General features: G+C 68.3%; 98 protein-coding genes, 1 tRNA gene, 1 other RNA gene and 3 pseudogenes (1 of these 103 only partly in view). 61 read left to right on the top strand and 42 right to left on the bottom strand.

Annotated features, from left to right (window positions below; translation table 11 throughout):
• The 8 genes from DY157_RS06460 to DY157_RS06425 all read left to right on the top strand — a co-directional run.
• A protein-coding gene (locus DY157_RS06460; RefSeq protein ID WP_115727738.1) for a peptidoglycan DD-metalloendopeptidase family protein crosses the window boundary here: on the top strand, window positions 1-574 show its end. 698 nt of this gene lie to the left of the window's left edge; only the last 574 of its 1272 coding nucleotides appear in the window; the start codon falls outside the window, past its left edge; its stop codon occupies window positions 572-574.
• Between the two features lie 72 nt (window positions 575-646).
• Entirely contained in the window at window positions 647-1174 is a 528-nt protein-coding gene (smpB, locus tag DY157_RS06455) for an SsrA-binding protein SmpB (RefSeq protein ID WP_115727737.1), read from the top strand.
• An 18-nt stretch (window positions 1175-1192) separates the two neighbouring features.
• A complete protein-coding gene (locus DY157_RS06450; protein WP_115727736.1) occupies window positions 1193-3883 on the top strand; it encodes a YhgE/Pip domain-containing protein in 2691 nt (896 codons plus the stop codon).
• A complete protein-coding gene (locus DY157_RS06445) occupies window positions 3880-6084 on the top strand; it encodes a YhgE/Pip domain-containing protein (RefSeq protein ID WP_115727735.1) in 2205 nt (734 codons plus the stop codon). The genes DY157_RS06450 and DY157_RS06445 overlap by 4 nt, the downstream gene beginning before the upstream one ends.
• 101 nt (window positions 6085-6185) lie before the next feature.
• Window positions 6186-6564: a transfer-messenger RNA gene (ssrA, locus tag DY157_RS06440) on the top strand.
• Between the two features lie 120 nt (window positions 6565-6684).
• A complete protein-coding gene (locus tag DY157_RS06435) occupies window positions 6685-7131 on the top strand; it encodes a hypothetical protein (protein WP_115727734.1) in 447 nt (148 codons plus the stop codon).
• Complete coding sequence (locus tag DY157_RS06430; RefSeq protein WP_115727733.1) at window positions 7128-7418, top strand: hypothetical protein; 291 nt, start codon at window positions 7128-7130, stop codon at window positions 7416-7418. The genes DY157_RS06435 and DY157_RS06430 overlap by 4 nt, the downstream gene beginning before the upstream one ends.
• A gap of 1692 nt (window positions 7419-9110) precedes the next feature.
• Window positions 9111-9815 (top strand): hypothetical protein, encoded by a 705-nt coding sequence (locus DY157_RS06425; protein WP_115727732.1) that lies wholly within the window; start codon window positions 9111-9113, stop codon window positions 9813-9815.
• A gap of 165 nt (window positions 9816-9980) precedes the next feature.
• Here DY157_RS06425 and DY157_RS06420 read toward each other — a convergent pair whose 3' ends face one another.
• The 3 genes from DY157_RS06420 to DY157_RS11370 all read right to left on the bottom strand — a co-directional run bounded on the left by DY157_RS06420 (window position 9981) and on the right by DY157_RS11370 (window position 11387).
• Window positions 9981-10283 (bottom strand): hypothetical protein, encoded by a 303-nt coding sequence (locus tag DY157_RS06420; RefSeq protein WP_115727731.1) that lies wholly within the window; start codon window positions 10281-10283, stop codon window positions 9981-9983.
• Window positions 10284-10470: 187 nt separating this feature from the next.
• Entirely contained in the window at window positions 10471-10746 is a 276-nt protein-coding gene (locus DY157_RS06415) for a WhiB family transcriptional regulator (protein WP_115727730.1), read from the bottom strand.
• Window positions 10743-11387: a DUF3631 domain-containing protein gene (locus DY157_RS11370; protein WP_160159471.1), complete on the bottom strand. Its 645-nt coding sequence runs from the start codon at window positions 11385-11387 to the stop codon at window positions 10743-10745. The genes DY157_RS06415 and DY157_RS11370 overlap by 4 nt, the downstream gene beginning before the upstream one ends.
• Here DY157_RS11370 and DY157_RS11365 point away from each other — a divergent pair.
• Window positions 11365-11805 (top strand): hypothetical protein, encoded by a 441-nt coding sequence (locus tag DY157_RS11365; RefSeq protein ID WP_160159470.1) that lies wholly within the window; start codon window positions 11365-11367, stop codon window positions 11803-11805. The two genes, DY157_RS11370 and DY157_RS11365, sit on opposite strands and share 23 nt — an antisense overlap.
• A 162-nt stretch (window positions 11806-11967) precedes the next feature.
• On the opposite strand, the gene DY157_RS06405 is transcribed toward DY157_RS11365, so the two are convergent.
• From DY157_RS06405 to DY157_RS11970, 3 genes and pseudogenes are all read right to left on the bottom strand, one after another.
• Window positions 11968-12315 (bottom strand): hypothetical protein, encoded by a 348-nt coding sequence (locus tag DY157_RS06405; RefSeq protein ID WP_115727728.1) that lies wholly within the window; start codon window positions 12313-12315, stop codon window positions 11968-11970.
• A gap of 79 nt (window positions 12316-12394) precedes the next feature.
• Window positions 12395-13285, bottom strand: a pseudogene (locus tag DY157_RS06400) (IS481 family transposase); the annotation flags it as partial.
• Window positions 13219-13533, bottom strand: a complete 315-nt coding sequence (locus tag DY157_RS11970) for a helix-turn-helix domain-containing protein (protein ID WP_407923455.1) — start codon at window positions 13531-13533, stop codon at window positions 13219-13221. The gene DY157_RS11970 and the pseudogene DY157_RS06400, both read right to left, overlap by 67 nt.
• Before the next feature lie 263 nt (window positions 13534-13796).
• Here DY157_RS11970 and DY157_RS06395 point away from each other — a divergent pair, with 263 nt between their 5' ends.
• The 4 genes and pseudogenes from DY157_RS06395 (at window position 13797) to DY157_RS11360 (ending at window position 18279) form a co-directional block, all read left to right on the top strand.
• Window positions 13797-15620 (top strand): hypothetical protein, encoded by a 1824-nt coding sequence (locus DY157_RS06395; RefSeq protein ID WP_115727727.1) that lies wholly within the window; start codon window positions 13797-13799, stop codon window positions 15618-15620.
• 209 nt (window positions 15621-15829) lie between these two features.
• Window positions 15830-16189: a hypothetical protein gene (locus DY157_RS06390; protein WP_115727726.1), complete on the top strand. Its 360-nt coding sequence runs from the start codon at window positions 15830-15832 to the stop codon at window positions 16187-16189.
• A pseudogene (locus DY157_RS06385) lies at window positions 16138-17341 on the top strand (IS3 family transposase); the annotation flags it as partial. The gene DY157_RS06390 and the pseudogene DY157_RS06385, both read left to right, overlap by 52 nt.
• 731 nt (window positions 17342-18072) lie before the next feature.
• Window positions 18073-18279: a hypothetical protein gene (locus DY157_RS11360; protein WP_160159469.1), complete on the top strand. Its 207-nt coding sequence runs from the start codon at window positions 18073-18075 to the stop codon at window positions 18277-18279.
• Here DY157_RS11360 and DY157_RS06380 read toward each other — a convergent pair whose 3' ends face one another.
• The 3 genes from DY157_RS06380 to DY157_RS06370 form a co-directional block, all read right to left on the bottom strand.
• Complete coding sequence (locus tag DY157_RS06380; protein ID WP_218938069.1) at window positions 18280-18501, bottom strand: Txe/YoeB family addiction module toxin; 222 nt, start codon at window positions 18499-18501, stop codon at window positions 18280-18282.
• A 302-nt stretch (window positions 18502-18803) separates the two neighbouring features.
• Window positions 18804-19250 carry a hypothetical protein gene (locus DY157_RS06375; RefSeq protein ID WP_115727725.1) on the bottom strand — a complete coding sequence of 149 codons (447 nt, stop codon included), beginning with the start codon at window positions 19248-19250 and terminating at the stop codon, window positions 18804-18806.
• Window positions 19251-19855: 605 nt separating this feature from the next.
• Window positions 19856-20623 (bottom strand): macro domain-containing protein, encoded by a 768-nt coding sequence (locus tag DY157_RS06370; protein WP_115727724.1) that lies wholly within the window; start codon window positions 20621-20623, stop codon window positions 19856-19858.
• A 596-nt stretch (window positions 20624-21219) separates the two neighbouring features.
• Here DY157_RS06370 and DY157_RS06365 point away from each other — a divergent pair.
• The gene (locus tag DY157_RS06365) at window positions 21220-23385 is read left to right on the top strand and encodes a choice-of-anchor M domain-containing protein (RefSeq protein WP_115727723.1); all 2166 of its coding nucleotides are present in this window, start codon (window positions 21220-21222) and stop codon (window positions 23383-23385) included.
• A gap of 137 nt (window positions 23386-23522) precedes the next feature.
• On the opposite strand, the gene DY157_RS06360 is transcribed toward DY157_RS06365, so the two are convergent.
• Entirely contained in the window at window positions 23523-24371 is an 849-nt protein-coding gene (locus DY157_RS06360; RefSeq protein WP_160159468.1) for a YwiC-like family protein, read from the bottom strand.
• A gap of 139 nt (window positions 24372-24510) precedes the next feature.
• Between DY157_RS06360 and DY157_RS06355 the strand changes: the two genes are divergently transcribed.
• A complete protein-coding gene (locus DY157_RS06355; RefSeq protein WP_115727967.1) occupies window positions 24511-25488 on the top strand; it encodes a bile acid:sodium symporter family protein in 978 nt (325 codons plus the stop codon).
• Window positions 25489-25911: 423 nt separating this feature from the next.
• Here DY157_RS06355 and DY157_RS06350 read toward each other — a convergent pair whose 3' ends face one another.
• Complete coding sequence (locus DY157_RS06350; protein ID WP_115727721.1) at window positions 25912-27873, bottom strand: solute carrier family 23 protein; 1962 nt, start codon at window positions 27871-27873, stop codon at window positions 25912-25914.
• A gap of 243 nt (window positions 27874-28116) precedes the next feature.
• Between DY157_RS06350 and DY157_RS06345 the strand changes: the two genes are divergently transcribed.
• The 12 genes from DY157_RS06345 to DY157_RS06290 all read left to right on the top strand — a co-directional run bounded on the left by DY157_RS06345 (window position 28117) and on the right by DY157_RS06290 (window position 42660).
• Window positions 28117-29148, top strand: coding sequence for a LacI family DNA-binding transcriptional regulator (locus tag DY157_RS06345; protein ID WP_174232133.1), 1032 nt, complete (start codon window positions 28117-28119; stop codon window positions 29146-29148).
• A 303-nt stretch (window positions 29149-29451) separates the two neighbouring features.
• Window positions 29452-30639: a multiple monosaccharide ABC transporter substrate-binding protein gene (chvE, locus tag DY157_RS06340; RefSeq protein ID WP_115727720.1), complete on the top strand. Its 1188-nt coding sequence runs from the start codon at window positions 29452-29454 to the stop codon at window positions 30637-30639.
• An 83-nt stretch (window positions 30640-30722) separates the two neighbouring features.
• Window positions 30723-32270: an ATP-binding cassette domain-containing protein gene (locus tag DY157_RS06335; RefSeq protein WP_115727719.1), complete on the top strand. Its 1548-nt coding sequence runs from the start codon at window positions 30723-30725 to the stop codon at window positions 32268-32270.
• A complete protein-coding gene (gene mmsB / locus DY157_RS06330; protein WP_115727718.1) occupies window positions 32267-33463 on the top strand; it encodes a multiple monosaccharide ABC transporter permease in 1197 nt (398 codons plus the stop codon). The genes DY157_RS06335 and mmsB overlap by 4 nt, the downstream gene beginning before the upstream one ends.
• Before the next feature lie 94 nt (window positions 33464-33557).
• Complete coding sequence (locus DY157_RS06325) at window positions 33558-34589, top strand: LacI family DNA-binding transcriptional regulator (protein ID WP_218938057.1); 1032 nt, start codon at window positions 33558-33560, stop codon at window positions 34587-34589.
• Window positions 34590-34912: 323 nt separating this feature from the next.
• Entirely contained in the window at window positions 34913-35659 is a 747-nt protein-coding gene (locus DY157_RS06320; RefSeq protein ID WP_115727717.1) for an L-ribulose-5-phosphate 4-epimerase, read from the top strand.
• The gene (gene araA / locus DY157_RS06315) at window positions 35659-37167 is read left to right on the top strand and encodes an L-arabinose isomerase (RefSeq protein WP_115727716.1); all 1509 of its coding nucleotides are present in this window, start codon (window positions 35659-35661) and stop codon (window positions 37165-37167) included. Before DY157_RS06320 ends, araA begins: the two co-directional genes overlap by 1 nt.
• 247 nt (window positions 37168-37414) lie before the next feature.
• Window positions 37415-38419 (top strand): ABC transporter substrate-binding protein, encoded by a 1005-nt coding sequence (locus DY157_RS06310; protein WP_115727715.1) that lies wholly within the window; start codon window positions 37415-37417, stop codon window positions 38417-38419.
• Between the two features lie 91 nt (window positions 38420-38510).
• Window positions 38511-40073: a sugar ABC transporter ATP-binding protein gene (locus DY157_RS06305; RefSeq protein ID WP_115727714.1), complete on the top strand. Its 1563-nt coding sequence runs from the start codon at window positions 38511-38513 to the stop codon at window positions 40071-40073.
• Entirely contained in the window at window positions 40066-41148 is a 1083-nt protein-coding gene (locus DY157_RS06300) for an ABC transporter permease (protein ID WP_115727713.1), read from the top strand. The genes DY157_RS06305 and DY157_RS06300 overlap by 8 nt, the downstream gene beginning before the upstream one ends.
• Window positions 41145-42167, top strand: coding sequence for an ABC transporter permease subunit (locus DY157_RS06295; protein ID WP_115727712.1), 1023 nt, complete (start codon window positions 41145-41147; stop codon window positions 42165-42167). Before DY157_RS06300 ends, DY157_RS06295 begins: the two co-directional genes overlap by 4 nt.
• A 208-nt stretch (window positions 42168-42375) precedes the next feature.
• The gene (locus DY157_RS06290; RefSeq protein WP_115727711.1) at window positions 42376-42660 is read left to right on the top strand and encodes an HU family DNA-binding protein; all 285 of its coding nucleotides are present in this window, start codon (window positions 42376-42378) and stop codon (window positions 42658-42660) included.
• A gap of 193 nt (window positions 42661-42853) precedes the next feature.
• Here the strand turns inward: DY157_RS06290 and DY157_RS06285 are convergent, their stop codons facing one another.
• Entirely contained in the window at window positions 42854-43996 is a 1143-nt protein-coding gene (locus DY157_RS06285; protein WP_115727710.1) for an ROK family protein, read from the bottom strand.
• 191 nt (window positions 43997-44187) lie between these two features.
• On the opposite strand from DY157_RS06285, the gene DY157_RS11915 reads away from it, so the two are divergent.
• The 4 genes from DY157_RS11915 (at window position 44188) to DY157_RS06265 (ending at window position 48440) form a co-directional block, all read left to right on the top strand.
• Window positions 44188-45390 carry a copper homeostasis protein CutC gene (locus tag DY157_RS11915; RefSeq protein ID WP_115727709.1) on the top strand — a complete coding sequence of 401 codons (1203 nt, stop codon included), beginning with the start codon at window positions 44188-44190 and terminating at the stop codon, window positions 45388-45390.
• A gap of 10 nt (window positions 45391-45400) precedes the next feature.
• A complete protein-coding gene (gene nagB / locus DY157_RS06275) occupies window positions 45401-46165 on the top strand; it encodes a glucosamine-6-phosphate deaminase (protein ID WP_115727708.1) in 765 nt (254 codons plus the stop codon).
• A gap of 125 nt (window positions 46166-46290) precedes the next feature.
• Window positions 46291-46632 (top strand): DUF3039 domain-containing protein, encoded by a 342-nt coding sequence (locus DY157_RS06270; protein WP_115727707.1) that lies wholly within the window; start codon window positions 46291-46293, stop codon window positions 46630-46632.
• Entirely contained in the window at window positions 46629-48440 is a 1812-nt protein-coding gene (locus DY157_RS06265; RefSeq protein ID WP_115727706.1) for a DEAD/DEAH box helicase, read from the top strand. Before DY157_RS06270 ends, DY157_RS06265 begins: the two co-directional genes overlap by 4 nt.
• Window positions 48441-48589: 149 nt before the next feature.
• On the opposite strand, the gene DY157_RS06260 is transcribed toward DY157_RS06265, so the two are convergent.
• Complete coding sequence (locus DY157_RS06260; RefSeq protein WP_115727705.1) at window positions 48590-49930, bottom strand: nicotinate phosphoribosyltransferase; 1341 nt, start codon at window positions 49928-49930, stop codon at window positions 48590-48592.
• A gap of 82 nt (window positions 49931-50012) precedes the next feature.
• Here DY157_RS06260 and clpS point away from each other — a divergent pair, with 82 nt between their 5' ends.
• The 4 genes from clpS to DY157_RS06240 are packed head-to-tail and all read left to right on the top strand — an operon-like array spanning window position 50013 to window position 52520.
• Entirely contained in the window at window positions 50013-50300 is a 288-nt protein-coding gene (gene clpS / locus DY157_RS06255; protein ID WP_115727704.1) for an ATP-dependent Clp protease adapter ClpS, read from the top strand.
• A complete protein-coding gene (locus DY157_RS06250) occupies window positions 50297-50872 on the top strand; it encodes a DUF2017 family protein (protein ID WP_115727703.1) in 576 nt (191 codons plus the stop codon). Before clpS ends, DY157_RS06250 begins: the two co-directional genes overlap by 4 nt.
• Before the next feature lie 11 nt (window positions 50873-50883).
• Complete coding sequence (gene murI, locus DY157_RS06245) at window positions 50884-51717, top strand: glutamate racemase (protein ID WP_115727702.1); 834 nt, start codon at window positions 50884-50886, stop codon at window positions 51715-51717.
• Window positions 51717-52520 carry an MBL fold metallo-hydrolase gene (locus DY157_RS06240; protein ID WP_115727701.1) on the top strand — a complete coding sequence of 268 codons (804 nt, stop codon included), beginning with the start codon at window positions 51717-51719 and terminating at the stop codon, window positions 52518-52520. Before murI ends, DY157_RS06240 begins: the two co-directional genes overlap by 1 nt.
• Before the next feature lie 13 nt (window positions 52521-52533).
• Here the strand turns inward: DY157_RS06240 and DY157_RS06235 are convergent, their stop codons facing one another.
• A complete protein-coding gene (locus DY157_RS06235) occupies window positions 52534-53454 on the bottom strand; it encodes a LysR family transcriptional regulator (protein ID WP_115727700.1) in 921 nt (306 codons plus the stop codon).
• A gap of 136 nt (window positions 53455-53590) precedes the next feature.
• Between DY157_RS06235 and DY157_RS06230 the strand changes: the two genes are divergently transcribed.
• Entirely contained in the window at window positions 53591-53719 is a 129-nt protein-coding gene (locus DY157_RS06230; RefSeq protein ID WP_115727699.1) for a histidine kinase, read from the top strand.
• 406 nt (window positions 53720-54125) lie between these two features.
• Window positions 54126-55307: an IS30 family transposase gene (locus tag DY157_RS06225; protein ID WP_160159413.1), complete on the top strand. Its 1182-nt coding sequence runs from the start codon at window positions 54126-54128 to the stop codon at window positions 55305-55307.
• A 59-nt stretch (window positions 55308-55366) separates the two neighbouring features.
• Here the strand turns inward: DY157_RS06225 and rdgB are convergent, their stop codons facing one another.
• Both rdgB and rph read right to left on the bottom strand, forming a co-directional pair.
• The gene (gene rdgB, locus DY157_RS06220; RefSeq protein WP_115727698.1) at window positions 55367-55987 is read right to left on the bottom strand and encodes an RdgB/HAM1 family non-canonical purine NTP pyrophosphatase; all 621 of its coding nucleotides are present in this window, start codon (window positions 55985-55987) and stop codon (window positions 55367-55369) included.
• Complete coding sequence (rph, locus tag DY157_RS06215) at window positions 55987-56754, bottom strand: ribonuclease PH (protein WP_115727964.1); 768 nt, start codon at window positions 56752-56754, stop codon at window positions 55987-55989. Before rph ends, rdgB begins: the two co-directional genes overlap by 1 nt.
• A gap of 36 nt (window positions 56755-56790) precedes the next feature.
• On the opposite strand from rph, the gene nudC reads away from it, so the two are divergent.
• From nudC to DY157_RS06200, 3 genes are all read left to right on the top strand, one after another.
• On the top strand, window positions 56791-57798 hold the full coding sequence (gene nudC, locus DY157_RS06210) for an NAD(+) diphosphatase (RefSeq protein ID WP_115727697.1): 1008 nt from the start codon (window positions 56791-56793) through the stop codon (window positions 57796-57798).
• A 103-nt stretch (window positions 57799-57901) separates the two neighbouring features.
• A complete protein-coding gene (locus DY157_RS06205) occupies window positions 57902-59926 on the top strand; it encodes an ATP-dependent DNA helicase UvrD2 (protein WP_115727696.1) in 2025 nt (674 codons plus the stop codon).
• 323 nt (window positions 59927-60249) lie between these two features.
• A complete protein-coding gene (locus DY157_RS06200) occupies window positions 60250-61431 on the top strand; it encodes an IS30 family transposase (protein ID WP_160159413.1) in 1182 nt (393 codons plus the stop codon).
• A gap of 128 nt (window positions 61432-61559) precedes the next feature.
• Here DY157_RS06200 and DY157_RS06195 read toward each other — a convergent pair whose 3' ends face one another.
• Both DY157_RS06195 and DY157_RS06190 read right to left on the bottom strand, forming a co-directional pair.
• Window positions 61560-62534, bottom strand: coding sequence for a hypothetical protein (locus DY157_RS06195; protein ID WP_115727695.1), 975 nt, complete (start codon window positions 62532-62534; stop codon window positions 61560-61562).
• A gap of 209 nt (window positions 62535-62743) precedes the next feature.
• On the bottom strand, window positions 62744-64351 hold the full coding sequence (locus DY157_RS06190; protein ID WP_115727694.1) for a zinc-dependent metalloprotease: 1608 nt from the start codon (window positions 64349-64351) through the stop codon (window positions 62744-62746).
• A 132-nt stretch (window positions 64352-64483) separates the two neighbouring features.
• On the opposite strand from DY157_RS06190, the gene DY157_RS06185 reads away from it, so the two are divergent.
• Entirely contained in the window at window positions 64484-65782 is a 1299-nt protein-coding gene (locus DY157_RS06185; RefSeq protein ID WP_235827084.1) for a YlbL family protein, read from the top strand.
• A 105-nt stretch (window positions 65783-65887) separates the two neighbouring features.
• Here DY157_RS06185 and DY157_RS06180 read toward each other — a convergent pair whose 3' ends face one another.
• Entirely contained in the window at window positions 65888-66460 is a 573-nt protein-coding gene (locus DY157_RS06180; RefSeq protein ID WP_115727693.1) for a PPA1309 family protein, read from the bottom strand.
• 136 nt (window positions 66461-66596) lie between these two features.
• Here DY157_RS06180 and DY157_RS06175 point away from each other — a divergent pair, with 136 nt between their 5' ends.
• The 3 genes from DY157_RS06175 to DY157_RS06160 all read left to right on the top strand — a co-directional run bounded on the left by DY157_RS06175 (window position 66597) and on the right by DY157_RS06160 (window position 70961).
• Window positions 66597-69635 carry a UPF0182 family membrane protein gene (locus tag DY157_RS06175; protein ID WP_115727692.1) on the top strand — a complete coding sequence of 1013 codons (3039 nt, stop codon included), beginning with the start codon at window positions 66597-66599 and terminating at the stop codon, window positions 69633-69635.
• A gap of 156 nt (window positions 69636-69791) precedes the next feature.
• A tRNA-Met gene (locus tag DY157_RS06170) sits at window positions 69792-69868 on the top strand.
• Window positions 69869-70310: 442 nt separating this feature from the next.
• On the top strand, window positions 70311-70961 hold the full coding sequence (locus tag DY157_RS06160) for a TetR/AcrR family transcriptional regulator (RefSeq protein ID WP_174232132.1): 651 nt from the start codon (window positions 70311-70313) through the stop codon (window positions 70959-70961).
• 87 nt (window positions 70962-71048) lie between these two features.
• Here DY157_RS06160 and DY157_RS06155 read toward each other — a convergent pair whose 3' ends face one another.
• Window positions 71049-71936 (bottom strand): fructose bisphosphate aldolase, encoded by an 888-nt coding sequence (locus tag DY157_RS06155; protein WP_115727690.1) that lies wholly within the window; start codon window positions 71934-71936, stop codon window positions 71049-71051.
• Between the two features lie 229 nt (window positions 71937-72165).
• Here DY157_RS06155 and DY157_RS06150 point away from each other — a divergent pair, with 229 nt between their 5' ends.
• Window positions 72166-72972, top strand: a complete 807-nt coding sequence (locus tag DY157_RS06150; RefSeq protein ID WP_115727689.1) for a sulfite exporter TauE/SafE family protein — start codon at window positions 72166-72168, stop codon at window positions 72970-72972.
• A gap of 78 nt (window positions 72973-73050) precedes the next feature.
• Here DY157_RS06150 and DY157_RS06145 read toward each other — a convergent pair.
• Window positions 73051-75072: pseudogene (locus DY157_RS06145) on the bottom strand (potassium transporter Kup).
• 216 nt (window positions 75073-75288) lie between these two features.
• On the opposite strand from DY157_RS06145, the gene DY157_RS06140 reads away from it, so the two are divergent.
• Complete coding sequence (locus tag DY157_RS06140; RefSeq protein ID WP_115727688.1) at window positions 75289-76509, top strand: hypothetical protein; 1221 nt, start codon at window positions 75289-75291, stop codon at window positions 76507-76509.
• Between the two features lie 103 nt (window positions 76510-76612).
• On the opposite strand, the gene DY157_RS06135 is transcribed toward DY157_RS06140, so the two are convergent.
• On the bottom strand, window positions 76613-77227 hold the full coding sequence (locus DY157_RS06135; protein WP_160159467.1) for a DUF5052 family protein: 615 nt from the start codon (window positions 77225-77227) through the stop codon (window positions 76613-76615).
• 163 nt (window positions 77228-77390) lie between these two features.
• Here DY157_RS06135 and DY157_RS06130 point away from each other — a divergent pair, with 163 nt between their 5' ends.
• Complete coding sequence (locus DY157_RS06130; RefSeq protein ID WP_115727686.1) at window positions 77391-78512, top strand: DMT family transporter; 1122 nt, start codon at window positions 77391-77393, stop codon at window positions 78510-78512.
• A 577-nt stretch (window positions 78513-79089) separates the two neighbouring features.
• On the opposite strand, the gene DY157_RS06125 is transcribed toward DY157_RS06130, so the two are convergent.
• Both DY157_RS06125 and DY157_RS06120 read right to left on the bottom strand, forming a co-directional pair.
• Window positions 79090-79914 (bottom strand): ABC transporter permease, encoded by an 825-nt coding sequence (locus DY157_RS06125; RefSeq protein WP_115727685.1) that lies wholly within the window; start codon window positions 79912-79914, stop codon window positions 79090-79092.
• 16 nt (window positions 79915-79930) lie between these two features.
• The gene (locus tag DY157_RS06120) at window positions 79931-80188 is read right to left on the bottom strand and encodes a YhgE/Pip domain-containing protein (protein WP_115727684.1); all 258 of its coding nucleotides are present in this window, start codon (window positions 80186-80188) and stop codon (window positions 79931-79933) included.
• A gap of 127 nt (window positions 80189-80315) precedes the next feature.
• On the opposite strand from DY157_RS06120, the gene DY157_RS06115 reads away from it, so the two are divergent.
• Together DY157_RS06115 and DY157_RS06110 are read left to right on the top strand one after the other, a co-directional pair.
• Window positions 80316-80948, top strand: coding sequence for a TetR/AcrR family transcriptional regulator (locus tag DY157_RS06115; RefSeq protein WP_115727683.1), 633 nt, complete (start codon window positions 80316-80318; stop codon window positions 80946-80948).
• Window positions 80935-81588 (top strand): cation diffusion facilitator family transporter, encoded by a 654-nt coding sequence (locus tag DY157_RS06110; protein ID WP_235827083.1) that lies wholly within the window; start codon window positions 80935-80937, stop codon window positions 81586-81588. The genes DY157_RS06115 and DY157_RS06110 overlap by 14 nt, the downstream gene beginning before the upstream one ends.
• A 17-nt stretch (window positions 81589-81605) precedes the next feature.
• On the opposite strand, the gene DY157_RS06105 is transcribed toward DY157_RS06110, so the two are convergent.
• The 5 genes from DY157_RS06105 to DY157_RS06085 form a co-directional block, all read right to left on the bottom strand.
• The gene (locus DY157_RS06105) at window positions 81606-82235 is read right to left on the bottom strand and encodes a hypothetical protein (RefSeq protein WP_160159466.1); all 630 of its coding nucleotides are present in this window, start codon (window positions 82233-82235) and stop codon (window positions 81606-81608) included.
• A 3-nt stretch (window positions 82236-82238) separates the two neighbouring features.
• The gene (locus tag DY157_RS06100; protein ID WP_115727680.1) at window positions 82239-85022 is read right to left on the bottom strand and encodes a hypothetical protein; all 2784 of its coding nucleotides are present in this window, start codon (window positions 85020-85022) and stop codon (window positions 82239-82241) included.
• Window positions 85022-85360 carry a hypothetical protein gene (locus DY157_RS06095; protein WP_115727679.1) on the bottom strand — a complete coding sequence of 113 codons (339 nt, stop codon included), beginning with the start codon at window positions 85358-85360 and terminating at the stop codon, window positions 85022-85024. The genes DY157_RS06100 and DY157_RS06095 overlap by 1 nt, the downstream gene beginning before the upstream one ends.
• Window positions 85361-85507: 147 nt before the next feature.
• Window positions 85508-85921 carry a rhodanese-like domain-containing protein gene (locus DY157_RS06090; RefSeq protein ID WP_218938054.1) on the bottom strand — a complete coding sequence of 138 codons (414 nt, stop codon included), beginning with the start codon at window positions 85919-85921 and terminating at the stop codon, window positions 85508-85510.
• 427 nt (window positions 85922-86348) lie between these two features.
• Window positions 86349-86651, bottom strand: coding sequence for a DUF7675 family protein (locus tag DY157_RS06085; RefSeq protein ID WP_115727678.1), 303 nt, complete (start codon window positions 86649-86651; stop codon window positions 86349-86351).
• 109 nt (window positions 86652-86760) lie between these two features.
• Between DY157_RS06085 and DY157_RS06080 the strand changes: the two genes are divergently transcribed.
• The 7 genes from DY157_RS06080 (at window position 86761) to DY157_RS06050 (ending at window position 92926) form a co-directional block, all read left to right on the top strand.
• Window positions 86761-87357, top strand: coding sequence for a SatD family protein (locus tag DY157_RS06080; RefSeq protein WP_115727677.1), 597 nt, complete (start codon window positions 86761-86763; stop codon window positions 87355-87357).
• 3 nt (window positions 87358-87360) lie between these two features.
• Window positions 87361-87783, top strand: coding sequence for a hypothetical protein (locus tag DY157_RS06075; RefSeq protein ID WP_218938053.1), 423 nt, complete (start codon window positions 87361-87363; stop codon window positions 87781-87783).
• Between the two features lie 135 nt (window positions 87784-87918).
• Complete coding sequence (locus tag DY157_RS06070; RefSeq protein WP_115727676.1) at window positions 87919-89481, top strand: type I restriction-modification system subunit M; 1563 nt, start codon at window positions 87919-87921, stop codon at window positions 89479-89481.
• Window positions 89478-90680: a restriction endonuclease subunit S gene (locus DY157_RS06065; RefSeq protein WP_115727675.1), complete on the top strand. Its 1203-nt coding sequence runs from the start codon at window positions 89478-89480 to the stop codon at window positions 90678-90680. The genes DY157_RS06070 and DY157_RS06065 overlap by 4 nt, the downstream gene beginning before the upstream one ends.
• Before the next feature lie 5 nt (window positions 90681-90685).
• Entirely contained in the window at window positions 90686-91678 is a 993-nt protein-coding gene (locus DY157_RS06060; RefSeq protein WP_174232131.1) for a GIY-YIG nuclease family protein, read from the top strand.
• 238 nt (window positions 91679-91916) lie between these two features.
• Entirely contained in the window at window positions 91917-92651 is a 735-nt protein-coding gene (locus tag DY157_RS06055) for a RelA/SpoT domain-containing protein (protein WP_115727673.1), read from the top strand.
• Window positions 92648-92926, top strand: coding sequence for a hypothetical protein (locus DY157_RS06050; protein ID WP_235827082.1), 279 nt, complete (start codon window positions 92648-92650; stop codon window positions 92924-92926). The genes DY157_RS06055 and DY157_RS06050 overlap by 4 nt, the downstream gene beginning before the upstream one ends.
• 119 nt (window positions 92927-93045) lie before the next feature.
• Here DY157_RS06050 and DY157_RS06045 read toward each other — a convergent pair whose 3' ends face one another.
• Both DY157_RS06045 and DY157_RS06040 read right to left on the bottom strand, forming a co-directional pair.
• On the bottom strand, window positions 93046-93432 hold the full coding sequence (locus DY157_RS06045) for a type II toxin-antitoxin system VapC family toxin (RefSeq protein WP_115727672.1): 387 nt from the start codon (window positions 93430-93432) through the stop codon (window positions 93046-93048).
• Entirely contained in the window at window positions 93429-93683 is a 255-nt protein-coding gene (locus tag DY157_RS06040) for a type II toxin-antitoxin system Phd/YefM family antitoxin (protein ID WP_115727671.1), read from the bottom strand. The genes DY157_RS06045 and DY157_RS06040 overlap by 4 nt, the downstream gene beginning before the upstream one ends.
• Before the next feature lie 148 nt (window positions 93684-93831).
• Here DY157_RS06040 and DY157_RS06035 point away from each other — a divergent pair, with 148 nt between their 5' ends.
• Both DY157_RS06035 and DY157_RS06030 read left to right on the top strand, forming a co-directional pair.
• Entirely contained in the window at window positions 93832-96861 is a 3030-nt protein-coding gene (locus DY157_RS06035; RefSeq protein WP_115727670.1) for a type I restriction endonuclease subunit R, read from the top strand.
• 149 nt (window positions 96862-97010) lie between these two features.
• Window positions 97011-97352, top strand: a complete 342-nt coding sequence (locus tag DY157_RS06030; RefSeq protein ID WP_115727669.1) for a hypothetical protein — start codon at window positions 97011-97013, stop codon at window positions 97350-97352.
• A 15-nt stretch (window positions 97353-97367) separates the two neighbouring features.
• Here the strand turns inward: DY157_RS06030 and DY157_RS06025 are convergent, their stop codons facing one another.
• The 3 genes from DY157_RS06025 to DY157_RS06015 are packed head-to-tail and all read right to left on the bottom strand — an operon-like array spanning window position 97368 to window position 100814.
• Window positions 97368-98030: a hypothetical protein gene (locus DY157_RS06025; protein WP_115727668.1), complete on the bottom strand. Its 663-nt coding sequence runs from the start codon at window positions 98028-98030 to the stop codon at window positions 97368-97370.
• A 40-nt stretch (window positions 98031-98070) separates the two neighbouring features.
• Entirely contained in the window at window positions 98071-99480 is a 1410-nt protein-coding gene (fumC, locus tag DY157_RS06020; RefSeq protein ID WP_115727667.1) for a class II fumarate hydratase, read from the bottom strand.
• A gap of 47 nt (window positions 99481-99527) precedes the next feature.
• Window positions 99528-100814: an MFS transporter gene (locus DY157_RS06015; RefSeq protein WP_235827081.1), complete on the bottom strand. Its 1287-nt coding sequence runs from the start codon at window positions 100812-100814 to the stop codon at window positions 99528-99530.
• A 127-nt stretch (window positions 100815-100941) separates the two neighbouring features.
• Here DY157_RS06015 and DY157_RS11700 point away from each other — a divergent pair, with 127 nt between their 5' ends.
• A complete protein-coding gene (locus tag DY157_RS11700; RefSeq protein WP_235827080.1) occupies window positions 100942-101394 on the top strand; it encodes an MmcQ/YjbR family DNA-binding protein in 453 nt (150 codons plus the stop codon).
• A 64-nt stretch (window positions 101395-101458) separates the two neighbouring features.
• On the opposite strand, the gene DY157_RS06005 is transcribed toward DY157_RS11700, so the two are convergent.
• The 5 genes from DY157_RS06005 to DY157_RS05985 are packed head-to-tail and all read right to left on the bottom strand — an operon-like array spanning window position 101459 to window position 104572.
• Window positions 101459-101992: a dihydrofolate reductase gene (locus DY157_RS06005; protein WP_115727666.1), complete on the bottom strand. Its 534-nt coding sequence runs from the start codon at window positions 101990-101992 to the stop codon at window positions 101459-101461.
• Window positions 101989-102792, bottom strand: a complete 804-nt coding sequence (locus tag DY157_RS06000; protein ID WP_115727665.1) for a thymidylate synthase — start codon at window positions 102790-102792, stop codon at window positions 101989-101991. The genes DY157_RS06005 and DY157_RS06000 overlap by 4 nt, the downstream gene beginning before the upstream one ends.
• A 43-nt stretch (window positions 102793-102835) precedes the next feature.
• Window positions 102836-103600 carry a VPDSG-CTERM exosortase interaction domain protein gene (locus DY157_RS05995; RefSeq protein WP_115727664.1) on the bottom strand — a complete coding sequence of 255 codons (765 nt, stop codon included), beginning with the start codon at window positions 103598-103600 and terminating at the stop codon, window positions 102836-102838.
• A 1-nt stretch (window position 103601) separates the two neighbouring features.
• Window positions 103602-104057 carry an OsmC family protein gene (locus DY157_RS05990; RefSeq protein WP_115727663.1) on the bottom strand — a complete coding sequence of 152 codons (456 nt, stop codon included), beginning with the start codon at window positions 104055-104057 and terminating at the stop codon, window positions 103602-103604.
• Window positions 104058-104101: 44 nt separating this feature from the next.
• Window positions 104102-104572, bottom strand: a complete 471-nt coding sequence (locus DY157_RS05985; RefSeq protein WP_160159465.1) for a DUF2505 domain-containing protein — start codon at window positions 104570-104572, stop codon at window positions 104102-104104.
• A gap of 66 nt (window positions 104573-104638) precedes the next feature.
• On the opposite strand from DY157_RS05985, the gene DY157_RS05980 reads away from it, so the two are divergent.
• A complete protein-coding gene (locus DY157_RS05980) occupies window positions 104639-106099 on the top strand; it encodes a sensor histidine kinase (RefSeq protein ID WP_115727661.1) in 1461 nt (486 codons plus the stop codon).
• 1214 nt (window positions 106100-107313) lie between these two features.
• Here the strand turns inward: DY157_RS05980 and DY157_RS05975 are convergent.
• Entirely contained in the window at window positions 107314-107562 is a 249-nt protein-coding gene (locus DY157_RS05975) for a WhiB family transcriptional regulator (protein WP_115727660.1), read from the bottom strand.
• A gap of 156 nt (window positions 107563-107718) precedes the next feature.
• Window positions 107719-111045: an FHA domain-containing protein gene (locus tag DY157_RS05970; RefSeq protein ID WP_115727659.1), complete on the bottom strand. Its 3327-nt coding sequence runs from the start codon at window positions 111043-111045 to the stop codon at window positions 107719-107721.
• Between the two features lie 206 nt (window positions 111046-111251).
• Here DY157_RS05970 and ligA point away from each other — a divergent pair, with 206 nt between their 5' ends.
• Entirely contained in the window at window positions 111252-113645 is a 2394-nt protein-coding gene (gene ligA, locus DY157_RS05965; RefSeq protein WP_115727658.1) for an NAD-dependent DNA ligase LigA, read from the top strand.
• Window positions 113646-113679: 34 nt separating this feature from the next.
• Here the strand turns inward: ligA and DY157_RS05960 are convergent, their stop codons facing one another.
• A complete protein-coding gene (locus DY157_RS05960; RefSeq protein WP_115727956.1) occupies window positions 113680-114945 on the bottom strand; it encodes a phospholipase D-like domain-containing protein in 1266 nt (421 codons plus the stop codon).
• Window positions 114946-115055: the final 110 nt, after the last annotated feature.

Genomic DNA, 115055 nt, shown 5'->3' with positions numbered 1-115055 from the left:
CCTCGAGGCGGCGAAGAAGGACGCCGAGGCGAAGCAGGCCGTGTGGGACTCGAAGAAGTCCGAGGCGAACGCGCAGCTCGCCCAGTCCCAGGCCGACTACGACTCGATGACGGCGAAGCTGCAGGCGATCGACGCGGCGAACCGCGCGCAGAACACGAGCTACACCTCGTCGTCGGGCTTCCGCAATCCGCTGCCCGACGCGTCGATGATCATCACCTCGCCCTTCGGCTGGCGTATGCACCCGGTCCTCGGATACGCGAAGTTCCACGCCGGCACCGACTTCGGCGCGACCTGCGGGACGCCGATCTACGCGGTCGCCGACGGCGTCGTCGCGGCGGTCTCCTCGAGCGTGTCGGCGGGCAACTACGTCGACGTCAATCACGGGATGATGGGCGGCAATTCGGTCGTCACCGAGTACCTCCACATGCAGGCGATCTACGTGTCGCCCGGCCAGTACGTCTCGGCGGGCACCGTCCTCGGGCAGGTCGGCATGACGGGGTACGCGACGGGCTGCCACCTCCACTTCGGGGTGCTCCAGAACGGCGTCAACGTCGACCCGATGGGCTACTTGTAGACCGGGGCGCTAGACTGGGCGTTCTGTTCGGGAGGGGCTCCGCCCTCGTCGACGGGGGAGAGGAGGTGCGCCGTGCCCAAGGACTGGAAGAAGCCGAAGCCCACGGAGGGCGAGCGGCGGAAGGCCGCGTCCGACGCGAAGAAGACGATCGCGCGCAATAAGAAGGCGCGCCACGACTACCTCATCGAGGACACCTGGGAGGCCGGGCTCGTCCTCTCGGGGACCGAGGTGAAGGCCCTGCGCATGGGCCGCGCCTCGCTCGTCGACTCCTGGGTCGAGGCGAAGGACGGAGAGGCCTGGATGTACGGCGCGAACATCCCGCTGTACTCGCAGGGCTCGTGGAACAATCACGCGCCGACGCGCAAGCGCAAGCTCCTCCTCCACAAGGCGGAGATCGAGCGCATCGAGCAGAAGGTCGCCGCGAAGGGCTACACGGTCGTCCCGCTCGAGCTCTACTTCATCGGAGGCCGCGCGAAGGTGGAGATCGCACTCGCCAAGGGCAAGCAGGAGTGGGATAAGCGCCAGTCGCTGCGCGAGGCGCAGGACAAGCGCGAGGCCGAGCGCGCGATGCGCCGCTACGTGAAGCAGGCCCGCCGATAGGGGAAAGAAGGCGACCTTGTGCGAGGCTCCGTTAGGATTTTTCGTCGTGATCTGCTGAGGCTGCTACGTGTACCGGTCGCGTGGATTGTCATCATCGGTATGGCGTTCGTTCCCGCGCTCTACGCGTGGTTCAACATCGTTGGCTTCTGGGACCCGTATTCGCAGACTTCCCACATTCGCGTGGCGGTGGCGAACGAGGACGAGGGCGCGACCAAGGACCGGATCGGCACCGTGAATGTAGGTGCGATGCTTGAGACTCAGCTGAATCAGAACGATCAGCTGGGCTGGCACTTCGTGAGCGCCGACGAGGCCCGCGCGGAGGTCGAGCGCGGTGATTCCTACGCGGCCTTCATCATCCCGGCGTCTTTTTCGCGTGACCTGACGGGCATCGTTGACGGCACGTACGTCAAGCCGAATATCCAGTATTACGTCAACGAGAAGAATAATGCGGTCGCCCCGAAGATCACGGGGGCGGGTGCGACGGCGCTGGACCGCCAGATCAATTCCGCGTTCGTCTCGACGGTGGCCAAGGTTTTGTTGGAGAAGGCGTCCGAGGCCGGGGTGAGCATCGCGAACAACGCTGACCAGAAGCGTTCGGACGTGTCCGCGTCGGTGTCCGAGGCATCGGCCAAGCTGGGCAGTGCGTCGCAGACCCTGGATGGCATGGGGAAGAAGATCGACGCGGCGAAGGCGTCGGTGGCCTCGGCGCGTGCGCTCCTGGGGGAGCTGGATGGCGCAGCTTCGGATCTGTCGGCGTCCCTGGACCAGGCGGACCAGCTCGTGAGTGATTCGCGTTCCTCGCTGGCCTCATTCTCCGGTCAGATGGGCGGGACTCTTGATGGCCTGTCCTCGAATGCGGCGAGCGCCCTTGCGGGTGTCTCGGCCGACGCGGGCACCCTTGACGGTGCGGTGCAGGGCGCGTCCGGGCGCGTGGGTGGCCTGCTCACTGAGGGCGCGTCGATTAACGACTCGGTGGGCGAGGTGCTCGCGGATCTGAACGCCCTGGGGATCGGTAACCTTCCTGCGGCGGGGACGGCTCTGACCGACCTGACGAACCAGAACGCTGCGTTGTCCACGGTGCTCGGCAACCTGACGACCCTCAACTCGGACCTCTCGGCGACCTCCTCGTCGATATCGGGCGCGCTCACGTCTGCGTCCGACGCCTCCGCTGCGGTGTCGGCCTCGGTGACGAGCGCCCGCAGCGGTGTCTCCTCCCAGCTGCCCGCCATTTCCTCGGCCCTCGATGATTTCTCGAGCGCGTCCTCCTCGATGCGAGGTTCCCTCGACACTCTGCGCAGCCAGCGCGACCAGGTGTCGGGCCTGCTCGACCAGCTCGATTCTCTCCTGGACGGGACAAAGACGGCGACTCAGACGAGCGCCACGAACGTCGCTGCGATCACGGCCGACCTGAACTCGGTGGCGACGGACATCTCCTCGCTGTCCTCCTCGAACACGCTGCGAGACCTCGCGGACTCCCTCGGGGGCAATGCAGAATCGATCGCCTCGTTCATGGCCTCGCCGACGCAGATCGAGACGAAGGCCGTGTACCCCGTGCCCGCCTACGGCTCGGCCATGGCGCCGCTGTTCACGAACCTGGCCCTGTGGATCGGAGCGTTTGCTCTCGTCATCCTTATTAAGCTCGACGTTGATGAGGAGGAAGTGGGCCCGGTGTCCTCAGCCGCCAAGTACATGGGCCGGTGGATGCTGCTCGCCTTCTTCGGCGTCATCCAGGCGCTCGTCGTGTCGATCGGCGACCTGATCATCGGCGTGCAGACGGTCTCCCGCCTGGCCTTCGTGGGGACGTCGATCGTTATTTCGCTGGTGTTCGTGTCGATCATCTACATGCTCTCGACGTGCTTCCAGCATATCGGCAAGGGCCTGTGCGTCATCATCGTGGTCCTGCAGATCCCCGGCGCCGCCGGCCTGTATCCGATCGAGATGATGCCGTCCTTCTTCCGTTTCCTCTATCCGTTCTTCCCCTTCACCTACGGGATTAACGCGTTGCGAGAGACGGTTGGGGGCTTCTACCGTCACGAGTTCGCGGTCGCCATGGGCGGGCTGGCGGTCCACGCCGTGGTGTCGTTCCTGGTGGGCCTGGCGCTGCGCCCCTACCTGGTGAACCTGAACGCGATGATTACGCGTGACCTGGCCTCCTCTGGCCTCTTCATGGCCGAGGCAACGCGCGTCCCCTCCAGCCGCTACCGCCTGAGCCAGATCGTGGCGGCCTTGGCGGACCACGACGGTTTCCAGCGCTCGGTGAGCAGCCGCGCCGCGCGCTTCGAGCGCCGATACCCGAGGATTCGCCGCGTGGCGATCGTCGTCGGCATCATCGTGCCGGTGGCGCTCGCCGTCCTGTCGGTCGCGAACGTCGCGGAGGTGCCGATCGTGCTGGGTGCATGGATCGTCTGGGTCCTCCTCGTCATCACGTTCCTGATCGGCCTGCAGTACGTGCGCGAGGCCCTGGCGCGTCAGCAGCTCCTGGGTGCCATGGACGAGGGGGACGTGCGCTCGCTGCTGACCCGCCGCGTGCAGGGCGCGCGCTCGCGTCTCGCGCTGGGTGCTGCCGCTGTGGGCGCGTCGATCTCGTCGGCGCTGGCGTCCTCCCTCGGTGAGCGTGGGGGAGAGGATACGGACGAGGCTGGCCCCGGCCTCGTCGATGAGGACAGCGCGGGCGAGGCATCGGAGGCGGCGAAGGGAGAGCAGCAGTGAGCACCATCTGGGCCATCTACCGCGGCGACCTGCGCCGCGCGCATCGTTCCTTCATTGCGACCGTCGTCGTCTTCGGCCTGGTCGTCATTCCGTCCCTGTTCACGTGGTTCAACGTGGCGGCCTCGTGGGACCCGTTCGGGAACACGCGAAGCCTGCGCATCGCGATTGCGAACACGGACGCGGGCTACAAGTCGGACCTGGTGCCGCTGCACGTCAACATTGGGGACTCTGTGGTGTCCGCGCTGCGTAAGAACGACAACTTCGACTGGGTCATCGCGTCCGAGGATGAGGCGGTCGAGGGGACGCGCTCGGGCGAGTACTACGCGGCCATCGTCATCCCGTCGGACTTTTCGCGCGAGATGCTGACCTTCTTTGATGGGGGAGCGTCCTCCGCGCCGATGACCTACTACGTCAACGAAAAGAAGAACGGTATCTCACCGAAGATCGCCGGGCAGGGTGCCGAGGCCGTGAGCGCCCAGGTGAACCAGATCTTCGTGCAGACCCTGTCCGAGGTCGCCCTCGACACGGCAACGTCGGTGGGGGATGCGCTGTCCGCCCCGTCCGCGGTCAACACGGTGACGGCCCTCGATAACCGCGTACAGAGCGTCGCCTCGCGCCTGCGTACCGCGGCCGATAGCGCGGATGCCTACGCGTCTCTCGTGGGCTCCTCGGTGACGCTTATCGACTCGACGACTACGCTCGTGGACGGGCTGGGCAGCGCGAAGGGCTCTGCGCAGTCCGCGGTCTCGAGCGCTCAGGCCGGAGCGGGCGGACTCGGATCCGCTGCGTCGGCGGCGGTCTCCTCGGTGTCCGATGCGATCTTCGCCTCGCAGTCCTCGCTGTCCTCCCTGTCGAGCGCCGTCGAGAACGTGTATGCGAACGGCTCGACGAGCGCGTCGGACGCAGCCTCGACGCTGCGCTCGCAGGCCTCCGTGCTGGACACGCAAGCCGCCAGCTTCGCATCGATCAAGTCGATGCTGGAGGCGCTGCCGGGCTCGCCCGTCTCCCAGTCCTCGATGGACCGCCTGCAGGCCGCCTCCGACCGTCTGACCGCGGTTGCGAACGGGCTGCGTTCCTCCGCCTCCGAGCTGGACTCCAAGGTCGCGAATGCCGACGCTGGGCGCGCGAGCGCGAACGGCCTGATCGCCCAGGCGCGTTCCGCGGTCGACGGCCTGTCCTCCGACTACGAGAACAACCTGCGGCCTCAGCTTGAATCGCTGGCCGCCACCCTGGCCTCGGCCCAGTCGTCCCTGAGCGCCGCGCGCACGTCCCTGGAGGGTGCGACGTCCACGGCCTCGAACGGCAGCGGCAGCTCGCGCGACGGGCCGACCCAGCTGCGCGACAACCTGAGTGGCGCGGCCACGAGCCTGCGTGAGGCGGCCGGAAAGCTCGACTCTCTGCACTCCTCGATCAGTGAGGCGCTTGCCAGTGGTGACCTGACGACGCTGGGAACGATCATCGGGAATAATCCCGAGGCCCTGGCCGCGGCGATTGCGGCACCCGTGGGCGTCGAGGAGATTCCCGTCTACCCGGTGGAGAACTTCGGCTCCCAGATGGCGCCCCTGTACACGATCCTGGCCCTGTGGGTCGGCTCCGTGCTCATGGTGGTGTCCATGCGCTCGGACGTCGCGGACTCCAACGTTGCGGAAGGCCTGCGCGAGGGTGACTCGCTGCGTGCGACCCTGACCGCGAAGCCCGTCGGCCTGGCCGCCGGGTACCTGGGCCGCTACCTGATTTTCGGGACGATCGCGCTCGCCCAGGCGACCCTCGTGGGGTTGGGCGACCTGTACTTCCTGAAGGTCCAGCACGCTCGCCCGCTGCAGTTCATGGGCACCCTGTGGCTGACGGCCGCCGTGTTTTCCTTCCTCCTGTACACGCTCATTGCGACGTTCGGGAACGCGGGCAAGGCCCTAGGCGTGCTGCTCCTGGTCCTGCAGATTTCGGGCGCCGGGGGAGCGTTCCCGCTGGCGATCCTGCCGTCCTTCTACTCGTCGATTTCGCCGTTCCTGCCGGCCACGCACGCGATCACGGCGCTGCGTGCGTCGATCGCCGGGTACGCGGGGCACGAGTACGCGGACGCCATGTGGTTCCTGGCCTCCTTCATCCTGTTTGCCGCGTTCCTGGGGCTGGCGCTGCGCCCGCTGCTGGTGCGCAAGAACCGGCGCATGGTGGAGAAGCTGGAGTCCACGAAGCTGCTCTGAGGCGTCGGTATTTCCCTTGACGGGCGGGGGGCTGTGGGCGTAGACTAATAAATCCGTGGGTCTGCGGCAACGCAGCGTGTCGGTGAGTTGAAAACTCAAAAGGGGATGATCGGTTTCGACAGTGGTCGTCGATCGAAGTGAAGCGAGCCGAGAATGTACGCTCAACTCGTTAACGATGCGTGCAAACCAATAGGTGCCGAACAGAATCGCACCGACTACGTTCTCGCTGCCTGATATCGCAGCCTGAACCTTTAGTCCGTCAGCCCGGGAGTTGCTTCCGGCCCGGTGTCTGGCGTCGCCTAGGGAGCCACTGGGAGTCGCCCATGTTGATGGGGCGCCTCCGACACTTCATCAACTGAGCCTATCCAGCGGTGAGTCTACGCGGGTGCTGGGGGCTGAGAAATAAAACCGTAGACTGCGCTCGGAGAAGAATTCGGGGTCGGCTGCTGGACGGGGGTTCGATTCCCCCCATCTCCACCAATCCGCATGATTCCAACGAAAATCCCCCATTGGGGAAAGCGCGTGCTACCTACGTGCTACATCGGCCAGGAGTCACGCCTTCGAACAGCATGGTTGCGCCCTCCTCTGGAAGGACTCGCCATGTTCCTCGAACTTGATCCGCTCACCCTCTCCCGCCACGGTCACCACTACAAGGATCCCGCCCGGTGCTCCTTCCTCGAGGTCGTCGGAGTGAGCGACCGTGAGGGCGGGACCGTCGAGGTCCGCCTCTCCCTCCTTCAATCGGGGATCTCCAAGAATGGGCGGCGTGAGCCCGTCCCCTCCTCGGAGTGGATGCGGGTCGTCCTGACGCTCACTCCCGGCGAGGCCCGCGAACTGTCCGAGCGGCTCCGCGAGTCGGCTCTCGGCGTCGGCTATGCGGACTGTGCGGCCGCTGCGCCCGTCCTGCCGCGCATGGTGGACTTGTGGCCTGAGCGCAGGGGAGTGCGTTACGAGTGGGCACACGGGTGTTCTCCCGCGTGCCAGTTGGGTCACGCTGTGCCCGCGAGCGCGTCGGAGTCGGTTGCGGCTGGGGAGGGTGTCCTGTGAGCGCGCCGATTACCGTCGGGGAGCTGGATGCGGCCGCGTGGTGGGAACGGTCTGATCTGTGGGCGGATCGCGTCGACCCGTCGTGTTGGGTTCGGCGGATCGTGGTCGAGGTGCCCGGAGACGATGCTGGGGTGTGCCTTGAGGTGAGCGTGAGCGACGAGGGCGGGCCCGTGGTGGACGTGGTGACGGTCGAGCACTCGGCGCGTGACCTGAGTGCGCTCGCGGCCGTCCTAGCGGATCTCGCCGTGCGGGCGGCGGGTCTGCCGACCTCGAGGCAGCCCGACTAGCTGGGGGCCTTGTGCGGGGGGGGGCGGGCGNTTTTCTCGCAGCGGCCCGCGCCCGCCGCTCTCTCCTCCTCTCTTTTCGTCGGCAGCGTCAGATGTGTATAGGAGGCAGGTGCGGGGGGGGGCGGGCGTGCCGTCGTCGTGCGGTGCTCCCGGCCCCCGTCGTCGAGGCGGATCCTCGGTCGCCGAAAGTTCCAAGTTGGAAATTCCTGCCGGGTCTCGCAGCGGTTCCCAGTTCCCGCCACCTATGTACGGAACCGGGAACTGTCCGCAGGGCTCGAGGCGCGTTCGCAGGGCGTCGAGCGTTCGGGCCTTTGTGTTCGGTTTTCGCACCCCATGTTTTCGGCCCCTCGGGTCGGTTGTTGAGGCGGCTTCTGCGCAGGTGGTGAGGGCATTGCGCTCCCTGGATCCTCTCGGCGCAACCTGAGCGCCGCCCCGCCCGTGCTTTCCGGCGGGATCCTCTGCGCTCGCGGGCGTCGCAATTCAAACAGTTTTGAATACCGGCGGTCGGGATCCTCTGCAGGGCTGGGGGAGTGCTCTCCTGGATCCCCTGGGGCAACCGCCATGCAGTCGAGCCCCCTCCGAGTCGGGAAGCAACCCAACTGCCTCCCGGCCCGGAAGGGGCCGCGTCCATCATCCCACCGACATGGGCCGGATCCGCTGCGCTCGCGGGCGGGGAGGTCGAGGCCCTCCTCGCAGGGGATGGGGATCCGGAAGGGGCGGGTACTCACAATCCGAGTATCCCCTCGGCCCCGTCCTCGAGGGGGTAGGGGGTCGGAATCGCGAGGAATGCAGCGGGGGCGGAGTGGACGCCCGCAGGTCTCCTCTCCCCCCGGCGGTACCCGGGTCGCGCGCGCGTGCGCGTGCTCCTCGAGCCCACGGAAGTCAATGCTCTGCGGCCCGCCTCTTGCTGCCCTCTCGAGGCGGTTTCGGCGTCGACGGCGGCCCCCACTCTGGGATGCCCTAAGCGGGGCTTAGGCGTGCCCGCAGGATGCCCGAAATGCGCGTGCAGGGCCGTCGCTGACGGGCGTTCGGTGCGCGCGTGTGTGCGCGGCTGGAGCGCGTTTTCTGTCGTCTCTGGGGCGCGTCTTCCGTCTCCTTGTTTTCCCCCTTACGGGTCGGGAAACGGTGCGCCCGCAGGGGTGTTCGGCGCGGTTGCCGCTCCTTGCTTCCATGCTCTCGAGGCCGGTCGGAAATTGCAGATCTGCAAAATTCGAGTTGCCGTGCGCGCGCGTCGAACAGGTCGGGGGAGACGAGTGATCCGCTGCGAGCGCGATCCGGATCCGCAGGGGGAGCGGGCGAACGAGGTCTTCGGGCCAATGCGGGCGATCCGGATCCGCAGGGCCGGGCGAATAACCGTAACGGCCGGAACACCTGGGCCGCGAGCGCCGTCGGCACTCCTCTCGCAGGTCGCCGCCGGTTCGCCCCGGTTCTCGCGTGCTCCGTGTGTGAATCGCGCTGTGCCTTCTGGGGGCGAGCCTAGGAGGGGGGAGGGGGATCCCCTTGGCTGGGCCGCTTCGCGTATCGGCTCTGCCAGTGTGTACGGGTCTTCGGGATCCTCTCGCATGGAAACCGATGTGAGGGGAGCGGCATTGCCGGTCGGCGGTGCGTGTTGATAGACTGTCAGCGTGACGCCCTAGGGCTTCCGGCTCCTCGCTTGCGGGGAGCGGACCCCTAGGGCATTAGTCTTTGCACATGCCTCACGATCCGGCCCAAGTGCCTAGCTTGCGTCCTCTCATAGGCGAGGCGCGACTCGCGCACTACCTGGAACGCTACAACGGCAACGAGGCCTTGGCTCTGCGCCTGTACATGTGGAATCTTGAGCTTTCTTCGGCGTTCTGGGGGCCGTTATCGCTCCTGGAAGTGGCGTTGAGAAACCAGCTCCAAGGATCTCTTCGGCCTCATACGTTGGGCGGCGCATGGTTGGAATCGCACCTGTGCACGCGCGAGCGCGTGGCACTTGATCGGGCGCTCCTCGATCTTGAGCGCTCCGGTATCGATGAGCCTACGGACGATGATCTTGTGGCGAGCCTGTCCCTCGGGTTTTGGGTCGGCCTCCTGACGCCGGGGCAGCCTAGGGACAGGGATCTGAATTACGAAACCGTCTTGTGGCGGCCGTATCTGTCGACCGCCTTTCCGCACATGCCCGCTGAGATGGGCAGTTATCCGAGTCGTCGCCGTCTTCATGCGGAACTCGATACGATCCGCAAGTTCCGTAACAGGATCGCTCACCATGAACCTGTGTGGCGAGGTAATCACCGGCAGATGTTGGACCTCATTGTCGCGGTCGCGGGCTATATGGATGCTGACATGGCGGCGTTCCTTGAGAGCACGCATCGTGTCGACGAGGTGATTGGGCGGATGCGTGTGGCCGTCGCTGACGGCGTGTGCGTGATCTAGTTGCGGGATCGCGAACGGGTCTCGCAGCGGCTGGGTGAAAAGTTTTGAACCCGGCGCACTGTTTTCGTGTTTCACCGGCGGTCCCCTCGAGGGCGGTCCGCCCCCCCTCCCCTGGGGGTCCTTGGGTGGGATCCGCGTCGGGGAGGGGTGACGGGCGAGGGGCGGTTAGCGGGTTGCCCAGTCGGTGCGGGCGGCCTTGTACGCCTTGAGGATGTGCTCGAGGCGGGCCATGTCGTCGAGGTCGCGAATGGTCGTCTCTGGCACGTTGAGGACGGGCCCCGTCGTGTCGGCGGGCGCGTCGAACGGGTTGGGCACGTCGCCGGGGTCGAGGCCGTCGGACGGGTCGCCGGGGCGGGTGATGGTGAACGCGGCCCCGTTGATTACTCCGGCGGGCGGCGTCGCGAACGGGTCGGGGAGTGGGGTTCGGCGGATGGGTTTCCTCGGGGGTCGGTGTACGACGGTCATCATGTGTCCTTCCTGCATGTGGTGGTGGTGTCGGTAGGGGGCGGGAACCGGCTGGGGCATGAAATCCCCAGACCCGTACAAGGAGGAACTTGCAGCGCCTTATAGGGCTGCCCGGCCCCCGGGTACGGGGTCCCCGCCCCCACCGTGTTGGGGTGCTCTTGTGTTGGGGGAACAGTCGAGCACCTTGCGGTTAGGCGGCGTCCTCCTTCACGCCGCTCCTCTGCCAGTAGGTGAGGCCCCCATACACGCCCCGCTCCTTCGGGTAGGCGAGCCCGTAGGCGAGGCAGGTCTCGCGGATCCGACACGGGGCGCACGCGCTCGCGGCTTCGGCTTGGACGGTGGGCCTGTGGTCGATGAATCGCGGGTCCCCGGCGCAGGGCGTCCCGGCTTGTGCGGCCCTTGTGAGTCGGTGGTGTGCGTGTTGTTGTTCGCCCTTGAGGCGCACGGGGAGCGTCTCGCCCTTCATGCTGCGTCCGGCCCGTCGGCGAAGAGGTCGCTGGGGGAGTCGGTTTGGACGGTGTGGACGGTTTGGACGGTTTGTTTCCCTGGGGTGATGCCCATCCGTCTCCACACGTAGGCGAACGACTCCTTCGTGTAGCCGCGGGCGCCGTCGAGCTTGGTGCTATGGATCTTCGCGGCTTGGGTGAGGAGTCGTCCGAGACGCTGGGACGTGAGGGCCTTCCCGAAGGATGAGGACTCTCCCCAGTAGTCCGGTCGGCAACTGATGAGGTAGCGGATGAGGTCGGGCGTCCTGACGAATCGTGACTCTTCGGGCCAGATCCGTGCGAGGTCGTCGAGGAGGACAACCCCGGCGGGCCGCTTCTCGATGCCGTCCTCACGCTCGAGGCGTTGCTCTTCCAAGTCGTCCATGATGAGGTCCTCCACCTTCTTGGGCCAGTCGCCGCCCGCCACTTGGGCGATGCGGGCGAGCGGCCCCCACTTCTCCTTCATCCGCCCCTTGCAGTCGGCGGGAACTATCGGCTTGTGTTGCTTGATGCTGTCGCGCGCCGATTCCATGACTTCGGCAATGAGGGCTTGCAGGTCGGCGGCCCTCGGCGCGATCTCCTCCCAGTCGCTTTCCTGGATGGTCCCCTCCGAGTCGGGCATGAGGAGGATCCGGATCGACCTCTGTCGGGTGTCGTCGGGGAGCTGGGGAGCATTGCCCGCCATTGCCACGGGCCCGAAGGTCGGCATCATCTCTGGCTCCCACGCGCCCTTCCCCGTCGGCGTGAGAACGGGACGTTCTCCTCCCGGCTTGTACCCGCTGTTGAGGATGGCAATGAGGTCGTTCAGATTCGGGTTCGTCGGCGAAAGGGTCCGATGGACTTCGTCAATGAGGAGAGTCCTGGGCCCGTCCTTGAAGACGCGGGCGAGGAGTGCGGCGCTAGTGAGGGCGGCCGCCGAAATCGGCGCGTGGCATAGGTGCTTGAGGTGCTCGAGAACCGTCGTCTTCCCGGATCCTGGGGTGATCGAATCAATGATGAGCCTCGGCGTCGACCACGTTTGCGGACACACATACGTGTGAACAGTCCACAGTGCGAGGAGGTCGAGGTCCCCAGATTCGTGACGGCGACGTAATCGGAGAACCACGCACGGACGGTCTCGAGGAGGTCCCTAAGCCTCTCATTGAAACCGTCCAAACCGTCCAAACCGTCCAAAGCGGCATAACCGTCCCAATCGAAGTCGGTCATCGGGCACCTCCGAACCGCTGACGCCACGGTGACGGGGAGGACTGGATCCGACGCCACTCCTCGGCCGCCCCCTGCGCTCGAGCGAAGTCGCCGCGCCTGATGCACAACTCCTCGAACGTCGGAGTCACGGCGGCGTCGTGAGCGACTCGGGCCGCGTGGCGACCAAGCTTGGCGTCCCACTCCTCGAGGGCCCGCCGGTCCAACCGCCTGAGGGCTTGGGCGAGGTCGTCGAGGCACAGTTCATACCCTTTGGGGATTCCCTCCATCATCCCGGAGTCATGGCCTGAGTCGTAGCCGCGCACGTAGCCGTGCTGGAACTCGGGCGTGTATTCCTGTTGGGTCATTGTCCGGCTCCCGCCTCTTCGGCGAGCGCCTCGGCCACGTCGTCGGCGGCCGCTTGGAGCATCCGGATACGGGCGAGCGCTAGGTGTACTTCCCCGTGAGGTTGTGAACGCGTTGTGCGGGGGTTTGGCCTTTGATGCCGGTGTGGGGTCGGTGGTGATTGTAGGTGTGGAGCCAGTGCGTGTAGGCGGCTTCGCGTTCGGTTTCGCTGGTGTAGGGGCGCGCGTAGGCCCNCGTGAGGTTGTGAACGCGTTGTGCGGGGGTTTGGCCTTTGATGCCGGTGTGGGGTCGGTGGTGATTGTAGGTGTGGAGCCAGTGCGTGTAGGCGGCTTCGCGTTCGGTTTCGCTGGTGTAGGGGCGCGCGTAGGCCCATTCGGCGAGCAGGGTCCGGTTGAAGCGTTCGACCTTCCCGTTCGTTTGGGGGCGGTAGGGCCTGGTGTACCGGTGTTTCACCGCGTCTGTGAGCGCCCTGTTGAACACGTGCGACCGGTAGCAGGACCCGTTGTCGGTGAGCACTTCGCGCACACTGATCCCCGCTTCGGAGAAGAAAGCAGCCGCCCGCTTCCAAAAGCCCGCGGCCGTCGCCTTGGTCTCATCGTCGAGGATCTCGGAGTAGACCAGACGCGAGTAATCGTCGACCGCGTGGTGCAGGTACCGGTAGCCGCGCGCCCCTGAGGCTCCTTTCCTCGCGGCCCTGTCGCGGGCCGCGCCCGCGGCGCGGTCCTGGGCCGATCCGCGACCGTGAACACGCCAGCCCCCGCCGTCGGGGATGCGGCCAAGCTTCTTGATGTCCACATGGACCAGATCACCCGGACGGGGCCTCTCGTAGCGCACCGGCCGGGGTTTGCGCACCGCGAGCCCTGTGGCCCGGTCGACGTGCGCGAGGAGCGGCATGTGGTAGCGGTTCAGGACCCGCCCGACCGTGGAGCGGGCCAAATGCAGGTGGTAGGCGATGCGATGCGGGCCCAGTGGCGAGTGAAACGCAAGGCGATGATGCGCCGCTCGACGCGCTTGGGCAGGCGGGTGGGGCAGTGATGGGGGCGGGAGGACCGGCCGGAAAGGGGCGCGCCCGCCCGATACCGGTCCACCCACCGCTTGACCGTTGCCGGCGAGCATCCGAACCGTTCGGCCGCGCGCCGCAGGGACCAGCCCTGATCGACGACAAGAACAGCAAGGCGGCGCCTTCCCTCCGGCGTCAACGGTGCATGAGCGTGTGTCACGAAGGCCTCCTTGTACAGGTTGCGAGTGTGGTAACCCACATCCTGCCAAGGAGGCCTTCACCTCACCACGCCGTTCACAACCTCCCGAGGAAGTACACCTAGGGGGTGTTGAAGCGTCTGACGCGAGCGTGAGTTGCGTGTTGCTGTAGAGGGATCTGAACAGCTGTCGCGAAACTTTCTAAAAAGGATCACCTTGGCTATTCTCTATAAGGTTAGCCTAAGCTAATCTCCTACTCTTGTGAAAGTAAGGACGCTTTGACACCATGAAGAAACATGTTGCTGCCCTTGCAGTTTTTGCCCTCAGCGCCGGTGTGTGCCTTCCCGCCCTCACCCTGACCCCCGCCCAGGCTTTGCCCCTGGCAGCCGCTGCCTCAGCCGATAGCTCCGACAGCTTCGAGTATGCGCAGGAGCACTCCACACCCCAGAAATTCAACCTGGATCTCGGCGGCCCCGTCACCATCTACGCCGCCACGTTGAGCGTCGATACCCGCAGCAATGCCCGCCAAGTCCTGCTGTACGGAGAATTTGGTCTTCCCCTGAACGCAACGGACTTTGACGTCGAAGAATTCGACGGGCACTTCTACTTGGGTCAAGACGACAACTTCTTCAAATACAACGAATACATCCGTGGACACCTGATGTGGGACGAGAACGATCCCAAGGCGAAGTACGATAAAACCCGTTTCCGTGTTCCGGACAAGATCTGGGTCAAGGGCGACAGCATCACCCTGACACTCGAAGGCCAGGAACTCACCGTCAAGATCGCCCAGAACAGCTCCATCCTCAACACCTCGGAACTGGAAGAAGCGGTTAACGAACACTGGACGGACTACCAGGCTGCAACCAATAGTGGCCTGAAGATCGACGAGGCAACCGAAAAGGCCTACCTCGCGAAGAACGACGAAGCCCGCGCGCTCCTGGCAGAAGCCGCCAAGCCCGACACCACCGTCACGAATGAGCAGCTCAGCGCCATGCGCACCTCGCTCAACGAGGTGTTCGGTGACCTCAAGCCCGTCCCCTTCATGCGCGAAACCCTCACCAACCTGCTCGCCCAGGCCGACCAGATCGTTGCCAACAACGGCATGAACGGTGAGCGCCTGACCAAGGCAACCTTCGACGCACTGAACGCAGCGGCAGCCCGCGCCGCAGAGCTGGTGAACACCGAGGATCTCAAGGGAATTCTTCCTCCGCGCGAAGGTGATCCGCTGCCCACGCACCGCGATTTCACCGCCGCGGAAAACGCGCTGAAAGCCGCCATTGAAGGGATTCAGAAAGAGCAGTACACCGCTCCCGACACCTCGGCTCTGAGCGCCCTGCGCGACCAGGCCATTGCCCGCGTCCCCGCCGAAGGATACGGATTCACCGCAGACACCCGTACCGCTCTGCTCGACCAGATCGAAGAGGCCAGCAACCTTCTGGCCAACAAGACCTACACGACAGAAGCTGACGTGACCGCGGCTCAGACCGCCCTCCAGCAGGCACTGAACGCCCTCGCGGAAGAAAAGCTCGACACCTCGAAGCCTGTCACCATCAAGGTGCGTTACGTGCACCCCGCGAAGGATGCTGTCTCCTCGCTGCTGCGCGAGTACTTTGAAGAAAACGGCACCATGATCGAAGAGAGCCTGACCGTCCTCAACGGTGAGGAGGTGCGTATTCCGATCACCAGCGACCTGGTGAAGAAGTTCGAGGGATACCACCCGTCGACCTTCCACTTCGCATCCGATGACTCCAGCCTGCGCCTGGTGCGTATCCTCACGGACTCTATGGGCAACCAGGTCGCCGCATTCAAGGCTCAGGTGGCAAACCCCGAAGCCGGAGCATCCCTGGACATCTTCTACCTGGAAGGAGATGACACTCGCACGGAGGAATCCAACACCCAGGGTGAAGGTGATGGCCAGAGCACCGGTGAAGGCAACGGCCAGGCCGAAGGTGACGGCATGCCTGCCGTGGATCAGAAGACGACCCCTAAGGCTCAGAGCAAGAAGCTCGCCCACACCGGTTCGGATGCAGCTCAGCTCGCGTTCGCGGGTTCCCTGCTGGCCGGTGCTGGCGCACTGAGCCTGCGAAGGAACCGTCAGCGCGACTGACCTTCTCCTGTTCTCACACACCGGGAGCGCACGATGTACCTGTGGCCTCGTGCGCTCCCGCGCATCTCCACGCCCTCACGGGGAAGCTCCCACAGACCTGAGTTGCACAGTTGGGTCTGATTTCGGCTCTTTGTGAGTGCGTTTTGCCTGGTGGGGTTGTGTTTGGTTGGTGTGGATGACACACCCCGCGGGCTGGGTATTGTGGGCTCGTGGTGTTCGTTCGCAAGGTGCCGGGGCGTAATGGTGCGGTCAAAGTGCAGATCGCTGAGCGCCGCGATCGACGCGATGTCGTGCTGGAGCATGTCGGTACTGCTCATAATGACGGCGAGCTTGCCGCGCTGCTTCGCCTGACTCGTGCAACTTTTCGAAGTTTTCGGGTTTTCGTTCCTGTTTGTGCTGGTCAGGGGCGTGTGGTGGGTGATTTTGGGTCACTAATAGGTTGGGTAGGATCAGGGAATGACGCCGTGTTGCGTCCCGGGTTTGATGGAGGCAGTGATGACAGGAAGGATCACTGCGCATGGGACAGAGGAAGTACCCGCTGGAGCTTCGTGAGCGGGCGACGAGGATGACGCTGGAGGCGCTCCAGGGCTAAGGGGGGCGGTCAAGAGGATCGCCGACGAGCTGGGGGTCCATCCGGAGGCTTTGCGTACGTGGGTGCGGCAGGCCGAGGTGGACCAGGGCACCCGCCCCGGCACCACCACGGCGGAGGCCGAGAGGATCAAGGAGCTGGAGAAGGAGGTCCGCGAGCTTCGGCGGGCCAACGCGATCCTGAAGAGCGCCTCAGCTTTCTTCGCGGCGGAGCCAGGCCGCCCATCCCGATGATCTGCCGCTACGTGGAGTCCAAGAAGGACGAGTTCGGGGCCCGTGCCGATCTGCAAGACGCTGACTAGCGCCGGCATCACGATCGCCCCATCCACCGTCTACGCGGCCAGGACCCGCCCGCCCTCACCACGCGCCAGGCGCGACGAGGTCCTCAAGGACGAGATCCGTGCCGTGCATGCTGAGAACTACTCGGCGTTCGGGGCCCGCAAGATGCACGTCATGCTGAACCGGCCCGTGGTCGCTGAGCGCCACGGGCAGGGGCACGTGGCCCGCTGCACGATCGAGCGCCTCATGCGCTGCCTGGGGCTGCGGGGTATCCGGCGGGCCAAGGACGCCCCACACGACGCGCTCTGCGCCGCGTGAGCAGTGCCCCGCGGACCTCGTGGACCGCCACTTCTCGGCCTTGCGCCCCAATGAGCTGTGGGTCGCCGACATCACCTACGTCCGAACGTTCTCGGGGTGGGTGTGTCGCATTCGTCACCGACGTAAACTCGCGTCGGATCGTGGGCTGGCAGACCTCCACCAGCCTTTACACCGACCTGGCGCTGGGCGCCCTGAACATGGGCGTGTGGCAGCGCCGCAGGGACGGTGCCGACCTGGCCGGCCTCGTCCACCACTCGGATCGTGGGGTGCAGTACCGCTCCGTCCGCTACGGGCAGGCCCTTGAGGACTGCCAGGCGGTGGCCTCGGTGGGGTCCAAGGGCGACTCCTACGACAACGCTCTCACCGAGGCGCTGAACTCGTTGTACAAGGCCGAGCTCATCCGCAACAAGGGCCCCTGGACGTCCATCGACGACGTCGAGGTCGCCACTGCCGAGTGGGTCCACTGGTACAACACCGTGCGACCTCACTCCGCGATCGGGATGCTCACCCCCGTCGAACATGAGCTCGCCTACTACGCCGGAACCGGGGCCGAGATCGAGGACCTCGATACCGCTGACCGGCCCCTTACCGAGACCACCACAACCAGACAAACGAGCCTCCACAAAACCCAGGGCTTGACAGGGCTTTGAGGGCTTTCCCGGCGGGCGTGTGGGGGTTGTGGGTCAGGTCCACGGTGTTGTTGCGGTGGACATGCACGAGGCAGCGTTGGACCGGTTGGTCTGGTCCCCATAGGGTGCGGATCGCTGCCAGGGCGCCGCCTGCCCCGTCGGTAGTGATGATGCCTGGTGGGGGAAGCGGGCTGAGAAGCTGGGTGTAGGCCGTAGCGTTTTCTCGTCCGGCAGTGACCCAGTTCAACGGCGTGCGCCCGTCGGTGGCGATCAGGATGACCCAGGAGTGGGAAAGGTAGATCCCGTCAATGAACACCTGGTCGTGAATGACCCCGTCCATGACTGGTAGGGGTGGTGGGACTTGCCAACACCACGAGGTGCGCTGGCGGAAGGATCGGCCGGTGAGTGTGCCGTCGCGTTCGGCTTGGCTGGTTTTGCCGGTCGCGTAGTTGATGAATGCTTCCAGGTCGTGGCGGCGCGTTACGTCAGGGCGCTTGAGGACTGTCGAGAATGAACAGTTCCGGCAGCGCCACCGGGGTGTGCGAGAAGACGTTTTCCCGTTCGCGTTCATCGGCGCTCGGCAGATCGGGCACTTGGGAGCTTGTCAACACTCACCCGCTCATATAGGCCCCACCCCTATGGTGAACACGACTTTACGCGGCCAGATCAACGAAAAGTCCGGGCCGATGCCACACATTCTTGCCGGTATCCCGAAAGGTGACACTCGCTCCTGCGCCGATCTTGCGCTCTCGCGCGTCGGTGCCGACGATCATGCATTCGTCGGATATCGCTGGGCGGGCTTTGCGGGTGCGGCCCTCGCTCCTGCAAACCGCCTGCTCGCGTGATCAGCGCCCGTAGCAGTACCGACAAGTCGCGATGCGAATCTTGTCTCGATCGACCTTGTCGGCGAGTCGATGCTCGTCGGCGATTCGACGCGACCAATAGCCGAAGAATCCGTACTTGAGCGCTTCGGGCTTGCCGATACCGTCGTTGCCGTTGCGGGCGATGTCCCGCAGGAGCAGGTTGATCCGCTTGAGAGTCTTGCGCTCCTCGGCTGGCCACCACAGCTAGTCGTCCCAGGCGGACTCATCTCACACCAGGAGCACTGTTCAATCCGCGAGGAGTTCGTGCCGGGCGCCCTCGCCCCGCTCCAGGCGGTCGATGGAGTCGAGCAGCCGACGGGCACTGGCGGGGGAGGGGATAGTGCGGTCAATCGTCAGGGATCGGGGGCATTCAGAAACAGAACCGAGGGGGGGCAAGGGCCGCAGCCCTTGCCCCCCGTCATGTCACTTCCGGCGATCAGCGCCGCCGCTCCGTCCTCGGCGATCGAATCCGAGGAGACGGCGATCGGCGCGGATGACGGATGAACTCAGCAGTCGCCCTTCGGCTTGAGGACGGCGGCGGCGCCGAGCAGCAGCGGGGTCGCGCCGCACAGGGCGATGCCGGCGTAGTAGCCGATCGACGCGAGGATCGACCAGCCGTCGACGTTGAGGAGCGTACCGCGCAGCATGTCGCCCATGAAGAAGTCCTGACGCAGGGCCGCGTACGCCTGGATCTCATCGGGATCGGTGAGTGCGCCGGAGCGGAGAATGCCGCCGATCCCGTTGTGATTGCGCATGCCCTCGGGGATCGGATCGAAGGTCTTGGTGCCGTCGGCGGACACGAGGTTCTGACAGGAACGCTCGAGGTGGACCGAGATGTACTGCTCGGCGAAGGCCTTCGCCTGCGGGCCGGTCGTCATCGGCTGGCCCTCGTACTGCTTGAGGACGGCCTGGTCCTCGGCCGGAAGCTCGGCGAGGGCCGGGCCGGTCGGCATGGTGATGTTCTCCTTGTTGAGCTAGTCGCGGATGTAGCCACGACCGAAGTTGCCCGCGAACAGGGCGGCGCCGCCGACGACCGGCGCGACGATTCCGCCGAGGAGCGCGAGGCCGCGCCACGTCACGAATCCCTTGAACATTGTGTTCCCTCCATTGATGAGAATTCCCTCGGGACAAGGCCTTTGCAAATCCGCGAATTGTCCCGCTCCTAGGGCAGGGATCGTAGCACGCGAGAATTGTTGCCAAATGTCGACGGATGGGGCATCCGCAGTGGTCAGGCGGTCTTTAATAATCGGAATGAATACTTGTCATAAGGAAATATGAAGAAAAGGATCGGGGCCTTTCGTTCGTGTGTCGAAGCGGGCGCTGCACCCCCCTTTTCATCGGTGCAGGTGAGGGGCCCACAAGGGTGACCGAAGGGCTGTGGGAGGCTGCTGGGCCGTGTCGAGTCGGTGATGGTGGATCCTCCGATCCTCAGGGAAAGCACCCGACTCACAAGGTGCGCGCATGGTCGGTCACACTTCCGCGAATCGGGAGCGGGGAAGCCGGCGCCGTTCGCGCCTGGGATGCTTCGATGGGTCCTCCGTCGGGGCGTCCGGCGTCATCAGAGGAGCTCCTCGTAGATCGCCTCATCGGCCTCGGAGAAGACGCAGAAGACGACGTGCTCGGGAAGCGGAGAGGACGCGCAGAACGCGCGCACCCTCTCGACGGCGATCTTCGCGGCGGGTCCCTTCGGGAATCCGAAGACTCCGGTCGAGATCGAGCACAGTGCGATGGACTTCATCGAATGCTCGGCCGCGGCCCCGAGAATCGAGTCGTAGCACCGCGCGAGGAGTGCCCTGTGCTCGGCGGTGAGCGGACCGGAGACGATCGGCCCGACGGTGTGGAGGACGAAGCGGGAGGGCAGGTTGTAGGCGGGCGTCACGACGACGTCGCCGGTGGGCAGGCGTCCGCCCTTCATGATCCGATCGCACTCTGCGCGCAACTGGAGGCCCGCGGCGGAGTGGATGGCGTTGTCGATGCACATGTGGAGAGGTCCGAAGCAGCCGAGGAGCGCCGAGTTCGCGGCGTTGACGATCCCGTCGACCCGTAGGCGCGTGATGTCGCCGCGCCAGACGCTGAGGCGCTGGGGCATCGGGGGAGTGAGGGCGCGAGCCGTGTTCTCCTCGGAGAGGAGTTCGTCCTGAAGGGCGAGCCAGGCGGGGTCGAGCGGCGCGGGCTCGCGGACGTTCATGAGGGCGCGCAGGGCGAGGCGCTCGGAGCCGAAGGCCGTGGCGAGGTTGTCGGCCGTGTCGGCGTCGCCGCGCTCGGCGAGCAGCCCGTCGACGAGGGTGTGAACGCGGGGGTCGGATCGGACGGGGCTCGTGATCATGCTCGATTGTCCCTCTCGCGCGGGTCGTCCGGGGATCGACGAGGTCGAGGAGGGCGATCATCGGGTCTTCGGGCGAGCCGAATTCGAGAGAGGAATCCTCACGGACTAAACGATGAGAAGCGTTATCAATAAAGTGGAGGGCGACGGTCCGAACCGTCCTCGCCCCGGTGGATCGGGGCGAGCGCGCAACCATCGACTAGGAAAGCAGCAGATGAGACTCGCCCAACCGACACTCGCAGCCGGAATCCTGGCGTGCGTCGTGGCGCTCGGAACGCTCGCGCCGTCGGCGCTCGCGGCGGACAGACGCGTCATCGACGAAGGGCACACCGACGCTTTCTTCATCGACACGAGCGGCGACGCGCCCCTCGTCCAGGTGAACCACGGACTCCAGAACGAGAAGTTCGATCCGAACACGATCTCCTTCGGGATCGACGACACGACGTACGGGACCTACGAACCCTTCGCGCCGTACCTCGACCGCGGGCACTCCGGCTACTACACGGCGTCGGAGGAGGCCGACGACTACTTCGAACCCGGATGGTCGGCGCCCGCGTTCAGGGAGAACGGCTACTCCGCGGTGAGGATCGACTTCACCGATGTCCAAGGGCCCGGGGACGTCGCGATCCTCGGCAATCGCCTGGACGTCCGCTCCCTTCGCCAAGTTCCTCCTCCCGACCTCGCGCGCGGGAGAGATCCTCGGCCTCGCCGACTCCCTGAAGAACGGGCAGTCCGCGGCGGCCTTCGCGACAACCGGGATTCCCGACGGGTCGTACTACCTCGGCGCGGGAATGACCCTCCCGGTCTTCGGACACACGCATGCGCACTGGTTCTTCACCGCCTCGGGGCGCTACTCCCTCACGGGCAAGGCCGTCGCCATGAAGGCGGACGGGTCCACCGTCGAGTCCGCACCCGTCACCTCGGTCTTCGACGTTGAGAAGAATCCGCTCGAACCGAGCTCCGGTGAACCTGCGCCGAATCCCGAGCCTCAGCCGGGACCGGGCGATGAGCCCGCGCCGGACGCGCCCTCGCCCGGAGATCCGGGCGAGGGCGGGAGCGCCCCCGCGGGCTACGAGGTGAAGAGCGACCCGGTCGTGTTCTCGAGCGGACACATGGACGCCTTCTACGTCGGCACGCTCGACGGGCAGCCGCAGCTCTTCCTCAAGGAGGACGTCACGGCCTCAGAGCCGACCGCGCGGGAGCCCTCCTCGGTGAAGATGGTCTTCGTCAAGGAGCGCTACGAGCAGACCGGGGACTTCCAGGGCTCCATCGACGAGAAGGCCGGTTACCACTCGAACGCGATCGGGCGCGGCATGAGCGTCTACTCCCCGGGCTGGTCGGTCGATGACTACAAGGCGAACGGATTCTCGAAGGTCGAGGTGCGATTCGAATCGGTGGAGGGCCCCGGGCGCATCGTCCTCACCCGCACGCCGTCCCTCGACGGCACCCTCGCCCCGGTCCTGACGAATGCGAGCCGCTACCTCGTGTCCGGATCCTCGCTTCCCGTCACGGGTCACGCCCACGGCTACTGGCTGTTCACCCGCGCGGGCACGTACACGCTGACCGCGAAGGCGGTCGCGACCGCGGACGACGGACGTGAAAGCGAGTCCACCCTCCAGACCTACACCTTCGTCGTCGAACCCAACCCCGGGGATCCCGCCGTCGGTTCCGGTTCGACCCCCGCCCCCGGCGACGGCATCGAGGACCCGTCGAATCCGAGCGGTCCGATCGGCCCCGCGCCGGAGCCGAAGCCGAGTCCGGAGGGGCCGAGCACCGGTTCCGCGGACGTCGCGACCACCCATGAGAAGGTCGAACTCGATCACGGGCACCTCGACCTGCTCACCACGATCGTCAAGGACGGCGTGCTCCACCTCGTCGCGAAGGACGACTCGACCGGCGCGGCGATCCTCCGCGATCCGTCCGACATCACCCTGCGCATCCGGGACAACGCGCTCGCGACGATCGGGAAGGGTCTCGCACCCGGTCTACCCGAAAGGGGCTACTTCCTCGACGCGGGCGGTCAGGCCCAGCAGGAGATGCTCTTCCCCGGGTGGGACACCAACGCCGTGCGACCCGACTTCGGCGCCGTCGACCTCGAAGTGGTCGACATCAGCGCCCCGAAGGGCGGCGCCGCCTACATGTTCAACACGAAGCGCTTCGGCGGCGTCGAGCCCGCCTTCACGAACGGCGAACTCGCGATCGGCGCGGGGTCGGTGATCCGCCAGGAGCGTCCGGCCCACGTCCACACCAACTGGCTCTTCACCGCGCCCGGCGACTACACCATGAAGGTGCGCGCGAAGGCGTGGCCGGTGAATCGGTCGGCGGATGCGCAGCCGCTCGTCTCAAAGGTCGCCACCTACACCTGGCTGGTCGGCAGCTCGACTGAGATCGAGGAGCCAAAGCCCGAGCCCGAGGAGCCGACTCCGGGTCCCGTGGAGCCGCAGCCTCAGCCTCAGCCGGAAGAGCCGCAGTCGGGTCCCGTGGAGCCGAAGCCTCAGCCGTCGATCCCCGCGGAGCCCTCCGCCCCGGCCGCTCCGGCGCCGAGTTCGCCCGAGAACGTTTCGACGAGCGCGTCCGCGGAGAAGTCGGCTCAGGCCGGAACGGAAACGCGGAAGGATGCGCCTGCGAAGGGAGCCGAGTCGTCCAAGGGCTCGGGTCTGGCCTCGACCGGCGCCGCGGGAGTCGAAAGCGCCGCCGCGGCGTCGCTCCTCTTCACTCTCGGTGGCGTCGGCGCGCTGGGCATGAGGCGCCGCCGGCTCGGATGAGACGCGCGGGCGCATTCACCGATCCGGTGAGGCGCTGACTCGCCGAAACCGCGCGGGGGTGCGGGAGTCCGTCGGGCTCCCGCACCCCCGTTCTCCGTCCCATGGTTCTGGGGAGGGCGATCGATGCCGTGGGCGCCTCAGGGGAGGAGCAGCACGACCGTTACGGCCGCGCACCACGCCATCTCGGCCAGGCCGATCTGCAGGGGCGTGTAGGGGCCGCGCGAGCGCTGGCGCAACGGCATCCACAGGGCGCGCGCGAGGAGTCCGAGCTGAAGGAGGACGAGGACCGGGTGGAGGAGCCCCCGTGCGACGGCGACGACGGAGGCGGCGATGGAAACGGCGTGCCAGATTCCGCTCGCGATGATCCATCGGTCCTCGCCCCTCCCGCGGATGAGGGAGCGGACGAAGGGAACGGTCCCGAGGAAGTAGGCGCCGATGAATCCGCCGAGCATCCAGGCGCGCGCGAGTTCGGGATTCAACGGCCCGAGGGGCGGGGCGGATCCCAGCGACGCCGCGACAGGAGTCATGAGGGCCGCGGCGAGGACCGAGGTGAGGCGCGCGAGCATCGCGCGCTCCGATCCGCGCCAGACCTCCCAGAGGGCGATGAGGGCGAGAGGAGCGAAGAACGGTGCCCAGGCGAGGAGCGAGGGCGCGAGGACGAGGAGGGGAGCGCCGAATACGGCGGTGAGCCCCGCCCACGTGAGGAGTGCCGGACGCACCTGGGCGCGCCGACGCGCCGGGGCCTTCATGATGACCTCGAAGGCGTGGAAGCAGCCGAAGGCCGCGAGCCATGCGAGAACGAGGAGCGTCGTCGGCGGTCGGACTCCGCCCTCGCAGGCGCCGAGGATCAGGGGGACCGTCGCCATCGGCCAGGCGCCGTGCTGGTCGGGGATCCATCCCTTGCGCGCGAGGCTTCGACGCCTCTTCGATCGGGCCGAGGACGGCCTCGTCCCCTGTGTGGAATGGGGTTCCGGGTACGAGGTCACATCCCGACTCTACGACGGGCGGGCGGCCGTCGGAGGTAACGGCGCGTCACCTCAATGCGAGCGTTCACGCCGAAAAGTCGGTGTCCGGCCTGAGGAACGAGATTGCGTATTCGCCCCACGCATGGGCGAGAATCGGCCCATGAGCATCAACGCGTTAGCAGTATCCGCACCCGAGCAGAAGTCGACGACGAAGGAGGATCGGTCGGCGCGAATCGCCGTGACGGTCTTCCCGCTCATCATCCTCGGCGCCCTCGTCGGGGGCCTCCTCTTCCCCGCGCAGACCGCCCCCCTCGTCAAGGGCGTCAACTACGCGCTCATGCTCATCATGTTCGGGATGGGCCTCACTCTGACGGTTCCGGACTTCTCCGTCATCGCGAAGAGGCCGTGGCCGATCCTCGTCGGCGTCCTCGCGCAGTACGTCATCATGCCGCTCACCGCGGTCGCTATCGCCTGGGCCTTCCGTCTGGATCCCGCGCTCGCGGTCGGCGTCATTCTCGTGGGCTGCGCGCCGGGCGGGACGGCCTCGAACGTCGTCGCCTACCTCGCGAAGGGCGACGTCGCCCTCTCCGTCGCGATGACCTCGGTGTCGACCCTGCTCTCGCCGCTCGTCACGCCGCTGCTCACGAAGTGGCTCGCGGGCGCCTACATGCCGGTCGACGCGGGCGCGATGGCGAAGTCCATCATGATGATCGTCTTCATCCCCGTCGTCCTCGGCCTGCTCGTCCGCCGCTTCGCGCCGCGCTTCGTCGACGCCGTGATGCCCGCCCTGCCGTGGCTCTCGGTCATCGGGATCTCCTACGCGGTGATCGGCCTCGTCGGCGCCTCCGCCGGTCGAATCCTCACCGGCGGGCTTCTCGTCCTCGCGGTCGTCATCGTCCACAACGGGCTGGGCCTCGCCCTCGGCTACTTCTCCGCGAAGGCGACCGGCGTGGGGGAGCGAGCCGCCCGCACGATCGCCATCGAGGTCGGCATGCAGAACTCCGGCCTCGCCGCGGGCCTCGCCGCCCAGTACTTCACCCCGGAGGCCGCGGTTCCCGGCGCGATCTTCTCCGTCTGGCACAACGTCTCCGGGTCCGCCCTCGCCGCGTTCTTCCAGCGCCGTCCCATCCGCGATTGACGAGGGCGGGGCGGGGCGCCGAGTGCGGAGAGGATGAGTCCGCGCCCTCGGTCGGTCCGTCGCCGTCGCCGTCACCCGGAGCCTCGCGGTTCGCGGCCCGGTGAGCTCGCGTTCGCCCGGAGTTTCCGCGCCGCGAACGCCGCCTGCCCGACCCGAATCGAAATCCCAGGGAATTCCAAGGTCCTCCCCATCGCCCTCCGAGGTCGGCCCTCTACCTTGGTTTCCATCACAAGGGAATACGGCGAACGGCCCACCAGGGGCCGCGACCGCCGACGATGGGATTCATGAGGAGACCGATTCGGACGAACTCGCACTGTGTTGATGGGATGCCACGAGGGGCTGGCTTTTCAGCCGGCCCCTCGTGACGTCCGCGTCGTCGGCGCGCCGCCCCGCCCTCGTCGATGGGGACGAGGACGACGGGCGTCAGTCCACCTGGTCGAACTTGCGACCCCAGGCCGTGCGGATCGGATTGGCGTCCGCGACGAGGATGTTGAAGCGCTCGTCGGCGATGTCGACGACCTCGCCGAGGGCGAAGCGCGCCTCGCGGGCCTGCGAGGACTCGACGCGGCGCCACGCCGACTCGATGAGGCGCCCGCGGTCGTCGAGGTTCGTCACGCAGACGACGAGCGGACGGTGGAACTTCTCCCGGTAGGCGGCCGACGCCGCCTGAAGGTCCGCGAGCTCCGCGTCGTCGAACTCGCCGAGGCCGAGGGCCGCGGTGTCGAGGTGAGCGCGCTCGTCGCCCTCGCCGCGCGCGAGGTCCGCGATGTCGGCGTACGAGGCGATGAGGGCCTCCTGCTCCTCCGCGGACGCGCCGAGGACCTCGTCTTCGAAGGCGCGGCGCAGCTCGGAGGCATCGGCGAAGGGCCGGTGCTCCCACGCCCGCTCGACGGGCCATCGCGGTCCCTCGTACATGCCGGAGAACGCGGTGACGAAGGCGTCGCGGTCCATCGCGTTGACCTCCTCGAGGTTGACGGCCCGCCCGTCGACGAGCGCGACGTCCGGGGAGTCGCCCTTGCCGACGTGGAAGAAGAGGAGGTTGAGGAGGAAAGCGGTGAGCGCGCCGATCGTCACGCCCGAGCCGAAGAGGATCTGGAGCCAGCTCGGGAGCATCGTCGCGATGTCGGGCTTGAGGGTGACGAGCATCGCGAGGCCGATCGAGGTCGAGACGATGACGGCGTTGCGGTTATCGCGCATGTCGACCTTGCCGAGCGTCTGGATGCCGACGACCGCGACGTTCGCGAACATCGCGAGCGAGGCGCCGCCGATGACGGGAGCGGGGATCGAGGCGACGACCGCTCCGGCCTTCGGGAGGAGGCCGAGGACGATCATGAGCGCGCCGGCGACGGTGACGACCCAGCGGGACTTCACGCGGGTGAGGCGCACGAGGCCGACGTTCTGCGCGAAGCACGTGTAGGGGAAGGAGTTGAGGACGCCGCCGAGGAGCGTCGACAGGCCGTCGGCGCGCAGGGCGTTCGCGACGTGTTCGGGCGTGATGCGCTTGCCGACGACCTCGCCGGTCGCGAAGACGTCGCCGGTCGTCTCGACCGCGGTCACCGCCATGACGATGAGCATCGAGAGGATCGCGGCGATCGAGAAGCGGGGGAGGCCGAAGAAGAACGGGGTCGTCACGCCGACCCACGCGGAGTCGCCGACGGAGGAGAAGTTCGCGTCGCCCAGGGCGAAGGCGATTGCGGTCATGACGACGAGGCCGACGAGGACGGAGATCGTCGACATGAAGCCCTTGAAGATCCGCTGAACCGCGACGATGAGCGCGAGCGTCCCCATCGCGTAGGCGAGGCCCTTGAGCGTGAGCGCCGTGAGATCGGCGCCCTCGGGCGCGTAGGTCGCGAGCGACACGATGTCCCCGGCCGACACCGCGATGAGCGTGATGCCCATGACGGTGAGGAGCGTGCCGGTGACGACCGGCGGGAAGAATCGGAGGAGCTTCGCGAAGTAGGGGGCGACGAGGAACGTCGCGAGACCGGCGGCGATGATCGACCCGTACATCGTCGCGAGGCCCGTCATCGGATCGGCGCCCGCCGGGGTCGCGGCGATGCCGATCGCGATGAGCGGGGAGACCGCGGTGAAGGTCACGCCCTGGATGAGGGGGAGCTTGACGCCGATCTTCGGGCCGAGGCCCGCCGACTGGATGATCGTCGCGATGCCGCAGGTGAAGAGGTCGGCGTTGATGAGGTGGACGAGGGTCGCCGAATCGAGGGCGAGGCCCGAGGCGATGACGAGGGGGACGACGACCGCGCCGGCGTAGAAGGCGAGGACGTGCTGGATGCCGAGGACGGCGAGTTTGCCGGCCGGGGGCACCTGATCGACGGGGTGGAGGGGGGAGGCGGCCTTCGAGGCCGTGGTACCGCGTCCGTGTGCCATGGGATCTCCTGAGGGGAGGTGCGGGGTGGGCGCCTTCATCCTCCTCTCGCCCGCGCTCCGCGGTTGAATCCCGTGGCGCATCTCGCAGTGGGTTCGGGACGTGGTCACGAGGGGGCCGCCGATCCGGCTAGACTCGGGAGAACGCGCCCGAGGGGTCGAGACGGAAGGCCGCCCCCGTCGCGCGTCGCGCCCGTTCCGCGAGGACGAGGAGGGCGCGCTCGAACGAGCGAGGTGCAAGGCCCCATGACGATCAACCGGACCGGACGAGCCCCGTCGATGTCGGACGTCGCCGCGGAGGCGGGCGTCTCCCACCAGACCGTGTCGCGGGTTCTCAACGGAACGGGGAAGGTCGCCCCCGAGACGCGCGAGAGGATCCTCGAGGCGATCGCCAAGCTCGGGTACCGGCGCAATTCTGTCGCCCGCGCGCTCGCGGCGAAGCGGTCGGGCATTCTCGGCGTCATCACGACGACGTCCGTGAACTTCGGGCCGACGTCGACGCTCATCGCCATCGAGGTGGCCGCCAGGGAGGCCGGCTACTTCACGGGCGTCGTCGCGATCGAGGACTTCGGCGCCGAGTCGCTGACGTCCGCGATCGATCACTTCCTCGGGCTCGCCGTCGAGGCGGTCGTCGTCATCGCTCCGGTCGTCGGCCTCGCCGAGGCTCTCGACGCCATCCACGTGCCCGTTCCGGTCGTCGCCGTGTCAGCGGTCCAGTCCGAGCACGAGATGCGCATCCAGACGGTCCAGATGGATCAGCGCGGGGGAGCGTCCGCCGCGGTCCGGCACCTCCTCGACCTCGGCCATCGCGACATCGTCCACATCGCCGGACCGCTCGACTGGTACGAGGCCCGCGCGCGCATGGCGGGGTGGCGCGCAGAGCTCGAGGCCGCGGGCCTCGAGGCCCCCGAGCCGATCGGTTTCGGCTGGGAGGCGGGGACCGGGTACGCGGCCGTGCGCTCTCTCATCGACAAGCGGGCGGTGCCGAGCGCGATCTTCGCGGCGAACGACCTTCTCGCCCTCGGCGCCTTCAAGGCGCTCTCGGAGGCCGGCTTCACCGTCCCCGGCGATGTGTCGGTCGTCGGATTTGATGACGCGTCCTCGGCCGCCTTCTTCGCGCCCTCGCTCACGACGGTCCGGCAGGACTTCAACTCCCTCGGACGCCTCGCGATCGAGACGGTGAAGACCGCGGTCGTCGATCCCGCGTCGGTGAGCCCGGTCGTCGTTCCGACAACCCTCGTCGTCCGCGACTCGACGGCTCCGGCCCAGCGAGGCTGAGGGAGCCTCAGGATTCAGGGGCGGGGTCGTCGTGCGCCGACCGGCCCCCGGACCGGCGTTGGCACGGCGCGAAGGCCGCCGACAGCGCTCTTCGGCCGAGATTTTCAAGTAACCGCAGATGGCCGCACATTCGTTCACGAAATGTGAACGTTCATGTGCACGTGCACATTGTTATCGAAACTTAACCTCGAGGTGTTGCGCCGATCGCATGTGATCGTTAACGTTTCCTCCATCGTCCGCGCTACGAAGAGCGGCGATTCGGATTCTCTCATCCACACTTGGTTGCTCAACGAGGAGACTTCTATGAACATCAGGCGCACCTTCGGCGCTCGCGCCGCGGGCCTCGCGACGGTCTTCGCGGCCGGCGCCCTCGCCCTCACCGCCTGCGCGGGCGGCGGCGCGGGGTCCACCGCTTCCGACTCTTCCGCCTCCGGCTCGTCCGCCTCCGGCGAGTCGATCAAGGTCGGCGTCGCGATGCCGACCCAGACCTCCGAGCGTTGGATCGCAGACGGCAAGGCCGTCAAGGAGGGCCTGGAGAAGGCCGGCTACACCGTCGACCTCCAGTTCGCGAACGACGACATCCCGACCCAGACCCAGCAGATCGATCAGATGATCACGAACGGCGCGAAGATCCTCGTCATCGCGTCGATCGACGGCACCGCCCTCTCGAGCCAGCTCGACGCCGCCGGCGCCGCGAACATCCCGGTCGTCTCCTACGACCGCCTCATCCGCGACAACGAGAACGTCGACTTCTACGTCTCGTTCGACAACTACAAGGTCGGCGTCGCGCAGGGCAAGGCCCTCCTCTACGGCCTCGGCCTCACCGACAAGGACGGCAACAAGGCCGCCGACGCCCCGAAGGGCCCGCTCAACATCGAGCTCTTCGCCGGCTCGCCCGACGACAACAACGCCGGATTCTTCTTCAACGGCGCCATGGACACCCTCAAGCCCTTCATCGACGACGGCACGCTCGTCATCAAGTCGGGCCAGACCTCCTTCGACCAGGCCGCGACCCTCCGCTGGTCGCAGGAGGCCGCCCAGAAGCGCATGGAGGACATCCTCACCTCGACGTACGGCGGCGGCACCGAGCCCCTCGCCGGCGTCCTCTCGCCCTTCGACGGCATCTCCCGCGGCATCATCACCGCCCTTCAGGGCGCGGGCTACGGCCCGACGATCGCCGACGGCCTCCCGGTCGTGACCGGTCAGGACGCCGAGATCGCCTCGATCAAGCTCATCAACGACGGCGTTCAGCAGTCGACGATCTTCAAGGACACCCGCCTCCTCGCCGACCAGGCCGTCAAGACGGTCGAGTCGATCGGCTCCGGCAAGGAGCCCGAGGCCAACGACACGAAGACCTACGACAACGGCGTGAAGGTCGTCCCGTCCTACCTCCTCGAGGTTCAGACGATCTACAAGGACAACATCGAGTCCGACATCATCGGCTCCGGCTACTACACGGCCGACGAGGTCGCCGCAGGCGTCACCAAGTGACCCATCGGTGAGCGGGGCGGGCACCGCGGTGCCCGCCCCGTCCACTGCCCTTCAGTCTTCTAGCTCGCGAATGCGGAAGTGAAATGACGTCAAATATCTTGGAGATGCGCGACATCGACAAAGGATTCAACGGGGTGCCCGTGCTCAAGCACGTCAACCTCGAGGTCCGGCGCGGCGAAGTCCACGCGCTCTGCGGCGAGAACGGCGCCGGCAAGTCCACCCTCATGAAGGTCCTCTCCGGCGTCTACCCCCACGGTCAGTACGACGGGACCATCATCTGGGAGGGCCAGGAGGTGAAGTTCTCCTCCATCAAGGACTCCGAGAGCCTCGGCATCGGCATCATCCACCAGGAGCTCGCCCTCGTCCCGTACCTCTCCATCGCGGAGAACCTCTTCCTCGGCATCGACAAGCCTCGCAAGCACGGCCTCATCGACTGGCACGCGGTCAACCACCTCGCCGAGCAGGCCCTCGCGAAGGTCGGCCTCGACGAGAACGTGCGCACCCGCGTCGGTCAGCTCGGCGTCGGCAAGCAGCAGCTCGTCGAAATCGGGAAGGCCCTCTCGAAGGACGTCAAGCTCCTCATCCTCGACGAGCCGACGGCCGCCCTCAACGACAACGACTCCGCCCAGCTCCTCGAGCTCGTCCGTCAGCTCAAGGAGGCCGGCGTCTCGATCGTCATCATCTCCCACAAGCTCAACGAGATCGCCGCGATCGCCGATCGCACGACGATCCTCCGCGACGGCCAGACGATCGAGACCCTCGACATGCACGACCCCGCGTCGACGCAGAACAAGATCATCTCGCTCATGGTCGGCCGCGAACTCTCCCAGCGCTACCCCTCGAGGGAGTCCCACATCGGCGAGGAGATCTTCCGAGTCGAGGACTGGACCGTCTACCACCCGACCCAGGAGGGCCGCGTCATCATCAAGGACGCGTCCTTCAACGTCCGTCACGGCGAGGTCGTCGGCATCGCGGGCCTCATGGGCGCGGGTCGCACCGAGCTCGCGATGAGCATCTTCGGCCGCTCCTACGGGCGCGACATCACCGGCCGCCTCTACAAGGACGGCAAGGAGATCCAGGTGAAGTCGGTGTCCGACGCGATCAAGAACGGCATCGCCTACGCGACCGAGGATCGCAAGCAGTACGGCCTCAACCTCATCGACGACATCCGCCACAACATCGCGACCGCGGGCCTCTTCAAGCTCGCGAAGCGCGGCATGGTGAACGCCAACGAGGAGCTCGCCGTCGCCTCCGACTACAAGGAGAAGATGAACATCCGCTCCCAGTCGGTCATGCAGCTCGCGGGCTCGCTGTCGGGCGGCAACCAGCAGAAGGTCGTCCTCTCGAAGTGGCTGTACACCGACGCGGACGTCCTCATCCTCGACGAGCCGACGCGCGGCATCGACGTCGGCGCGAAGTTCGAGATCTACACCCTCATCAACAAGATGGTCGAGGCGGGCAAGGCCGTCATCGTCATCTCCTCCGAACTCGAAGAGATCCTCGGCATCTCCGATCGCGTCTACGCGCTCGCGTACGGGCGGATCACCGGCGAGGTCCCGATCGCGGAAGCGAACCAGGAGAACCTCATGGAACTCATGACCATTGAACCCTCAAGGGAGAACGAACTGTGAGCACCACCAAGAGCCTCGGCGAGATGTTCAAGGGCAACATCCGCCAGAGCGGCATTTTCTTCGCCTTCCTCGCCATCGCCATCCTGTTCGCGGTGCTCAACCCGTCGTTCCTCAGCCCGGGCAACCTCACGAACATCGTTCTCCAGTACTCCTACATCCTCGTTCTCGCGATCGGCATGCTCTTCGTCATCGTCCTCGCGCAGATCGACCTCTCGGTCGGCTCGGTCGTCGCCGTGACCGGCGCGCTCTCCGCGGTCCTCGTCATCAAGCACGGGATGCCCTGGTGGATGGGAGCGATCGCCGCGATCGTCCTCGGCCTCATCATCGGCGCGTGGCAGGGCTTCTGGGTCGCGTACGTCGGGATCCCCGGCTTCATCGTCACCCTCGCCGGCATGCTCCTCTTCCGCGGCCTCACCTTCCAGGTGCTCGCGAACGTCTCGCTCTCGCCCTTCCCGAAGCCCTACTACAACATCGCGAACGGCTTCTTCAACGGCCTCCTCGGCGGCATGGGCTTCGACGTGTTCACGCTCGTCGTGTTCGGCATCGGCGTCGTCGGGTTCGCCTACCAGCAGTTCCGCTCCCGCCAGGCGCGGATCGCCTACAACCAGGCCGTCGAGTCGATGGGCCTCTTCATCGGCAAGATCGTCGTCATCGCGGCGTTCGTCATGTGGTTCGCGTACCAGCTCTCCCGCTCGCGCGGCCTCCCGTTCGTCCTCATCATCCTCGCGATCCTCGTGCTCATCTACGGCACCCTCGCGAACTCGACGGTCTTCGGCCGCGACGTCTACGCGATCGGCGGCAACACCGCCGCCGCGGCCCTCTCGGGCATCAACGTCAAGTCGGTGACCTTCTGGACCTACGTCAACATGGGCTTCCTCTCCGCAGTCGCGGGCATCATCTACTCCGCCCGCATGAACGGCGCCCAGCCCTCGGCAGGCAACATGTTCGAGCTCGACGCCATCGCGGCCTGCTTCATCGGCGGCGCCTCGACGACCGGCGGCATCGGCAAGCTCTCCGGAGCCCTCGTCGGCGGTCTCATCATGGCCGTCATGTCGAATGGCATGCAGCTCATGGGCGCGTCGACGTCGACCCAGCAGATGGTGAAGGGCCTGGTCCTTCTCCTCGCGGTCGCCTTCGACGTGTGGAACAAGCGCCGCGCGTCCTGGGCGACGGCACGGGGGCGCGAGCCCTGAGCCCCGGCGGGGCCGCGTCCCCCGCGACGCGGCCCCGCCTCGTACGTCCAGATCAGCGCGTAGCCTGTAATCACAGCGAAGTGGTGAAGGAAAAATGATGCCCCGTCCCCGTCGAGCGAAAGGCGCTCCGTCGATTCTCGACGTCGCCGCGGTCGCAGGCGTGTCCCACCAGACCGTCTCCCGCGTCCTCAACGATTCCGAGAACGTCCTCCCGGCGACGCGCGCCCGCGTCCAGGCGGCGATCGACGAGCTCGGATACCGGCGGAACTCGGTCGCGCGCGCCCTCGCGCGCCGCAAGTCCGAGATGATCGGGGTCCTCACGACGACCTCGCTCGATTACGGTCCGTCCTCGATCCTCATGGAGATCGAGCTCGCGGCCCGGGAGGCGGGTTACTACACGGTCGTCGCCCCGGTGGAGGACTACGACGACGCGTCGATCTCGAAGGTCTTCGACCGCTTCCTCTCCCTCGCGGTCGAGGGCATCGTGCTCATCGCGCCTCTGCGCGACGTCGCCGCCGACATGGCGACGAAGACGATCCCGGTCCCGGTCGTCGCCGTCACGACCCAGGAGCTCGGCGACGAGGCCGGCGTGATTCCGGTCGCCGTCGACCAGGAGAAGGGCGCGCGCCTCGTCCTCGAGCACCTCTACGGTCTCGGGCACCGCGACATCGCGCACATCGCGGGCGAGGCGAAGTTCTTCGAGGCGAAGAAGCGCGAGCAGGCGTGGCGCGAGTTCATGGCGGAGCACGGCCTCGAGTGCAGGTCCCTGGGGGAGAGGGGCTGGGAGTTCGACGTCGGCTACGACGAGGGCCGTCGATTCCTCGCGGAGGGCCTGCCGACCGCGGTGTTCTGCGCGAACGACCAGATCGCTCTCGGCCTCTACCGGGCCCTCGAGGAGGCGGGGAAGTCGGTGCCGGGTGATGTGTCGATCGTCGGCTTCGACGATATGCCGGCCGCGAGGTTCTACTCCCCGGCGCTCACGACCGTCCGCCAGGGCTTCCCGAACCTCGGGCGGACGGTTCTGTCGACGCTCCTGAAGGAGATCCGCGAGCCCGGCTCGGGCGGATCGGGCATCTCTCTCGCCCCCGAGCTCATCGTCCGCGATTCGACGGCGCCGCTGGGCTGAGTCGGCGGCGACGTCGTTCACGAGGCCGGGGCGGCGCGTCGATTCGGCCGGAGACGAACAGGCTCGCCCGATCGACGAGTCGTCGGCTCTCCGGCTCATTCCGGCGCCGCGCCTCGGCCTCGTGAGCACTTCCCGAGATCGGCCCGCCGGCCGCCGGAACCGCGCATTCCCGCTTTTGAAATCGTGGACATTCCGGCCATGTGAGCGCTAACCTAATTCCGTCGGGGACGGCTTCGCCCGCCCCCGGACTTCGGCCCCTCGGGGCGCACGAAGAGGTGCGGCGGGCAGACCGCCCGCGCCGCGGACGAACGAGAGGACAACTCATGGACCATCGCGATCCCTCGACCTGGGACGCAGAATTCGCGGCCGAGGTCGCGCGCACCCGCGAGGTCGTCGCGCGACTCCACGCCGAGCTCCCGCGCTGGGGGCTCATCGTGTGGACGGCTGGCAACGTTTCCCAGCGGGTGAAGGGGCCGGCGGCGGACGGCTCCCAGGACCTCCTCGTCATCAAGCCCTCCGGCGTCTCCTACGACGATCTCACTCCCGAGTCGATGGTCGTCTGCGACCTCGACGCCACCCTCGTCGAAGGCGAGGGCTCGCCCTCCTCCGACACCGCGGCCCACGCCTACGTCTACTCGCACATGCCCGAGGTCGGCGGCGTCGTCCACACGCACTCGACCTACGCGACCGCATGGGCCGCCCGCGGCGAGTCCATCCCCTGCGTCCTCACGATGATGGGCGACGAGTTCGGCGGCCCGGTGCCGGTCGGGCCCTTCGCCCTCATCGGCGACGACTCGATCGGGCGCGGCATCGTCGAAACCCTCTCCGAGTCGCGCAGCCCCGCCGTCCTCATGCAGAACCACGGCCCCTTCACGATCGGCAAGGACGCGCGCGCCGCCGTCAAGGCCGCCGCCATGGTCGAGGAGGTCGCCCGCACCGTCCACATCGCCCGCCAGCTGGGGGAGCCGATCCCGATCCCCCAGGACAAGATCGACAGCCTGTACAACCGCTACCAATTCGTCTACGGACAGCACGACGGCGACGCCGCCGCGGAAGGAGAGCAGCACTGATGCCCGGATTCTACGAAGGCCGCGAGGTCTGGTTCTACACCGGATCCCAGGACCTCTACGGCGAGGAGACCCTCCGGCAGGTCGCCGAGCAGTCCCAGGAGGTCGTCCGCCTCCTCAACGACTCCGGGCTCATGCCCGCGCCCGTCGTGTGGAAGCCCGTCCTCAAGGACTCCGACTCGATCCGCCGCGCGATGCTCGACGCCTCCGCCGACGACCGAGTCCTCGGCGTCATCTCGTGGATGCACACCTTCAGCCCGGCGAAGATGTGGATCCGCGGCCTCGAGGTCCTCTCCAAGCCGCTGCTCCACCTCGCGACGCAGGCCAATGTCGAGATCCCGTGGGACACCATCGACATGGACTTCATGAACCTCAACCAGGCCGCGCACGGCGACCGCGAGTACGCGTACATCCTCACGCGCCTCGGCGTCGCCCGCGCGACCGTCGTCGGCCACGCGTCCAACGCCTCGACCTGCTCGCGCGTCGCCGACTGGATCCGCGCCGCCGCCGGCTTCGCCGCGACGAATGAGCTGCGCGTCGTCCGCTTCGGCGACAACATGCGCAACGTCGCCGTCACCGAGGGCGACAAGACCGAGGCGGAGCGCCGCCTCGGCGTGTCGGTCAACACCTGGGGCGTCAACGACCTCATCGCCGCGGTCGATGCGGTCGAGGAGGAGGCGATCGACGAACTCGTCGCCCTCTACGAGGCCGAGTACGAGGTCGAGGACGCCCTCAAGGCGGGCGGCGAGAAGCACGACTCCCTCCGCTACGCCGCCCGCGAGGAGATCGGCATGCGCCGCTTCCTCGAGGAGCGCGGGGCGATGGCCTTCACAACGAACTTCGAGGACCTCGGCACGCTCCGCCAGCTCCCGGGCCTCGCGGTTCAGCGCCTCATGGCCGACGGCTACGGCTTCGGCGCGGAGGGCGACTGGAAGACGGCCGTCCTCGTCCGCGCGGCGAAGGTGATGGGGGAGGGGCTGCCCGGCGGCGCGTCGCTCATGGAGGACTACTGCTACAACTTCGTCGACGGGAAGGAGATGATCCTCGGCGCCCACATGCTCGAGGTCTGCCCCTCGCTCACGGAGAAGAAGCCCCGCATCGAGATCCACCCGCTCGGCATCGGCGGCAAGGAGGATCCGGTCCGCATGGTCTTCAACGCGGACGCGCGCCCCGGCGTCGTCGTCGCGATGTCCGACATGCGCGACCGCTTCCGCCTCACCGCGAACGTCGTCGACGTCGTGGAGCCCCCGCACGACATGCCGAAGCTCCCCGTCGCCCGTGCGATGTGGATCCCGAAGCCCGACTTCTACACCTCCGTCGAGGCCTGGCTCACCGCCGGCGCCGCGCACCACACGTGCATGTCGACCCAGGTCGGCGCCGACGTGTGGGAGATGTTCGCGAAGATCGCGAAGATGGAGCTCCTCGTCATCGACGAGTCGACGACGCGGCGCGATTTCGCGTCGAGCTCGAAGTGGAACCAGGCGTACCACCGCCTCGCCGAAGGGCTCTGAGCCCTCGTCGGGCGCGCGAGCGCCGACGCGTCCGCGGGGCGCGACTCCGGTTCTCCGGGGTCGCGCCCCGCGTGCATGCGCGCAGGTCGAGGGGCCTTCATCGGCAATGATTACGAAAAGATCACGATTGAGGGAACGTTCTCATCGGTGAGAGTGTGAACGCTAACCTGAAACGGATGAACGGCAGAGCCGCTCTTCATCCATCGCATGGCACCTGTCGACTCGTCCAAGTTCAAGGAGGAACTTCATGTCTCAGGCCCGCACCTGGCGGCGCTTCGCCGCCGCGGCAGTCTCATCCCTCGTCGCCCTCTCCCTCACCGCGTGCGGCTCGTCCGGCGGATCCGCCTCGTCGGAGTCCGGCACCGACTCGGGCTCGACCTCGTCCTCTTCCGACCTCGTCAAGGTCGGCTACTCGCAGCTCGGCGCCGAGTCCGGATGGCGCACCGCGAACACCGAGTCGGTCAAGGCCTCCCTCACCAAGGAGAACGGCATCGACCTCACCTTCGTCGACGCCCAGCAGAAGCAGGAGAACCAGATCAAGGCCCTCCGCGACTTCGTCGCCCAGGACGTCGACGTCATCGCCTTCTCCCCGGTCATCGAGACCGGATGGGACGAGGTCCTCCAGGAGATCAAGGACGCCGGCATCCCCGTCATCCTCGTCGACCGCTCGGTGAAGACCACCGTCGAGGACGCCTACGTCACGCACATCGGCTCCGACATGTCGTCCGAGGGCAAGGCCGCCGGCGAATGGGTCAAGGCGAACTACCCCGACGCGAAGATCTTCGAGCTCCAGGGCACGATGGGCTCCGGTCCGCAGATCGAGCGCGAAGCCGCCTTCGATGAGGTCGTCGGCGTCGACCACATCCTCGGCAAGGCCTCCGGCAACTTCACCCGCGCGGAGGGCAAGACGACCATGGAGGCCGCCCTCCAGGCGTACCCGGACATGGACCTCGTCTTCTCCCACAACGACGACATGGGCCTCGGCGCCATCGAGGCCATCGAGGCCGCCGGCAAGACCCCCGGCACCGACATCAAGATCGTGACGATCGACGCCGTCCACGATGGTCTCCAGGCCCTCGTTGACAAGAAGTTCAACTACGTCGTCGAGTGCAACCCGGTCTTCGGCAATCAGCTCCTCGAACTCGTCAAGAAGGTCGCCGCCGGCGAGTCCGTCCCCGAGAAGACGGTCGTTCAGGACAAGACCTTCGATCAGTCGATCACCCAGGCCGAGGTCGACGCCCGAGCCTACTGATCGGGCGCCTACCGGCAACTGACTGAATGACGCGGTCCGTGCGCCGACTCCCCGGAGTCGGCGCACGGACCCGATCGAGGAAGAAGGAGCAATGAGTCCGACCAACGGCGAAGAAGCGCGCCCGGTCGTCGAGATGAAGGGGATCGGAGTCGTCTTCCCGGGCGTCCGCGCCCTCGACGGGGTCGACTTCTCACTGCGCGCGGGCGAGGTCCACGCGCTCATGGGGGAGAACGGCGCCGGTAAATCGACGCTCATCAAGGCCCTCACGGGCATCAACTCCCTCGCGTCCGGGACGATCACCGTCCTCGGCGAGGACTACCGGCCGAGCGGGCCGGAGGACGCGGAGGATCACGGCATCGCGACCGTGTACCAGGAGGTCAACCTCTGCCCGAACATGACCGTCGCCGAGAACGTCATGCTCGGCCACGAGATCCACAAGGGGCCCTTCATCGACTGGCGGGCGACGCGCCGCGTCGCCGCCGAGAATCTTCGACGGATGCACCTCGAGATCGATCCGAGGTCGCAGCTCTCCTCGCACACGATCGCCGTCCAGCAGCTCTGCGCGATCGCCCGCGCCCTCGTCTCCGATGCGAAGGTCCTCATCCTCGACGAGCCGACCTCCTCCCTCGACCCGGGCGAGGTCGAGCAGCTCTTCACCGTCGTGCGCGAACTGCGCGACCAGGGCGTCGCGATCCTCTTCGTCTCCCACTTCCTCGACCAGGTCTACGAGATCTCCGACCGCATGACCGTCCTTCGGAACGGGAAGTTCATCGGCGAGTACCTCACGAAGGACCTCGACCGGCGCGACCTCATCTCCGCCATGGTCGGACACACGATCGACTCCCTCGCGGCCATCGAGACGAGCGCGCAGGAGGCCGCCGACGCCGCCGCGCCGTCGACCTTCATGCGCGCCGAGGGCGTGGGCCGCGGTCGCGCGATCGCCCCCTTCGACCTCGACATCCACGCGAACGAGATCGTCGGATTCGCCGGCCTCCTCGGCTCCGGCCGCACCGAGGCCGCGCGCCTCCTGTGCGGCGCCGACCAGTCCGACTCGGGCGCGCTCGAGATCCGCGGGGAGAGGACCCCCCTCAAGAACCCCCTCGCCGCGCTCAAGAAGGGGATCGCCTACTCCACCGAGGACCGCAAGAAGGACGGCATCGTCGGCGACCTCTCGGTGAGGGAGAACATCGCCCTCGCCCTCCAGGCGTCGCGCGGCTCCTTCAAGCCGATCCCGCGCAAGGAACTCGACGAGATCGTCGACCGCTTCATGAACGCGATGAACATCCAGCCGCGCAACCCCAACGCGCTCATCAAGAACCTGTCGGGCGGCAACCAGCAGAAGGTCCTCCTCGCGCGCTGGCTCGCGACCGACCCGTCGCTCCTCCTCCTCGACGAGCCCACCCGCGGCATCGACGTCGGAGCGAAGGCGGAGATCCAGAAGCTCGTCGCCGAGCTCGCCGCCGAAGGGCGCTCGGTCGTCTACATCTCCTCCGAACTCGAGGAGGTCATGCGCCTCTGCCACAAGATCTGCGTGATGAGGGACCGCGAGATGATCGCGACCCTCGACAACGGCCCCGGCGTCACCCAGTCGACCGTCCTCGAGACGATCGCCTCGGCGGCCCGCGATGAGAACCCGGGAGGCTCGAATGACTGACGCGGCGAAACGCTCCTTCGACATCGGGGACGCGTTCAAGAGGGCCTCCGGGCACTCCGCATTCTGGCCGGCGATCGCCCTCGTCGTCCTCGTCGTCGCCTGCGGCGTCAAGTCGCCCGGCTTCCTCGACGTGACGATCCAGGACGGGCACCTCTTCGGCCAGCTCATCGACATCCTGAGGAATTCGGCGACCCCGCTGCTCCTCGCGCTCGGCATGTGCCTCGTCATCGCGACCGGCGGCATCGACCTCTCGGTCGGCGCGGTCATGGCGATCTCGCTCGCCGTCTCGCTCACGTGGATCGACAAGTCCGGCAACGGGTCCGATCTCGGCGTCGTCCTCACGGCGATCGTCCTCGGCCTCGCCGTCGCCCTCGCCATCGGCATCTTCAACGGCTTCCTCGTCACCGTCCTCGAGATCCAGCCGTTCATCGCGACGATGATCCTCATGGTCGCCGGCCGCGGCATCGCGATGCTCCTCACGAAGGGGCAGATCACGACCGTCACCTCGCCGCCGTTCAAGGCGATCGGATCAGGGTTCCTCTTCGGGATCCCCATGCCGGTGATCATCGCCGCGGTCGTCTTCGTCGTGCTCGTGCTCCTCGTCCGCAAGTCCGCCTTCGGCATGATGCTCGAGTCGATCGGCATCAACCGCGAGGCGTCGAGACTCGCGGGCGTCAAAGCCGCGTCGACGACCTGGATCGTCTACATCGTGTGCGGCCTTCTCGCCGGCCTCGCGGGCATCGTCTACGGCGCCCCGACGATGGCGGCCGACGCGAACAACATCGGCCTCATGAAGGAGATGGACGCGATCATGGTCGTCGTCCTCGGCGGCACGAAGCTCGACGGCGGCCGCTTCTCCCTCGGCGGCACGGTCGTCGGCGCGCTCATCCTGTCCGCGCTCGAGCGCGCGGTCGTCATCTTCGAACTGCCCTCCCAGACGACGCCCCTGTTCAAAGCGATCGTCCTCATCGCCGTCTGCGTCGCGGCCTCGCCCCTCTTCCGGGAGCGGATGAGGATGCGAAGGGCGCGCCGCGAGGCCGCCGCCGCGACGACCGGAAGCGAGGCTGCCCGATGAGCACCGCCACCCCCACCGCGAAGCAGGTCCGCGCCCCGAGGATCGACAGGAGGTTCCTCCCCGTCCTCGGCACGATCGCCACGCTCGTCGTCATCCTCGTCATCGGCGAGATGCGCTACGGACTCGGCGATGGGCGGAGGGCCTTCATCTCGATGAAGCTCCTCTCCAACCTCCTCGTCGACAACTCCTACCTCCTCGTCCTCGCCGTGGGAATGACCTTCGTCATCCTCACCGGCGGCATCGACCTCTCGGTCGGCGCGGTCGTCGCCCTCGTCGGCCTCGTCACCGCGAAGCTGTTCCTCGCGGGAGTCGCCCTCCCGATCGTCCTCGTCGTCGACGTCCTCATCGGCACCGCGTGCGGGCTCCTCATCGGGATCCTCGTCCAAGTGTTCGACATCCAGCCCTTCATCGCCTCCCTCGCCGTCATGTTCCTCGCGAGGGGCCTGGCGAACGTCGTCTCCGTGCAGTCCCTGCCGATTGACGACCAGGGCTTCGCGGCACTCGCCTCCTGGGCCCTGAAGTTCGGCACCGGCAAGGGGATCTGGAGGATCAACGCGTCGATGATCGTCGCGATCGTCGTCCTCCTCATCGGGTTCTACCTCCTCCACTACACGCGATTCGGGCGCACCGTCTACGGGCTCGGAGCGGGGGATCAGGGGCAGGCCGTGCGGCTCATGGGCCTCAACGAGGGGCGGACGAGGATCCTCGTCTACGTCATCTCGGGCACCTGCGCCGGCATCGCGGGCATCCTCTTCGCCCTCTACACGAAGTCCGGCTTCAACCTCACGGGCATCGGCATGGAGCTCGACGCGATCGCCTCGGTCGTCATCGGCGGAACGCTCCTCGCCGGCGGCTACGGGTTCGTCCTCGGGTCCGGGATCGGCGTCCTCGTCTACGGTCTCATCCAGGTGCTCATCGCGCGAGAGGGCCTCGACTCGTGGTGGACGAAGGTCTTCATCGGCGTCGTCCTCCTCGGTTTCGTCATCCTCCAGCGCGTGATCGCCGTCAAGCGCGAATAGGCGGAACGCGGCTCGGGCGCCCCGACGTGCCCTGGATCGGCCCCCTCGAGACCCCTCGAGGGGGCCGTTTCGCGCCCGAATGGCGGGAAAACCGTGAGAAATCGGTGAAATGCGGCGCTTGAAGCGACAATCCGGGCGACTGTTCCGTACTGTTTTCCCAGTGGCCGCCGCGGTGGCGGCCGAGTTACGAACAGGAAGAGGTTCCTCAATGTCCGTGAATCGCACCGAGCTCGTCGCCCAGATCGCCGAGCGCGCCAACCTCACCAAGGTCGAGGCGGACGCCGCCCTCGGCGCCTTCCAGGATGTCCTCGTCGAGTCGCTCGCCAAGGGCGAGGCCGTCAAGGTCACCGGCCTCTTCTCGGTCGAGCGCGTCGAGCGCGCCGCCCGCACGGGCCGCAACCCCCGCACGCGCGAGGAGATCCAGATCCCCGCGGGCTACGGCGTGAAGCTCTCCGCCGGCTCCTCGCTCAAGAAGGCCGTCTCCTCCAAGTGAGTCGAGTCCTCTAGACGACGAGAGCGGGGCGGGCGCCGATGGCGCCCGCCCCGCTTCTTCATGCCCGGACTCGGGCCCGGTGAATCACCCGGACGGATCATCGAGCCTTCGCGGCGGCGCCCGCCGCGGCTCGGGCGAGTGGAAGACGAGTCGTCGGGGTCGTCGTCAGCATGCGCCGAACGGCGCGGTTCCCTCAGTCGAGCAGCGACTTCGCGACGGCGAGGGCGCCCCGCAGGCCGGCGTCGTGCCCGGTCGACGTCGCCTCGATGAGGAGTCGGCGCGTGATGAGCGGGTGGCAGCTCGCGTAGAGGACGGCGCGGATCGCGGCGAGGAAGTCCTCCGAGGTCGAGAGGAGCCCGCCGATGAAGATCGCGTCCGGGTTGAGGAGGCCCGCGATCGCGCTCAGGGCCTCGCCGAGCCGCGAGCCCGCGGTACGGAGGAGCTCGATGGCCCGCGCGTCGCCATTAGCCGCCGCCGCGAGAAGGTCGGCGAAGGTGCGGCTCTCTCCCGCGATCGCCTGCCACTGATTCGCGAGGGCGTGGCCGGAGACGACCGTGTCGAGGCATCCGGTCTTCCCGCAGGCGCAGGTGAGGTTCCCGAACGCGGGCATGCGGACATGGGAGATGTCCCCGGCCGCGCCGGTCGCCCCGCGGTGGACGCGCGAGTCGATGATGACGCCGACGCCGATCGACGTGCCCGCCTTGACGGTGATCGAGTGGGCGATCCCGGGATGAGCGCGGTGCTCGCCGATCGCCATGAGGTCGGCGTCGTTCTCGATGGCGACCCGCGAGCCGTAGCGGCGCCGCACTTCATCGGCGACGGGGAAGTGGTGCCATCCGCGCAGGCGCGATCCCGTGTCGACCCACCCGTGGGCGTGATCGATGGGGGCAGGGAGACCGATGCAGATGGCGGCGGGGGAGCAGGCGCCGCCCTGCGCCTTGAGGAGGCTGTCGAATGCGGAGAAGACGAGATCGAGGACGTCCTGCGGGCTCTGCGTCGCGTCGATGACGATCTGGCGGACGGCGAGGACGGTGCCGTCGCCCTTCGCGATGCCGATCCTCGCGTGCTGCGTGCCGAGGTCGGCGCCGAGGATGAGGGTCTCGGCGGTCGCGGGCCGCAGGACGTGGGAGGGGCGCCCGCCGGTCGAGGGGGCCGCGCCGGAGTCGACGAGCTCGCCCGAGTCGATGAGCTCGCGAGTGCGCAGGGAGACCGTCGAGGGCGAGGCCGGGAGGAGCTCGACGAGGTCGTTTCGGGTCGACGCTCGGCCAGATCGAACGAGGTCGAGGATCCTGCGATGGATCTCGAGGGTCCGCTGGGGGGTGAGGGGGTCCTCCATGGCTGCTCCTGGCCGTGAGAAGTGCACCGACTTATTTCGATTCTAGACGCTATTTTCTTCGACGGTGCGACCATCTTGTTATCAATGTGCGTGTTTTAGGCCCCTTGTCACCGATGAAGAATCGTGTACGCTCAGTCACATCGATAGGACAAAGGTAGTCCAATAGTTCGATAGATCGAAAGAAGGGGTGTATGACTCGGTCGACATCCGCGGAGCAGGCAGCCGCGCAAGCGTGGTTCGACCACGACAGGTTCGGACTCTTCGTTCACTTCGGCCTCTACTCGGTCGCCGCCCGGCATGAATGGGTGATGACCCGCGAGCGCAGGACGGTCGAGGACTACGAGAAGTACGCCGAGTTCTTCGAGCCCGATCTCTTCGACGCGACGCGGATCGCCGAGCTGGCGAAGAGCGCGGGCATGGGATACGCGGTCCTCACGACGAAGCATCACGACGGTTTCTGCCTCTGGGACTCCGACCTCACCGACTACACGTCGATGCGCCACCAGGGCCGCGACTTCGTCGCCGAATGGGTCGAGGCCCTCCGGGCCGCCGGCCTCAAGGTCGGCCTCTACCATTCGCTCCTCGACTGGCACCACCCCGATTTCCCCTACGACTTCCACCACCCGAGGCGCGACGACGCCGACGCGCGGGACGCCCACCCCGAAAGGACGATGGTCGAGTACCGGAAGTACCTCAAGGGCCAGGTCCGTGAGCTCCTCACCCGCTACGGGACGATCGACTACATCTTCTTCGACTTCTCCTACCCCTGGGAGGTCGACGGCTGGACGGGCAAGGGCAAGGACGACTGGGGCTCGGAGGAGCTCCTCGAGATGGTGACCGAGCTCCAGCCCGGGATCCTCGTCAACGACCGCCTCGACATCCCCGGCGACTTCGTCCACACCCCGTCCGAGGTCGATCGGATCGCCGCGGACGTCGCGGCCCTGCGCTCCCTCGGCTCCGGCGCCCCGGTCCGCCTCGGGTTCGTCGTCGGCGCGCTGCGCTCGGATTCCACGATCGACGAGGATGCGGCGGCCCGCCTCCGCGCGGCCGCCGGGAACGCGCCCCTCACCTTCCACAGGGGATTCGACCTCGTCCCCGATCAATTCGAGGGCCTCGAGGCCCTCGTGCGGCTCGGCTACGACCGGGTCCTCACGACGGGCGGGAGCCCGTCGACCGCGGATCCCGCGGGCCTCGCCGCCCTCGTCGACGCCGCGGGGGAGCGGATCGGGATCCTCGCCTCGGGGGGCCTCCGGTCCGCCAACGTCTCCGATATCGTCGAGGCGAGTGGAGCGAAGGAGGTCCACATGCGCGCGCCCGGACCGGATGGAGGGACGAGCCGCGCGGAGATCGACAGGATCATCGCCGCGCTCAGGGACGCGCGGCGCGAGGAATGAGGAGGAATTCATGAGAATCGCAGTGCTCGAGGACGAGCTCGCGATCGCCACCGCGGCGGCCGACCGGATCGAGGAGGTCTACCGGTCCAAGCCGGACTTCGTCATCGGGCTCGCGACGGGGTCCTCGCCGCTTCCGCTCTACGCGGAGCTCGTTCGCAGGAACGAGCAGGGCCGGATCTCCTTCGAGCGGGCCCGCTCCTTCAACCTCGACGAATACGTCGGGCTCGACCGCGGCCACGAGGAGGGGTACGCGAACTTCATTCACCGTCACCTCGTCGACATGCCCGAGGGCGCCGCTCACGGACCCGACGGCTGGCGGACGGACCTCGACGAGGGCGCGGCCGACTACGATCGGACGATCCGCGAGGCCGGGGGCGTCGACGTTCAGGTCCTCGGGATCGGGTCCGACGGGCATATCGGCTTCAACGAGCCGGGCGGCTCCCTCGTGAGCCGCACGCACGTCGGCGTCCTCACCGAGCGGACCCGACGCGACAACTCCCGCTTCTTCGGGGGCGACCTCGACGCCGTCCCCACCCACTGCGTCACGCAGGGGCTCGGCACGATCATGGAGGCGCGCTCCTGCGTCCTCGTCGCGACGGGCGAGGGCAAGGCCGAGGCCGTCGCCGCGATGATCGAGGGGGGAGTGTCGGCCCGCTGCCCGGCGTCGATCCTCCAGATGCACCCCGACGTCCTCGTCCTCCTCGACCGCGCCGCCGCGTCGCGCCTCGAGCTCCTCGACTTCTACCTCGAGGTCCAAGCGGCCTCCGCCCGCTGACGCCCCGCCCCGCCCTCGTCCCGCGGGCCGTGAGAACCCCGGGATCCTCGCGAGGGATCCCCGCGATGGCTCCCCGCGGAGTACCCCGAACTGGTGACGAGGGCGGGCGGCTCTACAATGGGCCCATGCGCGATGCCCTCGATGAACCGACAGGACCCGGAGCCCCGACCGGCCCGGGCGGACCGTCGACCCAGACGTCGACCGGACTCCTCGAGCGGACCGAGGTCGAGCAGGAGAAGTCCCCGGGCGACGGCGACCGCTTCGCCCACTTCGTGCGGCGCGACAAGGCCGACTCCTCGATGATGACCGGCCAGCCGGTCGTCGCCCTCTGCGGCAAGGTGTGGATCCCCTCGCGCGACGCCTCGAAGTACCCGGTGTGCCCGACGTGCAAGGAGCTGCGCGACTCGATGGGCAAGAACGGCCGCAACTGGCCCTTCTCCGACGGCTCGGGGGGCACCGGCAAGTGACGCCCGCGCAGGATCGACACCACAGCCCGTCCCGCGCCTCCCACTTCGCAGCGAAGAGCCTTCCCCCCGCCTTCCCCGACCGCGCCCGCAAGGGCACGGCGTCGAGCCTGCGCGCGTGGCAGGCGGCCGCCCTGGAGCGCTACCTCGCGGCGGCTCCTCGGGATTTCCTCGCCGTCGCCACACCGGGCGCCGGCAAGACGACCTTCGCGCTGCGGATCGCCGTCGAGCTCATGGGCGCCGGGGTCGTCGAAAAGGTCACCGTCGTCTGCCCGACCGAGCATCTCAAGGGCCAGTGGGCGGACGCGGCCGCCCGGGTCGGCATCCACATCGACCCGGCGTTCTCCAACTCGCAGGGGCGTGCCGGCTCCCACTACGACGGCGTCGCCGTCACCTACGCGCAGGTCGCGGCAAACCCGCCCGTCCACTCGGCGCGCCCCCGCGCCCACCCGACCCTCGTCATCCTCGACGAGATCCACCACGCGGGCGACGCCCTCTCGTGGGGCGACGGCGTGCGCGAGGCCTTCGCCGACGCGACACGGCGCCTCGCCCTCACCGGCACCCCCTTCCGCTCGGACACCTCCCCGATCCCCTTCGTCCGCTACGAGGAGGACGCCGACGGGATCCGCCGCTCGAAGGCCGACTACACGTACGGCTACGGGGACGCGCTGCGCGACAGCGTCGTCCGGCCCGTCCTCTTCATGTCCTACTCCGGGCAGATGTCGTGGCGCACGCGCGCCGGCGACGAGATGTCCGCGCGGCTCGGCGAGCCGCTGACGAAGGACCTCATGAAGCAGGCGTGGCGCACGGCGCTCGACCCCAAGGGCGAGTGGATCCCCGCGGTGCTGCGCGCCGCCGACCTGCGCCTCGAGGAGGTCCGCCGCCAGATCCCCGACGCCGGCGGACTCGTCATCGCCTCCGATCAGACGCAGGCGCGCGCCTACGCGCGCCACCTCCGCGAGATCACCGGGAGGTCGGCGACGCTCGTCCTCTCCGACGACGCGGACGCCTCCGACCGGATCGACGCCTTCCGCGAGTCCGACGACAAGTGGATGGTGGCCGTCCGCATGGTGTCCGAGGGCGTCGACGTCCCGCGCCTCTCGGTCGGCGTCTACGCGACGAACACCTCGACCTCGCTCTTCTTCGCCCAGGCCGTCGGGCGCTTCGTCCGGGCCCGGCGTCGCGGCGAGACCGCGACCGTCTTCATCCCCTCGGTCGTCCAGCTCCTCGACCTCGCCGGGCAGATGGAGGTCGAGCGCGACCACGCCCTCGACCGTCCGAAGCCCGAGGGCGAGGACGCGATGTGGAACCCCGAGGACGCGATGGTCGCGGCCGCGAACCGGGAGGACGCCGCCTCGTCGGACCTCCTCAGCCAGTTCGAGGTCCTCGGCGCGGACGCCGAGTTCGACTCGGTCCTCTTCGACGGCGCCGCGTGGGGCCAGGGCGCCGAAGTCGGGTCCGCCGAGGAGCAGGAGTACCTCGGGATCCCGGGCCTCCTCGACGCCGACCAGGTGACGACGCTCCTGCGGGCACGTCAGGCCGAGCAGATGGCCGCCCAGCGCAAGTCCTCCGACGCCGCCCGCCGACGGGAGGCGAACGCCGGGATCTCCGATCACCGGTTGCGCGCCGCGAAGCGCAAGGAGCTCTCGCACCTCGTCTCCTCGTGGTCGCGCCGCTCCGGCGACACGCACGCGATGATCCACTCCCAGCTCCGCCAGCGCTGCGGTGGCCCGGAGATCGCCCTCGCGACGACCGAGCAGATCGAGGCGAGGATCGCGCTCCTGCGCCAGTGGTTCGTCGGCCGCTCCTGACCCCTCCGTCGACGCCCGCCCAGGCCTCGTTCATCGACGAGGGCGGGGCGCCGCGCACTCCGGGCGGAAGCGGACGGGCGGCGGGCCCGCAGAGACGAACCGGCCCCGAGCGCGAACGCCCGGGGCCGGAATCCGTGTCGTCGAAGCGGTCAGACGCGCACGTAGCGCGTCGGGATCGCGGCCTCGCCCTCGGAGAGCCTCCACGCCTGGTAGGGGAGCTCGTTGCGGGTGCGGACGTGGTGGGCCTGCGCCTTCTCGAGGGCGCCGTCGCGCCACAGTTCGGAGTGGATCTCGCCGCCGACGATGAGCGGGATCTGGAGGCGGCGGGCGCCGAGGCGGTCGAGCTCCGCGTAGGCGGCCTCGGCGGTGTCGGCGACGACGAGGACCTCCTCCGACGCGTAGCCCTCCTCGTCGAGGACGCGGCCCGCGTACTTGCGACCGCCGACCGTCGACTTCGACTCCGACTTCTTCGCGACGGGGATCATCTCCCCGTTCTCGCCCTCGCGGGCGACGATCTTGTAGACGAGGGCCGCCGTCGGGACGCCCGAGCCCGTGACGAGCTTCGTGCCGACGCCGTAGGAATCGATGGGAGCGGCGCCGAGCGCGGCGATCGCGTACTCGTCGAGGTCGTTCGTCACCGTGATCTTCGTCGTCGTCGCGCCGAGCGCGTCGAGCTGGCCGCGGACCTTGAAGGCCTGGGCGACGAGGTCGCCCGAGTCGATGCGGACGGCCCCGAGCTCGCCGCCGGCGGCGCGGGCCGCGGCGACCGCGTTCTCGACGCCCTGGGGGATGTCGTAGGTGTCGACGAGAAGGGTCGTGCCCGGGCCGAGGAGCGCGATCTGCGCGTCGAAGGCCTCCCGCTCCGAATCGTGAAGGAGCGTGAAGGAGTGGGCGGCCGTGCCGATCGCGCGGATCCCGTAGCGCTTGCCCGCCTCGAGGTCCGAGGTGCCGCCGAAGCCGCCGATGATCGCGGCGCGGGCGGCCGACACGGCGGCGCGCTCGTGGGCGCGGCGCGCGCCCATGTCCATGCAGGGGCGTCCGTGGGCGGCGATCGTCATGCGCGAGGCCGCCGAGGCGATCGCGCAGTCGTGGTTGAGGATCGAGAGGAGCAGCGTCTCGAGGATCGTGCACTCGGCGAAGGTGCCCTCGACGGTGAGGAGCGGGGAGCCGGGGAAGTAGCACTCGCCCTCGGCGTAGCCGGAGATGTCGCCGGAGAAGCGGAAGTCCTTGAGGTAGTCGAGGGTCTCGTCGGAGACGATCCCCTCGCGGTGGAGGTAGTCGATCTGCTCGGGTTCGAACTCGAAGCGCTCGAGCGCCTCGAGGATGCGGCCCGTGCCCGCGACGACGCCGAAGCGGCGGGTCGCCGGGAAGCGGCGGCCGAAGACCTCGAAGACCGAGTGGCGGAAGGCGGTACCCGCCTTGAGCGCCGCGTCGATCATCGTGAGCTCGTACATGTCCGTCAGCAACGACGTGGAGACTGAAGATGGCATGTGCACACGGTATCGCGATCGGCTCGCCGCAGGGGCGGCGAAACCGCCACGAGTTGCGGGAACCTTGCCTAGTGTGGGGGATATGCCGAGCACGACGACCAGCCCCGACGCCGCTGTCGGGACCTCCACCGCCACGATCCCCACGTGGCGCACCGTCGTGTGGGACGACCCGATCAACCTCATGGACTACGTGACGAACGTCTTCATCCGGCACTTCGGCTACTCGGCGGAGAAGGCGCGGACCCTCATGCTCGAGGTCCACACGGCGGGCCGCGCCGTCGTCTCGAGCGGCATGCGCGAGCGCATGGAGGCCGACGTCGTCGCGATGCACGGCTACGGCCTGAGGGCGACCCTGGAACCGAGCCGATGATCGGGCCCTTCCGCTACGAGGACGGGGCGTACCGGGCGCCCCTCGAACCGCCGTACTCGACGCTCGTCGCCCGCCTCATGCGCGAGATCCTCGTCGTCCTCGACGAGCCCGGCGACCTCGCCGCCTTCGTGTCGGCCGCGACCTCTCTGGAGACGGAGCGTGAGGCGCCCGAGGAGAAGGCCCTCGGCTATCTCCTCCCGGCGATGAGCCTCGACCCGGGGGACGCGTCGGGGCTGCGCGCCCTCACCGAGGACTTCCTGCGCGCCGAGAAGTCCTCGCGCCTGCGCGCCGTCGGCTCGCAGATCGAGCGGAGCGAGCGCGCCGGCCTCCCGGAGATCGCGATCGACGAGGACGAGGTCTGGGAGTGGCTCGCGGCCCTCAATGACGTTCGTCTCGGTCTGGCGGGCGAGCTCGGCATCGAATCGGACGCCGACGTCGCGCGGATCGAGGAACTCGCAGGCGAGGAGCCGAACGGTACGCGCGAGCAGTCGGCGGCGGCGATCTACCTCGTCCTCACCTGGTGGCAGGATTCACTCATCGCCGCCCTCAACTCCGGGGGGAACGCGAACTAGGGTCGGGAGCCATGGACAACGCGCCGATCGGCATCTTCGACTCCGGATTGGGAGGGCTGACCGTCGCGCGCGCGGTGATCGACAAACTCCCCGACGAGCAGATCCTCTACCTCGGCGACACGCTCCACACGCCCTACGGCCCGCGGCCGATCGCGGAGGCCCGCCGCTACACGCTCGAGTGCCTCGACGCCCTCGCCTCGCGCGGCGTCAAGGCGATCGTCATCGCCTGCAACACGGCGACCGCGGCCGCCCTCTCCGACGCGCGCGAGCGCTACTGGATCGACGCGCACATCCCGGTCATCGAGGTCATCACTCCCGCTGCTCGGCAAGCGGTCGCGACGACCCGCAACCGTCGGATCGGCGTCATCGGGACGAACGCGACCATTCAGTCGGAGGCGTACCGCAACGCCCTCGCCGCCGTTCCCGGCCTCACCGTCGTCCAGCAGGCGTGCCCCGCCTTCGTCGAGTTCGTCGAGAAGGGCGTGACGACCGGCGCCGAGCTCGAGTCCGTCGCCCGCGAGTACCTCCAGCCCCTCAAGGACGCCGAGGTCGACACCCTGATCCTCGGGTGCACGCACTACCCGCTCCTCACCGGCGTCATCGGGCGCGTCATGGGCGAGGACGTCTCCCTCGTCACCTCGTCCGAGGCGACCGCGAACGTCGCCTACAACGAGCTCATCGACCGGGACCTCCTCCACGAGCCGTGGCCGGAGGGGGAGGGGCCCTCGCACGAGTTCCTCACGACGGGCGCGGGCGAGGCGTTCCCCAAGCTCGCGCGCCGGTTCCTCGGCCCCGAGGTCGCGAACGTCCACGAGGTCGCCGTCCACGAATCGGCGGTGGGCTGATGCGGCTCACGATCGTCGGCTGCACCGGATCGATGTCGGGTCCGGCGTCCCCCGCCTCGTGCTACCTCGTCCAGGCCAAGGGCCCCGATCCGCGGACCGGCGAGGTCCGGGACTGGAACATCGCCCTCGAGCTCGGCCCCGGCTCCTTCGGCGCGCTGTGGCGCCATGTCGACCCGTGCGAGCTCGACGCCCTCGTCCTCTCGCACACGCACGCCGACCACATGGCCGACATCATCTCCCTCCAGGTGCACCGGCGCTGGGGCCCCGCCCGCGGCCTCGACCCACTGCTCCTCGCGGGTCCCGTCGGCACGCTCGAGCGCATCCGCCAGATCGACGGCACCCGGCTGCCCGACGAGTACGAGGGCGAATTCGCGATCCGCACGGTCCGCGCCGGCCACTCCTACCGGGTCGGCCCCTTCACGCTCACCTCCTTCCCCGGGATCCACACCGTCGAGTCCTTCGGCACGCGCATCGCGGGCCCGTCCGAGTCCGATCCGGCCCGCACCGTCGAGATGTTCTTCACCGGCGACACCGACGAGGCCCCCGCGATCCTCGAGGGCGCGCGCGGCGTCGACCTGCTCCTGTCCGAGGTCGGCTTCACGACGGCCGACACGACTCGCGGGATCCACATGGACGGCGTGCGCGCCGGGCGGCTCGCCTCCCGCGCCGGCGTCGGACGACTCGTCGCCACGCACATCCAGCCGTGGACCGACCGGGCCGAGGTCGAACGCGAACTCCGCACCACCTGGGACGGCCCGCTCGACTTCGCCGATTCGGAGACGACCTTCCTCGTCGGCGAGTGATTCCTCCGCGGGCCTAGTCCTCGGGATCGCGCCACTGACCGTGGTGGTCGGCGATCCACTGGAAGAGCGCCGCGAGCACCTGGCCCGTCGCGGTCTGCACGGCGTCCTCGCCCAAGCGGTGCCGCACGAGGATCCGCCGATAGCCGAGGCCCGGCAGCGTCGTGATCCGCATTCCCTCGGTCGAGATGCCGCGGACCGCCATCGACGGCATGATCGTCGATCCCTTCCCCGTTCTCACGAGCGCGTGGGCCGCCTCGTAATTGATATAGGAGTACGGCACCCAGCGGGGGTGGGGGAGGGCGGCGACGATCCGCTCCATCGTGTGGTAGCCGACGGTGAGGGGGTTGACGCGGAGCCACTCGACCTCGGCGAGGTCGCGCTCGGAGCCGACGCGCGGCGCGGATTCGGGGCTGACGAGGACCCAGGGCTCGTCGATGCACGCGACGTCGACGAAGCCGCGCGGTGCGGGGCCGGGCGCCGTGTCGCGCTCGAGCATGAGGAGGTCCGTGCGGCCGGCGCGAAGGTCGGCCATGCCGTCCGCCTCGTCGGTCTCGTCGATGTGGATCTCGACGCCGGGGAGGTCCTTCTCGAGCTCGGCCTCGAGGGGGAGGAGGACGTTGCGGATCACCGACTGGAATCCGCCGATCCCGACGACGCCGGTCACCTGCCCGGTGATGGGGCGCAAGTCGCGGGCGATCTCGTCGAGGTCGTTCTCGATGCGCTCGGCCCCGGCGACGAGGATCCGCCCGGCGGGGGTGAGGATCGCGCCCGCCGGGGTGCGGTCGAGGAGGACGAGGCCGACCTCGTCCTCGAGGCGTCTGATCTGCTGGGACACCGCGGACGGGGTGAGTCCGAGGACGTCGGCGGCGGCGACGATTCCGCCCTCGCGGTGGACGGCGAGGAGGTGGGCGAGACGTCTCGGATCGATGCGCACGGGGGCTCCCTGGGGTGTAGGGAAAATGAATCTGAAGTGAAGGGTACTTCAATTGCGCTTCAGGCATGGGAGCGCGACCATGGTAGTGCGAACCGGGGACGTAGAGGCCCCCGGGAACCGATGAAAGGAGTCTGACATGTCAGCGTTCATCCATGCTCGACTCGTCCAGTTCCGCTCCTACGTCACCCGGTACCGTCGCCAGCAGAGGGACGAACTCCAGTTCTGCATGGACCGGCCGATCTACGGCGCGCTCATCGCGCGCTGAGGGGCGTAGACGGGGAAGAGGGGCCGCGCGAATGCGCGGCCCCTTCGGCTATCCCCGCCCTTCCAGCGAAGTCCTGCGCCTTCGGCTGCGAGCCCGTCGGACCAGTGGCCCGCGCACCACGAGCCGGGCCCCGCCCGCCTCGGACCGCGATCCGAGGTCCTGCAGACGTCCGGGGCCTACCCGGCCCGGCCCGCGGCGCGCGTCCTCGTCGCGCCGTCGCGCGGTCATGCGCCGTCGGCCATGTGCTCTTCGGATCCTTGGCGCGCCCGCCGTGAGTCGGCCCGCGGCGCGCATCCCCTCGACGCGCGAAGGTGATGGGCGGTTTCAGGTGGTGAGTGCAACGCCTTGAGTGTGTGGGGTGGTTGCTGTGGGTTTTCGTTGTTCTGAGGCGGTTCGCCGCCAGGTGTTGGATCTGCTGATTGAGGGTGTGCCGGTTAGGCAGGTGCATTTGCGGGTGGGTGTCGCGGTGTGCACGATCCGCAAGTGGGCCAAAGATTGGGGCATGACGTTTCGTGTGGGTTCGCGAGGCGGGTGGGTGGGCAGTGCGCCCGCCGACCCTGTGGAGGGGCTGGTCAGCGGGGTCGGGCATGGGGCCCGGTTGACGATCGGGGGCCGCCAGCTCATCGAGTACTTGCACGGTCAGGGGATGAGCATGCGGGGGATCGCCCGCGAGCTTGGGGTGGCGGCCTCGACGGTGAAGCGGGAGTTGGATCGTGGGGGCGGCCAGTATCGGGCGGTACGCGCTCATGAGGAGGCTGCCGGGAGGCGGGCTCGTCCCAAGCCGTTCAAGCTGGAGGATCCTCGGCTGCGCGCCTTCGTGGTCGCCAAGCTTAACGAGCACTGGTCGCCTGAGCAGATCTCGCGGGCCTGGGCGTGTGGGGACAATAGGGGGGTGACGATCAGCCCGGAGACGATCTATCAGGCCCTGTATGTGCATGGGCGCGGCGCGTTGCGTCAAGAGCTCAAGGTGGAAAAGGCGTTGCGGTCGGGGCGCACGCGTCGCCTGGCGCGTTCGCCGCTGGCTCTGGCGCGCTCGAAGGGGAAGTCGTGGGTGGAGGGCGCCAGGATCGTGGACCGGCCCCAAGAGGTGGAAGGACGCCAGGTTCCGGGCCATTGGGAGGGGGATCTGATCGTGGGGGCGAACAACAAGAGCGCCGCGATCACCCTGGTGGAACGCACCACGGGCTACCTGCTCGTCCGGCCCCTGCCAGCGTGCCACGACACGGCAAGTGTGATCGACGTGCTCGCCGACATGATCAGCCCTTTCCCGCTCACGCTTCGCGAGACGATCACGTGGGACCAGGGAGGGGAGATGGCGAACGCGAAAGACCTGACCAGCCGGACCAAAACGAAGGTGTATTTCGCCGACCCGCATTCGCCCTGGCAGCGCGGGTCCAACGAGAACACCAACGGCCTGTTGCGCGACTACTTCCCTAAAGGCACCGACCTGAACGACTATCCCCCAGAAGCATTCGCCGAGGCCGAACGCCAACTCAACACCCGACCCCGCAAACGCCACGGCTGGAAAACACCCGCCGAACTCATGCAAAAATTACTCGACGACAACGCCGTTGCACTCACCGCCTGAAACCGCCATGCTTTCGACGAAGGAACGTGATGCTCTCGGTGGGGGGCGAGGAAGTACACCTAGTGTGCGCGCAGCGCCTCGACGATGCGCGGGGCGAGCGCCCGGAACGCGATGCCGCGGTGGCTGATCGCGTTCTTCTCCTCGGCGCTCATCTGCGCCGTCGTCACCTCGAACCCGTCCGGGACGAAGATCGGGTCGTAGCCGAAACCGCCGGAGCCCCGGCGCTCGTGGATGAGGCGCCCGTGGACCTCCCCGCGCTCGACGAACTCGCGACCGTCGGGAAGGACGAAGGCCGCGGCCGACACGAACGCCGCGCCCCGATGGCGATCGGGCACGTCCGCGAGCTGGGCGAGCAGCAGATCGAGGTTCGCCGCGTCGTCGCCGTGGCGCCCCGACCAACGGGCCGAGAAGATTCCCGGCGCCCCGCCCATGACGTCGACGCAGATCCCCGAGTCGTCGGCGATCGCCGGCAGACCGGTGAGGGCGACGAGGGAACGCGCCTTGATGAGGGAGTTCTCCTCGAAGCTCGCGCCGTCCTCGACGGGCTCGAGCGCGTTGAAATCCGACATCCGGGCCACCGCCCCGACCTCGTACCCCTCCCACGCGGGGGCGAGGATGGCCTCGAGCTCGGCGATCTTGTGGGCATTGCCGGTCGCGAAGACGAGCCTGGGGACGGGCATCAGAGGGAGACTCGCTCGTTGGAGGGGGCCTCGAGGCTGCGGCGCTGCAGGTCGGCGAGCTGCGCGTTGCCGATCGCCGCGAGGTCGAGGAGGTCCCCGAGCTCGGAGCGGTCGAAGGGCGCGTGCTCTGCGGTGCCCTGGACCTCGACGAAGGCGCCGGAGCCGACCTGGACGACGTTCATGTCCGTCTGGGCGCGAACGTCCTCGACGTAGGGGAGGTCGAGCATCGGCGTGCCGTCGATGATGCCGACGGAGATCGCCGACACGGAGTCGGTGAGGACGGGCGAGCCGGCCTTCGGGGTGATGAGCCCCTGCTCGGTGCCCCAGCGGACGGCCTCGGCGAGGGCGACGTACGCGCCCGTCACGGAGGCGGTGCGGGTGCCGCCGTCGGCGCGCAGGACGTCGCAGTCGACGACGATCGTGTTCTCGCCGAGGGCGGAGACGTCGATGATCGCGCGCAGCGAGCGGCCGATGAGGCGCGAGATCTCCTGCGTGCGCCCGCCGATCTTGCCCTTGACGGATTCGCGCTGCGAGCGCTCGGCGGTGGCGCGCGGAAGCATCGCGTATTCGGCGGTCACCCAGCCCTCGCCGCTGCCCTTGCGCCAGCGCGGCACGCCCTCGGTGAGGGAGGCGACGCAGAGGACGCGGGTCCTCCCGAATTCCACGAGGGCCGACCCCTCTCCGGTGCCGGACCACCCGCGGGTGATGGACACGGGGCGGAGTTCGTCGAATGCGCGCCCGTCGGCGCGAAGATCACTGTTCGTCATGATGCCCACCCTAGTCGAGGGCGTTAGCGTGGACTCATGAGCCTCGCCCTTCCGCTCGTTCGGGGTAGCGTCGACGCCCTCGTGAGCGCGCGCGCCGCCGTCGATCCCGCCGACCTCCTCCTGCGCGGCCCCGCCGCCCTCGGGGAGGGGACGTCCGCCGAGGATCGTGCCGCCGTCCGCTCGGTGGCCGCCTTCCTCGTCGGCCGCCGCGGCGCCATCGGCATCGAGCCGGCCCGCGGGGGATCCGGCCCCCTGCGCCTCCACCGGCTGATCGACGAGGACGCGGCCCATCTCCTGGAAACGGGGGCGACGCCGCTCCTCATCGGCGCGACCGCCTCCGGCGAATGCGCGATCGGTCTCGTCGTCGACGAGCGGATCGATGAGCCCGGCGTCCAGTGGGCGCATCTGCGCTGGGCGGGGCACCTCCTGGAGGCGCAGGACTCGGCTCTCGCGATGTCGGCGGTCGCGCTCGCCTCCTGGCACGAGGTCAATCGCTTCTGCTCGCGGTGCGGCGCGCGGCTGCGCATCGTCCTCGGCGGCTGGGCGACCGAGTGCCCCGGCTGCGGGCGGCTCGAGTACCCGCGGCAGGATCCCGCGATCATCGTGCGGATCGAGGACGCCGACGAGCGGATCCTCCTCGCTCACAACACCGGGTGGGTCGAGCCGATGTGCTCGCTCATCGCCGGTTTCGTCGAGGCGGGCGAGGCTCCCGAGCGCGCGGTCGTCCGCGAGGTCCGCGAAGAGGTCGGCCTCGAGATCTCCGCCCCCGTTTACCGGGCGACTCAGCCCTGGCCCTTCCCGCGCTCCCAGATGCTCGGCTTCGAAGCGCGCCTGGCTCCCGGCTGCGCGCCCGAGCCCGTTCCCGATGGCTCGGAGATCGCGTGGGCGCGGTTCTTCAGCCGCGAGGAATTCGTCGCCGAGGTCGAGGCGGGCGCCATCACGGCGCCCGGGCCGACCTCGATCGCCCACGCCCTCGTCGCCGAGTGGCTGGGCGCGCCCATGCCGCGCTCGCCGCTCGCCCTCGATCCGCTGCGGCGGCCCTGATCGCCTTTCCGCCCGCGGGGCGGCCGTCAGGAGGGCGGCGGGCCGTCCCCGGGGCGCAGGGGCTCGAATCGGAGACGACGGCGGGTCGTGGGATGATCCACCCATGAGCGAACGCGACCCCGAATCCCTCCTCGACGCCCTCGACCCCGATCAGCGGGCCGTCGCGCTCCAGGTCACGGGACCGCTCGCCGTCCTCGCCGGCGCGGGCACGGGCAAGACGCGGGCCATCACGTACCGGATCGCCTACGGGACGGCGATCGGCGCCTATTCGCCCGACTCCGTCCTCGCGGTCACCTTCACGCAGCGCGCCGCCCGGGAGATGCGCTACCGACTCGCCGAGCTCGGCGTTCCGGGTGCGCAGGCGCGGAACTTCCACTCGGCGGCCCTGCGCCAGCTCCACTACTTCTGGCCGACCGTCGTCGGCGGGCCGCTCCCGCAGATCATCGAGCACAAGGCGTCGATCGTCTCCTCGGCCGCCGCGCGCCTCGGCATCGCCGCCGATCGGACGATGGTGCGCGACCTCGCGAATGAGATCGAATGGGCGAAGGTCTCCATGGTCGACTCCGAGCACTATGCGGAGCGCGTCCGCGCGGGGCACGACGTGCCCGGGGGTTTGAGCGCCGACGACATGGCGCGACTCCTCGACGTCTACGAGGACGCGAAGGCGGAGCGCGGGGCGATCGACTTCGAGGACATCCTCGCCGTCCTGTGCGGCATGCTTCAGGAGCGCGGCGACGTCGCGTCGAAGGTCCGCGCCCAGTACCGGCACTTCGTCGTCGACGAGTTCCAGGACGTCTCCCTCCTTCAGCGCCGCCTCCTCGACCTCTGGCTCGGCGACCGCCACGACGTCTGCGTCGTCGGCGACGTCGCCCAGACGATCTATTCCTTCGCCGGCGCCGATCCCGCGCACCTCGTCGACTTCCCGAAGTCTCATCGGGGCGCGCGCGTCCTCCAGCTCACCCGCGATTACCGGTCGACTCCGCAGATCGTCGCCGTCGCGAATCGCCTGATGGCGGCCGCGGGCCCGGCCTCCGGCGCCGTTCATCTCCAGTCGCAGCGCCCGAGCGGAGCGGGCGTCGAGTTCTCCACCTACGCATCGGATCGCGCCGAAGCGGAGGGGGTCGCCGACAAGATCGCCGCGCTCATCGCCCGCGGAACCCCCGCGCACTCGATCGCCGTCCTCTTCCGGACGAACGGCCAATCGCAGATCTTCGAGGAGGTCTTCGCGGAGCGCCGGATCCCCGTGGCCCTCGCGAACGCGCGGCCCTTCTTCGAGCGCGACGACGTGCGGGGCGCGCTGCGCGTCCTCACGACCGCCGCGCGGACGGGGGAGGAGGGGGCCGGACCCCTCGCCGAGCGGGTCGCCGCCCAGCTCGTCGCCGTCGGCTGGACCGAGGAGGCCCCCGCCGGACGCGCCGCCGAGGAGCGTTGGGGGAATCTCCGCTCGATCGTCCAGTGGGCGGAGGACTCGTCCGCGTCCGACCTCGCCGGATTCGTCGCCGAGCTCGAGGAGCGCGCCCAGTACCAGGTCGAACCCGACAAGCAGGGCGTCGAACTCGTCACCCTCCACGCGGCCAAGGGCCTCGAGTGGGACGCCGTCTTCCTCGTCGGCGCGGCCGAAGGGCTCCTCCCGATCTCCTACGCGAAGACGCCCGCCGCCCGCGAGGAGGAGCGCCGTCTCCTCTACGTCGGGATCACCCGGGCGCGCGACGTCCTCGAGATCTCGTGGTCGAAGTCGCGGGGTACCGGAGGGCGAGGAGGCCGCAGGCGCTCCGGCCTTCTCGAGGGAATGTGGCCGGAATCCGAGGCGCGTCGGCGCGAGCCCTCGCACGCGAGGACGAGTTCGAAGGAGGCGGCGCGCGATTTCGAGGCGCACGCCCCCGCTGAGGCGCTCGCGCTCTACGAGGATCTCAAGACCTGGCGCACCGCACTCGCGAAGGCGGCCGGGCGCCCGCCCTACGCGGTCTTCACCGACCAGACTCTGCGCGACATCGCGATGTCGCGGCCCGCGACCCACCGCGATCTGCTCTCGGTCAAGGGGATCGGCGAGGTCAAGGCGACGATGTTCGGCGACGACGTCCTCGCGATCGTCCGCGGCGAGGCCGTCGAACCGCCGACCCAGGACTGATCGTTACGTAGCGTCCGGGCCCTGCCCCGAGCTCGCCCCCGCCGACGGCATTACCCCTCCTTCACCGAGAGCATCACCTTTGTGCGTCGAGAGCATGGCGGTTTCAGGTGGTGAGTGCAACGCCTTGAGTGTGTGGGGTGGTTGCTGTGGGTTTTCGTTGTTCTGAGGCGGTTCGCCGCCAGGTGTTGGATCTGCTGATTGAGGGTGTGCCGGTTAGGCAGGTGNCGAGAGCATGGCGGTTTCAGGTGGTGAGTGCAACGCCTTGAGTGTGTGGGGTGGTTGCTGTGGGTTTTCGTTGTTCTGAGGCGGTTCGCCGCCAGGTGTTGGATCTGCTGATTGAGGGTGTGCCGGTTAGGCAGGTGCATTTGCGGGTGGGTGTCGCGGTGTGCACGATCCGCAAGTGGGCCAAAGATTGGGGCATGACGTTTCGTGTGGGTTCGCGAGGCGGGTGGGTGGGCAGTGCGCCCGCCGACCCTGTGGAGGGGCTGGTCAGCGGGGTCGGGCATGGGGCCCGGTTGACGATCGGGGGCCGCCAGCTCATCGAGTACTTGCACGGTCAGGGGATGAGCATGCGGGGGATCGCCCGCGAGCTTGGGGTGGCGGCCTCGACGGTGAAGCGGGAGTTGGATCGTGGGGGCGGCCAGTATCGGGCGGTACGCGCTCATGAGGAGGCTGCCGGGAGGCGGGCTCGTCCCAAGCCGTTCAAGCTGGAGGATCCTCGGCTGCGCGCCTTCGTGGTCGCCAAGCTTAACGAGCACTGGTCGCCTGAGCAGATCTCGCGGGCCTGGGCGTGTGGGGACAATAGGGGGGTGACGATCAGCCCGGAGACGATCTATCAGGCCCTGTATGTGCATGGGCGCGGCGCGTTGCGTCAAGAGCTCAAGGTGGAAAAGGCGTTGCGGTCGGGGCGCACGCGTCGCCTGGCGCGTTCGCCGCTGGCTCTGGCGCGCTCGAAGGGGAAGTCGTGGGTGGAGGGCGCCAGGATCGTGGACCGGCCCCAAGAGGTGGAAGGACGCCAGGTTCCGGGCCATTGGGAGGGGGATCTGATCGTGGGGGCGAACAACAAGAGCGCCGCGATCACCCTGGTGGAACGCACCACGGGCTACCTGCTCGTCCGGCCCCTGCCAGCGTGCCACGACACGGCAAGTGTGATCGACGTGCTCGCCGACATGATCAGCCCTTTCCCGCTCACGCTTCGCGAGACGATCACGTGGGACCAGGGAGGGGAGATGGCGAACGCGAAAGACCTGACCAGCCGGACCAAAACGAAGGTGTATTTCGCCGACCCGCATTCGCCCTGGCAGCGCGGGTCCAACGAGAACACCAACGGCCTGTTGCGCGACTACTTCCCTAAAGGCACCGACCTGAACGACTATCCCCCAGAAGCATTCGCCGAGGCCGAACGCCAACTCAACACCCGACCCCGCAAACGCCACGGCTGGAAAACACCCGCCGAACTCATGCAAAAATTACTCGACGACAACGCCGTTGCACTCACCGCCTGAAACCGCCCATCACCTTCGTGCGTCGAGGGGATCTCCGAATGCCCATGTCGCGCGTCGATTCATGACGTCGTGAGGAGCACGAGAGGAGAGTGGGGATACGAGGAGCGAAGGAGAGGGTGGACGTCGGGTCACGCGCCGAGGGTGCTCGTGAGGAGGGCGTCGGCGCCGCAGCCGCAGGAGGCGTGCGCGCGAACTCGGGTCCGGGCGACGGCGCCGAACTCGTCGATCCGCAGGAGCTCGCCGATCCCCGAAAGGGGGTCGCCTCCGGGAGCGGTCGCGCGATGAGGGGCGTGCTCGATGCCGGGCTCGCCATCTTCCGCCGACCTGCGAGAGCTCGCCCGATCATCCCCGGCCCGATGATGCGCGAACTCCATGAGCATTCGCGCGATCTCCAGGGCGGCGGACGTTCGCGCCAGGGCTGAGGGCGGCGACTGCGTGCCGGCCGCGGCTTTCGACCGATCGAGCGCGTCGAAAGGATCGGATTCGGCCCGGGCGCGCGTCAGGCACGACCAGCACGGCCCGCGCCCGGGAACGACGAGCGGTCCAAGCTCATAGCCGCGCTCGACCGCGAGAACGGGTAGGTGGGGGAGATCCTCGACGACGAGGGTTCCGAGAGCGCCCGGCTCCGGCGCGTAGGAACCCGCGATGAGGACGAGGTCGGGGCGGGCGAGCTCGACGAGCCGGAGCGAGGAGGCGCGGCGCGCGAGGCGCTGCGCGAGCACGCGAGGGATCGGCGAGCCGAAGGAGTCGGCGCCGAGGAGCGCCGCGAGGTCGCGACCGACGCGCGCGGGAGTGCGGACCTCGAGGGAGAGGTCGAGGGCGTCGACGAGCATGTCGACGACGGCGAAGGACACCGGGTCGAAACCCTCGACGCGCAGCGCGAGGCGCGTCCGGGCGGCTGGACCGACGAGGAGCCCGGCGGCGCGCAGGCGCAGCGCGAGATGCGCGGGAAGAAGTCCGGGCCCCGCCCGGACAAGGGAGCGCAGCGCAGCAAGATCCGACTCCTCAAGACCGGTGAGCTCGATGCCGCGCTCGCGGTCGAATCCGACGCGCAGCGCGCCCGGGCCTCGGGGGAGCAGGGCCGTGCCGTCGAGGAGCCTCATCGATGATCCTTCCGCCGTCGTCGCGTCGAGTATCGACGTGGCGACGGCGGAAGGGAGAGCATCCACAGGGCCGGGAGATTCGTGGTCGAGTCTCAGAGCGCGCGAGTCCCGGCGCGCCTGGAGCGGGGGCTCAGAGTGTGCAAGGGGACGAACTCCCGGCACGCGCAGTGGAAGCAGCGTGTGGCGGGCGCACCCGCCACACGCGCGGATCAGCGGGCGGCCGGATCCTCACCGGGGTCGCGGCCGGAGCCCTCTGTGGAATCCGAGCCCTCGGAGGGCGCCGAGGAGTCGGAATCGGAGCCGGATCCGGCTCCCGACTCGGAGGAACCGGGAGCCCCGCCCTCGTCGATCGAAGTGGAGCCGGAGGGCGCCTCGACGTCGAAGCCCGCCTTCGCGAGCGTCTCCGCCTCCGGGTCGACGCCGGGCGCGACCCCGTCGGCCCAGCCCATCGTCCCGTCGAGGAGCGCGTCGAGCGCGGCGTCGATGTCGGCGTCCTGCTCGCTGGCCGCCTGGCGCATCGCGAGGAAGGTGTCGGGGGTGTCGAGCTCGGTCATGGTCGGGACCATGTCGGGGTGCGACCAGAGGGCGTCGCGGGCGTCGCGTCCGCCGTCGGCCTCGACGAGGTCGAAGATCCTGGCGGCGCCGCGGGCCCGGCGCGGACGCATCCTGAGGCCGATGAGGTCGCCGAGGACCTGCTCGGCCGGGCCGCCGGCCGCGCGCCTGCGGCGCATCATCTCGCGCAGCTGGTCGGCGTGCGGGAGGTAGGGGGTGACGGCGCGGGCGGTGACGACCTCGACCCAGCCCTCGACGAGCGCGAGGATCGTCTCGAGGCGCTCGAGCGCGCGCCTCTGCGCGTCCGACACCGTGATCGCGAAGACGCCGCCGGACATCGCCCGTTCGATCGACGCGGGGTCGGACGGGTCGACGTTGCGGGCCGCCTCGGAGATCGCGTCCGCGTCGATCTCGATTTGCGCGGAGTAGCGCTCGACCGCGCGGATGAGGTCGCCCTCGAGCCAGGGGACCGAGGAGAAGAGGCGCCGGTGGGCGCATTCGCGGACGGCGACGAACTGGAGGACCTCGTCGAAGGGGATGTCGAGGCCGTCGCCGAAGGCCTCGACGTTCGAGACGACGAGGCCGGTCGTCCCGGCCTTCGCGAGCGGGATGCCGACGTCGGTGGACCCGAGAGACTCGCCGGCGAGGGCGGTGAGGGCCCGGCCGATCTGGGCGGCGAACATCATCGCGGAGAGCTTGGGGACCATCTGGCGGGTCTGTCCGACCATCTGGGCGAGGCCCTCGGGCAGCGAGGACTCGTCGAGCCCGTTGTCGCCGGAGAACTGGCCGGCGAGGGCCTCGCCGAGGGCGCGCGAGACGTTCGCGGCGACCGGTTCGCAGATCCGCTTCCACATGTCGAGGGTCGCGTCGATCCACTGGGTGCGCGTCCAGGCGGCGCGCTCGACGGGGCCGGGCGCGAAGTCGGTGGCGGTATCGAGCCAGAGGTCGGCGACGCTCATCGCGCGGCGCGCCCGCTCGGCCTGCGCGGCCGTGAGGACCGGGTCGCCGGCCGTGTACACCTGCTGGCGCGCGGAGTTGGTGACGAGGCTCCAGTTCACCGGGCCGGTGGTCGTCGTCATGAGGTACTGGAACTGGGAGAGCGCCGCGTTGAGGGCGTTCGGGTCGGAGAACTGCGAGGGGAGTCGCGACGGATCGAATCCCTGGGCGCGCAGGGCGCGGGCGGCCTCTTCGGCCGCTTCGTCGCCGAGCATCTTGCGGAGGAAGTTGTCGAATGGGGTGCCCTCGGGGGCGTCGTCCTCGTTCATGGCTCGACACTACCCGCGGGCGGTGGGCGGCCGCTGCACGAAAGGTGTGAGTGCGCTGAGAGCGGAAGGGGAGTATCCGGGGAATCGGGGTCGCGGCGCGACGAGGGCGCGGCGGCGGGCGACAATGCTCGGGTGAATGACGAGACCCGAGACTTCGACACCGCCCCCGACTCCGAGGGCGGGACTCCCGGCGCCGGCGGCATCGACGCGCTGAGCGCTCGATTCGGCGCCGTGAGCGCCGCGGAACGACCGGCTGACGACGACGTCGCGGAGGCGCGGTCGCGCCGTTCGTGGCGCGACCGGTTCCCGATCAGGGGCCGCGACGTCCTCGTCGTCGCACTCGCCTTCGCGCTCGGGGTCGTCCTCTTCCTCGTCCCGATGCCCTACGTCGTCGATTCGCCGGGCCCGACGTTCAACGTCGTCGGACAGTACCGGGGGACGCCGCTCATCTCGATCAGCGGCACGGATCCGACGACCGGGAAGGAGGTCTCGCTCGACGCCGTCCACGAGAACGGCGATGGGACGGGCGAACTCCGAATGGTGACGGTCTCCGAGCAGGGAGGTCCGGGCTCGCGCCTCAACCTCGTCCAGTTGATCTCCGCGTGGTTCGACTCGACTGCGAAGATCACGCCCTACGACCAGGTGTATTCCTCGGACGTCACGGGGAAGGACGTCGAGACCGCGCAGTCGTCGATGATGCGTTCCTCGCAGTCGACGGCCGAGGCCGCGGCCCTCGCGCAGCTCGGGTGGACGATTCCGGCGAAGGTGACGATCGCGGGCGCGGTCAAGGGATCGGACGCCGCCTCGAAGGTGAAGTCCGGGGACGTCCTCGTCTCGGTGACCGACGCGGAGGGGACCGTCCATGCGATCGACACGCCCGGCGCGGTCTTCGCCCTCGTGAAGACGGTCCCGGTCGGTACGACCCTCGACCTCGTCGTCGAGCGCGACGGGAAGAAGCTCACGATCCCCGTGACGACGATGAGCGGGGGAGAGGGGACGAAGGGCTCGAAGCTCGGGCTCTACCTCGACGTCGCCGTCGACCTGCCCGTCACGGTCTCCTTCAACCTCAAGGACGTCGGTGGGCCGAGCGCCGGCATGATGTTCGCCCTCGGGATCATCGACCGTCTGACCCCCGGCGACCTCGCGGGCGGCGCGACCATCGCGGGCACCGGCACCATGAGCTACGACGGCGAGGTCGGGGCGATCGGCGGGATCGTCCAGAAGATGAACGGCGCGAAGCGCGACGGGGCGACCTACTTCCTCGCGCCGTCCTCGAACTGCGACGAGGTCGTCGGCCACGTCCCCGACGGGCTCCGCGTCGTGTCCGTGTCGACCCTCGACGAGGCCGTGAAGTCCGTCAAGGCGATCGCCGCCGGCGAGGGCGCGAGCCTTCCGACCTGCGAGGCGGCGTCGGCCCAGTCGGGGAGCTGAACCGCTCGGGGCGCGCGAGACTCCTGGGACGCTCGGGATGAACGAGGCCGGGGGCGGGCTCGCGCCCGCCCCCGGAGAGGTCCGCCCCGTGCGGGGCCCGGTCGTTCAGTCCTGGTCGGCGTCGGGTTCGAGCGAGGCGAGGAGCGCGTCGACGAGGTTCGGGACGAGGTGTGTGCCCTGCCCGACCTTGTCGTCCGCGTCGAAGGCGCGGGTGCGCAGCGCGCACCACGACTCGCCCGTGCGCAGCGCGCCGACCGCGAGGCGGACGTCGGTGCGCGAGGGGTGATTCGAGATGAAGGCGAGCGCCTCCTCCGGGTCCTCGGGCGCCTGCTCCTCGACCTCGGGCGGGACGACGAGCCGCTCGACCGTGAGGGCCGCGCCGGCGACCTGCTCGGGCCAGCCGAGGTGGCCGAGCATCTCCTCGAGCTCATCCTCGGGCAGGTCCTCCTGAATGATCGCGGAGAGGTGATCGGGCGTCCCGTCCCAGCCCGCGCGGATCTGCTCGGCGATGTCGGCCGGCAGATCGGGTTGGGAGAGCAGCGACTCGGTGGGGACGAGGGCGTAGAGCGAGGGCGCGTGGTCCCAGCCCGCGCGGGCGGCCGCCCGCTCGATGTCGACGACGACGTTCGCGAGGGCGATCTGGCGCGATGTCGGCATCGCGGAGTTCTCAATGGTCATGGCGCTCATCGTCTCACGCTCGGCGGACTCGCGCGCCCCGCCCTCGTCGATCCCGGAAGGGCGGCGCCGGACGGGCCGGGTAGGATGGAACTCACATCCGTCGACGTGAAGGAGTGACGCCGTGAGCGCCTTCCCCATGCCCGAACCCGCACCGAGGCCGCAGGACGGGGGAGCGACTGAGAGACCGAGGATCGGGCCCGGCTCGGTCACCGTCCTCGTCCTCCTCGCGCTCATCGGCGTCGTCTACGCGGCCTCGAGCGTGTGGACCGAGATCCTCTGGTTCAAGCAGATGCACTCCACCCGGGTCATCCTCACCCAGTGGTTCGCCCACGCCGGACTCTTCCTCATCGGGTTCCTCATCGTCGGCGTTGCGATCCTCCTCACCTGCAACTACGCGTTCAAGCACAGGGCCGCGTCGACCCGCGGCGAGGCCTCGGCGAGCCTGCGCCAGTACCAGGCGGCCTTCGAGCCCCTGCGGCGCATCGCCTTCTGGGGACTCGCGCTCTTCTTCGCGTTCACGAACGGCGCGAACCTCGCGACGAGCTGGCAGACGGTCCTCCAGTTCGTCAACCAGTCGTCCTTCGGGACGAAGGATCCGCAGTTCGGCCTCGACGCCTCGTTCTTCGTCTTCACGCTCCCGTTCCTCGAACTCGTCGTCGGGTTCCTCCTCAAGACGACGATCCTCGCGCTCATCTGCTCCCTCGTCGTCTCCTACCTCTACGGCACCATCCGCCTCATCCCAAGGCCCCACGCCTCGAAGCCGGCCCGCCTCCAGACGGGCGTCCTCGCGGCGATCGTCTCCTTCCTCATCGGCGCGAACTACTGGCTCGGCCGCTACGGCCTGCTGACGAAGCGCGGCTCGATCGTCGACGGCGCGCTCTACGCCGACATCAAGGCGACTCTGCCCGCCCATTCGATCCTCGCGGTCGTCGCCGCGCTCATCGCGGTCCTCTTCCTCGTCGCAGCCTTCCGCGGCACCTGGCGCCTCCCGGTCATCGGGGTGTCCGTCATGCTCGTGTCCGCCCTCATCATCGGCGGCCTCTACCCGGCGCTCATCCAGCAGTTCCGCGTCACCCCGAACGAGCGCGCCCTCGAGTCGCAGTACATCCAGCACAACATCGACGCGACGCTCGCCGCCTACGGCCTCGACGACCTCGAGTACACGAACTACGACGCGGAGACCACGGCCCAGCCGGGGCAGCTGCGCGAGGACTCCGAATCGACGTCGCAGATCCGCCTCCTCGACCCGCAGGTCATTACGAAGACCGTCCAGCAGCTTCAGCAGTCGCGCCCCTACTACGGGTTCGACTCCGGCATGAGCGTCGACCGCTACACCGTCGGCGACGAGCGGCGCGACACCGTCATCGCGGTGCGCGAGATGAACCTCGCGGGGCTGTCCTCCCAGCAGCGCACCTGGGTGAACATGCACACCGTCTACACCCACGGCTACGGCGTCGTCGCCGCCTACGGCAACACGCTCACCTCCGACGGCCTCCCCTCCTACTGGGAGCAGTCGGTCCCCTCGATCGGCGAGATGGGCGACTACGAGGAGCGCGTGTACTTCTCCCCGAACGCGCCGCAGTACTCGATCGTCGGCGCGCCCGAGGGCTCGGATCCGCAGGAGCTCGACTACCCCGACGACAACGCGAAGGGCGGACAGGTCTCCACGACCTTCACCGGCAACGGCGGTCCGAGCGTCGGCAACGTGTGGAACAAGCTCCTCTACTCGATCAAGTTCGGGTCGACGGACATCTTCTTCTCCTCGCAGACGAACTCGGCCTCGCAGATCCTCTACACGCGCGACCCCCTCGACCGCGTCGCGAAGGTCGCGCCCTTCCTCACCCTCGAGCAGGACGCCTACCCGGCGGTCGTCGACATGGACGGCGACCCGAAGACGCCGAAGCGCCTCGTGTGGATCGTCGACGCCTACACGACGACCGACGACTACCCGTACTCGCAGCACGAGTCGCTCGCCCAGACGACGATCGACTCCCAGTCCTCCCAGGTCGGCGAGTACCTGCGCTCCGAGACGATCAACTACATGCGCAACTCGGTGAAGGCCGTCGTCGACGCCTACGACGGATCGGTCCACCTCTTCCAGTGGGATCAGAAGGATCCGATCCTCACAACGTGGATGAAGATCTACCCCGACAGGATCGAGCCGCTGAAGAACATCTCCGGCGACCTCATGAGCCACATGCGCTACCCGCAGGACCTCTTCAAGGTTCAGCGCGAGCTCCTCACGAGCTACCACGTGAAGAACGCCTCCGACTTCTACGCGGGCGGCGACCGGTGGCGCCTCGCCGAGGAGACCTCGACCGCGGTGTCGACCTCGTCCTCGTCCGACGCGACCGGAACCGCGACCGCCCCTGCGGCGACTCAGCCGCCCTACTACCTCACGATGCAGATGCCGACCCAGGACTCCGCGGAGTTCTCCCTCACCTCGGTGTTCGTCCCCGGCGGCGAATCGAAGCGAGAGGCCATGGCAGGCTTCCTCGCGGTCGACTCGGAGACGGGCAACGAGCCTGGCAAGATCCGCGAGGGCTACGGGAAGCTCCGGCTCCTCGCCCTGCCCTCCTCGACGACCGTCCCCGGCCCGGGCCAGGTGCAGAACGCCTACGACTCGAACGAGACGATCGCCCGCCAGCTCAACCTCCTCAACCAGGCGGACTCGAAGGTCATCCGCGGCAACCTCCTCACCCTGCCCGTCGGCGGCGGACTCCTCTACGTCCAGCCCGTCTACGTCCAGGGCACGGGCTCCGCGTCCTACCCGGTCCTGAGGTCGGTCCTCACCGCCTTCGGCAACCAGGTCGGGTTCGCCTCGACCCTCGCCGACTCGCTCGACCAGACCTTCGGCGGCGACTCGGCGGCGCAGGTCGCGGGATCGGACACCTCCGGCGGCGGCACGGACTCGACACCGACGACGCAGACCGCGCAGGAGAAGCTCGATCAGGCCCTCCTCTCGGCGTCGACGGCGTTGAAGGACTCCCAGTCGGCGCTCACCCAGGGCGACTGGGCCGCCTACGGCAAGGCGCAGGACGCCCTCGACAAGGCGATCCAGGAGGCGATCGCGGCACAGGACGAGATCGCCGGGACCTCCGGTTCCTCGACGTCCGGCACGGACTCGGGCTCCCAGTCCGGAGGGAGCGCCGACGATTCCCAATCGGCCGGGTGAGCCCCGGGCCATCGGTCGGCTAGTTCGGGCTCCGGGGCTCGGGTCGCCCCCGACCTCGGAGAATCGTGCGGAGCGGTGAGCATCGTCGGGCGAGACGAAGCTCACCGCTCTGCATTTGAACCCCGCTGCGCGGGCGGCTAACCTATGAATCACCGACGCGGGGTGGAGCAGTTCGGTAGCTCGCCGGGCTCATAACCCGGAGGTCGCAGGTTCAAATCCTGTCCCCGCTACCAGCGCCGGAAGGCACGAAGGGCCCGGTTCCGAAAGGAGCCGGGCCCTTTCGCCGTCCCCGCGAGCAACAGGGGCCGAGTCCGGGGGTGACGCACGGCCCGTTCGAAGGCCGCGCGCGGCACCCGGTGCGAGGCGTCGATGAAGGTCGCGGTCGCGTCGTCGCTCTGCTGACCCGCTGACTTCACCGGGCCGACTCCACTGGCACCGTAACCACTCCATCGGCACCTGTTTTTCATTTGCGGTGCCGATGCTGCACGAGAAGGGCTCTCCGTCGGCACCGTAACCACTCCATCGGCACCTCAATCGCCCCTGAGTGCACCGGTGCACCCCGAGGCGCCCGAATCGCGCCGCCGCGAGCACGGCGGCGATCTCGGAGGATACGCTGCGCCAGAGGAGCCGAGAGCGCCCGTGGCGTTCAAGGGCCAGTACCGAGAGGAGACCGTAATGGCGACGAGGGGCCAGTACGCGAAGGGTGTGGCGAAGCGCGCGGAGATCCTGGCCGCGGCTCTCGAGATCATCGCGGAGCGCGGCTACTCGAAGACGACGCTCAAGGAACTCGCCGACGCCGTCGGCCTCTCGCAGAACGGGGTTCTCCACTACTTCGGCTCGAAGGAGAACCTCCTCGCCGAGGTGCTCCGCCGTCGCGACGCCGTTGATCGGGAGGCGATGGAGTCGAGCGAGGCGAACGGCGACATGATGGAGTCGCTTCCGGCCGTCGTCGCGCGCAATGCCTCCGTCCCCGGCCTCGTCGCCCTGTTCTCGCGGCTGTCCGCGGAGGCGTCGGAGGCCGACCACCCCGCCCACGAGTTCTTCGCCGAGCGGTACGAGGAGTATGCGCGTCTCGTCGCCGGGGGAGTGCGGCAGTTGCAGGCCGAGGGCGGGGCGCCGGCCGACCTCGACCCGGAGCGGTTCGCACTGCTCCTCGGCGCCGTGTACGACGGGCTGCAGACCCGGTGGCTCTACGACCAGTCGATCGATATGGCCGATCTCGTGCGCTACTTCCTCCACATGGCGGGCTTCGGCGGGAGCGGAGCGGGGGCCACGAATTCCGAGGACGACGAGGGCGGGGCGGCGCGCAGCGCCGGCGCGAACTGAGTCGCGCGTCCGGCCCCGCCGTTCGAACCCCCTTCACCGAAAGCATCACCTTGCCTCGTCGAGGGGATCTCCGGGCCCCCGATGCCGTCAGGCCATGGACGCCCGGAAGATCGACTCGATCGACGAGTCGAGCATCGCGTTGAATTCGAGGTCGGACTGCTTGACGTCGAGGCCCTCGGCGAGCGCCCTCGAGAAGGAGGCGATGACGCCCGGGTTCTTCGCGAGGAGCGTGTTCGCCTCGGCGCGCGAGTAGCCGCCGGAAAGGGCGACGACGCGCGAGACCGCCGGGTGGGCGACGACGTCGGTGTAGAAGCCGTCGACCGAGGGGATCGTCAGCTTGAGGGCGACCTTGCGCCCGTCGAGGGCGTCGAGGTGGGAGAGGAGCGACGCCTTGAGGATCTCCTCGGCCTCCGCCTTGTCGGGGGCCTTGATGGAGATCTCGGGCTCGACGATCGGCATGAGTCCGGCGTCGACGACCTGCACGGCGAGTTCGAACTGCTGGTCGACGACGCGCTCGATGCCGGCGGCGTTCGCCCCGTGGATGAGGGAGCGCTCCTTCGTGCCGAAGGCGCCCTTCTCGACGCCGTGGGCGAGGAGTTCGGGCAGTCCCGGGATCGGCTTGAGCATCTGGACGTCGTCGGCCGTTTCCTCGAGGCCCTTGTCGATCTTGAGGAAGGGGAGGATCCCCTTGACGTTCCACAGGTAGTCGGCGGTGCCGCGCCCCTCGACCTCGGAGTCGAGGGTGACGATGAAGAGGATCGCGCCGAGGATCCTGTCGGATGTGAAGGCGGGGCTCGTCATGATGCGCGTGCGCATCTTGTGGACGAGGGCCGCCATCTCCTGCTCGTTCGCGTACTGGCTCGAGTCGATGCCGTATGCGGCGAGGGCGCGTGGGGTCGAGCCGGTCGACTGGTCGAGGGCGGCGATGAAGCCGGGCGCGTTCTCGAAGCGCTCGAGCTGAACGGGGTCGGTCATGACGTCTTCTGTCACTGTCGGTGAGGAGTCGCCTTCGGCCCCTCGTGTCTCCGTGTGCGATCGTGATGGCGTGCGCGCGGATCCGACCAGCGGGCCCGAGCCGTCGTCATGCGAGGGCTCCTTCGCCCTCTCTCCCAGTATCGGCCGGGCGCGCCGCTCTGTCCGTCCAATGGGGGACCGGACGGTCGCTCATTAGTGCGGGAGGCGCGGTCGCCTACACTCGACGCCCATGAGCGATCCCGAGCCCGCAGAACCGTCCGAGCAGCCCGAAGGGAAGGGCCGCAGCACCGCCCTCGTCGTGCTGACGGGAGTCGGAGCGGGCTTCTTCTCCGGGCTCTTCGGGGTCGGCGGCGGCCTCGTCATCGTGCCGGCTCTCATGGCGGTCCTCGGGATGGATCAGCGGCGGGCGTCGGCGACCTCGCTCCTCGCGATCGTCCTCACGGCGACGACGGGCGCGGCGTCCTACGCGGCGCGCGGCGAGGTCTCGCTCGTCGCGACGCTCGTCCTCGTCGTCGGGGCGCTCGTCGGCGCGCAGGTCGGGGTCCTCCTTCTGCGCAGGCTGCCCGATCGGATCCTCCCGTGGATCTTCGTCGCGTTCGTCCTCTTCGTCGTCGTCTCGCAGCGCCTGCACGTCCCGGTCCGCGAGGCCGCCCTCGTCCTCGACGTGCCTCGGACGATCGGCGTCGTCCTCGTCGGCTTCGTCTCCGGGCTGCTCTCCGGCCTCGTGGGCACGGGAGGCGGGAGCGTCGTCGTGCCCGGGCTCGAGATCGTCGTCGGAGTCGGCGACCTGCTGGCGCGCGGCACCTCGCTCGCCGTCATGGTGCCGACGGCGCTCTCGGGCTCGTGGACGAACGCCAAGCACGGACTCGTCGACCTGCGGGTCGGGCTCATCGTCGGCGTCGCGGCCGCGGTCGTCGCCCCTCTCGGGACGTTCGCGGCGGCGGCGATCTCCCCCGAAACGGGGAGCATCCTCTTCTCGATCTACCTCCTCGTCGTCGTCGCGAACACGCTGAGGAAGGCGCGCGGGAAGCGGTAGCGGCCCGCCGTCCGGCCCTTCGGCGCGCTCTTCCCGATCTCGATCGACGAGGCCGGGGCGGTGCGCCGACCGGGAGGATCAGATCTCGACGGTGCGCCCGACGAGGAAGGTGCGGTCCTGCGGGAGGTGGAGGGCGACGGCGCCGTCGGCGGCGTTGTGCGCCATCCACGCGTAGATCCGGCGGATGAGGCGCCTGCTCCCGCCCTCGGCGACCTGGATCTGGAACGCGGGGAGGAAGTAGCGGGCGTCGGCCTCGGCGAGGCCGTCGTAGCCGTCGAGCTGCTCGAGCGCGAGGGCGATGACCTTGGGCGCGTCCTGCGAGTCGTTGAAGCCGATCCGGCAGCGGATCCGCGTGACGCCGGGGCACTCGGGTTCGAGGGGGACGACCTCGATGGGCTTGCAGTGGGCGACGTGCGGGGTCGGCTCGTTGATCATCGAGAGGATGATGACGTGCTGGTGGAGGACCCGGTTGAACTCGATCGCCTCGGTGAGGGCGAGGGGCGCGGTCGTCCTCCCGCGGTGCGGGTAGACGGCGAAGCCGGGGACGCGGCGGACGCCGCGGGACTCGACGCGGGCGAGGAGGTCGGAGAGCTCGCCCTCGACGACGGCGCGGCGCTCCATCACCTGCGAGTGCCCCCAGCGCCAGATGAGCATGAGGGAGACGACGACGGTGGCGATGAGGATCGGGAGCCAGCCGCCGGTCGCGATCTTCACGCCGTTCGCGGCGAAGTAGAGGACCTCGACGATGCCGACGGTGAGGGCGTAGACGACGACCTTCCACGCGGCGATCCCCCATACCTTGCGGGCGAGGAGGAGGAACAGGAGGGAGGTGAGGATGAGGGTTCCGGTGACCGCGAGGCCGTAGGCGTCGGCGAGCGCGGTCGAGGAGCGGAAGGCGAGGATGAGGGCGACGACGCCGACGAAGAGGATCCCGTTGATCGCCGGGACGTAGATCTGACCGCCCTCCTCGCGCGAGGTCTGGACGACTTTGAGGCGGGGGAGGACGCCGAGGCGCGTCGCCTGCCGCAACACGGTGAAGGCGCCGGAGATCACCGCCTGGGAGGCGATGATCGTCGCGAGGGTTGCGAGTGCGACGAGCGGGATTCGCGCCCATGAGGGCGCCATCGCGAAGAAAGGGTCGGCGGCGGCCGAAGGATCGGAGAGGATGAGCGCGCCCTGCCCGAGGTAGTCGAGCGTGAGGGCCGGAAGGACGAAGAAGAACCAGGCGAGCTTGATCGGCCGCGCCCCGAAGTGGCCCATGTCGGCGTAGAGGGCCTCAGCGCCGGTGATCGTGAGGACGATGGCTCCGAGCGAGATGAACGTGATGAACGGGCGGGAGACGACGAAGAGGAGCGCGTGATGGGGGCTGAGGGCGGCGAGGATCTGCGGGTGCGCGATGATGTGCGGAAGTCCGAGGATCGCGAGGATCGCGAACCACACGACCATGACGGGGCCGAAGGCGCGTCCGACGACGCTCGTGCCCCAGCGCTGGATCGCGAAGAGCCCGGCGAGGATCGCGAACCACACGACCATGACGGGGCCGAAGGCGCGTCCGACGACGCTCGTGCCTCAGCGCTGGATCGCGAAGAGCCCGGCGAGGATCGCGATCGACACGGGGACGACGAGGGACGCGGCGCTCGGCGTCACGGCTTCGAGGCCCTCGATCGCGGACATCACGGAGATCGCCGGGGTGGTGACCGAATCCCCGTAGAAGAGGCCGGCGCCGATGATCCCGAGGATGAGGACCGCGCGCGTGAGGCGTCCGCGTTCGAGTTTGTCGCGCAGGAGGTGGACGAGGGCGAGGATGCCGCCCTCACCCTCGTTGTCGGCGCGCATGACGAGGGCGACGTACTTCGTCGAGACGACGACCATGATCGACCAGACGACGAGGGAGATGATCCCGTAGACGTCATCGGCGCTCGGAGCGACGACGTTGTGGTCGATGGAGAAGACCGTCTCCATCGCGTAGAGGGGGCTCGTTCCGATGTCGCCGAAGACGACCCCGATCGCCCCGAGGAGGAGGGGGCCGAGGGCGGCGCGGCGCGCCGACGAGTCGGGGGCGACGGGAAGGGCTTGCGTCGATGGGCGACGTGCGTTCATCACGAGGAGCGAGTATGCGCGCGATTCCTCGCTCCGTACACGGGGCGGACCTGCGCGTTTCGACTCACCGACCGGGTCGCCCGGCTTCTGACCTGCGCGGACGTTGGAAACCGTGGAATGGTGCGGAACGGTATGGCTCCCGTTACCGGGGATGTGTAGGGTGTGGGCAGTTCCGGGCCGCTTGGGCGGCCGGATCCGGCGGCGAAGGGAGGGGCCGTGGCACGCGAAGGGCGTTCGCCCGAGTACCTCGACCTCGATGTGCTCCGTCGCGCCACTGAGCCCGTCGACGTCGACGATGCCGACGTCGACGTCGACGAACTGGAGGGCGCTGCGCGCCCGGGGGCGCTCGCCCGGCTCCACATCGGTCGGCGGGGCGCGGGACTCGGCCTCGCGCTTCTCCTCATCGCCGGATCCTCCTTCGCGGCGCTCGCGCGCGACGAGCAGCTGACGACGAGGGCGTGCGGCGATGCCCGCGACTCATGGGTCGCTTCCGTCGAGGACCTCTCCGCCTCGCTCGACGCGGTGGAGGCGGCGAAGCAGCGCGCATGGGCGATCGAGGGGTACGCGGTCTCGGGCCGCGGCGCCGCGCTCATCGGGGCTCTCAACCGCGCGACCGCGGGTCTCGTCGTCCCCGGCGAACCCGATCTGTGCAGGACCCGTGAGGACGCCCGCGGCATCGTCATTCGGGCCGCCCGGCTCACGGGTTCGGCGAGGCTCGTCGATTCGGCCGCCGGCGCCCTCGACACGGACGCGCGCGCGATCGTCGCCTCGTCCGATTCGGTCTCCTACTACGCGGCGCTCGGCGAGGCGCGCAAGACGCTCGTCGATTCGGATGCGCGTATCTCCGCTATGGAAGCGGCCGGGGTCCCCGCGGAGACGATCCGCGCGCTCCGCGTCCAATTCCGCGAAGCCTGGGCGGTGGTCGATGCTGAGGACTCGGACGGCGACGAGCCTGCGAACAATCACTCCTACGGCCAGATGATCGCAGCGCTCAACACCGCGCGAATGCGGTTGGCCGGCGCGATCACCGCCGCCGAGATCCGCGAGGGCGTCCATCCGCAGCAGGAGGAGGCCGGGCACGCGAATACGGAGGGTGCGGGTGCCGGCCAGTCGGGTGCGGTGAGCGGTGGCGCCGCGGGCGAGGATTCCCAGGGCGGATCGCGCGGAGTCGGCACGCTGCCGATATCCACTCCCACAGGGGACGGTGACGAGGACTCCGACGACCTCGACTACGCCTATCAACCGGATGGGGACGAGCACCGAGATTGGAGCATCGCCACGGCCCCGCCGGTCCACGTCGAGCAGACCGCGCCCGGAACCGAACAAGAGGGCGACGGCGCGACCGGCGCCGATCACTCCAACGGTGGGCTCGCACCGAACGGGGAGGGCGACGAGGACTCCGGCGGCACCGGATCCGACGAGGACGCCCAGGACTGACAGCGGGAGTCTCGCGGCGCTCGGCGCCCGACTCCTCCGATGATCGGCGCCCCGCCCCGACCTCGTCGATCGGGAGAGGGACGGACGACGAGGCGACCGCGGACTACTTGATGAGGTCGGACGCGTAAATCGTGTAGTCGCAGCGGTAGATGAAAAGGCGCTTGTGGTCGATGAGGAGCACAGTCGAGTTCGGGATGCCCTCGGCCGAGTACGAGCTCACCTTGTCGCCCGCGTAGACGGCGATCGGGGTGCCCTCCTGCGAGCGGATCATCACCGTGTACTCCTTGCCGGTGAAGAACTCGGCGAACCCGGTCTTCAGGCGCGAGAGGAAGGGGACCGAGGCGTTCTCGGAGTTGATCTCCGCGCGCGCGTTCTGGTCGGAGAGGATCGAGGCGAGCCCGTCCTCGGCCATGAGGAGCGAGGAACCGACGTGGTAGACGGGGTCGCCGCCGACCGTGAGCTTGAGGACGGAGGACTCCTTCGTCACGTTGCCCTCGGCGTCCGTGATGTCGAAGCGGTCGTCGGTCGCGATCTGGATGGACTTGCCGGTGATCCGGTCGAGCGGGTTCGCGTTGACGTCGAAGGTCTCGACGGTGGCGGTGACCCCGTGGAATTCGGCGCCGACGTCCTTCACGGTCTTCTCGAAGTACTGGCATCCTCCGAGGCTCAGCGCGGAGGCGGCGATGAGCGCGGAGGCGAGGGCGGCTCGGATTCTCACGGGGGACTCCTTCGTCGGGCTCGGGCCCGTCAGGGGGTGCGTCGGTGGGGATGGGGATCATCGACGAGGCCGGGGCGGTGCGCCGACGATTCCGCGGTACGCCTCCAGGGTAGGCGCACGGGCTCCTCGGGTCGATCGCTCGGCACGCCCGTAGACTCGCGGCATGGGCCTCCTTCTCGCCGGCGTCGTCATCGGCCTCCTGCAGCCGATGCAGACGGCGATCAATTCGCGGCTGCGCCGATCGGTCGGCTCGCCGTTGTCGGCCTCGGCGGTGAGCTTCTCCATCGGGACGCTCGGGCTCCTCGTCGTGCTCTCGCTCGCCTACGGGCCGTCGGGTCTCGCGTCGCTCGCCGGGGCGACGGCCGGGGCGCCCGCGTGGCAGTGGATCGGCGGCGCGCTCGGGGTATTCCTCCTCACGACGAACATCTTCGCCTTCGCCCACCTCGGGGCGGTAGAGACGGCGCTGTGGCCGGTACTCGGCTCGGTCATCACGTCGATCGGGGTCGACGCCCTCGCGTGGTTCGGGGTCGTGCATCGGCCGCTGACGCCGCTGCGCGCGGCGGGCGCCGCGGCCGTCCTTCTCGGCATCGGGCTGGCCTCGGGCCTGCTCGGGCGGCGGGGGCGCGGGCTCGGCTCCGCCCGTTCCGGGGGCTCGGCGTCTATTGGGAGCACTGCGCCTTCTGGGAGCGCTGTGCCCTCTGGGGGTTCCGGGGCCGCAGGAAGTGTCAGGGCGGCCGGAAGCTTCAGAGCGGCCGCGGCGTCGAAGGGGCTGTGGCGACTCCTCGCCTTCACCGCCGGAGCGGCCGGAGCCGTCCAGGGCGCGGTGAACGGCGCGCTCGGGCGGACGATCGGCTCGCCCTTCTTCGCGGCGCTCGTCTCCTTCGGCACCGGGGCCCTGCTCATCGTGACGATCGCAGTGATCGCCGCCCGCAGACGCGCACGGAGCGGCGCCGCTGTAGAAGCTCCCGGTGCTCCGCCGGTCGGCGGGGCTTTCGACGCAGCCGGTCCCGCGGACCGCGCGCCGGTCCGCCCGTGGCGCACGGGACCGTGGTGGATGTGGATCGGCGGCTTCTTCGGGGCGCTCTACGTCGCGGTGATGGCGCTCGCGGTCCCGCGCATCGGCGCCGGACCGTCGAACGTCGCGGCCCTGGCCGGTCTCTCGGTCTCGAGCATCTGCGTCGACCGCTTCGGCTGGTTCCACGCGTCGCGTGCGCCGGTGCGCCCGGTCCAGATCCTCGGTGTGCTTGTGCTGTTCGCGGGCGTTGTCGGCGTCCAGTTCGGCTGAGGCGCGTTCTCGTCTCCGCACCGGTCGTCAAGGGCCCGCAAGTGGGAACGAGCAGACGGGGTGTTTGGCTGCCTAGGTTTCCATGCACATTGCCGCCCTGGTCAAGGGCGGGCGCGACGTCCAAGGGTGTTGGCTGCCCAGCTTTCCGTGCGCATTCCCGCCACGTCCAGCGCGCTTTCGTCGGCCTTTGGGTGGACTGCGCCGAACGAGCCGAGATTCCATCGCCAATCACGGTGAAGGTCGCCCCTTCAGACGCCGACGTACCTGGATCGCACACTCGACGGCCGTTCTCGCTCGTCGAGTGCACCGAGACGGCGATGTAGGTCGTGCGGGGTGCCGGTTCCGGGTGTGGGGCGACTTGGATCGCACACTCGACGACCGTTCTCGCTCGTCGAGTGCACCGAGACGGCGATCCAGGGTTGATCGTGATGAGCGACGGATCGTGCGCCGATTGTGATGAGCCCTTTGCGCACCTGCGGGCCCGGTCCGTGGGGACCGGACCCGCGATCAGTTCAGCGTGAGCTGCTGAGTCCTCGCCGCTTCGTCAAGAGGCGTGCCTCCGAGAGGTCGACGGAGGTCAGTGATCGACCGCGACGCGCGCCTTCGAGGGGATGAGGATCGCGGCGCAGAGGAGGACGAGGCCGATCGCGCCGGCCCACAGGAGCCCGGTGATCGTCGGATTACAGGCTCCCGCATCCATGAAGAGAATCTGGCGCAGGCCGTTGCCGATGTAGTGCTGCGGGGCCCACGGGTTGACCCAGTGCTGCCAGAAGGAGTTGAGGGCCTCGTAGGGGAGGATGCCGGTGGCCGTGCCGAAGGGGATCGTCGCCGCGGCGAGGAGGGCGCCGAGCCAGGTCGCGACGTTGAAGGCGCCGAGGAAGCAGAGCATGAGCGCGAAGCTTCCGGTCCAGAGGAAGCCGAAGAGCGTCCAGTAGGGGACGGAGGCGCCGGCGACGGCGTGGAGGAGCGCGGGCACGACGAGCCCGATCGCGGCCGAGGCGAACACGGCGACGCAGACCTGCAGGCCGATCGTGCCGGCCTTCTCCGTGGCGCTCGATCCCGGGCGGATCCGGGCAGCGTTGCGGATGAGGAGCGCGGAGACGATCGACATGATGACGGTCGGGATGATGCCGAGCTGCTGGGACATCATGATGCTGAGCGGATTCGTGGACGCGGAGGTCGAATCGCCCTGGTGGAGGACCGTCACCTCGACGTCGACGCCCTTGGAGGCGAACATCTGGGCGATCTGGGAGCGCAGGGAGTTCGCGACGACCGGGCTCTTGGCGTTGTCGAGTTCGACCTGGAGTGTGAGGGCTTCGCCGGTGCCGGCCTTCGCCGCGGCCTGGGAGGCGGTGAAGCCGTCGGGGACGATGAGGGCGCCGTAGTACTCGTTGTCCTCCATCGCGGCGTCGAGGGCTTCAGCCGAGTCGACCTTCGTCCAGGAGATAGGGGGAGTCGGCGGTCGAGGCGCTGGTGAGAGTGTCGAGGATCGTGTCCCCGGCGTTCACCGTCCCCGCGGGCGTCGTCATCCCCTGATCCTGGTTCGATATCGCGAAAGGGAGATTCTTCATCTTCATCGTCGCCATCGGGTAGAACATCGCGGACATCACGCAGGCGATGAGCACGAGCGCCCCGAAGGGCGCGAGGAGCGCTTTGAGAGTCGTGGAGTTGCGCATGAGGCACCTTCTCGTGGGAATTCCGGAAGCGGCTTGACGCCGTCCGTCTGACGCAGAAGAATTTACTAGTCAGCATGTCTAGAAAAAATGGGCAAATCTCGACACTGTGTCTAGTTAGGAGTGCATCGTGGGGCGACCGAGAATCTCCGAGGGCGAGGCCGGGGCGCGCGAGCGCATGATCGAAGCCTTCTGGACGCTGCTGCGCGCCGAGCCCTTCGCGCGCATGAGCGTCGCGAAAGTCGTTGCGACCGCGGGTCTCAATCGCAACGCCTTCTACTACCACTACGGGAGTCTCGAGGAGCTCGCCGAGGACGCCGTCGTCGAAACGATCCCGGCGGAGGCGCCGCCCCTCATCGTCTCCTTCTTCGCCGACGATGACGGCGAATTCAAGGAGTTCCTTTCCGCGCCGGACCGGGCGGCGCAGTACGAGCGGCTGCGGCTCCTCATCGGCCCGCACGGATCGTCCGAGCTTCGAGGCTGGGTGAGGGACCTCTTCATCCGCATGTGGTGCGAGAAGTTCGGGATCACCGCCGATGACCTCACGCGCGACGAGACGATCACGCTCCGCTTCGCCTTCGGCGGCATCGTCGAGATCCTCGGTGATTGGGACGCGCTCATCGGGGAGCGCTCGCTCGACCTCGTCCTCGAGGTTCCGCCCGCCCGGCTCGTCATGGGCGTCGTCCTCGAGACCCTCCAGAACGCCGCCGATCGCGCCCGTGCCGCGGACCGTGCCACACTGGACGACCGTGACGACCAGTGAACCCGCCGGCTCCGCCGAGCATGAGGAATCGCCCATCTACTCCCCGTCGATGAGGCGCGTCATCGCCCTCGTCGCTGCGCTCAACCTCCTCGGAATGCTCATCGAGGTCGTCGTCGCCGCCCTCATCGGCTCGGCCTCCCTGTTCGCCGACGCCGCCGACTTCCTCGAGGACTTCCTCATCAACGGCCTCGTCCTCGCCGCGCTCGGCTGGCCGGTGGCCTCGCGCAGGAGGGCGAGCGTCTGGCTCGCCGGGCTCATCCTCATCCCCGCGCTCGCGGCCCTCGGCACCGCGATCTGGAAGGTCGCGACCGGTGTTCCGCCCGAGGCCTTCACCCTCTCCGCGACCGCCGTCGTCGCCCTCGTCCTCAATCTCGCGTGCGCGCTGCTCCTCATGTCGCTGCGCTCCCAGGGGTCGGCGCTCGTGCGCGGGGCGTGGCTCGCCGCGCGCAATGACGTCCTGGGGAACGCGCTCATCATCGTCGCGGGCGTCATCACGGCGTTCGCGCCGAGCGTCTGGCCGGACGTCGTCGTCGGCCTCGTCATGGCTGTCATTAACGCGAGAGCCGCGAAGGAGGTCCTCGAGCAGGCGCGCGCCGAGGTGCCCGAGCTCGATATCGACGAGGACGAGGACGACGACTGACGAGGGGCGCCGTCGGGTCAGGATCCCGAGTCGGCGCTCCAGCGGATCGAATCGAGCGCCGTCGCGGCCTCGGCGGGAAGCGAGGTCTCGCCCGTCGCGGAGCGGGCGGTGACCTCCCAGAGTCCGTCGCGGCGAGCCAGTACCCACGCCTCTTCGTAATGGGGGTCGTCTGACTTGATCCAGAGGTAGGAGTAGCCGAGCGCGCGTGCGTCGCCGAAAGAGCGGGCGGGGAGCTCCGTCAACTCCGACGCTTGCGGGTCCTGCTCCGTCGAGGAGAGTCCCTCACGGTAATGGGCGTCGACGTCGACGTCGAAGGGCACGGAGTCCGGATAGTTGTAGACGAAGGCGAGGTCCTTCGGAGAGGTGCGATTGACGCGGATCGCCGCGCCGCTTCCGTCCGCGTTCGAGGTCGCGAGGTAGTGGTTGGGGCCGGACAGAGAGTTCTCGGCGACTGTCCAACCGTCCGGTGCGGTGAGGGCGAGGCGGTCGGCGTCGTCCTGGGAGATCGTGACGGTCATCGAGGCGGACATGGGCGTCTCCTTGGTCGACGTGGGGGAAGTGGTGGTCTGGGTGCACGCTGCGAGGGCGATCGTCGCGGCGAGGGCGAGGGCGAAGGCCCGCCGGTGAGTCGGGTGCGAAAGGCTCATGCGTCAGTCTCCGTGAATGATCCGCGCGTCTCCGTGCAACTGGCGCGCATTGTTGACCGAGGTTTCCACGTAGTTCGAGTTCCCCGAGTAGCCGATCGAGTCGCCGTTCTCCGCGATGAACCTCTGGAAGGCGGTGCGCTGCTTCGGATTCATGGAGTCGTAGGGGAGGACGTTTCCGTTCGCGTCGACGAAGCGTTCTGAGGCGCCGAGAGACGTGTTGTACGCGTCGAGGGGGATCGATGCTCCGGCAAAGTCCCCGTGCGTCGAGACCTCCTGGTAGAGCGAGGATTTCATGTAGTCGTAGACCATCGACTCCTTCGTCGTCTTCTCGACGAGGTTGGAGCCGTCGGTCGTGAGGAAGGAGTCGAGGACGGGGGCGACGCCGTTCGACTTCGCCTGGTCGATGAAGTACTTCGCCGCCTTCTGGGTCGCCTCGTTGTCGACGACGCCCTCGACGATGTCTCCGAAGGGGACGGCGCCGATTCCGGCCTTGATGAGTTTCTGCCAGCGCTCGTTGCGCGCGTTGAGGGCTTCGATGGCCTCTTGGCTGGCGTTCTCCGGAGCGGTGAAGAGCGACTCCATCATCGGCGACCAGGCGTCGGTCACGTTGTCGACAGATCGGCCGCCGATGCCCTGAACCGCGTCGGCGAGGTCGGCGCGGTAGGCGCTCTGGGCGGCGAGCATGAGGTTCTCGGTCGCGGGGGCGCGCCCGCCGACGTAGTAGTCGTCGGACTTGTCATTCGGCGTGCCGTTGTCGTTGATTTCGGGGTTGTCGAAGCCGATGTCGGTGAAGAAGCCGTTCTTCCCGAGGAGTCTGTCGCGCATGGCGTTGTCGAACGCGATCTGGTGGCGGCCGTCGGCGCCGGTGACGGTGCCGTTGTGCTGCGCGGCCTCGTCAAGGCTCGCCGCGATTCCCTCGATGTGGGGAGCGAGGATCGTGCCCGCCCACGAGCGCAGGGAGGCATTGGCCTTGCCGAAGACGTCTTGGCCGTGGTCCTGGTCCTGGTCGCCCCACCACCAGCGGTCGTGGTTCGTGTCGAGGCCGTCCTCGTATCCGAAGAGGAAGTTCGCGGCGATCTCGGCGCGTCGTTCGTCGTCGGCGCTCGCCTCGCGGAAGAGGCGCTGCGCCTCGAGGAAGTCGGGGTCGTTCGGGCCGCCGTAGTCCGCGGGGTTCGGGGGCGTGAGCTTCGCGTTCGGGTCGGGGGCGCCGGCGTCGCTCAGCATGGAGCCGAAGGCCTCGCCGCCGTCTTGGAATCCGAAGAAGTCGTGGTCGTGGACGCGGTGCCCCGTGAGGTAACGGGTCATGTCCATCGGGTTGTCCCCGACGTTGAAGGGGGTGTCGCGGGTGAGGAACTGGCGCATCGCGCCGAGGCGCTCCTGTTCCGCGGCCCGCAGGGCCTCGGAGCCCGCGCCGCCGTCGAGGGAGTCCGGGGTGTCGGAGAGGAGGTAGAGGGCGTGCAGGGGGTCGCGGATGGCGGGGTCGTATCCGATGAGCATCGTCCCGCGACCGGCCCACATGTGTCCGAAGGTCGCGACTCGCGCGCCCTCCAGCGATTCGTGGTCCCAGGCGACGATGTCGTCGGCCATCGAGGTGCCGTTGTTGGCGGTGTAGAACTGCGGGCCGAGCGCGAGGTCGGGGTTCGCGATTCCGGCTCCTGCGGTGAGCTGGGCGAAGATCGAGTAGCCCGTGAAGAGGCCCATCGGTCCGCGGTCGCTGATGTCCTGGTAGTCGTACTCGGTTCGGCCGGCGCTCTTGTACTCGTCGATCTGGTGGGCGACGAGGATGTCCATCGTCTCGCCCTTGTTTCCGAGGAGTCCGCCGCGGGCCGCGAGGAAGGCCTCGTTCTGCTGCGCGAGCGCCGGGTCGGCGTTGATGCCGCCGGTCGAGAGAACCATCGTCGTGCCGATTTCCTTGAGGACGGTGTCGACGAGGTCGGGGTGGTCGTAGTCGAGCTCGTAGTCGAGGGCCGCGGCGCGCATCGCGAACTTGTTGAGTTCGTCGGCGCTCAGCTCCTCCATGAGGGCGTTCGCGACGAAGGGGCTGTTGAGGAGGTTCCCGTACTTCTCCTGGAATGCGATGAGCTCCTCGGGGGTGAGGTCCTCGTCGCGCATCGCCCGCGCGATCTCGGGGGCGATTTCCTGCGCGTACTCCCATTCGGCCTGCCCGTCGACGACGGGGATGTCGTCGAAGAGGACGGAGCCGATTCCGTTGCGCGTGCGCGAGGTCCCTTCGCCGAGGTAGGCGTTCGACGCCCCGGTGAAGGCGTTGGCGGCGGTCTGGGCCTCGTCGTCGAGGGAGTTCATCGCGGTCTCGTACTCGGCGACGATGCCCCTTTGGGTCTCGTCGCGCGTCTGCTTGAGGGTTTCGGCGCGCGAGTCGACTTCGCTCTGCTCGACGACCTCTCCGGCGGATTCGCGTCGGCGGACCTCGGCGTTGAGATTGTCGATCCCGGTCTCGTAGTCGGTCTGGGCCTGGTCGTAGCGCTCCTGGAGCCTCGGGACCGTCGTGTTCCGGGCGGTGGCGACCGCCTCCGACCAGGTGAGGATCGCCTGCTTCGGCTTGGCGAAGACCTCGGCGAATTCGCGGGCGTGAGCGCCGAGCTTCTGGACGGAGTCGATGTAGGCGTCGGCCGCGTCTCCGGACCATCCGGGCACGCCGGTCTGGGTGTCGGCGGCGACCTGGGTGTGGGAGATGCGGGTGGCGACGGCTTTGAGGTCGTCGCTCAGCGTTGTGCAGGCGGCGCTCACGTCGTCGGGGAGCGGCATCGCCTCTGCGCCGGTGGTCATCAGCGTCCCTCCATCCGGTTGGCGATGTCGACGAAGTTGGACGTCGACTGGTACTCGGTGGAGTCGAAGTTGTCGATCGTCTCCTCCTGGCCCGCTCCGAGGGTCGCGCACGCGTCGTTGAACTCGAGGGCGACGTAGCGCATGTCCGTGAGGAATGACCTGGCGGCGGCGCGCAGGGCGGAGACCCCGGAGTTGTCGCCGGCGGGCAGGTCGAGGGCGGCGGAGTAGGTGGGGATCGTGGGGAGGAAGGAGCCGATGCTCCCGAACTCCTCGCAGTCCTTCCAGTCCTTGCGAGCGTTGACGCCGACGGCGTCTCGGTCGAACTCGAGGGTCATCATGGCCTTTCGGTCGCGGTGGTCCTGCGGGCAGACTATCGGTCGGTGAGGGAGAGCACAACGACGACCCCGTGCGGTTCCGCAGTGGGGAGGGCTCTCATCGGGTGCTTCTCTCCGGCCCTGAGGGCGAGAATCCGAGGCGTTGGGTCCCTATTCGGTGACGATCGGGAGGCTGAGGGCGGTCGACGCCTGCTCGTATCCGCCGGCGTTCGTGACGTTCGCGAATCCTGCATCGCGCATGATCCCGGCGGCCCGTTCGGCGCGCTTCCCCGAGCGGCAGTAGAGCGTGTAGGCCCCCGTCTTGTCGAGGTCGGCGATCTTCTCCTGGAAGTCGGCGGCGGTGACGTCGATGTTGATCGCGCCTTCGAGGTGCCCGGCGGCGTACTCCTCGGCGGTCCGCACGTCGATGAGGGTTCCGATCTGCGCGGATTGCGCGCTCGGCGAGGCCGGGGCTGCCGCGCTCGCGCTGGAATCCTCGGCCTCGTTCGCGCATCCGGTAAGAGCGACGAGGGCGATCGCGCCGATCGCGACGAGTCGAAGGGGCTGGGCGGCGAAGCGGGTCACGGGGTCCTCCGGGTCGTTCGGGAGTGCGTCCGTCCACCCTAGCGGTGCTCGGCCCTGAAGGCAGTTCTGCTTCGGGACCGGTGGGTGAAGTGTCTCTTCACAGTTCGGGTTTGGTCGCTTGCCGGCGCTTCGGATGACTTGGATCGCCGTCTCGACGTGCGTGGCGGGTGGGGAGTTGCGCCGAGTGTGCGATCCAGGTCGCTCCGCGTACGGAATCGGCGCCCCGCATGACCTGCATCGCCGTCTCAACGTGCGTGGCGGGTGGAAACGGGCACCGAGTGTGCGATCCAGGTCGCCCCGATCCGCTCGGTCGCAGGAGGATCTTCCGAAGTCGTGTGATGAGGTGGGATGTGCGGATACCGCCAGCGCCTCTTCCGATCACCGGCCGAGCGCGGAGCGCTTCGAGAACGAGCAGTCCTGACGGCGCCTACTCATTCGCCAAGCCGGTGAGTCGACTCGCGAAGAACTCGTACCAGAAGGGGCGTTCCTCCCGCAGGACGTCGATCTGCTCGTCGGTGAACTTCTCGGGGAAGTCGGTCCAGAGATTGAGGATCGTTCGGCGATCGAATGTCACGAGCTTCGGCCCGATGATGGCGTCGCCGTCGCAGTATTCGCCGACGTCCCACACTCGTGGGGCCGCGATGTCGTCCTCCGGATCGAAGATCACGTACTCGGTTCCGCCGCTCGGGTAGGTGCCGTCAGGCGCATCGTCCTGCGGTTCCTTCGACATTCAGGTTCCCTCCTTCCACTGCTCGCCTTGACTCGGAGAATGAAGCTCTTGCACTTAAGTATTGGACCATTAGCTGCTACGCTTAATCCACGGTGATGAAGGAGGGGAGATGTTCGTCCTCACGATAGATCAGCGCCGATCGCGCGATGACGAGGATCGGGTGCCCGAGCTTCTTGATGTCCTCAACGAGCGTGAACTCCGGAGTCCCTTCGTCCGCACGGCCGGCGACGAGGTCCAGGGCGTCGCCGCCGACGCCAATCAGGTCATCGAGATCGTCGGGATCGTCCTCCGATCGGAAAGCTGGCGCTGCGGGATCGGTGCGGGGGAGGGAGAGCTCGACTTCGCCCCCGATGCGCCCGACTCCCGCTCGGGCAGGGGAGAGGTCTTCGTCCACGCGCGAACGGCCTTGGACTCCATCAAGAGCTCGCGGCGGTCGATCGCGCTTCGGGCATCGAACGAGGACGCCGCAGCACAGGGGGAGGCCCTCCTCCACCTCATCGAGGTGGTGTCCGCGTCGCGCACGACCCGCCAGTGGGAGATCGTCGACGCCGTTGAGCGGAACGAGACGATGGTGCAGGCGGCGGAGGAGCTCGGCGTCTCGCAATCCGCCGTCTCACAGGCCTACGCCCTTGCCGGGCGTCGGGAGGAGCGCGCCTGCTACGGTCTGCTCGACAGGCTCTTGAGGGAGTGCGACGGAGGGGAGTAGTCGATGGAGATCCGCACAGTGCTCCTCGTCGAGTGCGCGCGCCTCGGCGTCGTCCTCGCCGCGGTCCTCATCGGTTGGGCCGTCACCGTCCTCGTCCTGCGTGCCGCGAAGGTCCCGGAGCCGAAGCGGCGCGATCGCGGGGCCGAGGATCCTCGGATCCTCGAAGCTCCTGCGCCCGCCATCGGCGTTCATCGCGGAGGAACCTGGGTCGGCATCCTCGAGCGCGCGGCCATCGCGACCTGCATCGTCTACGGCCAGCCGGCGCTCATCGCGGCGGTCGTCGCCGTCAAGGGCCTTGGTCGCTTCGCGGAGCTCCGCGATGATCCGACTTTCGCCGAGCGCTTCCTCATTGGCACGCTGACGTCGATGCTCACCGCGTCGTGGCTGGCGCTCCTCGGGATGCGGTTGATCGACACTGCGCTCTGAGCGAATGCCAGGATCCGCGAAAATGCAGTGTGCGAACTGCGCGTTTTTGTGACTTGAGGGTGCGGGAAGCCGCAGTCGGGGGCGGTCGGTGACACACTTCGGGGAGCATCGGACATTCCATCGAGAGGCCCCGCCGTGAGCACTGACGCCCAGCGCGCTGAACTGCATCGCACCATTTGGCAGATCGCCAACGACTTGCGTGGGGCGGTGGACGGCTGGGACTTCAAGGCCTACGTTCTCGGGTTCCTCTTCTATCGATTCGTCTCGGAGAATCTCACCGATTTCATCAACGAGGGCGAGGCCGCGGCCGGAAACGAGGGATTCGACTACGCGCTGGCGCCGGATGCGGACGTCGAGGACGAGGAATTCCGCTGCGACATCGTGGAGGAGAAGGGCTTCTTCATCCGCCCGTCGGAGCTCTTCGTCAACGTGCGGGCGCGCGCCGCGCACAACGAGAACCTCAACGAGACCCTGTCGACGGTCTTCGCGAACATCGAGCGCTCGTCGATCGGAACGCGGTCGGAAAAGGATATGCGCGGCCTGTTCGCCGACGTCGACGTCAATTCTCCGAAGCTTGGGAACACGGTCGCGCAGCGGAACCTCAAGCTCGTGAAGATCCTCGACGCGATCGGCGATATGAACCTCTCCTACGGTGAATCGGCGATCGACGCCTTCGGCGACGCCTACGAGTACCTCATGACGATGTACGCCTCGAGCGCGGGCAAGTCGGGCGGCGAGTTCTTCACGCCGCAGGAGGTGAGCGAGGTCCTCGCCCGCATCGCCCTCGATGGTCGTGATTCCATCGGGCGGGTCTACGACCCCGCGTGCGGATCGGGCTCGCTTCTTCTCAAGTTCGCGAAGCTCCTCGGGCCGGACAAGGTCGACGGGTTCTACGGTCAGGAGATCAACCTGATGACGTACAACCTCTGTCGGATCAACATGTTCCTCCACGACATCAACTTCGCGAAGTTCGATATCGCATTGGGCGACACGCTGCTCGAGCCCGCGCACTGGGACGACGAGCCCTTCGACGCGATCGTCTCCAATCCGCCGTATTCGACGAAGTGGATCGGCAAGGACGATCCCGCCCTCCTGCATGATCCGCGCTTCTCCCCGGCGGGAGCGCTGGCGCCGAAGTCGAAGGCGGATCTCGCCTTCACGATGCACATGCTCAATTGGCTCAAGGTCGATGGAACGGCGGCGATCGTCGAATTCCCCGGCGTCCTCTACCGCGGCGCCGCCGAGCAGAAGATCCGTCAGTACCTCGTCGACAACAACTACGTCGACGCCGTCATCCAGCTTCCCGGGGACCTGTTCTTCGGGACGACGATCGCGACGTGCATCATCGTCTTGAAGAAGTCGAAGAAGGACAACGCGATCCTGTTCCTCGACGCCTCCGACCAGTTCGAGCGCCGGGGGAATAAGAACGTTCTCACCGAGGCGAATCGGGACTTCGTCATCGACACCTTGGAGGCTCGCGAGGAGATCGCCCACCGGGCGGCGCTCGTCGAGGCGGACCGAATCGCCGAGAACTCCTACAACCTCTCGGTGTCCTCCTACGTCGAACCCGAGGACACTCGCGAGGTGGTCGACATCCACGAGCTCAATGAGCGGATCGCCGGCATCGTCGAGCGTCAGGCAGAGCTGCGCGCGCAGATCGACGCGATCGTCGCGGACCTCGAGGGCGGTGCGGAATGAACCGGATCGAGCGAATGATCGCCGATCGCTGTCCGGATGGCGTCGATTTCGAGAATCTTGGCGAACTCGTTCAAATCAAGAATGGATCGGACTATAAACACTTGGGTACCGGATCGGTGCCAGTTTACGGTTCTGGCGGAATAATGACTGCGGTAGATCGATTCGTCTACTCCGGTCCGTCGGTTCTCATCCCTCGAAAGGGCTCTCTGGATAAGCTCTACTTCGTTGAAGGGCCCTTCTGGACGGTGGACACGATCTTCTACACGATCGTTGGTGAGCGAATCGATCCGAGATTCCTCTTTCACTATCTTGCGAATGCTCATCTTGAGAACCTTAATCAAGCCGGTGGTGTCCCGAGCCTCACGCAGACGGTCTTGAAGAATCTCATGATTCCGGTTCCTCCGCTTGAAATCCAGCGTGAAATCGTGACAATCTTGGATTCCTTTACTAAGCTGGAAGCCGAGCTGGAAGCCGAGCTGGAAGCGAGAAGGGCGCAGTACGCCTTCTACAGGGACCAACTTCTGAACTTCGAATCCGCCAGGAAGGGGGGGCGGACGAGTATTCTCGGCCTTCCGCCGTTCGAGGTCGAGTGGGTTCCCTTGGGTGAAATCTCTACCGTGTTTGGCGGGCTCACTGGGAAGGCGAAGGGCGACTTCGGGATCGGTAGCGGGCGTTTCGTCACATACAGGAATGTCTACGGCGACATCTCTGTTGACCTTGATCAGACTGAGCGTGTTCGAGTGGATCCTGGCGAGAATCAGACTGAACTTCGTCGTGGTGATCTTCTCTTGACGGGCTCTTCTGAGAATAGAGAGGATGCGGGAATGTCCTCAGTTCTAACGGTGGAACCGAAGGTGCCCACTTATCTCAATAGTTTCTGTATTGGTGTTCGATGGAATGGACAATCTCGATTCGAACCGGATTTCATCAAACATCTGTTTCGGTCGGCAGGAATGCGGTTGCGGATTTCGAGAACGGCGATGGGTGTGACTCGATTCAATCTGTCCAAGGCTGAACTGAAGAAGATCGACGTTCCGATCCCTCCGCTTGAGGTCCAGCGCCGAATCGCTGAGGTCCTCGACTCGTTCGACGCCCTCGTCAATGACCTCTCGTCGGGCCTTCCGGCGGAGATCGCGGCTCGGCGCCAGCAGTACGAGTACTACCGCGACAGACTCCTCACGTTCCCCGAGAAGAAGTGACTCCCATGGCCCACGGCAAGCACATCGAACTGTTCCTCGTCGACGGCGAGGCCGGCGGCATCACCACCGCGGACATCGCCTCGTGGACCGGCCACATCCTCTCCGGCCCGCGCTCGCGCCTCGCCGACCTTCTCGTCAGGGAGGAAGCGCACCGCAACGGCGTCTACCTGCTGCTCGGCGACGACGCCGACTCCATCGACGACACGCGCTGCTACATCGGGAAGACCGAGGACTTCTCCCGCAGATTCCTCGACCACGACAAGAAGAAGGAGTGGTGGGACCGGGCGATCCTCGTCTCCAGCCTCGACGACTCCTTCAACGAGGGGCACTGGGGCTACATCGAGGCCCGACTCGTCGAGATCGCGAAGCGCGCCGAGCGCTCGAGCCTCGACGACAACAAACAGACGCCGCAGCAGCGCAAGCTCTCCGAAGCGCAGAGATCCGATGCCGAGGCCTTCATCGAGCAGCTCCGCGTCGTCCTCCCCGTCCTCGGAATCTCCGTCCTCAAGACGCGCCCGTCGACGACTCGGGCATCCGTGGTGAGCGGCGTTGGCGAGAGTCTCGAAGGAGCCGCCGCCGCGTCCTCGTCGATCGACGCGCGAAGCGAGAATTCCGCGAATTCGCCGATCTTCACCTTCGAAATCCCCACGCGCGGCATCCTCGCCCACGCGCAAGTCGTCGCGGGGGAATTCCTTCTCCTCGAGGGATCGACGGTCGCCGGTCGTCTGACGGGGCGCGCGACCTCGGCGGGGACGCGGCGCACCTACGGCGCGCTTCAAGCGAGGTTCGACAAACTCGTCGCCGACGGGACCATTGCACTCGCCGACGGCAGGGGAGTGCTCACCCGTGATCTGTCCTGCGCCTCGCCCTCGGCCGCCGGAGCGATCGTCGCCGGGCGCAGTTGCAACGGGCGGACGTCGTGGATCACGGAGGACGGCCTCGCCTACGGAGCGTGGGAGGAACGCGGAACCGACGCGCTGGAGGGCCCGATCGAGTAGCGCTCGAGGTCCCCGTTCACTCCGCTGAGGGGGTCGAGCTACCGCACTTTGCGATCGAGGTTCGGCTGAAACAACACGGGGCGATGACGCGAAGACATGGTCTTCGGCGCAGGCTCTGCGTCCCCGTGCGGCAGGCGGGCCGGGCCTAATCGGAGTAGGAACAGGGAACACACCGGTGCGAGACGTCGGCGCCGGAGCAATGGGACCTCGGGCGATGAGCCGCTACTAGCATGAACGTATGGAAACGCCGTCGAAGACATCCGTGCGCAAAGCGGGCTCAACTGTCCGGCGCGTGTCGAACGACGGCGGGGATCCGTCTGCAGAACTACTGGACGCACTTGATACCATCCGCGCCTACCGCGCCTCCTTCTCCTATCCGCTCTGTAAGGTCAACAACGGTCTACGAGGCTTCCTTCACACGCTCTCCATCGATGCGGAAGTCTCTCAACGGCTCAAGCGCATGGAGACCATCGTCGATAAGATCACCAACCGCGAGCGCGGTCTTGACCTCACGAGAATGAACGATATCGGCGGATGCCGCATCGTCCTGCATGACAACAGCATCGACGATCTCCGACGCATCCAGGAGTGGATCAAGTGGAGGTGGGACGGGCAACTTGACCCGCGTCGCGAACGCGACTACATCGCGAACCCTCGTGAATCTGGCTACAGGTCGATGCACCTTGTCGCGATACGCGATGACAGACCCATTGAGATTCAGATTCGCACACAACGCATGCATGAGTGGGCGCAGCTCATCGAGAGCCTGTCACAGGTGTTCGGTGAGAATTTCAAGCAAGATCATGGGCGCTCGACAGTTCAGGAGTTCGGGCGCTCACTCTCGCTCGTGCACCAGCACCTAGACGGAATGTATGCCCTCACCGAGAGTGACGACGAGGCATTCAAGTACTGGAGCGCCGAGCTCTCCGATATGCTCAAGCAACAGATCAGTGGAGAGGAGGGAGGACAATGATGCCGAGCGAAGATGACGTGATCCAGCAGTTCCTTCTCATCTACGACCGCAAGCACCGCCGACTCATCTCCTCAGACTCTTACGGCGAGGACATCGAAGCCGCGACGGAGGCATACAGGGCTGCCGAACTTTTCTACCATGACCAGCCGCACATCGATATCGTCCTTGTCGGCTCGGACTCATTGGAGACCGTCAAACGTACGCATTCGACCTACTTCCACAGTTTCACGGTCGCTGATCTCGACCGGCTCGTCGCTTCGCTCAATCGGGGTTGAATCTGCGGATGAGGACGGTGGGCGGAATCGTCAACTGGTGATCTCCTTCGCTCACCTGCTCGCCGACGCCGCCATCCTGTCGCTCTCGCCCGCACTTTGCGATCGAGGTTCGGCTGAAGCTACTTCGGGGCGATGACGCGCAGACCCGCGTCCGTCGCCGCTTCGGCCATGCGCGCGTCGTAGGTGAGCAGGGCTTCGGCCCCGCAGCGGACGGCGGTGACGATGTGCAGTGCGTCCAAGGAGCGCAGGAACGCGCCCGAGAGGAGGCCCGCCTCCGTGAAGACGGAGCGCGGCATGTCGAACAGGGAGATCCCCTCGAGGAGATCCGAGACGGCGCCCTGCGTCAGCGCGGGATCGCGGTGGACGGCGCGGCGCAGTTTCGTCTCAAGGAGCATTCCTCCGACGAGGTCGGCCCCGGCCCCGTCGATCAGCGTGGCGAGGGCGGTGGACTCGGCTTCTTCTTTGATGAGTTTCAAGGCGGCAGAGGTGTCAATGTACCACCTCATCGGTCGGACCGGAGGTCATCGAGGATCTCCTCGGACGAGACGAGCGATGACGCCCTCGGAAGCGTCGTGAAGCGGATTCTCTTCGTCGCGGGCTTCAGACACTCGAGTTCGTCGCGCGACGCATAGGGCGACAGGTGCGCGATGGGAACGCCTCGGCGCGTGACCGTGAGGTCCTCGCCGCTCTCCACGCGCCGCAGGACCGCCGCGCTGTCGTTGCGCAGCTCGCGCTGGCTAATGACGTTCGTGCCCATGACGCGAGCGTAGCAATGCGTAGCACATGGAGGAAGATCCCCAGACTCCCCAATGGAAAGCGTGGGCGGGACGGAGACGCCCACGGCGCTCGATAGACTCGGCGGCGTCGGTTCAACGGGTGACCCGACTGATGAGAGAAGCGGACGGATGGACTCCTTCAACCCCTCGATGCGCATCGAGCCGATCGTCCTCACCGATGAGGCGACCGTCGTCGCCCAGTTCGAGCCGCTGCCCGAGAAGGACCTCTCCTATCAGTCGGAGGCGGCCCTCGAGAAGGAGTTCATCGCCCAGCTCCAGCGCCAGGCCTACGAGTACGTTGCCTTCGACTCCGAAGCGGCGATGATCGCGAACCTGCGGACCCAGCTCGAGGCGTTCAACCACTACGCGTTCACCGACTCCGAGTGGGAGCGCTTCTTCGCCGAGAAGATCGCCGGTCGGAATGAGGACGTCCTCGACAAGACCCGGCGCATCCAGGAGGACCACGTTCAGGTTCTCATCCGCGACGACGGGTCGACGAAGAACATCTCGCTCCTCGACAAGCAGCGCATCCACAACAACCGGCTCCAGGTGACGAACCAGTACGTCAACGACGCCGGCGCGCATTCCAACCGCTACGACGTCACCGTCCTCGTCAACGGGCTGCCCCTCGTCCACATCGAGCTCAAGCGCCGAGGCGTCGCCCTGCGGGAAGCCTTCAACCAGATCAACCGCTACCAGCGCGACTCCTTCTGGGCGGGCACCGGCCTCTACGACTACGTCCAGATCTTCGTCATCTCCAACGGGACGCACACGAAGTACTACTCGAACACGACGAGGCGCGACCACATCACCGAGGACCGCGGCGGGCGCCCCCAGGCGAAGGCGGCGACCTCCGACTCCTTCGAATTCACCTCCTGGTGGACGGACGCGACGAACGCCCAGATCACGCGCCTCGAGGACTTTACGCGGACCTTCTTCGCCAAGCACACGCTCCTCGCGATCCTCACCCGCTACTGCGTTTTCACGACCGGGAAGCAGCTCCTCGTCATGCGGCCCTACCAGATCGCCGCGACCGAGGCGATCCTCCAGCGAATCCGCACCTCGACCATCCAGAAGCGGACCGGGACCCTCGACGCCGGGGGCTACATCTGGCACACCACCGGATCCGGCAAGACGCTCACCTCGTTCAAGACCGCGAAGCTCGCCGCCGGCCTCGAGGATGTCGACAAGGTCCTCTTCGTCGTCGACCGCAAGGACCTCGACCACCAGACGATCAAGGAGTACAACCGCTTCGCCGCGGGCACCGTCTCCGCGAACCAGTCGACCGCGCAGCTCGCCCGGCAGATCGGCGACCCGCACGTCCCGATCATCGTCACGACGATCCAGAAGCTCTCGAATTTCGTTTCCGCCCACCGCGGCCACGAGATCTACTCCGGGCACGTCGTCCTCATCTTCGACGAATGCCACCGATCGCAATTCGGCGACATGCACACCGCGATCACGAAGGCGTTCCGCAACTACCACCTCTTCGGCTTCACGGGCACGCCCATCTTCACCGAGAACGCCGGGGCCGGCGGGAACATCCACCTGCGGACGACCGAGCAGGCATTCGGCGACCAACTCCACTCGTACACGATCCTCAACGCCGTCGCCGACCGGAACGTCCTGCCCTTCCGGGTCGACTACATTGACACCTTCCACCGGACCGGCGAGGTCGACGACGCCGAAGTCGCGGGCATCGACACCGAGGCCGTCTTCCGGGACCCGCGGCGCATCGCCCAGATCGTCTCCTACATCCGCGAGCACTTCGACCAGAAGACGAAGCGGCAGTCGAGCTACACGCTCGGGGAGAGGCGCCTCCGGGGATTCAACTCCCTTCTCGCGACCCAGTCGATCAAGTTCGCGCGCGACTACTACGCGGAGTTCCGCCGACAGCAGGCCGACCTGCCCTCCGACGAGCGCCTCAGCGTCGGCATCATCTACTCCTACGCGCCGAACGCTGAAGCCCCGGGCGAGACTCTCGCAGAGGAGACGGTCGATCCCTCGGCCCTCTCCGCCGACGACCGCGCCTTCCTCGAGGGCGCCATCGCCGACTACAACCAGACCTTCGAGACGAACCACGACACGTCCGCCAACGGATTCGAGGCCTACTACGAGGACATCGCGCGCCGACTCGCCCAGCGCGAGATCGACCTCGTCATCGTCGTCAACATGTTCCTCACGGGTTTCGACTCGAAGACCCTCAACACCCTGTGGGTCGACAAGAACCTGCGAACGCACGGGCTCATCCAGGCGTTCTCGCGAACGAACCGCATCCTCAACGCCGTGAAGTCCTACGGGAACATCGTCTGCTTCCGGAACCTCAAGGGCGAGGTCGACGACGCCGTCGCCCTCTTCGGGAACAAGGAGGGCGGTGGTTCCTTCCTCATCCGCCCCTACTCCGAGTACCTCGGCGAGTACCTCGAGGCGGTCGGCGAGCTGCGCGACTATCCGACCGATCGCCTCATCCTCTCAGAAGAGCAGCAGAAGGCGTTCATCACCCTCTTCTCGAAGATCCTCCGCCTGCGGAACATCCTCACCTCCTTCGACGAGTTCGCCGGCGACGATCCCCTCGAGCCGCGCGTCTTCGACGACTACCGCGGCGTCTACGTCGACCTGTGGAACGAGATCCGACCGCGAATCGACGGCGACAAGGAACTCATCAACGACGACCTCGTCTTCGAGATCGAGCTCGTTAAACAGGTCGAGGTCAACATCGACTACATCATCCGGCTGGTCGAGGAGCGCAGGGCCGCGTACGGCGATGCGAAGGACGTCGAGATCCGCGCCGACGTCACGCGCATCGTCAACGCGAGCCCCTCGCTCAACTCGAAGCGCGACCTCATCGAGAAGTTCCTCGAGACGTACACCGTCGGACTCGACGGCGGCGAGCAGTGGACGCGGATCCTCGAGACCGCGAAGCGCGAGGAGATCGACAGGATCATCTCGGATGAGAGACTCGCGCCGGAGAGGGCCCGGGCCTTCGTCGACAAGGCCCTCGAGCAGGGCTTCGTTCCCGAGGAGGGTACGGAGATCCTCTCCATCCTCCCGCCGATGTCCCGCTTCGCGCGCGCCCAGTCGGGGGAGAGCCGCTCGGCGAAGAAGCAGCGCGTCGTGGACCTCCTCAAGGCGTACGTCGCGAGGTTCCTCGGCGCCTGAGTGCGGTGCCCGTGGCCGCGTCGTCCTCTCGGAGTACGTCCCCGTATATCGCTCGCCGCCTCTGCTCGGTAACGTGACCGCAGATGCCGGTGGGTGCGCGCATGCTTGATCCATCGGTAGGGTCGACTTCGACGCGAAGGGGGACGGCGATGCTGAGCGATGCGTGGTTGGACGACGGGTGCACCGTCAAGCGGCCGATTCGGGTCATCGATGCGTCGTGCTTCGTCTCCGGGTGGGTGGACGCGAACGACTGGCTCGTCGGCATCGCGATCGATGTCGAGGGCGACTGCGACTGCCACGTCGAGCTCGATCGGGAGAACGCCGATCGCCTCGTCGAAGGGGCGGTCGCCGGCGCGGCGTTCGTGCGGCTCAGCGAGATCCTGCGCGACGCTCTTCAGGCCCATGAAGGCGAGCCCTGCCTCGGCCTCGTCGAGGAACTGCGGCGCCGCGGCGTCGACTACGAGGCGAACTGGGCGGACGACGAGAAGTAGCGGGAACGGACGGCCTCAGCGCCGCAGGAGCGCCCGCAGCGTGTAGCCGAAGCGGCCCGTGGAGCGGGCCGACCCGAGGTCGCGCCACTTCGCCCGCACGTCGTCCTGTGCGAGGAAGACCACGACGTGCTCCTCGTCGAGGAGCGAGAGGGGATCGACCGTCTCCCCGGTCTCGCGCGACACGGTGATCGTCCCCGGGAACTCCCCGCGCTTCGCGAGGCCCCGCCAGTAGTCGGCGAGGAACGGGAGCGCCTTGCGGCTCGTGAGCATGAGCTGCGGGCCGACCCCGTTCGGGCCGGCGACGCGGTGATTGATGTAGGGGATGAGGATGTAGAGCGTCCGGATCATCGAATCGCCGTAGATCTGCCAGAAGATCTTCCTCGACACGAGGTCCTCCCAGAACATCGTGATCGCGAGGTCGATGTCGACGATCCAGTGGTCGGCCGCGCGCCGCTCCTCCGGCGTCCAGTTCTCGAAGTCGAGGCGCCGCTCCGACAGCCGGTAGATCTGGCCGCGACGCGCCCTCGATTCGGGGGAGGCGAAGACGTCGGACTGCTGGACGAAGCCGGAGCGGCGCCGCTCGTCGTTCGACTGGCGCCAGGTGAGCCAGGCGACGAGGAGGGCGCACAGGGCGATGACGTCGGAGGCGACGTCGGCGAGCGAGAGTCCGAAGATCACGCCTAGACTCTACGCGTCGCCGACGCGCCTCCGCCCGACGTCAGTCCTGTGCGGCGCTCGGATGCGTCATGTCCGCGGGCACGACCCACGCGTCGAACTCCTCGGGGGTGACGAATCCGAGTTCGAGCGCGGACTCGCGCAGCGAGAGCCCCTCGTGGTGCGCGTGCTTCGCGATTGTCGACGCCTTGTCGTAGCCGATCCGCCGGTTGAGGGCGGTCACCTGCATGAGGTTCGTCGAAAGGTTCGCGGCGATCCGCTCGCGGTTCGGCTCGATCCCGTAGGCGCAGTGGACGTCGAAGGAGACGCACGCGTCGCCGAGCAGGCGGATCGACTCGAGGACCGACCACGCCATGACGGGCTTGAAGACGTTGAGCTGGAAGTTGCCCTGGGAGCCGGCGAAGCCGACCGTCGCGTCGTTGCCGAAGACCTTCGTCGCGACCATCGTCATCGCCTCGCACTGGGTGGGGTTCACCTTGCCTGGCATGATCGACGAGCCGGGTTCGTTCTCGGGGATGAGGAGTTCGCCGATCCCGTTGCGCGGTCCGGACGCGTACCAGCGGACGTCGTTCGCGATCTTCATGAGCGCGTCGGCGAGGACCCGCAGGGCCCCGGAGACGAGGACGAGGGCGTCGTGCGCGCCGAGGGCGGCGAACAGGTTCGCCGCCTGGGTGAATGCGATGCCCGTCTCCTCGCTGATCTTCTTCGCGGTGAGCGGTCCGAAGTCGGGGTGGGCGTTGAGGCCGGTGCCGACGGCCGTGCCGCCGATCGCGAGCTCGCGGGCGCGCGAGTCCGCGTAGGCGATGCCGTCGAGGGCGAAGTCGATCTGGGCGACCCAGCCGGAGAACACCTGGCCGAGGCCGATCGGGGTGGCGTCCTGAAGGTGCGTGCGCCCGACCATGACGACATCGTCGAATTCCTTCGCCTTCGCATCGAGGGTGTCGCGGAGTTGACGGACTTTCGGGTACATCGTCTGGAGTTCGGAGACGACCGCGATGTGCATGGCCGTCGGGAAGGTGTCGTTCGAGGACTGACCGCGGTTGACGTGGTCGTTCGGGTGGACGGGGGTCTTCGATCCGAGGACGCCTCCGGCGAGCTCGATCGCCCGATTGGAGATCACCTCGTTGGCGTTCATGTTCGACTGCGTGCCCGACCCGGTCTGGAAGACGACGAGCGGGAAGTGATCGTCGAGGTCTCCGCGGATCACCTCGTCGGCCGCCCGCGCGATGAGGTCGGCGATGTCGGCGGGGAGCTCCCCGAGCTCGGCGTTCGCGAGCGCCGCGGACTTCTTGAGGACGCCGAGGGCGCGGATCATCGGACGGCCCCACACGAAGGTGTCGCGGCCGATGTCGAAGTTGTGGAGGGAGCGCTCGGTCTGCGCGCCCCAATAGCGATCCGCGGCGACCTCGACGGCGCCCATGGAATCGGTCTCGGTGCGAGTCTGCTCGGTCATGGTGGTCTCCTTAGCTGTGCGGGTCCATCGACGGGCCCGCTTCGAGGCTAGGCGCCGCGACGCGATTCGGCAGCGCGAGCGCGAAGCCCCGGGTGGAACCACGCGAAGGAGACGGAGAGGGCGACGAGCCCGAGCGCGAGGACGAAGGGGACGAGCGGGTGCCACCCGTAGAGCGCAGTGGCGAGGACCGGCGCGAAGATCCACGTGAGCGACCCGGTCGCGTTCATCACGCCGGCGACGCCGCCCTGCTCGGCGTCGGTCACCGCGAGTGATCCGCCCGCCGTGAAGCCGGGCCCGGCCAGGCCATTCGCCGCCCCGAGAACGAAGGTCGAGGCCGCGAGCAGCGCCCAATTCTCAGCGAAGGAGAGGACGAGGAGCGCGATGAGCCCGGCCGTCATCCCCGTGCGCAGGAGCCGGATCGGCGCCCAGGCGAGCCTCGGCACGGCGACGAGCTGCATGAGCATCGCGCCGGCCGCGTTCGCGAGGAGCATGAGCGCGGTCGCCGACACCGCCGCCTGCGGCCCGAGCCCCAGTCGGTCCTGAACGAGGAAGCCCATCGTGATCTGAACGACCCCGGCGGCGAAGAAGATCCCGAACACCCCCGTGATCCACGGGAGGACCCGCGGGTCCGTCCAGCGCACGCGCGGAGGCAGGGGAGCGGACTCGTCGGCCTCCGTCTCCGGGTGCCCCGCCCCGGCCTCGTGAATCGGAATCGGGGCGTCGCGCGGGACGAAGACGATCCCGATGACGAGGGCGATCGCGACGAACAGCGGCGTCGCATGCACGGGCGCGTAGATCCACCACGCGCCGAGCGCCGAGGAGATCAACGAGCCGACCATGATCGAGAGCTGGATCGACCCGGAGAACGCCGCCATACCGCGGACGCGCGAGGACTCATCGGGGGTGACCTCGGCGATGAGCGCCTGACCGGTCGGGGGGATCGCCGCGACCGCGGATCCGAAGAAGGGGCCGCGCGCGAGCATGATCGCCGCCCCCGCGCCCATCGCCCCGAGCAGTCCCGCCGAGCGCAGCGCGACCGCGGCGGAGAACACCGCGCCCGCCGCGAAGGCGAGGCCGAGAGCCGCGAGGAGGACCCGCCTGCGCCCCCACGCGATCGACCGGCGCCCCCAGAACTGGCTGAGGAGCGTCACCGCGACGGCGGCGAGGGACACGGCCGCGCCGACGATCCACCCGGGAATCTCGAGGGCGCGCGACAGAGGCGCGATCGACGCGTTGAGCATGTTCTGCGCCGTGTACGTGAAGAGCGCGATCGCGAGGAGGGCGCGCAGCGTCGGATGGGCGAGGACGGGACTGCGGTTCGACGCGGAGGGCACCCGGCGATCGTACTCGCCCCGCGAGGCGGCGCGTCCCCGCCCGGCGCCGACCGCGCGGCCGCCGGGGCGGAGCGGTGGGATACTCGCCCCATCGGCGAACGCCGAGCCGACGACGAGGGGAGGGCCCGTGCGCCCCGACGAACTCCACCGCCTCGCGACCGAAACCGCCTTCGAGCTCCCGGCCGCCGAACTCACCTTCCCCTTCGGCCCCGATTGGGAGGTCTTCAAGGTCGCGGGCAGGATCTTCCTCCTCATGACCGAGTCGACCGGCCCGCAAATGGTCACGGTCAAAGTCGAGCCGCGCGAGGGCCGCGCCCTCGTCGAGGCCTACGACGACGTCATCCCCGGCTACCACATGAACAAGACGCACTGGGCGACGGTCCTCGCCGACCCCGAGGAGGCGATCGACGAGGGCGGGGCGCGGCGTCTGCCGGAGGAGGAGCTGCGCGAGCTCATCGTCTCCTCGTACCTCCTCGTCGTCGCGACAATGGCGAGGAAGGACCGTCCGGTCGACCCCTACGCCTACGGGGACGCCCACGACCGCCGCCGCGCGGCGAGTGAATCCGGTTTCCAGCCGTGACGTTGAGGGGGCGCTCGCCTCGCCGAGCGCTCCGTCGGCTGCCGCCACGCGCCCGCGCCGAGTCTCAGCGCCGCACGTAGGTGGTGACGCGCCACCGCGCGTCGCCCGAGCGCTCGTGCCAGTCGGAGTCCGAACGCGACTCGTCGACCGTCCAGACCGCCGGATCGATCCTCGGCGCCCTCACGACCGGCGCGTCCGGATCCGCCGGGGCCGCATCGAGGTCGAGAGTCGTGACGACGAGCTCGTCGACGAGATCGAGCGTCTCCTCGTAGATCTTGGCGCCACCGGTGATCCACGCGAAGGGCGCACCGTCCCGATCCGCGATCGAGCGCGCGAGGGAGATGGCCTCCTCGAGCGAGGCCGCGACGACGCCGCCTTCGGTTTCGTACCCCGGCGTCCGCGTGACGACGATGTTCGTCCGCCCCGGAAGCGCGCCCCCGAGGGACTCCCAGGAACGGCGGCCCATGACGATCGGCGCTCCCATCGTCGACGCCTTGAAGTGCGCGAAATCCGCGGGCACGTGCCACAGCATGCCCGTGCCCGTACCGAGGAGGCCGCCCGAATCCTCCGCCCAGATCGACGCGAGGCGCGCGCTCATACCGCGACCTGCGCCTTGATCGTCGGGTGGTGCTCGTACCCTTCGACGACGACGTCGTCGAAGTCGTAGTCGAACATCGACGGGGCCTTCGTGAGATCGAGCCTCGGGAAGGGGTAGGGCTCGCGGGAGAGCTGCTCGGTCACCTGCTCGACGTGGTTGGAGTAGATGTGGCAGTCGCCGCCCGTCCAGATGAAGTCGCCGACCTCGAGGCCCGCCTGCTGGGCGAACATGTGCGCGAGCAGCGAGTACGACGCGATGTTGAAGGGGACGCCGAGGAACATGTCGGCGCTGCGCTGGTAGAGCTGGAGCGAGAGGCGCCCGTCGGCGACGTAGAGCTGGAAGAACGCGTGGCACGGCTCGAGCGCCATCTTCGGCAATTCGCCGACGTTCCACGCCGACACGACCATTCGGCGCGAATCCGGATTCGACTTCAGCGTCGCCAGAACGTTCGAGATCTGGTCGATCGTCTCGCCGTTCGCGGCGCGCCACTTGCGCCACTGGACGCCGTAGACCGGTCCGAGCTCCCCGTCCTCGTCCGCCCATTCGTTCCAGATGCGGATCCCGTGCTCCTGGAGCCAGTGGACATTGGAATCGCCGCGGAGGAACCAGAGGAGCTCGCCGACGACCGACTTGAGGTGGACGCGCTTCGTCGTGATGAGCGGGAAGCCCCTCGACAGGTCGTAGCGCAGCTGCGCGCCGAACACGGAGCGGGTGCCCGTGCCCGTGCGGTCGCCCTTCGGCGTGCCCTCGCGCATGATCCGCGCGAGCAGGTCCTCGTACTGACGGTCGATCTCGACCATTCGGCTCCACCTCTCCCTGCGGGCACCTCGGCCCGCGGTTGCATTACTCCGCGTACTCGGGGCGCACCGCCCCGCCCTCGTCCCCCGAGGGAAGCATGATGTGGGCGAAGGCCTCGGAGGCCGCCTCGTCGCCCACGACCTCGACGTCGATGATCCGCGGCGCCTGGGAGGCGGCGGGCGCGGGGCCGAGGGCGAAGGCGAGCCCCTCGACCGTCGTCTTCGCGAGGCCCACTCCGACGCCCCAACCGACCGCCGCGCCGATCCCGAAGGGGACGAGGCGCCCGACGGTCGACATCGCCGCAGACTTCGCCGCACGCCGCTTCACCCACTTGAGCATGAGCTTGTTGAACTGCTCCGCCGACACCGTCCGGACGTTGAGGAAGGACGAGCGGAACCACGAGACCGCCTGGACCCCCACCTGCAGGGAGATCGCGTCCGCGCCCTCCTGCCCGGTGAGGGCCGCGAGGACGAGGGCGGTGCGCTTCGCGGGGTCGCGCATGTCGAGGCCGTAGAGGTGGGCGACGACGAGGCAGTGGTGCGCGGCTTCGGACACGAAGGCGAGGAGCTGCACGCCGGACGCGCCCGCGCTCACCGCCGTCCCGACCCCCGGCCACGCCGCCACCGCGCCGACGGTCGCCGACTCGCGCGCCACCCGCTTGGAGAAGCGGCGATTCGCGATCTCGACGAGCTCCGCGGGGCTCGCGTTCGGATGGAGGTCCCGCAGACGCTGCGCGGAGCGCGCCGTCGAGGCGTAGGGGACGTTGAGCGCCTGATTCCACGTCTTCACGGCGCGATCGCGGACGCCCATGTCAGGCCTCGCCCGCCGGCTCGTCGTTGAAGGTCTTCGTGTAGGTGACGCCGCGGGTGAGCGTGTGCCCGATCGTGCAATTGCGGTCGATCGCGCCCTCGGCGCGGTGGAGGAGCTTCGGGCGCTCCTCCACGTCGACGCCGGAGAGGTCCTGGATGAGCTCGACCTCGAAGGAGGCGTAGCGGTCCTCGCCGTCGATGTACTCGCCGGACACGCCGATGAGCTGGGCGAACTCGGGGCCGAGGCGGTCGACGAGGCGCTTGTCCGAGGACATCGCGTTGCAGCCGGCGAGCGCGATCTTCAGCAAGTCGCCGGGGGAGAAACGGCCCGGGCCGTCGCCGACGAGGACCTCGGCGCCGCGCGAGTTGCGGGCGACGTACTGGCGGACGCCCTGGCGCTCAAGGAAGAGCGCGGGGGAGGGAGCGGGGGTCTGGGGGGTCTGCGCGTTCTCAGTCATGCGTCGATTCTCCTCGTTTCGGGCCGCTTCGGCGCGGCGGGGCGTCAGCGGTCCTTCAGCCACGCGGCGGCGAGGCGCGTCTCCTCGGCGAGGACGAGGGAGGCGCGCTCGACGGCCTCCTTCTCGAGCTTTCCGCCGAAGAAGGGGATCTTCACCGACAGATCGCCCGCGACCTTCCGGCTCGTCGTCTCCGCGCCCGAGAAGGTCGAGGCGAGGGAGACCTCGACGGGCGCCCCCTTCGCGACGAGCCGCGAGGTCGCGCGCCTGGCCGCGCCCTCGCCGCTCCACTCCTCGGTGAACTCCACGCTCACCTCGCCGCGGACGACGGCCCTGGCGGCCTGGGGGATCAGCCGGTCGCTCACCGCGCCCGTCGCGCGGACGGACCGGCCCTCGACGACGACGTCGAGGGAATCGCAGAAACGCGCGAACCGCGAGCGGACGAACGCGGGATCGAGGCTCATCTCCTCAAGGACATCGAGGGGCATCGGGTACTCGAGGGACTCGGCGAACTTCATGGGGCTCCCATCGTGGGCGGGACGGGCGCGGGGTCGGGGCCCGCGTCCTCGCATTACAGTGATCCTATGAGAAGCCTGACGCAATTGGCGGAGGAGGCGTCGAACAACGCCCTGTCCGAGAAGGACATCGAGTGGCTCCACCTGCTGCTCGCGGACTGGCAGGTCCTCGCCGACCTCGCCGCCGCCGACCTCGTCCTCTGGCTCCCGACGGACGACGACCGCTTCATCGCCGCCGCCCACTGCCGGCCCGCGACCTCGACGACCGTCCACGTCGACGACATCATCGGGCTCCACCTGCCCGCCGCCCGCGAGGTCGAGCTCAAGCGCGCGATCGCCACCGGCCAGGTCGTGAAGTCCCCGAGCGCCCACTGGGCCGGTACGTACTCGATGATGGAGACCTGCGTCCCCGTCCTCCACGACGGGCGGATCATCGCGGTCGTCACCCGGGAGGCGAACCTCTCCTCGCCGCGCCTCTCCCTCGGCTTCGAGGGGTGGACGGTCGCCGCCGCCGACACGCTCTGCCAGATGATCACGCGCGGCGAGTACCCCTACGACACGACGCCGACCGTCACCGCCCACGGCGTCCCCCGCGTCCTCGACGGGGTCCTCCTCATCGACGCGGACGGCCGCGTCCTCCAGACGACGCCGAACGCGATCTCCTGCCTGCGGCGCCTCGGGATCCGCACCGCCGTGCGCGGGAAGATCCTCGCCCAGGAGGTCACGAACGTCATCGGAGACGACACGATGATCGAGGAGTCGATGCCCGTCGTCGTTATGGGCCGCGCCTCCTGGCGCGTCGAGATCGCCGCCCACTCCTCGACGATCACGATGCGCGCCCTGCCCCTCGTCGACGGGCGCAAGCGCCTCGGCGCAGTCATCCTCACCCGCGACATCTCCGAAGTCCGCCGCCGCGAGCAGGAGCTCATGACGAAGGACGCGACGATCCGCGAGATCCACCACCGCGTGAAGAACAACCTCCAGACGGTCTCCGCGCTTCTCCGCCTCCAGGCCCGACGCTCCGACCAGGAGGGCGTGAAGGAGGCCCTCGCCGAGGCCGAGCGCCGCGTCCAGGCGATCGCCACCGTGCACGCCGCGCTCTCCCAGAACGTCGACGAGACCGTCGACTTCGACGAGGTCGCCCGGTCCGTCCTCCGCCTCGCCGGCGCGGTCGCCCAGACCGAGCACGCCGTCGAGGTCGTCACCGTCGGCTCCTTCGGGACGATCCCTGCCGATCAGGCGCAGGCGCTCGCGACGGTCCTCAACGAGCTCGTCGCCAACTCCGTCGAGCACGGGCTCGCCGGGCGCGACGGCCGGATCGAGGTCGGCGTCGTCCGCGAGGGCGACTCCCTCGTCATCACCGTCGCCGACGACGGCGTCGGGTTCGAGCCCGGCAGCCCGATGACCGGCCTCGGCACGCAAATCGTCCAGCAGATGGTGCGCGGGGAGCTCGGAGGCACGATCGACTGGTCGCTGCGCCCGGAGGGCGGCACGCTCGTCACCCTGAAGATGCGCGTCGAGGGCGACTGACCCCTTCTCCCGTCTCTCCGTCCCCCGTCTCTCCGTCCTCCGTCTCTCCGTCCCCCGTCTCTCCCGCCTCCTCATCGAGAGCATTACCGGCTCTTCGCAGTTTGGGGTGTAGTCGGCGGATCCCGGCCGGCCGCCGATTGCGGAGTCGTGGGCTGGGGGCGTCCCCGACGCCCCCCACTGCAAGTCCGCACATAGTTTCGGCCCGTTGGGAGGATCCACCTCAGGCTTCTCGGAAGAAAGCACAGATCAGAGCCCTGCAGCATCGGAGCCAACGGAGAAACTGTGTGCGTTTCTGCGGGTGAGGCGTCAATACGCATCCCTTCGACGAGAGCATCACCCGTCCTTCCCAGTTGGGGGCGTCGCCGGGTGAGGTGGCGGCCTCCAGGCTCCCGGCACTCCGTTCCTTCCACGTGCGAGTCACCTGGATCGCACACTCGACGACCTTCCCCACCCGCCAAGCACGCCGAGACGGCGATCCAGGTCATGCGAGAGGCTGATTCCGGGTGTCAGGCCACCTGGATCGCACACTCGACGACCTTCCCCGCCCGTGAAGGCCGCCGAGACGGCGATGTAGGTCATGCGGGAGGCTGATTCCGGGCACGGAACAACCTGGATCGCACACTCGACGACCTTCCCTGCCCGTGAAGGCCGCCGAGACGGCGATGTAGGTCGTGCGGGAGGCTGATTCCGGGTGTCAGGCCACCTGGATCGCACACTCGACGACCTTCCCCGCCCGTGAAGGCCGCCGAGACGGCGATGTAGGTCGTGCGGGAGGCTGATTCCGGGTGTCAGGCCACCTGGATCGCACACTCGACGACCTTCCCCGCCCGTGAAGGCCGCCGAGACGGCGATGTAGGTCATGCGAGAGGCTGATTCCGGGTGTCAGGCCACCTGGATCGCACACTCGACGACCCGCCCCGCCCGCGAAGCCCGCCGAGACGGCGATGTAGGTCATGCGGGGCATCGGCAACCGCCTACACCCCCAACTGTGAAGAGCTGCATCACCTTCGCGCGTCGAGGGGATGTGCTTGCCTGCGAACGGACCCCGGCGCATGACCTCGCGGGGGAGTGGCGCATGACCTCGTCAGCCGACCACCTCGCCGGCCAAGGCGCATGACCCCGCGAGGGGGAGAAGCGGGAGGGGAGTGCGAGAACGCGGAACGGGGCCGACCCGAAGGTCGACCCCGTTCGTCTCGTTCTTCGCGAGAGCCGGTTCAGGAGGCGCGGCGCGCACGAGCGGCGCGGCGCTTGAGGGAGCGGCGCTCCTCCTCGCTCATTCCGCCCCAGACTCCGGAATCCTGGTTGTTCTCGAGCGCCCACTGAAGGCAAACGGCCTCCACAGAGCACGTGTGGCACACGGCCTTGGCCTCGGCGGCCTGGGCGATGGCGGGACCAGTGTTCCCGATGGGGAAGAAGAGTTCCGGATCCACAGTGAGACAGGCGGCCTTGCTGCGCCAATCCATCGTTCGCATCTCCTCGTGGTGTCGACAAAACGAAGTAAACAGTTCGTGACGATTCGGTGACGTCCGAACACCATCGACAAGTGTTGAGCAAATGCCGAGGTCGGGCAAGAGGGCCAGCGCACAACCGAGCGAAAGAGCGGTGTGCAAGTCATCACGTCACGACTGTGAGACGGCGACTCCGAGCCTCGTCCAACGGCCGTCGATGCGCGCGAGACCGCGCCTCTCGTCCCGTATCCGGCCGAGTAGTGCCGGCGGCGGTGGATTCGGGCCGCGTTCGAGGAGACGCAGGAGCTCGGGAGGCGGTGCGACCAGCACGAGGTTCTCCCGCGTCCGCGACGCGATGCACGTCCAGGATGCGGACGCGATGCGGTCGATCGGCGCGGCGGACGCCGACTCCGCGCGGTCCGCATTGACGAGGGCGGAGCCGAGCGCCCGATGGAGGGGATCCTCGTCGGCCTCCGCGCCGTACAGGACCCATGGCGCCTCCTTCGCGGGGCGCGCCGAACGCGAGAGACGCTCTTCGAGCGCTTCCCACCGGGGGCCGACGAACAACCGAACGGGCGGGACATCGGTCGGCGTCGTGTCGCTCGGCGCCGTGCCGACCCGCGTCGCTCCGGCCCGACCCGCATCGGCGGAGGGCGATTCGTCGGCGCGTGCGCGGTGCGCCCAGGGAAAGACGAGGGGACCCCGGAGCGACGAGTGCTCTCCCGTCGAATTCGGCGCCTCGATCGTCCCGTCGGGCAGGACCGCGAGTCGGGGCGCCTCGCGCGTCGATCGGATCCGCCAGTGCGCGGGCTCCCGCGGGAGCCCCGCCGAGTCGCGCGGCGCGGCCGGATCATGCGGGTCGGGGCGCTCGAAGCGCAGCGCGCACTTCGCGAGAAGCGCATCGCCCTCCCGGGCCGCAGGGGCCCCGAGGATGAGATCGACGCCCGCGGCCTCGCATCCTTGCAGGCCCGTCTCCCAGATCTCCTCGGCGGCGAGCGGACCGTACGTTCGTGCGAGGGAGCGGCGGGCCGCTGGGGCGTCCGCGAATGCGAGGACGCAGGGCGCGTGCTCTGCCGCCTCGGACAAGAGGACGCCGATGTCCTCGCCGTCGGCGCAGTCGATCCTCGAGCTCTCGGTTCCGCTCGGAGGCGTCGGCGATTCCTCGAGGTGCTCCCGGGTCGCCGGCATCCGCGCGGTGCGCCCCGGAACCGCTCGGGTCGACGGGTCGGTCCGTGGGGCGGCGTCCGCGCCGACGAGGTGGACGGGGCGGCCGAGCATGGTGCCGATGCGCAGCGCGATCCCGGCGACGGCGCGATGAACGAGCTCGTCGTCGACGGCGGGCGCGACAACCCCGATGGCGCCCGAGTGCCAGAGAAGGGGAGCGTGCGCTCCGGTGTCGATGCCGTCGAGGAGTGCGAGCGCGACCGTCTCTTCCGCCGTCGCCCGCGCGTCCGAGTCCCGCCCCGGCCCGTCCGCGGCGTCGAGCTCGACCCACGTGAGCGACTTCGGAAGGCGCGGCGCCCATGGGAGTCGTGCCGCTCCTTCGCCGGAGGCGTCTCGGGGAGATGTCGAGGCCGGCGTCGCCGGGCGGTCCTCGGATGAACTCCGCGCGAACTGGAGCACGCCGCGGCCCGCGATCACGGCCCGTCCGGGCACTCGTGGGAGCTCGGCAGCGCGCGCGTCTCCGACGACGTCGACCGAGTCGGCGGCCGCGACGCAGCGCAGGGCGATCCTCAGGTCGAGGTTCGCGCGCATCCCGGCGGTCACCGCGCCGGCCGGGCGCTGCGTCGCGGCGATGAGGTGAAGGCCGAGTGATCGCCCCTGCGCGGCGAGGCGCGCGAGCGCCTCGATCCCGGAGCCGTGGGCTTGCGCGAGGACGGCGAACTCGTCGATGGCGACGACGATCCGGGGAGGAGGGGCTGGCGCGCGGCCCTCGCGGTGCGTGCGTACCCACGCCGAGTAGTCGGGGAGGCCCAGGTCGGCGAGTTCGGACTCCCTGCCGCGCAAGAGCGTCGCGATCCCGCGCAGCGCCCTCGAGGTCGCGTCCGCGGCGAGGTCGGTGAACACCGCTTCGACGTGGGGAAGGCGCTCGAGCGCCGCGAAGGCCGCGCCGCCCTTGTAATCGACGAGGACGAGGCGGACCTCCTCGGGTCCGTACAGCGCGCACATCGCCCGGAGCCACGTGAGGAGCGCCTCCGATTTCCCCGACCCGGTCGACCCCGCGAGAAGAGCGTGCGGTCCGTCGGCGACGAGGTCGAGCACCGCCGCTCCCGAGCCGTCGACGCCCACCGGGACGGCGAGCCCCTCGAGCGGCGAGGAACGATCCGCGAAGCCTTGAAGGAGGGGCCCGAGGGCGAGGTCGGCGGGAAGTTCGGAGCCGGGATCGCGCGCGTCGAATCGCTCCCACCAGTCGGGCGCGAGCGCGACCTCGCCCGCGTCGACGAGGGCGTCGCACCACTCGGGAAGTCCCTCGATCGAAGGCGCAGCCGCGACGTGCCAGATCGGCGCCGACGGCGGGTGCTCACCGCAGTGCGGGCACGCTCCGGCTTCGACGAGGTGGATCTCGCCGCCGCCCGAACCGAATCGGAAGCGCGCGGCCCCGTCGAGGACGGTCGCGCCCCCGAGCTCCTCGACGAGGGCGGAGGCGATCCATCGGGCCGCGGCGAGACGCCCCGGACCCAGGCACCCGATCGCGCGCGGCTCGCTCGCGGTCCCGAGGTCGAGCCGCCGTCCGAATCGTCCCCCGAAGGGGACGAGGACCCCGATCGGCTCGTCGCCCCGCGAACGGCGCCCGGAGCCTCCGAGCGTAGAAGCGACGGCGATGCGAGGAGACCCGGCGCCGTCGCGCCCATCGAGAGGAGCCACGGACTCGGATGCGGCGCTCGCGGACGCTGCGAGATTCGCGAGGACGAGGGCGAGCCGCGTCGGATCGAGGCGGCGAGCACGGCGAAGACACCCGATGAATGCCGCGGCGCAGCCTGCGACGGCCACGGCTCCGACGAGAGCGATGAGAAGAGGAGAGCCCCGTCCCGAAACACCGAGCACGGCGATGCGAGCGCCCATCAGCACGAAGAGGGAGACGAGCGGAAGGAGCCACATCCTCCAGCGCGGACGGCCGCGACGCGGTCGGGAGACGACGGTCGGGCGCCGACGCAGGACGAGAACGTCGTCGCCGACGAGGATCCGATCGCCGGACCGCACACGCGTTCCCCGATCGCCGCGCACGCGGTGCCTGGTGCCGCGACGGAGGACGACGCTTCCATTGAGCGACCCGAGGTCGCGGACGCTCGCGCCCCTCGGGCCCGCCTCGGCGAGGGCGTGGGCTCGGGAGATCCGCGGATCCGACAGGCCCGCCGGGCCGTTCCGACCGATCGGACCGGGCACCGGGAGAACCGCGCCCGCATCGGGGCCGTCGACGCACGCGAGGTGGAGGGCGCTGCGCAGAGCCGCCCTGGCCGAACCCGACCGGTTCCCCACGGCGTCCGCCCGTCCACTCATCCGATGCTCCGCTCCTCGTTCCGCCCCGATTCGCGCGAGGCCCCTTCACACCGAGGATCACCCGCGGCGCAGGGCGCCGCACCGCTCCCGCCCACTGGGTGTGGACGCCCCGGCCTCGTCAATCGGGCTGTGGACGGTCGGGCCGCGGACGGGAGACGGCGGATCCCCGGACGCGAATCGGCCGGACTCGATGCGAGAATGACGCCATGAGCGAGACGGAGAACGGGACGACGGCCGCGACGCAGGAGCGCTCGCCCCACTGGAAGGCGATCCGCGACCGCCACGAGGCCCTCGTCGAGGTCATCGAGCGCGCCCGGCGCGCCTACTACGACGCCGACGCGCCCGAGATGAGCGACGCCGACTACGACCGCCTCTACCGCGAACTCGAGGAGATCGAGCGCGACCACCCCGAACTCGCGGGCTCGGATTCCCCGACCGCCTCCGTCGGCGGCGGCGCGCGCGCCGACTTCGCCTCCGTCCGCCACCTCGCGCAGATGACGTCGATCAACGACGTCTTCTCCTTCGAGGAGCTCGCCGAATGGGAGGAGCGCGTCGCCGCGGACCTCGGCGTCGTCGACACCCCGATGACGACCGAGGCGAAGATCGACGGCCTCGCGATCAACCTCCTCTACGTCGACGGGCGCCTCGAGCGCGCAGCCACCCGCGGAAACGGCTTCGAGGGCGAGGACGTCACCGCGAACGTCGCGACCATCGGATCGATCCCGCAGACACTGACGGGCGGTCCCTTCCCGCACCGGATCGAGATCCGCGGCGAGGTCTACATCCCCATCGCCGACTTCGAGGCGTTCAACGCCGAGCTCGCCGCCGCCGGCAAACCGACCTTCGCGAACCCGCGGAACTCCGCGGCCGGATCATTGCGCCAGAAGGACCCGGCGATGACCGCGAAGCGCCCCCTCGCGATGCTCGCGCACGGCGTCGGATTCCTCGAGGTCGGCGACTCCGGCTTCGAGGCCCCGACCAGCCAATTCGCCTGGTACCGGCTCATCGAATCCTGGGGGCTGCCCGTCGGCGTCCACACGCGGCTGCTCTCGGGGCGCGCTCAGATCGAGCAGCGGATCCGCGAGCTCACCGCCGAGCGCGCCGGCCTCGAGTACAAGATCGACGGAGTCGTCGTCAAGGTCGACGACCTCGCACTCCAGCGCAGCCTCGGCATGACCTCGCGCGCCCCCCGCTGGGCCGCCGCCTACAAGTTCCCGCCCGAGGAGGTCCACACCCGCCTCCTCGACATCCGCGTCCAAGTCGGCCGGACGGGCCGCGTCACGCCCTACGGAGTGATGGAGACCGTCCTCGTCGACGGGTCGAACGTCTCGCGGGCGACCCTCCACAACGCGCAGGAGGTCGCCCGCAAGGGCGTCCTCATCGGCGACCTCGTCGTCCTCCGCAAGGCCGGCGACATCATCCCCGAGATCCTCGGGCCGGTCGAAGCCGCCAGGACGGGGGAGGAGCGCCCCTTCGTCATGCCGACCCGCTGCCCCTCGTGCGGGACCGAGCTCGCCGCCGAGAAGGAGGGAGACGTCGACCTGCGCTGCCCGAACAAGGAGGGCTGCCCCGCGCAGATCACCGAGCGCGTCGCCCACGTCGGCGCCCGCCCCGCCCTCGACGTCGAGGGCCTGGGGGACGAGGCCGCCCTCGCCCTCACCCAGCCGGAGGCCGATCGCGACGAAGTCGCCGCCTCCCTCGTCGCGGGCAACGCCGTGATCCTCGAGGACGGCACGCGACTCCTCCTCTCCGAGGTCGACCACCTCGCGCCCGCCGACCAGCTCGCCGCCGCCGAGGCGCTCCTGCCCCCACCCGCCTCACCGGTCCTCACCCGCGAGGCCCGGCTCTTCGACCTCACCGCCGACGACCTGCGCGACGTCTTCGTCTGGCGCCCCGCGATGTCGGGCGGCGAGCCGACCGGCGACTGGACCCGCGCCCGCTACTTCTGGACGAAGGCGTACAAGCCGAACACGAAGAAGATCGGGCCCGTGTTCCTCCCCGTCGAGACGCAGCCGTCCAAGTCGACGCTCGACATGCTCGCCGAACTCGAGAAGGCGAAGGCGAGCCCTCTCGCCCGGATCCTCGTCGCCCTCTCGATCCGCCACGTCGGACCGACCGCGGCCCGCGCGCTCGCGGACGCATTCGGCTCGATGGACGCGCTGCGCGCCGCCACCGCCGAGGACCTCTCCGGCGTCGAGGGCGTCGGCCCGACGATCGGCGCCTCCCTCAAGGAGTGGTTCGACGTCGACTGGCACGCCGAACTCCTCGAGCGATGGGCCGCCGCCGGAGTGTCCATGGCCGACGCGCCCGTCGAAGCGATCTCGAACGTCCTCGAGGGCCTCGTCGTCGTCGTGTCCGGAGCGATGCCCGGCTACGACCGCGAGTCCGCCAAGGAGGCGATCGTCAAGCGCGGCGGGAAGGCGACCGGATCGGTGTCGAAGAAGACGAGCATCGTCGTCGCCGGCCCCGGCGCCGGATCGAAGGCGACGAAGGCGGAGGCGCTCGGCGTTCCGGTCGTCGACGAGACGCGGTTCCAGGACCTCCTCGACGGGGGATTGGCCGCCCTCGGGATCGAGACCCCGGAGGCCTCCGCGCAGTAGGCGCCCGGCCCCGCCCTCGTCGATCCCGGCGGACTCAGACCATGAACTCGAAGGGGTGGAGGAGGTGCTCCGTCGCCTTCGTGAGGAGCGTGCGCCCCTCCCACTCGTCGATCGTGAGGCGGCGGGCGGTCGTGAGGTCGTTCGCGAAGATCTCCTCCATCCGCTCCGCGAGCTCGGTCGAGTGGAACTGCATGTTCACCTCGTGATTGCCGCGCATCGAGAGCCGGTCGATGTTCGCCGTCCCGATCGTCGACCACTTCCCGTCGACGGTCATCGTCTTCGAGTGGACCATCGCGTGCTGGTAGAGCCAGATCTCGATGCCCTCGCGCAGGAGTGTCCCGTAGTAGGGGCGCGCCACCCAGTCGGCGAGGATGTGATTCGAGTACTCGGGGATGAGGACCCGGACGCGCACGCCCCGACGGGCCGCCGCGACGAGCGCCTGGAGGATCTCCTTGTCGGGGATGAAGTACGCGGTCGTGATGAGAATGCGGTCGGTCGCCCGCTCCATCGCGTCGATGTACATGCCGCGAATCGGGTAGAGGATCCGCTGGGGCATGTTGAAAGCGGCCGTGACCTCGGCGTTCCACTTCTTCGCGCCGCTGTCGGGCAGGCGGGGCGCGCGCTTGGGCTTGAAATGGTTCCAGAAGTCGATGAAGCCGTTCTCGAGCTCCCACACAAAGTCGCCCTCGACGCGCACGTGCGTGTCGCGCCACTCGTCGGCGAAGGGAAGACCGATGTTGTAGCCGCCGACGAATCCGACCCGCGAGTCGACGGCGAGGATCTTGCGGTGATCCTGCCCCGTGTTGCGCAGATTGAGTGTGAAGAGGCCCGAGCGGATCGCGGGGAAGCGGCGCACCCACAGATGGGGGATCTCCGGGAACGCGAAGAAGCGCGGGTCCTGGTTGAGGACGCCGAAGCCGTCGTAGACGCAGTAGACCTCGACGCCTCGCACGGCCGCCTGGATGAGAGCGTCCTTGAAGCGCTGCCCCCATTCGTCCGATCGCCAGATGAAGGTCTCGAAGTAGATGTGGTCGGTCGCGGTCTCGATCGCCTCGAGCATGTCCGCGTAGAGGGAGTGCCCCTCGGTGTAGGTGCGGACGGTGTTGCGCGCGATCGGGGTGTCGATGGGCGCGAGGGTCGGGAAGCCGTGACGGCCGCCGGGCACGCGCTGCTTGCGCAGCCGGTCGATCGTGTGGACGGCGACGATCGCGGTCGCCTGCGCGGCGACGAGCGCGACGCCCGCCTTCTTCGCGATGTTCCAGGTGTCCGCGCTCCAGCGCGTCCGTCGTCGTCCGGTCATGCGCACCAGGATAGGGCCCGACGAGGTCGGGGCGGGGGCCGAGCGGGGGGGGGGCGACGGTGGCGTGGGCCCGGGGGGCGGGGCGGGCGGCCATAACCACCTGACGCTGC

Source organism: Actinomyces culturomici (genome assembly GCF_900499005.1).
Lineage (GTDB): Bacteria > Actinomycetota > Actinomycetes > Actinomycetales > Actinomycetaceae > Pauljensenia > Pauljensenia culturomici.
Note: the sequence above shows the minus strand (reverse complement) of the source record. Positions and strands in the feature narration are given on the sequence as shown.

Bases quoted from the DNA above. Each gene is read 5' to 3' on its own strand.
- DY157_RS06350 (WP_115727721.1), bottom strand. From the start codon at position 27,873: ATGGCACACGGACGCGGTACCACGGCCTCGAAGGCCGCCTCCCCCCTC.
- DY157_RS06205 (WP_115727696.1), top strand. From the start codon at position 57,902: ATGAGCGAACGCGACCCCGAATCCCTCCTCGACGCCCTCGACCCCGAT.
- DY157_RS06355 (WP_115727967.1), top strand. From the start codon at position 24,511: ATGAGCATCAACGCGTTAGCAGTATCCGCACCCGAGCAGAAGTCGACG.
- DY157_RS06150 (WP_115727689.1), top strand. From the start codon at position 72,166: ATGAGCGATCCCGAGCCCGCAGAACCGTCCGAGCAGCCCGAAGGGAAG.
- DY157_RS06050 (WP_235827082.1), top strand. From the start codon at position 92,648: ATGATGCCGAGCGAAGATGACGTGATCCAGCAGTTCCTTCTCATCTAC.
- DY157_RS06180 (WP_115727693.1), bottom strand. From the start codon at position 66,460: ATGACCATTGAGAACTCCGCGATGCCGACATCGCGCCAGATCGCCCTC.
- DY157_RS05985 (WP_160159465.1), bottom strand. From the start codon at position 104,572: ATGAAGTTCGCCGAGTCCCTCGAGTACCCGATGCCCCTCGATGTCCTT.
- DY157_RS11360 (WP_160159469.1), top strand. From the start codon at position 18,073: ATGGTGAACACGACTTTACGCGGCCAGATCAACGAAAAGTCCGGGCCG.
- DY157_RS06395 (WP_115727727.1), top strand. From the start codon at position 13,797: ATGAAGAAACATGTTGCTGCCCTTGCAGTTTTTGCCCTCAGCGCCGGT.
- DY157_RS06415 (WP_115727730.1), bottom strand. From the start codon at position 10,746: ATGAAGGGCGAGACGCTCCCCGTGCGCCTCAAGGGCGAACAACAACAC.
- DY157_RS06120 (WP_115727684.1), bottom strand. From the start codon at position 80,188: ATGCGCAACTCCACGACTCTCAAAGCGCTCCTCGCGCCCTTCGGGGCG.
- DY157_RS06375 (WP_115727725.1), bottom strand. From the start codon at position 19,250: ATGCCGACCGGCCCGGCCCTCGCCGAGCTTCCGGCCGAGGACCAGGCC.
- DY157_RS06005 (WP_115727666.1), bottom strand. From the start codon at position 101,992: ATGAGCGCGCGCCTCGCGTCGATCTGGGCGGAGGATTCGGGCGGCCTC.
- DY157_RS06155 (WP_115727690.1), bottom strand. From the start codon at position 71,936: ATGACCGACCCCGTTCAGCTCGAGCGCTTCGAGAACGCGCCCGGCTTC.
- DY157_RS06365 (WP_115727723.1), top strand. From the start codon at position 21,220: ATGTCCAAGGGCCCGGGGACGTCGCGATCCTCGGCAATCGCCTGGACG.
- DY157_RS06195 (WP_115727695.1), bottom strand. From the start codon at position 62,534: ATGAGGCTCCTCGACGGCACGGCCCTGCTCCCCCGAGGCCCGGGCGCG.
- DY157_RS06260 (WP_115727705.1), bottom strand. From the start codon at position 49,930: ATGCCATCTTCAGTCTCCACGTCGTTGCTGACGGACATGTACGAGCTC.
- DY157_RS05990 (WP_115727663.1), bottom strand. From the start codon at position 104,057: ATGACTGAGAACGCGCAGACCCCCCAGACCCCCGCTCCCTCCCCCGCG.
- murI (WP_115727702.1), top strand. From the start codon at position 50,884: ATGGACAACGCGCCGATCGGCATCTTCGACTCCGGATTGGGAGGGCTG.
- DY157_RS06405 (WP_115727728.1), bottom strand. From the start codon at position 12,315: ATGACCCAACAGGAATACACGCCCGAGTTCCAGCACGGCTACGTGCGC.
- DY157_RS06035 (WP_115727670.1), top strand. From the start codon at position 93,832: ATGGACTCCTTCAACCCCTCGATGCGCATCGAGCCGATCGTCCTCACC.
- DY157_RS05960 (WP_115727956.1), bottom strand. From the start codon at position 114,945: ATGACCGGACGACGACGGACGCGCTGGAGCGCGGACACCTGGAACATC.
- DY157_RS06060 (WP_174232131.1), top strand. From the start codon at position 90,686: ATGGCCCACGGCAAGCACATCGAACTGTTCCTCGTCGACGGCGAGGCC.
- DY157_RS06270 (WP_115727707.1), top strand. From the start codon at position 46,291: ATGCGCGATGCCCTCGATGAACCGACAGGACCCGGAGCCCCGACCGGC.
- DY157_RS06250 (WP_115727703.1), top strand. From the start codon at position 50,297: ATGATCGGGCCCTTCCGCTACGAGGACGGGGCGTACCGGGCGCCCCTC.
- DY157_RS06045 (WP_115727672.1), bottom strand. From the start codon at position 93,432: ATGAGGTGGTACATTGACACCTCTGCCGCCTTGAAACTCATCAAAGAA.
- nagB (WP_115727708.1), top strand. From the start codon at position 45,401: ATGAGAATCGCAGTGCTCGAGGACGAGCTCGCGATCGCCACCGCGGCG.
- DY157_RS06130 (WP_115727686.1), top strand. From the start codon at position 77,391: ATGGGCCTCCTTCTCGCCGGCGTCGTCATCGGCCTCCTGCAGCCGATG.
- DY157_RS06040 (WP_115727671.1), bottom strand. From the start codon at position 93,683: ATGGGCACGAACGTCATTAGCCAGCGCGAGCTGCGCAACGACAGCGCG.
- DY157_RS06230 (WP_115727699.1), top strand. From the start codon at position 53,591: ATGTCAGCGTTCATCCATGCTCGACTCGTCCAGTTCCGCTCCTACGTC.
- ligA (WP_115727658.1), top strand. From the start codon at position 111,252: ATGAGCGAGACGGAGAACGGGACGACGGCCGCGACGCAGGAGCGCTCG.
- DY157_RS06310 (WP_115727715.1), top strand. From the start codon at position 37,415: ATGTCTCAGGCCCGCACCTGGCGGCGCTTCGCCGCCGCGGCAGTCTCA.
- DY157_RS06285 (WP_115727710.1), bottom strand. From the start codon at position 43,996: ATGGAGGACCCCCTCACCCCCCAGCGGACCCTCGAGATCCATCGCAGG.
- DY157_RS11915 (WP_115727709.1), top strand. From the start codon at position 44,188: ATGACTCGGTCGACATCCGCGGAGCAGGCAGCCGCGCAAGCGTGGTTC.
- DY157_RS06320 (WP_115727717.1), top strand. From the start codon at position 34,913: ATGGACCATCGCGATCCCTCGACCTGGGACGCAGAATTCGCGGCCGAG.
- DY157_RS06425 (WP_115727732.1), top strand. From the start codon at position 9,111: ATGCCTCACGATCCGGCCCAAGTGCCTAGCTTGCGTCCTCTCATAGGC.
- fumC (WP_115727667.1), bottom strand. From the start codon at position 99,480: ATGACCGAGCAGACTCGCACCGAGACCGATTCCATGGGCGCCGTCGAG.
- DY157_RS06305 (WP_115727714.1), top strand. From the start codon at position 38,511: ATGAGTCCGACCAACGGCGAAGAAGCGCGCCCGGTCGTCGAGATGAAG.
- DY157_RS06075 (WP_218938053.1), top strand. From the start codon at position 87,361: ATGGAGATCCGCACAGTGCTCCTCGTCGAGTGCGCGCGCCTCGGCGTC.
- DY157_RS05995 (WP_115727664.1), bottom strand. From the start codon at position 103,600: ATGGGCGTCCGCGATCGCGCCGTGAAGACGTGGAATCAGGCGCTCAAC.
- DY157_RS06240 (WP_115727701.1), top strand. From the start codon at position 51,717: ATGCGGCTCACGATCGTCGGCTGCACCGGATCGATGTCGGGTCCGGCG.
- DY157_RS06055 (WP_115727673.1), top strand. From the start codon at position 91,917: ATGGAAACGCCGTCGAAGACATCCGTGCGCAAAGCGGGCTCAACTGTC.
- DY157_RS06175 (WP_115727692.1), top strand. From the start codon at position 66,597: ATGCCCGAACCCGCACCGAGGCCGCAGGACGGGGGAGCGACTGAGAGA.
- DY157_RS06290 (WP_115727711.1), top strand. From the start codon at position 42,376: ATGTCCGTGAATCGCACCGAGCTCGTCGCCCAGATCGCCGAGCGCGCC.
- nudC (WP_115727697.1), top strand. From the start codon at position 56,791: ATGAGCCTCGCCCTTCCGCTCGTTCGGGGTAGCGTCGACGCCCTCGTG.
- DY157_RS06420 (WP_115727731.1), bottom strand. From the start codon at position 10,283: ATGATGACCGTCGTACACCGACCCCCGAGGAAACCCATCCGCCGAACC.
- DY157_RS06300 (WP_115727713.1), top strand. From the start codon at position 40,066: ATGACTGACGCGGCGAAACGCTCCTTCGACATCGGGGACGCGTTCAAG.
- DY157_RS06295 (WP_115727712.1), top strand. From the start codon at position 41,145: ATGAGCACCGCCACCCCCACCGCGAAGCAGGTCCGCGCCCCGAGGATC.
- DY157_RS06435 (WP_115727734.1), top strand. From the start codon at position 6,685: ATGTTCCTCGAACTTGATCCGCTCACCCTCTCCCGCCACGGTCACCAC.
- DY157_RS06100 (WP_115727680.1), bottom strand. From the start codon at position 85,022: ATGACCACCGGCGCAGAGGCGATGCCGCTCCCCGACGACGTGAGCGCC.
- DY157_RS06030 (WP_115727669.1), top strand. From the start codon at position 97,011: ATGCTGAGCGATGCGTGGTTGGACGACGGGTGCACCGTCAAGCGGCCG.
- DY157_RS06370 (WP_115727724.1), bottom strand. From the start codon at position 20,623: ATGATCACGAGCCCCGTCCGATCCGACCCCCGCGTTCACACCCTCGTC.
- rdgB (WP_115727698.1), bottom strand. From the start codon at position 55,987: ATGCCCGTCCCCAGGCTCGTCTTCGCGACCGGCAATGCCCACAAGATC.
- DY157_RS06345 (WP_174232133.1), top strand. From the start codon at position 28,117: ATGACGATCAACCGGACCGGACGAGCCCCGTCGATGTCGGACGTCGCC.
- DY157_RS06105 (WP_160159466.1), bottom strand. From the start codon at position 82,235: ATGAGCCTTTCGCACCCGACTCACCGGCGGGCCTTCGCCCTCGCCCTC.
- DY157_RS11370 (WP_160159471.1), bottom strand. From the start codon at position 11,387: ATGCCCGACTCGGAGGGGACCATCCAGGAAAGCGACTGGGAGGAGATC.
- DY157_RS06080 (WP_115727677.1), top strand. From the start codon at position 86,761: ATGTTCGTCCTCACGATAGATCAGCGCCGATCGCGCGATGACGAGGAT.
- DY157_RS06160 (WP_174232132.1), top strand. From the start codon at position 70,311: ATGGCGACGAGGGGCCAGTACGCGAAGGGTGTGGCGAAGCGCGCGGAG.
- DY157_RS06085 (WP_115727678.1), bottom strand. From the start codon at position 86,651: ATGTCGAAGGAACCGCAGGACGATGCGCCTGACGGCACCTACCCGAGC.
- DY157_RS05970 (WP_115727659.1), bottom strand. From the start codon at position 111,045: ATGAGTGGACGGGCGGACGCCGTGGGGAACCGGTCGGGTTCGGCCAGG.
- rph (WP_115727964.1), bottom strand. From the start codon at position 56,754: ATGACGAACAGTGATCTTCGCGCCGACGGGCGCGCATTCGACGAACTC.
- araA (WP_115727716.1), top strand. From the start codon at position 35,659: ATGCCCGGATTCTACGAAGGCCGCGAGGTCTGGTTCTACACCGGATCC.
- DY157_RS11365 (WP_160159470.1), top strand. From the start codon at position 11,365: ATGGTCCCCTCCGAGTCGGGCATGAGGAGGATCCGGATCGACCTCTGT.
- clpS (WP_115727704.1), top strand. From the start codon at position 50,013: ATGCCGAGCACGACGACCAGCCCCGACGCCGCTGTCGGGACCTCCACC.
- chvE (WP_115727720.1), top strand. From the start codon at position 29,452: ATGAACATCAGGCGCACCTTCGGCGCTCGCGCCGCGGGCCTCGCGACG.
- DY157_RS05980 (WP_115727661.1), top strand. From the start codon at position 104,639: ATGAGAAGCCTGACGCAATTGGCGGAGGAGGCGTCGAACAACGCCCTG.
- DY157_RS06335 (WP_115727719.1), top strand. From the start codon at position 30,723: ATGACGTCAAATATCTTGGAGATGCGCGACATCGACAAAGGATTCAAC.
- DY157_RS06125 (WP_115727685.1), bottom strand. From the start codon at position 79,914: ATGGAGGACAACGAGTACTACGGCGCCCTCATCGTCCCCGACGGCTTC.
- DY157_RS05975 (WP_115727660.1), bottom strand. From the start codon at position 107,562: ATGGATTGGCGCAGCAAGGCCGCCTGTCTCACTGTGGATCCGGAACTC.
- DY157_RS06325 (WP_218938057.1), top strand. From the start codon at position 33,558: ATGATGCCCCGTCCCCGTCGAGCGAAAGGCGCTCCGTCGATTCTCGAC.
- DY157_RS06065 (WP_115727675.1), top strand. From the start codon at position 89,478: ATGAACCGGATCGAGCGAATGATCGCCGATCGCTGTCCGGATGGCGTC.
- DY157_RS06000 (WP_115727665.1), bottom strand. From the start codon at position 102,792: ATGGTCGAGATCGACCGTCAGTACGAGGACCTGCTCGCGCGGATCATG.
- DY157_RS06190 (WP_115727694.1), bottom strand. From the start codon at position 64,351: ATGAACGAGGACGACGCCCCCGAGGGCACCCCATTCGACAACTTCCTC.
- DY157_RS06095 (WP_115727679.1), bottom strand. From the start codon at position 85,360: ATGATGACCCTCGAGTTCGACCGAGACGCCGTCGGCGTCAACGCTCGC.